Source organism: Variovorax sp. S12S4 (assembly GCF_023195515.1).
In the GTDB taxonomy this organism is placed as follows: Bacteria; Pseudomonadota; Gammaproteobacteria; order Burkholderiales; family Burkholderiaceae_C; genus Variovorax.
In genome coordinates, this window is the sequence record NZ_JALPKR020000002.1 from 2,113,682 (window position 1) to 2,229,024 (window position 115,343).

Genomic DNA, 115,343 nt, shown 5'->3' on the forward strand with positions numbered 1-115,343 from the left:
ACCTGGGCGCGCAGCAGCTCGAGGCGCTCACGGGCATTCGCATGCGGCATGCGCCGTACCGCGAGGTGTCGCAGCTGTATTCGAACGTGGGCACCGGCGAAGTGCCGTGGGCCTTCGCAAGCATTCCGTCGAGCCAGGGCATCTACAAGGCCGGCAAGCTGCGCTACATCGCCGTGGCGGCGCCGAAGCGCATTCCCCAGATGCCCGACGTGCCCACCATGGCCGAGGCGGGCGGGCCCGCATCGCTCGAGGTGAACTCTTTTGTCTCGCTGCTCGCGCCCAAGGGCGTGCCGGCGGCGGTCAAGGCCAAAATCAACGCCGACGTGGCCAAGGTGATTGCCGACCCCGAAATCCGCGCCCGCTTCGACACCTTCGCCTTCGAGCCGCTGGCCTGGTCGCCGGAAGAAATCGAGCGCAACGCCGAGGCCAAGTCCAAGGTGTATGGCGACTTGGTCCGCCGGGGCAACATCAGCCTTGAGTAGCTGTCATCATTACGTTTTTTCACATTTCCCTTTTGTCACCTTCCATGCAAGCAACCAAGAGAGCCCTCCTGATCGCCTGCGGCCTGGCTGCCGCCGCCGCGCTGCCGCTGGCGGCCCATGCACAGACCAACGCCTGGCCGACCAAGCCGATTCGCCTGCTCGTGGGCTTTCCGGGCGGCTCCACGCCGGACATCGCCGCCCGCACCATCGCCGAGCCGCTGGCCAAGGCGCTCGGCCAGCCCGTGGTGGTGGACAACAAGCCCGGTGCCTCGGGCAACATCGCGGCCGACATCGTCGCCAAGGCCAATGACGACCACACACTGGGCATCGTCATCAACGGCAATCTCACGTCGTCGAAGATGCTGTATCCGCGGCTGCCCTATGACCCGGCCAAAGACTTCACCTACCTGTCGCTGATTGCCACTGCGCCGCTGGTGCTGGTGGCGCAGAACAGCCTGCCTTCGGGCACGGCCTTTTTCGATGCGGCCCGCAAGGGCGGCGACAAGTGGAACTACGGCTCGGTGGGCGTCGGCTCGGTCGGCCACCTGGGCATGGAACTGCTCAAGAGCCGCGTGCCCAGCTTCAACGCCGAACACGTGCCCTACCAGGGCAATCCGCAGGTCGTGACCGCCATGCTGGGCGACCAGGTGCAGATGGCCCTCATTCCCCCGGGTGTGGCCATGCCGCAGGTGCGCGCCGGCAAGCTCAAGGCCATCGGCCTCACGGGCGGCCGCAGCACGCTGGTGCCCGAACTGCCGCCGCTGGCCGACGCCGGTGTGCGCGACTTTTCGCTCGAAGTGTGGGTGGCGCTGCTCGGCCCCGCCAACCTTTCCAAGACCGCCCAGGCCCGCCTCAGCCGCGAAGTCGAAACCATCATGAAGCAGCCCGAAGTGCGCCAGAAGCTCTTCGAGCAGGGCTGGCAGGCAGTCGGCACCTCGCCGGACGGCATGCGCCTGCGTGTGAAGGAAGAAGCAGCGATCATGACCAAGATCATTTCAGCCCGCGGCATCAAGATCCAGTGATGACAGCAACCAGCCAGAACACCCTCACCGAACCGGCGCGCGAACTGCCGGTCTTCGGCGAATACGACGTGGTGGTGGTCGGCGGCGGCCCCGCCGGCATTGCCGCCGCCGTGAGCGCGGCGCGGCGCGGCGCCAGCACGCTGCTGGTGGAGCGCTACGGCTTTCTCGGCGGCATGGGCACCGCGGGCGGCGTAACCAACTTCGCGGGCCTTTACGGCAAGCGCAACGGCGAAATGACGCTGCTGGTGCGCGGCGTGGTCGACGACCTGCTCGCGCGCATCGACGCGCTGGGCGGCCTCAACAAGCCGCAGGACGGCATGCAGGGCCGCATCCGGGTGCGCTCCTACGACACCTCGGCCTACAAGATCGCGGCCGACCAGTTGCTGGCAGGTGCCGGCGTGAACCTGCTGTTCCATGCATGGGCAGCCGCGGTGGTGCGCGACGGCAACCGCATCGCGGCGCTGGTGGTCGAAACCAAGTCGGGCCGGCAGGCCATTCGCGCCAACGCCTTCATCGACGCGAGCGGCGACGCCGATGTGGCCGCCTTTGCGGGCGTGCCCTTCGAAGTTGGCGACGGCCACGGCAGCGGCCTGTTCCCGACCACGATGTTCCGCGTCGGCCAGGTCGATGCCGAGCCGGCCCTTGCGGCCGTCGGCGAGTTCAAGGCCATCAACGACCTGATGGCCGCGGTGCAGCAGCAGAAGCCCGGCAAGTACAAGTTTCCGCGCGAAGGCGCCATCCTCCGGCCCAACATCGACCCGCGCGAATGGCGCGCCAACGTCACGCAGATCCGCAATGCCGCAGGCCGCGCGATGAACGGCGTGGATGCGCGCGAACTCACCGAAGGCGAGCTCGAAGGGCGGCGCCAGATTGCCGAGTACTTCAAGTTCATGAAGGCCGAGGTGCCGGGCTTTGCAAAGTCGGCCATCGTCGAGATTGCGCCGCAGGTCGGCATCCGCGAAACGCGCCGCATCGAAGGCCTCTATGCACTCACCGGCGAGGACATCCTCTCTTCGGCCGCGTTCGACGACAGCATCGGCATCAATGCATGGCCGATGGAAATGCATGCCGACGGCCGCATCGAATGGGCCTTTCCGCGCGACGAAAACCGCACCTACAACCAGCTGCCCTGGCGCATGCTCGTGCCGCGCACTGTCGACAACCTGCTGGTGGCCGGCCGCTGCGCCGCCATGACGCACGAGGGCCAGTCGGCTGCGCGCGCGAGCGGCGGCTGCTTTGTGATGGGGCAAGCCGCGGGGACGGCGGCGGCTTCGCTAGGCAGCGGCGCCCGGTTTGCGGACGTCGATGTGCCGGCATTGCAAGAGAAGCTGGCGGCCGACGGCGTCGATCTCGACCGCTGAGCCTGCGGGGCGGGGCCGGACTCGCGCTGACCGGCCCGCGACAGCCCGCGGGCCCGGGCTTTGCTATGGTTGCGGGTTGATTCTTTTTGCTGACGCCTGCAGCCCTTTCTTCCGATGACCACCGACCCCGCCACCGCCGCCCGCCTTGTCGACGAACTCGTCGCGCTCATGCAGCTCGAGCCGCTGGGCGGCGACAAATTCCTGGCCCAGAGCGAAGACATCGGCACACCCGCCGTGTTCGGCGGCCAGGTGCTTGGCCAGTCGCTGGCGGCTGCAAGCCTCACGGTCGGCGCCGACCGGCCCGTGCATTCGATGCATGCCTACTTCCTGCTGCCGGGCGAGCATGCGCCCATCGAATACAGCGTGGACCGCGTGCGCGACGGCCGCAGCTTCACCACGCGGCACGTGGTGGCGCGCCAGCAGGAGCGCATCATTTTCGAGATGTCGGCGTCCTTCCAAACAGTGGACGAAGGCGTTGAACACCAGTTCACCATGCCAACGGTGCAAGGCCCCGAAGGCCTCGTGAGCGAGCTCGACCAGCGCATCGCGCTCGGCGACCGGCTGCCCGAGCGCTGGCGCATCAAGGGCCTGGAGCCGCACGGCATCGAATACCGCCGCGTGGAGGCCGACGACCTGTTGACGCCGGAAGTGCGCCCCTCCGAAAGCGCCATCTGGATGCGCGCCATTGCGCCGCTGCCCGACAACCCGGTGGTGCACCGCGCGCTGCTCGCCTATGCCTCCGACCACGGCCTGCTGCGCGCCGCCATGCTGCCGCACGGCCTGAGCTTCATGAGCGGCCAGGTGCGCCCCGCAAGCCTCGACCACGCCATGTGGTTCCACCGAGATTTCCGCATGGACGACTGGCTGCTGTACGTGCTCGACTCGCCGAGCGCAAGCGGCGCGCGGGGCTTGTGCCGCGGCAGCCTGTATTCGCGCGATGGGCGGCTTGTGGCTTCTACGGCGCAAGAGGGAATGCTGCGGGTCAAGCGCTGAGACGCTGTTGTTCAGGGCGGCGCACCCGCCGACGGGGTACCTTTCTCCGCGAATGTCCCCCGGCCTGCGGCCTCCTCCTTTATTTCGCTGCGCAAGGCACCCCATCGACGTGTGCGTCTTAAGCGACGGTCGTTGATCGGCGTTGCACGAGCAGCGTGCCCCAGTGCACAGGGCATCGGGTGCTCCGCGCAGCGAAATAAAGGAGGAGGGGCGCAGCCCCGGGGACATTCGCGGAGGGGGAGTACCCGGTGGCCTTTGCACGTGCCCTGAACAAGAGCCCAACCCGTGCAAACGCCCCGAATCCTTGGCTAAATACGCCTCTTGTAAAAAATGAACCAAGGACCAGCATGTCTTCCGAAGCACCCAAAAAAGTAGCCATAGTCACCGCCGGCGGCAGCGGCATGGGCGCCGCAGCAGCACGCAAACTTGCGGACGACGGCTTTCGCGTAGCCATCCTCTCGTCATCCGGAAAGGGCGAAGCGCTCGCCGCCGAACTCGGTGGCATTGGCGTGACCGGCTCCAACCAGTCGAACGACGACCTGAAGCGATTGGTCGACAAGGTCACTGAAGAATGGGGGCGCGTCGATGTGCTGGTCAACAGCGCGGGCCACGGCCCCCGCGCACCCATTCTCGAGATTACCGATGAAGACTGGCATCGCGGCATGGATGTCTACCTGCTGAGCGCCGTGCGCCCGAGCCGCCTTGTGGCACCGCTCATGGTCAAGCAAGGCGGCGGCACCATCATCAACATCTCGACCTTCGCCGCCTTCGAGCCCGACCCCGTGTTTCCGACCTCTGGCGTGTTCCGCGCGGGCCTCGCGGCGTTCACCAAACTCTTTGCCGACAAATACGCCGCACAAAATGTTCGCATGAACAACGTGCTGCCGGGCTTCATCGACAGCTTGCCCGAGAAGCCCGAATTCCGCTCGCGCATTCCAATGGGCCGCTATGGCAAGAGCAGCGAGATTGCGGCCGTCATCGGCTTTCTCGCCTCTGAAGGCGCGGGCTACATCACCGGCCAGAACCTGCGCGTAGACGGCGGCATCACCCGCTCGGTGTAAGCGCCTGGGGGCGGGCGCCCGAGGCGCTACCTACAATCGAGAGCATCTGCCCGTGAGGCGTGGCGCGGCCTTTCTTGTCGCCGCGCGCGGGCCGCTCTCCACTCATGTCTTCTCCACACAGCCGCTTGCGAGCCGAATGGTTTCCGAGCATTCCGCGCGAACTGATGGCCGGCGCCGTCGCCACCTTCGCCCTCATTCCCGAAGTCATCGCCTTCTCTTTCGTGGCCGGTGTCGATCCGGCCGTCGGGCTGTTTGCTTCGTTCGTCATCAGCATCGTCATAGCCTTTACCGGAGGCCGGCCATGGTCTCGGCTGCGGCAGGGTCGGTGGCGCTCGTGGCCGCACCGCTCGTGCACGCGCACGGCTTGCCCTACCTGCTGGCCGCTAGTGTGCTGGCCGGCGCCATGCAGATCGTGTTCGGCCTGCTGCGGCTCGGCGTGCTGATGCGCTTCGTCTCCACGTCGGTGCGCACGGGCTTTGTCAACGCGCTGGCGATATTGATCTTCGCGGCGCAGATGCCGCACTTCATCGGCGCCAACACGGCCACTTGGGCCATGGTGGCGCTGGGGCTTGCCATCATCTACCTGCTGCCGCGCATCACCACGGCCGTGCCGTCTCCGCTGGTGTGCATCGTGGTGGTCACGCTCGCGGGCCATTGGCTGGGCCTGCCGCTCAAGACCGTGGCCGATCTCGGCCATCTTCCCGACGCGCTGCCGGCCTTTGCCTGGCTCTCGGTGCCCATGTCGCTCGACACGCTGCGCATCATCGCGCTGCCGGCCTTCGCCATCGCGATGGTGGGGTTGCTCGAATCGATGATGACCGCCAGCGTGGTGGACGACCTCACCGACACGCCGAGCTCCAAGAACCGCGAATGCAGCGGCCTGGGCATTGCCAACGTCGCGGCGAGTTTCTTCGGCGGCATTGCGGGCTGCGGAATGATCGGCCAGACCGTGAGCAACGTGCGCTACGGTGGGCGCGGCCGGTTGTCCACGCTGTTTGCGGGCGTCTTCCTGCTGATTCTCATGGTGCTGCTCAAGCCCTGGGTGTCGCAAGTGCCGGTGGCGGCGCTGGTGGCCATCATGGTCATGGTGTCGGCATCCACCTTCGACTGGGGTTCTCTGCGCACACTGGTGCGCCACCCGCGCATGTCCAGCGCCGTCATGCTCGCGACGGTGGCGGTCACTGTCGCCACCGACAACCTGGCCGCGGGCGTGGCCACCGGCGTGATGCTGAGCGGCGTGTTCTTCACCTTCAAGGTCGCGCGCCTGCTGCACGTGCATGCAGAAGCCGTCGATGAAAGTGGCATTCGTGTCTATCGCGTGAGCGGCCAGGTGTTCTTCGCCTCGGCCGATATGCTGGTCGATGCCTTCGATGTGCGCGAGATCGACGGCGCACCCGTGCACATCGATGTGTCGCAAGCGCACTTCTGGGACGTGACCGCTGTGGCCGCGCTCAACAAGGTGGTCGAGCGGCTGCGCAAGCACGGCAGCGTGGTCAACGTGACCGGGCTCAACCAGGCCAGCCGAGACCTTATCCTGAGGCTCGACGCGGCGCCCGAATGAGCAGCAAAATGCCGCGCGGAAAGGCTCCCATGACCATTCCCGACCCTGCGCTGAAGAACATGCGCCGCACCATCGAGTCCTACGAAGGGGCGGCCCGCGAATACAACGCGATCGTCGCGGGCCACCGGCCGCCCGAAATCGAGGATGCGCTGCACCGGATGATGCAGCTCGTACCCGCCGGAGGCACCGTGCTCGAGATCGGTTCCGGATCGGGACAGGACGCCGACTTCGTCGAGGTGCTGGGCGGGGTCGTCAGGCGCACCGATGCGGTTCAGGCGTTTCTCGATCTGCAGGCGGAGCGCGGCAAGAAGGGCGAGCTGCTCAATGTTGTGACGGACCCTCTGGGCGGGCCCTACCGCGCGATCCTTGCGATGTGCGTGTTGATCCATGTCGATCGTGCGCAGATCGCGCCGGTCCTGCGCAAGGTGTTCAACGCACTCGAGCCCGGCGGCGTCTTCCTCGTGGCCATGCGCATCGGCGAAGGCGAGACGAACGACGACTATCACACCGTGTACTGGGCGAAGGACCGCTTCGCTGAAGCGCTTGCAGCGGCGGACCTGCACACGCAGTGGAGCAGCCAGTGGATCGGCCGCGACAACGTGACGTGGGCCAACTTCCTGGCGCGCCGTCCGCTGTAGCGAACCGGGATCTACACGCCCAGGTAGCGCGTCCAGAGCGAACGGTCGGCGTCGAGCGCGGCCGAGTCGCCCTGCCACACCACGCGGCCGCGCTCCAGGATCACATGGCGGTCGGCCAGCGGCAGCAGGCGCTGCACGTACTTGTCGACCACCAGGATCGCTTCGCCTTCGGCCTTGAGCGTGGCAATGCAGTGCCAGATCTCCTCGCGGATCACCGGTGCCAGGCCTTCCGTGGCTTCGTCGAGGATCAACAGGCGCGGATGCGTGGAGAGGGCGCGGGCAATCGCCAGCATCTGCTGCTCGCCGCCCGAGAGCTGGTTGCCCGCATTGGCCTTGCGCTCCGCGAGACGCGGAAACAGGGCGTACAGCGCATCGACCGTCCAGCGCGGCGCGCTGCCCGGCCGGGGCCGTGCGAAGGCGCGCAGGTGCTCGTCGACGCTGAGGTTCGGAAACACATGCCGCCCCTCGGGCACGATGGCCACGCCGCGCCGGGCGATGGCGTCCGGCTTGTGGCCGCCGATGGCATCGCCGCCGAAGTGCACGCTGCCGCGCATCGGCGCGAGCGTGCCCGTCAGCACCTTCAGCAGCGTGCTCTTGCCCATGCCGTTGCGGCCGAGCAGCGCGAGCACTTCGCCCGCGCCGATCTTCAAGTCGATACCGAACAGCACCTGGCTGGCGCCGTAGCCGGCCTCGACGGATTTCGCGTCGAGCAATGTGGTGGCCGCGTTCATGCGTGTCCCTCTGCTTCCGTACCGAGATACACCGCCTGCACGTCGGGGTGTCCGCGCACTTCGTCGGCCGTGCCGCTCATCAGCACGCGCCCTTGCACCAGCACCGTGAGCCGGTCGGCCAGGCGGAACACCGCGTCCATGTCGTGCTCGATCAGCAGGATGGCCATCGACTCGCGCAGCGATTCGATCAGCTCCACCATGCGCGCCGATTCGTCGGGGCCCATGCCGGCCATCGGCTCGTCGAGCAGCAGCAGCTTGGGCTCGGCCGCAAGCGCCAGCGCCACGTCGAGCGCACGCTGGGCACCATGCGGCAGGGTGCCCGCAATGCGGTGGCGTTCGCTGCCCAGGCCGACGCGTTCGGCCAGCGCCACGGCACGCTCCACCAGGGCGCGCTCGTTCGCGCGCGGTGCCATGAAGCGCAGGCTGCTGCCCGCATGGGCCTGCGCCGCGAGCATCAGGTTGTCGTGCACGGTTTCCTTGGCAAACACGCGCGTTACCTGGAAGCAGCGCGACATGCCGGCCGCCACGCGCTGGTGGTCTTTGAAGCCGGTGATGTCCTTCTCGTCCAGCAGGATGCGCCCGGCGTCGGCCTTGAGCAGCCCGGTGATCAGGTTCACCAGCGTGGTCTTGCCCGCGCCGTTAGGCCCGATGAGCGCATGCACTTCGCCGCGCTCCACGGTCAGGTTCACATGGTCGGTTGCGAGCAAGCCGCCAAAGCGCTTGACCAACCCTTCGATTCTGAAAAGGCTCATGTCTTACTCCCTCGCCCCTCTGGGGAGAGGGCCGGGGTGAGGGGCAAGCGGCGCTTGTACAAAGCTGCGAGTCCTTTGGGCGCCCACAACGCAACAGCAATCAACAGCAATCCGAGCGGCATGTGCCAGTGCTCCGTGTATTGCTTCAAGAACTCTTCCAGCAGCAGCCACACGATGGCGCCCACAGGCCCGCCCCAGCTGCGCCCCAGCCCGCCGATGACGACCATCACGAGCAGCGTGGCCGATTGCGTCCAGTGCATCGTCGCCGGGCTCACGAACCCGTTGCCGCCCGCAAGCAGCGCGCCCGCCAGCCCCGCGATGGCGCCGGCAATCGTGAAGGCCACCAGCTGCAGCCGGAACACCGGGTAGCCCAGTGCCCGCATGCGCGTCTCGTTGTCGCGAATGCCCATGAGCGCATGGCCGAAGCGCGACTGCGTTGCACGCTGCAGCCACCAGAGCGCCAGCGCCACGATGACCAGCACTACCCAATAGAAGTTCGACTCGTTGCCCAGGTCGAGCCCGGGCAGCAGCGTCGGGCGGCTCATGAGCGTGTAGCCGTCGTCGCCGCCATAGCGCCGCAGCGACACCACCACGAAGTACAGCATCTGCGCAAAGGCCAGCGTGGTCATGATGAAGTACACGCCGCGCGTGCGCAGCGCCACCGTGCCGATGAGCGCTGCAACCAGGCCGGCGACCAGCGCGGCCAGCGGCCACATCACCCATGCCGACATCACGCCCGCATCGCTGAGCGCCACCACCGTGTACGCGCCCATGCCGATGAAGCCCGCATGCCCGAGCGCCACCATGCCGCCGAAGCCGAGGATGAAATTGAGGCTCGCGGCCGCGAGCGCCACCACGAGCACGCGCCGCACGAAGCCGATGTAGAAGTCGAGCCCGAGCAGCGGTGCGACCAGCGGAAACGCCGCGAGTACAAGCAGCGGCAGGAGGATGTAGATCTTTTTCATGGACGCGTCCGCGCCTTCGAGAGGTGCCGGGCCATCGGCGAGCGCAGCGAAGCCCGTTCGGGGAACACCGCGGAACCGGCTTTGCCGGGCCGCCGGTGTTGCCCCCGGAGAGGGGGTTGGCGAAGCGACACGAAGTGCGCGCAGCTTGGGGGTGAACTCATGACCGCGCCGAGAAAAGGCCGGAGGGCCGGAAGATGAGGACGACCACCATCAGCGCATACATCGCCACTTCGGCGAACAGCGGCCCCAGGTCGGCAGCCGTGGCCGGCGGCAGCGTGGCGCGCAGCAGCATCGGCACGAAGGCGCGGCCGATGGTGTCGACCACGCCCACCAGCAGCGCGGCCACGAAGGCGCCGCGCACCGAGCCGATGCCGCCGATCACCAGCACCACCAGCGCCGGAATCAGGATGGCTTCGCCCATGCCCACCTGCACCGCGACGATGGGCCCCATCAGCGCGCCGGCCAGTGCAGCCAGCGCCGCGCCGAGCAGGAACACGCCGTTGAAGATGCGACCCACGCGCACGCCCATCAGCTCGGCCATCGGCCGGTCTGAAGCGCCCGCGCGCACCCGCATGCCGATGCGCGTGTGGTTGACCAGCAGGTAGAGCGCAAGCGCCACCAGCAGCCCGCCGGCCAGGATGACGAGCCGGTACGCCGGGTAGGGCAGGCCGTCCACCAACTCGATAGGCCCGGAGAGGGCGGCCGGCGTCGGCGCCATCACCGGCGACGGCCCCCAGGCCATCTTGACGATGTCGTCCGCCACCAGGATCACGCCGAAGGTCGCGAGCACCTGCGCCAGGTGGTCGCGCGTATAGAGGCGCCGCATCAGCAGCACTTCGAGCAGCAGCGCCACCACCACCGTCACGGCCACCGCAATCACGATGGCCGCGGTGAACGAGCCGGTGCGCGTGTGCGCCTCTGCCGCCACATAGGCGCCCGACATGAAGAGCGAGCCGTGCGCCAGGTTCAGCACGTCCATGATGCCGAACACCAGCGTGAGCCCCGCCGCCAGCAGGAACAGCATCAGCCCATAGCCGAGGCCATTGAGCAGCTGCTCGAGAACGAGGATGCCGCTCACTTGAGGGGGCACTTGTCGGCGTACGAGTCGCCGTAGTTCGTGAGAACGGTGTTGATCAGCTTGTTCGTGACCTTGCCCTGTGCATCCTTGCCGATCACGCGCAGATAGAAGTTCTCGATCGGAAAGTGATTGTTCGCATACTTGAAGTTGCCGCGCGTCGAGGCGTAGTTGGCCTTCTTGAGAGCGGCCACCACGGCTTCGCGGTTTTGCGCGTTGCCGCCGGCCTGCTTCACGGCGGCGTCCATCGCAAGAATGGCGTCATAAGCCTGCGCCGCATACACCGACGGATAGCGGCCGTTGTATTCCTTGCGGAATGCGGCCACGAAAGCCTTGTTGGCCGCGTTGTCCAGGTCGTGCGCCCAGTGCGAGGTGTTGAACAGGCCGAGCATCGGCTCGCCCACGGCGCCGATCACGTCCTCGTCGGCCGAGAAGCCGCTGGTCACGAGCGTGATGTCCTTCGAGAGGCCCGCGCCCACGAACTGCTTGATGAAGTTGATGCCCATGGCGCCGGGCAGGAAGAAGTAGATCGAGTCGGGCTTGGCCGCGCGCAGCTGCGCGAGTTCGGCGGCGTAGTCGATCTGGCCGAGCTTGGTGTAGAGCTCGTCGGCGACCTGGCCCTTGAACTGGCGCTTGAAGCCGCCGAGTGCATCCTTGCCGGCGGGATAGTTGGGAGCGATCAGCACGGTCTTCTTGAAGCCGCGGTCCTGTGCGAACTTGCCGGCGGCCTCATGGAACTGGTCGTTCTGGTATGCCGTGCCGAAGAAGTACGCATTGCACTGGGCACCCGCAAACTGGCTCGGGCCGGCGTTGGCCGAAAGGTACGGCACCTTGGCGTTGAACAGCGTCGGGCCGACGGCCAGCGCCACGTTGGACCCGATGGGGCCGCTGAAAATATCGATCTTGTCGCGCTGGATCATGCGGTCGACCAGCTGCTTGGCCTGGTCGGGGCTGCCGGCCATGTCGGCTTGCACAAACTCCACGTCTTGTCCGCCGAGCTTGCCGCCCAGCTGCTTGATGCCGAGCGCAAAGCCGTCGCGCGCCTCGGCGCCCAATGCCGCGAAGGGGCCCGAGATGTCGAGCGCCAGGCCCACCTTGACGGGCGCGGCCATGGCGGATGCCGCACCGCCAAGGGCTGCACCGCAGAGCAGCAGCGAAAGCAGGGTGCGCGGCAGCGCGGGCAACTTCGGGGACGGGTGGCTCATGGGTTCTCCAGGGCAAAGGAAGGGTGAAACGATGTCACCGGCACCGCGCCATGCGGTGCCAGGAACATCGAACCGTTGATAGCTAAATACTTTAACCATAAACAATTCGGTGTCAACGGTGCTAGCACGAATGGTGCCAGTGAATCGTGTCACTTCCTGGTGCGCGGATCGCCTCAGCCGAAGGGGCTGGCCGTGGCAAACCACAGGCCGATGCCGGTGGCGATGATGAACGCGCCGTCGGTCACGCCGGCCACCAGGAAGAACTTGCTCTGCAGCGCGTCGATCATCTCGGGCTGGCGCGCACTGCTTTCGAGAAACTTCTGGCCGACGAGCGCAATGCCCAGACAGGAGCCGAGCGCCGCGATGCCGATCAGCAGGGCCACTGCGAGCGGAAGGATGTTGAAGCCGGTCATGGTGTTTTCTCCTGGTTGGTTGATCGATGGAGGTACTTTCTCAAAGCGGGTGCGTGCGGTCCATGACGCCGGAGGTCATCGGCAGGACGAAAAAAGCCGGCCGCGAGAGGCGGCCGGCTTTTCAGGGGAGCGTCAGCGCGTCAGGGCAGTTGGGTCCAGCTCTGGTTCGTACCGCCGTTGCAGGTCCACGTGATGAGCGCGGTGTCCTGCGCCGTGGAAGCGTTCGGCACGTCCAGGCACGAGCCCGAGGCGCGGTTGCGAATGCTTCCGCCCACCAGGCTCCACTGCGCCGTGTTGCCGGCCGAGCAGGCCACCTGCACCACCGGCGCGTTGGTGGTCGCCGTACCGTTCTGCGCCAGGCACAGGCCGCTGTGCTCGGCCGCGAACTGCACGTAGCCGCCGGTGATGCTGTTCACGGTGAACTTCTCGTTGCCCGCGTTGCCGCAGGGCCATTGCACCGCCGTTGTGCCGCTGGTGGTGAGCGCGCCCTTGATGTTCACGCACATCGTGGGGTTCAGGTCCGAGCGCAGGCGCGTGACCACGGCCGGGGCCGTGTCCAGCGATCGCACGTACTCGCGCAGCGCGACCACATCATTTGCCGGCAAGCTCGACGCGTTGCCGTGGCCGCCGCTCAGCACGTCCTGCAAGGTGGCCGCCTGCCCGTTGTGGAAGAAGGCCGTGGTGTTCCAGGTGCCCGAGAGCGTGGGCGTGTCGAAACCCAGGCCCGCCAGCGGCTGGTTGATGCCCTTGCCGGAGGAGAGCTGGATCGTGCCCACGTCGTGCCTGAGGCCGTCGCGGAAGGTGCCTCCGGTGTGGCAGGTGGCGCACTGCGCCGTGTTGAACACCGTCTGGCCTCGCGCCGCCTCCACGCTCAGGCTGCCGTCCGCCGCACGCGCCGGGCTGCGCATGTACTTGTTCAGCGAACCCAGGTAGGCCGCAAGGTCGTCCAGCTGCGCGTTCTTGCCGGCCTTGGGCGCGCCCAACGGATCGGAGGTGGCCGCGAAGTCGGCATTGCTCAGGAAGCCCGTTCCGCCGAACTCGTTGCGGATGTCGTTCTCGAAGTCCTGCACCTCGTCGAAGTTGGCGGTCCAGTGCATCTTGCCGTGGCCGGCGCCGCGCTTGCCCATGAGGCTGATGGTGCGTCGAAGACCTTCACCGCGCTGCGTGAAGTCCCACACCATGCCGTCGTCGCCGCCATCGGCATGGCAGCTTGCGCACGAGATGTAGTTGTCCTTGCTCATGCGCCGGTCGGAGGCGTTGTAGAACACCTGCTTGCCGCGCAAGGCCGCGGCCGCCATGGGCTCCTGCGCCACCGTCGACACGTTCTGCAGGAAGGTCGCGGCATTGCTCTCCGAACTCAGCACCAGGGCCACGTCGTGCACCGAGACCGAGCGCGCCAGGAAGTTGTTGACGAACAGCCGCTTGCGTGCCGCATCCAGGTACAGGCCGTGCGGCGCGCTGCTGGCGTTGATCTCGCCGCGAACCGCGCGGCTGTAGGGGTCGACGATCGCCACGCGGTTGCCTTCCATCTGCGCCACGAACAGGTAGTCGCCCGATGGAGAGAACAGCGCGGCGCGCGCGGGCGCGCGGTCGTCGAAGTCGATCTGCTCGTCGAACACTTCCGCGGCGGTCTGCAGGTTGACCTGCGAGAGGATGGAGCGCACCGTCTGGTCGTGCAGCAGGTTGTTGCCGTCCCTGAACTTGCCGCGCACGATGTTGTCCTTCTTCGAAGGCAGCACCGCGCGCCGGCCGTCGGGCGAGATCACCACCTGGCTCAGGTAGTTGGCCACGCCGCGCGCGCGGCCCTCGGTGTCCACGGTGGTGGTGTCCACCGGCAGCGCAATGGTGCTCATGGCGCTCATGCTCTGCAGGTTCACCTTGTGCAGCTGGCCGCCGGTCATCTGCGACTTGAAGCGCGTGACATACGCCGCCTGTGCGTCCGAGCTCACCGCAATGCCGCGCAGGCTGCCTTCGAGTGCAACCGCGCCGGTGGTGGCGCCGTTGCTCGGGTCGAAGCTCATCAGCACCGACTTGCTCTCCAGCGTCAGCAGGCCCTTGGTTCCGTCAGGCGTGAAGGCCACGCCGTAGGGGCCGCTGCCGTAGGCCAGCGGCACGGTGGCCGAGAGGCTGCCGTCGGCCGCGCTGAGCGCCACCAGCTTGTCCTCGCCCTGCACCGTGACCCAGATGCGCCCATCGGGGCCCACGGCCAGCGTTTTCGGCTCGTCGCCCACGCGCACTTCCCATCGCTTGGCCAGGGTCTGTGCGTCGATGGCGGCGACCGTGCCGCTGTCGGGGTTGACCGAGTAGACCGAATTCGCGTCGCCCGCGATGTTGGTGGTGTGCGTGGGCGCCCGCGGCGTGGTCGGGACGATCACCGTGAGGTTGTAGGTGTAGAAGGTCTCGCGCCCGCTCGCGTCTCGCACGGTCAGCGTCACTGTGTAGTGGCCCGGCCGCGTGTAGGTATAGGTATAGCGCGGCTGGGTGGAGTAGGCCGTCTGCGTGCCATCGCCGAAGTTCCAGCGGAACTGCGCGCCGCTGCTGCCGAGCGTGGCGGGGTCGAACACCAGTTGCCCATTGACGATCTTCGGCCCGCCGCTGATGCCCGGGTCGCCGATGACGGCTTGCCCGCGCAGCGTGGCCACTTCGCCGTCGGTGAGCACGCGGCTGTACACGCGCACTTCCGCCAGCGTGCCCTTGAACAGATCGGTATTGCCCTGGATCTGGCCCATGACCTGGAACTTGTTCGCCAGCCCCTTGGTGCCGGTGAGGCCGGTGGAACTGGTCTTCACGCCGTCCACGTACATGGTCTGCGCGCCCGAAGCCGCGTCGCGGGTCATCACCACGTGGTGCCAGTTGCCGTCGTTCACGGCCGCCTGCGAACGTGTGCCCGGGTTGTTGGTGGCCTTGTTGGCCACCGAGAGGTTCATGAAGCCGCTGCCGTCGATCCAGCCCCAGAACACGTCGTCCGCGCCGTTGGCCTGGTCGCGCCCGAAGATGCCGGGCGCGGTCCATGGGTTGGCACTGCCGGCCTGCGTGGTCTTCATGTAGAAGCTCAGCGAGGCGGTGCCGCCGAGCACCGTGGCCACGGTGTCGTTCTTCAGCGGCACGCCGGCGGTGCGCGCCGCAAAGTTCATGCCGATGCTCTCGAACGCGTCGCCCGAGGCCGGCGTGCCGTTGTTGCTGCCGATCTGGTCGGAGAGGTTGCCCGCCAGCGTCCAGTAGTGCTGCAGGTTGATGTCGGTCGCGTTGCCGGTGTTGAAAACCGACTTGAAGTCGGCGCCTATGGCGTTGCCCGCATAGTCCTTCACGCCGTTGGCGGGCAGGAACACTTCATAGCTGGTGCCCGGCTGCAGAGGCTGCTCGGGATGGAAGTTGATGATGCCCAACTGCACGCTGTAGGTGCCCGCGAGCGTGTTGCCGCCCACCGCGCGCACGACGAAGGTGTTGGCATTGACGCTCTCGGGGCGGATGCTGTCGGTCATGCCGACGCCGATGCGCGAGGTGAGCGCCTGCTGCTTCGCGCCGTTGGCGGGTGACACCTGTTTCACTTCAGGCTTGGTGATGTCCGGGTCCACCGCATGCACGATGAAGCCGCTGCCCGAGCCGTGGTCGTTGCCCACGAAGACGAGGTTGCCGAACATCGCGACCTGGCCGTTGTCCGAATGCGAGAAGTTCGGGTCGTCCTCGCGCAGGATGCTGCCGCGGCCCACCTCGACGTGGTTCAGCGGGTTGCTCACGTCGACCTTGTGGATGCGGGTTTGCGCGCCCTGGATGACGTAGTTGTCCTGCGTGGCGCAGTACAGCTGCTCGTCGATGACCAGCCGGTTGTCCTCGGCCACGAAGCGCGAGCGGTCGCCCAGGTCGTAGCTGTACATCTTGGCGCCGCCGCCGCGCGTCGAGACGTGCAGGCTTTTGCCGTCGAAGCAGGTGGCGTAGTAGAACGGCGTGGTGCCCACGATGGAATCGAGCACCTTGGGGTTGAGCGGGTCGGAGATGTCGAGGCTCGCGAACCCGCCGTTGCTTTCCATCGCGGTCAGCACCATGTGGTTGCCCATGGTGAAGATCGGGCCGATCCGGAAATTGCCGAGCTCGCCCGTGGGCACCGGGTTGGGCTTGCCCGCGCCGCGGTTCGCAACCACGGCGTTTGCGGGGTCGGTGGCGTCGACGATGAACATGCCGCGGCCCGCGGAGGCCACGTACAGGTAGGGCGCCTGCCACCAGAGCTGCCAGGCGACGTTCTCGTAGTCGCCGGAGTTGACGCCGGGCAGCGCCAGCTTCTTCACCTGCTTGATGTCGTTGATGTCGGTGAAGTCCCAGAACTCGACACCGTTGATGCTGGGCAGCACCACGTACGTCTTGCCGCCGATCTTCGCGGTGCCGAAGGAGTGCGTTTCGCGAAACTCCTTGGTGCGGGCCTCGGGTTCGTAGATCTTCTTGACCAGCTGGATCTGGCGCGGGTTCGACACGTCGTACAGCAAAAAGCCGCCCGGGCCCAGGCCGCTGTCCGGCGCGAACGAGGTGAGAAAGTAGCCGTTGATCATGATGCCCGCGTTCATGCCGTAGTCCTTGCGGCCCGGGTACGTGGCGGGCACCTCGCGCGACTCGTAGGCGCTGCTGTGCGCAGGATCGAGCGGGTGGTTGGGGCTGGTGATCACCGACACCGGCTTGAACAGCTCGGCCGATGTGTAGGTGAGATTGCCGAGGCCCGGCCCCTGCAGCGGGAGCGGATCGGCCATGGCTTCGGCGACGGCCGTCGCCATGTTGTCGAGGGTGGTCATCGGGCTGACCCCGGTGATGGCCGCATGCGTCAGCAATGTGACGAGCGGAGCCAGGAACGCCATCAAGAAATACCGGATCTTCATCGTCGCCTCCAGATTGTTAGAAGTTCGCAGGGCAACCCGTTGCTCGATCCCTCTCCAGTGCGCGCGCAGGACGCACCCCGGCGGGCGACGGGTGCATCGCCTGCCGTGCTGACTTCTTCTTGGTTTCTTGCGCCGGCGCTCGCTCTTTGTCTTACTTGGCGCCGCTCGATTCGTAGAGGGCCCACGCCTCCTTGGCGCTGGCGCCGCGGTGGATCATGGCCATCAGCGCACTCACCACCGCCGAGGGGTTGGCGTGCTGGTACACATTGCGCCCGTACACCATGCCGACGGCGCCCTGGTCGAGCAGTGCGCGCGAGCGCGCAAACACCTGCTGCAGGTCTTCGCGCCCACCGCCGCGCACGAGCACGGGGCAACGCGCCGCCTGCACCACGCGGTGGAAATCGGCGGGGTCGCTGGTCGGGTCGGCCTTGACGATGTCGGCGCCCATCTCGCGCGCAAGGCGCACCAGCGTGACGATCTTCTCGGCGTCGCCGTCGACCTGGTAGCGGCTGCCCGGCGTGGGCGACTGCATCACCAGCGGCTCGATCATCAGCGGCATGCCGTAGCGGTCGCAGTCGGCGCGCACGCGTGCGATGTTCTGCACGCACTGGCGAAACAGGTCGGGCTCGTTCGGCAGCATGAAGAGGTTGACCACCACGCAGGCCGCATCGCGCTGCACAGCCGGCAGCACCGGGTCATGCTCGTTCTGCAACTGGGCCCACATCACGCGGTGCAGCGTGGCGTTGTAGGGGTTGCCCATGTCGATGCGCATCACCAGCGCGGGCTTGTTGCGGCCCGGGCGGTCCTGCAGCAGGTCGGACTGTCCGTAGTTGAGTTGGATCGCGTCGGGCCCGGCGGCCAGGAGCTTGTCCATGACCTGGGGCATGTCCTCCAGGCCGTCGAGGAACGAAGGCTCGTTGCACACGCCGTGGTCCAGGGCTATGTCCAGGCAGCGGCCATTGGTCAGCAGCCGGTTGAGCCGCGCTGTCTTGTCTCTCGACATGGAAAGAACTCCTTGTTGGGATCGGAAAAAGAAGGGGGAAGGTCAGGCGAGTGCGCCGAGGTGTCGCTTGGCCGCGGCATCGATCTGCCGCAGCGCGTCGTCGCCCAGCTCGACCGCGCCGGCACCGGCGTTCTCGATGGCCTGCTGGCGCACGCGCGCACCGCACAGCGCCACGGACACGGTGCCTCGTGCAATGGTCCAGGCGATCATCAATTGGCCGAATGAACAGCCCAGTTGCGCGCGCAGCGGGTCGAGCTCTTCGAAGAAGACCTTGAGCCTGGAGCGGTTGGCTTCGCTGAAGCGAGGATTGCTTGCACGCTGGTCGTCGCCCTTGAACTCGCGCGCCGGATCGATCGGGCCGGCAAGCAGGCCGAGCGCGAGCGACGAGTAGCCCAGAACCGCCACGTTGTGCTCGCTGCACAAGGGCGCGAGCGTGGTTTCGATCTCGCGGTCGATCAGGCTGTAGCGCTCCTGCGCCGCATCGACCGGGCCATGGCGCAGGTACTCGGCGAGCGTCTCGGGGCTCACGTTGCTCACGCCGATGGCGCGGATCTTTCCCTGCTTCTTCAGGTCGAGCAGCGCATCCATGGTTTCGGCCACGGGCGTGGTGCTGTCCTGCCAGTGCGTGATGTAGAGGTCGATGTAGTCGGTCTGCAGGCGCTTCAGGCTCTGTTCGCATTCATGAAAGATCGAATCGCGGCCGAGATAGCGGTACACCGGGTGACCGTCTTCCTCGAAGAAATGCGTGCCCTTCTGCGTGTGCCACACGAGGCCGCACTTGGTCGCGATCACGGCCTCGTGGCGCCGCCCCTTGAGCGCGGTGCCCACGATGCTTTCGGAACGCCCCAGGCCGTAGGCCGGCGCGGTGTCGATCAGGTTCACGCCTGCGTCCAGCGAGGCCTGGATGGCCACCACGGCGGCCGCGTTGTCCCCGCCGCCCCACATCCACCCGCCCATGGCCCAGGTGCCCAGGCCGATGGCCGAGCATTCGATGCCCGATGGACCCAGTGTGGTCTTCTTCATCTCGCTCTTCATCTGGTCTTCTTTCTCGTGTTCAGGAGGTGGTCGATGGTCACGGCCGCGAGCAGGATCAGGCCCTTGATCACGTCCTGCCAGTAAGGCGAAACGTCCAGCAGGATCAGCGAGCTGGTCACCACCGACAGCAGCGCCAGGCCCAGCACCGCGCCCAGCACCGTGCCCGAGCCGCCCTTGAGGCTGGCCCCGCCGATCACCGCGGCGGCAATCACGTTGAGCTCCATGCCCACGCCGAAGGTGGGCGTGGCCGCGCCGAAGCGCGCCGTGTAGATCACGCCCGCAAGGCCCGCCGACGCGGCGCACAGCACCGTGACCCAGAACTTCACGCGGCCCACGCGAATGCCCGAGTACAGCGCCGCCTTCTCGTTGCTGCCGGTGTAGAACACGCGGCGCAGCAGGGTCGAACGGCGCAGCACGAAGTCGCTCACGACGACGATGGCAATGAAGATCAGGATGACCGCGGGAACGCCGAACAGCGTGCCCTGCCCGATGAACTTGAACTCGGCCGGCAGCGAGAACAGCGACTGCGGCGTGCCCTGCGTGAGCGCAAGGCACAGGCCGCGCACGATCACCATGAAGGCCAGCGATGCAATGAAGTGGTTGAGCCCGATGCGCGTGACGCAGCCGCCGATCATTGCGCCGATGAGCCCGCTCGCGCCGATGGCCACCAGGCTCGCAATCCACGGGTCCACGCCCATCAAAAAGAGCTTGCCCGTGACCACCATCGCAAAGCAGACCACCGAGCCCACCGAAAGATCGATGCCCCCGACGATCAGCAGAATGGTCATGCCGACCACCACGATGCCCTCGATGGAGAACGACAGCAGCATCGCGCGCACGTTCTCCCAGGTAAGGAAGTAGGGGGACGCGAAGCTCATTGCCACGCACAGCACCGCAATGATCAGCAGCAGGCCCATCTCGCGCATGCTCGTGAGTTTGTTGGCGGGTTTTGCGGGCCCGCCTCCTGACTGCCTGGGCGCAATGCCCGCATCGAGTTGTGCCGGATAGTTCATGCCATCTCCTGTTCGCAGAGTCCGGAGGCGAGCCGCAGCAGGGCTTCCTCCGTCATTTCGTTGGAATTCAATTCACCGGCCAGCCGCCCGTCGCGGATCACCAGCGCCCGGTCGCACAGGCCGATGATCTCGGGCAGCTCCGAAGAGATCACGATCACGCCCACGCCTTGGTTCGCGAGCTCGCGCAGGATGTGGTGGATCTCGGACTTGGCGCCCACGTCCACCCCGCGCGTGGGCTCGTCCATCAGCAGCACCGAAGGGTTGGTGGCCAGCAGCTTGGCAATGGCCACCTTCTGCTGGTTGCCGCCCGACAGGCTCGACACCTCGATAGCCACGCCGTCCGACTTGAGATTGAGCTTGGCGCCCAGTTCGCGTGCCAGGCGGTGTTCGGCCGAACGCTGCAAGAGGCCCCAGGCGGAGCTCACGCGCCGCAGCGCCATCGAGGAGATGTTCTGCGCAATCGGCAGGTCAAGGTACACGCCCGCGGCCTTGCGGTCTTCGCTGAGGTAGGCAATGCCTTCGCGCAGCGCGTCGTTGTACTTGCGGATGGAAAGCGCCTTGCCGTTCAGGCGCACCGTGCCTTGCGTGGCGGCGCGCAGGCCGCACAGCGTTTCGGCCAGTTCGCTCCGGCCGGCGCCCATCAGTCCCGCAATGCCGAGGATCTCGCCGCGCTTCAGCGCAAACGAAACGCCGTGCACGCGCTCGCCGTCGGCAATGCCGGCCACTTCGAGCACCGGGCCTGAGGGCTCGGCGCCGGCTTGCTTGGGCGGGTAGTAGTTGCCGAGCTCGCGGCCGACCATGCGGCGCACCAGTTCGTCGGCCGTCAGCCCGGCCAGCGGCCCGCAATGCACGTTGCGCCCGTCGCGCAGCACCGTGACGCGGTCGCAGTGCGTGAATATTTCAGCCATGCGGTGGCTGATGTAGATGATGCCGATGCCCTGCGCCTTCAGGTCGTGCAGCACGCGAAAGAGCGCGGCCGATTCGTTGTCGGTGAGCGCGGCCGTGGGCTCGTCGAGGATCAGCACCTTGCAGTCGAGCGTGAGCGCCTTGGCAATCTCCACCAACTGCTGGCTCGAAATGCTGAGTTCGCTCACGGGCGCGGCGGGGTCGATGTCTTGCCCGAGCCGCGCCAGCACTTCGGCGGCGCGCGCGTTCAGGCTGGCGTAGTTCATCCACGCCTGCTTGCCCGCGTTGATCTCGGGCATGAAGATGTTCTCGGCCACCGTGGCGTCGCCGCACAGCGCGATCTCCTGGTGCACCAGGCCGATGCCCAGGCGCATGGCATGCGCCGGGCCGTCGATGAACACCTTCTGGCCGTTGAGGATGATGTCGCCTTCGTCGGGCCGGTGGATGCCGTCGATGATGTTCATCAGCGTCGACTTGCCCGCGCCGTTTTCGCCGCACAGGGCGTGGATCTCGCCCGCGTGCAGCGAGAAGTCCACGCCCGAGAGCGCGCGCGAAGCGCCGAAGCGCTTGCTGATGCCGCGCAGTTCGAGCAACGTGGTCACTCGGCAACCTCCGCGCCATGCGCTGCGGTGCGAGCTTGCTTGGGGCGGCCCGGCGCTGCGCTCATTCGCCGATTCCCTTGGTGCCGCGGCGCGCGAGGTACTTGTCCCAGTAGAAGTCGTCCGCGTTGGCCTTGCTGACCACCGACAGGCCGTTGTCCAGGAACGGCACCGACATGGGATTGGTGCCGTTGCGCTTGGCGTCGTTCATCGGGTCGATGAGCGAGGGGTTCTTGGCCAGGAACAGCATCATCATGCCCATGTAGCCCTGCATGCCCTGGTTGGGGTTGATGGCACCGAACACGTCGCCGGCCTTGATCATGTCGAGGATCTTGGCGTTCACGTCGCAGCACATCACGCGGATGTTCTTCTTCGATTCGATCTTGGCCTGCGCCGCACCCAATGCCGAATTGGCTTCGGGCATGAACAGTGCGCCGAGGTTCGGGTTGGCCTGCGCCAGGCTCAGCACCGCCTGGTAGGCCTTGCTCGGGTCCTGGTTGCTGGCGGCGCGGCCCACCAGCTTCATGCCCGCGTGCTTGGTCTTCATGCGGTTGATGAAGGCCGCGATGCGGCGGTCGTGGTTGTCCTGGCCCGGGTTCTCGAGCACCGCGTATTCGCCCTTGCCGCCCAGCGCCGCGGCAATCGCGTCGGCCGCCTGCGTGCCTTCGCGGTCGTTGTCCGAGGTGACGAACGAGGCGCGCTTGGAGTTGGGCGAGTCGGCCGCGAAGGTCACGACCGGGATGCCCATGGCCACCGCCCGGTTGATCGGCTCGATGAACGGATCGGGATTCATCGGGTGCAGCAGGATGCCCGCGGGCTTGCGCGCGAGTTCCTGCTCGAACGAGGCCAGCTGCTTGTTCACGTCGTACTCGGGCGTGCCGGTGTAGCGCGTGCGCACGCCCAGCGTGCGGCCGAGCTGCTTCATCATTTCGTAGACCGGAAACCAGTATTCGACGCCCGACACCATCACGTTCATCACGTACACGTCGCTGGCGTTGCCGCGCAATCCGGTGGCGGCGGCCGTGGGGGTGGACTGCGCAAATGCGCTGGTGCCGGCCAGGCCGATACCGGCGGCCGCAGCGGACTTCAGGAAATTTCGCCTCATCTTGTGTCTCCTCGCGTTGACTGGCAGAGCTTGCGACCTGCCTTTGGAGAGCAGATCTTGGGACCTCGTTGTCACGACAGTTGTTATGACAGGTAGAATGTAATCGCGGGTTGTTTGCCGCGATAACTAGGGGAAACGCTACTGGCGAGTCGCTTTCAAGTCGCAGAAGCTGTTATGACATGAAGCCAAACATATTGATCGGCGTCGACATGGGCTCGAGCAGCCTGAAGGCGCTGGCCCTCGAAGCTGCGAGCGGCCGCACCGTTGCGTTGTCCCGCATGCCCTTGCCGCACGACCGGCTGGCCGGCGGCGGCTGCGAGGTGGGCGCACCTGCCATCCGCGCCGCGCTGACGCATGTGCTGCGCGATGTTGCCCAACAGCTCGGCCCGCGCATGGCCGAGATTCGCGCCATGGCCTGCACCGGCCACGGCGCCGGCCTCTATGCACTCGATGCCGACGGCCAGCTCGTCGGCGGACGTGCCGTCGCCTCCACCGACCAGCGTGCCGATGCGCGTGCGCGCGCCCTCGCGGCAAGCCGCGGTGCGCAACTGTTCGAGGACGTGGGCTGCAGCCCCTGGCCCGGGCAGCCGACGGTAATCGCCGCCGAGTTGCTGGGCGCCGATGCCGTGCAGCGCGGTGAGCTGCGCCGCTTGCTGTTCGCCAAGGACTACCTCGGCTTTTTGCTCACCGGCGAGATTGCCACTGACGCGAGCGATGCAAGCACTGCCGGGCTGGTGTCGCTCGCCACCGGCAACTGGTCGCAGGCGGCCTTCGATGCATCGGGCATTGCGGAGCTTGGCGCACATGCCTTCGGCCCCATCGTGCCGAGCGGCACTGTCATCGGAAAACTGGGGCCTTCGGAGGCGGCGCTGTGCGGGTTGCCGGCGGGCATTCCGGTGGCGATGGGCGCCATCGACCTGCTCGCCTCCATGACGGCGATTGGCGCGGAAGCGCGCGGCCGTGCGGTATCGGTGTTCGGCACCTGGTGCGTCAATGCCGTCATCGGGCCGGTGCTGGAGCCGAAGCCTTCCGTCGCCGCCATCGTGAATTTCGGCCGCACCGACGAGCGGCTCTACATGGAGAACAGCCCCTCGTCGATGGCCAACATCGCTTGGCTGGCCGGCGTGCTCGCACTGCCCGATTCGCGCGCGGTGGTCGACCTGGCCATGACGGTGCCGCTGGGCGCTGGCGGCCTGCGCTTTCTTCCTTTCGTCAATGGCGGAGGCGGCGTGACCGCCGGCTTCGTGGGCCTCAAGAGCCACCACACACGCGCGGAGATGGCGCGGGCCGTGGTCGATTCCGTTGCGGCCCTGCATGCGCGGCACACGGCGCGCCTTGCCGCGGCCGGCCTCGCGGTTGGCGAAACGACGGTACTCGGCGGCGGCGCGAGCGATGCGCGCCTGGTGCGCCTGCTGGCATCTTTTCTTGGCCGCCCCGTCGAGCGCTGTGCCGACGACGAGACCGGCGCGCGCGGCGCCGCAATCTACGCCGCCATGTCGCAAGGCCTCGACGACGCGGCCCAGGGCAGCCCATTGCTCGCGCCCTGCGAAGTGGTCGAACCCGAGGCACGGGACGCCAGCGCCCACGCGGATTTCAACGCCGGTTTCAACGAACTGATTGACAGCATGTCACCTGTATTCACCCACATCGCGGGCGGCGCCAAATGAGCGCCTGGCAATTGCCCTTCGTGCGCCCGGCCTCGCTGGCGGGGCGGCATTTTTCCACCGTGATCGTGGGCGCCGGCATCAACGGCGTTGGCGTGTTCCGCGACCTTTCGCTGCAGCGCGTCGATTGCCTGATCGTCGACAAGGGCGACTTTGGCGCCGGCGCCAGCAGCGCGCCTTCGCGCATGATCCACGGCGGCCTGCGCTACCTGGAGAGCGGCAGCTTCTCGCTGGTGGCCGAGGCCACGCGCGAGCGCAACCTGCTGCTGCGCAATGCGCCGCACCTGGTGCGGCCGCTCAAGACGGTGGTGCCGCTTGCCAACTTCTTCGGCGGGCTGATGAGCAGCGCGCTCAAGTTCTTCGGCCATACGCCGCCGCAGCGCACGCGCGGCCTGCTGGCGGTGGCACTGGGCCTGCGGCTTTATGACCTGCTGGGGCGGCGCCAGCGCGTGATGCCGGGGCACCGCATCAGCCGCGTGCCTTCGGCAGACCGCGGCTTGTTCCGCGCGGCCATCCGCTGGACCGCCACCTTCTTCGATGCGTGGATCAGCCATCCCGAATGGCTCATCCTTGAGCTCATCGGCGATGCCTGCCGCGACCAGCCGCGTTCCGCGGCCGCGAACTACTGCCGCGTGATGGGCTGTGCGGGCAACATCCTCACGCTGCGCGACGAGATCACCGGCGCACTCGTGCGCGTGACGGCCGATACCGTGGTGAACGCCACCGGTGCATGGCTCGACCGCAGCGCGGCGGTGCTCGGCGGTGCCGGCCCGCGCGTGATGGGCACCAAGGGCTCGCACCTGGTGCTCGACCACCCCGCGCTGCGCGACGCGCTCGATGGCCGCATGGCCTACTTCGAGGCGGTGGATGGGCGCGTGTGCATCGTCTACCCGTTCCTGGACCGCGTGCTGGTGGGCTCCACCGACATCCCGGTGGAAGACCCGGACCAGATCGTCACCGAGCCGGCGGAGGTCGACTACCTGATCGATGTGCTGCGCGAGGTGTTCCCCAACATGGCCTTCGGCCGCGGCGACGTGGTCTACACCTACGTGGGCGTGCGGCCGCTTGCGCGCTCCGATGCGGACAAGCCGGGCCAGATTTCGCGCGACCATTCTGTCGTGGTCGATCCGCCGAATGCGACGCGCGACATTGCCATCGTCGGCCTGGTCGGCGGCAAGTGGACCACCTTTCGCTCGCTGGCCGAAGAAGCCACCAACGAAGTGCTGCAGCTGCTCGGCCGCTCGCGTACCGCATCGACCGAGCTGCTGCCCATTGGCGGCGGTGCGGAACTGCCCGCCGATGCAGCGGCGACCGACCGTTTCATCGAGAAGATGATGGCGGCCTCCGGCATGGGCCGCACGCGCGCGCTGAACCTGCTGGCACGCTACGGCTCCAAGGCGCTGCCGCTGGCGCAGCGCCTTGCGGCGTCGGGTGATGTGCCGCTCGCGCATGCGCCGGATTATTCGGCGGCCGAGCTGTCGTACCTGTGCCTTGAAACCGGCGTGGTGCACCTGGACGATCTCGTGATTCGCCGCACGCTGCTGGCCATTCGCGGCCTGGTCACCGACGCAGCCTTGGCCGAGATTGCGGGCGTTGCGGCCGAGGCGCTGGGCTGGGACGCCGTGCATGCCCATAACGAGCTGTGCGCCTGCACCACGGCGCTGCGCGAGCGGCACAACGTACGCCTTCATGCCGTGCCGGCAGGCGAACAACCTTCTTTCGATGCATCATTGATGGCCAACCCAGTGCTTGGCCAAGCCTAAAAAGTGAACAGTCCCAACGACATGTCGACCGTGCTCGACCGCAACTCCGAATCGCCGCTGTGGGCGCAGTTTCGCGACACCATTCGCCTGCAGATCCTGCAAGGCGTGCTGCCCATCGGCGCCAAGCTGCCCTCGGAGGCGGAACTGGGCGAGCAGTTCGGCATTTCGCGCATCGTGGTGCGCGAGGCACTGGCCGACCTGGTGCGCAACAACCTCATCTACAAGATCAAGGGGCGCGGCGCCTTTGTGTCGGCACGCGAGCGCGACGAAGACTTTGTTTCCACCGTGCTGGGCTTCTCCGACGAGATGGAGCGCAAGGGCCGCTCGGTGCGCACGCAGATCCTCATGCAGGAACTGCGCGCGCCCACTGCGCAAGAGGCCGCGTCGCTGGGCCTGGCCGACGACACGCAGGTGGTGGCGCTCAAGCGCCTGCGCAGCGTGGACGGCGAGCTGCGCCTGCTGGTCGAAACCGTGGTGCCGGCCGACCTGGCCCCCGGGCTGCACCGCGCACGCCTGGAAGACCGTTCGCTGTACGACGTGCTGCGCCGGCAATACGGGCTGCGCCTGGTGCGCGCCGAGCGCTGGATCGATGCGGTGCTGCCCGATGCCGAAACCTGCAAGCTGCTCGACCTGCCGCAGCCCGAGCCGCTGCTGCGCATCGAGTCGATTGCCTACGGCGCCAACGGACGGCCGCTGGAACACTACCGCGCGCTGCACCGCTGCAAGACGAGCCGGCTGCACGTGCAGACGACGACCTGAGCCGTCTTCGTCAGGTCTTGGCGGCGCTGCGCGAAGGCCAGAGCACCGAGGCAATCGCCACCATCATCAGCGCGACGGCCACCCAGTCCTGCCAGTGGACGACCTCGCCGAGCCACACCGCGCCGCTGAACACGCCGAGCACGGGAATGAACATCACGCTCAGCGTCGATGCCACCGGCGGAAGGCCGCGCGCCAGGTAGAACCACGCCGCGTGTGCAAAGCCGAAGATCAGCACCGCGTTGTAGAGAATCGAACCCCAGGTCACGGGGCCGGGCCAGCGCCACTGGTCGCGCTCGAAGAGCAGCGTCAGCACCGTCATCACGACGGCCGTCATCGCCGTCATCCAGAAAGACAGCGTGAGCGTGGGAAGCCCGATGCGCGTGTGCCGCAGCAGCTGCGTGCCTAACGCCCATGTTGCGGCAGCCGCCAGTGCGAGTGCCACGTAGCCGGGCCGTCCTGCAAAGTCGGTGAGCTCGTGCCACAGCAAGAGCCCCACGCCCACGGCGCAGGCACCCACGCCGATCCATGCACGCCGTGTGAGCACGGCAGAGAACAGCACGGCGCCGATCACCGCCGAGAACACCGGCATCGTGTAGCCGAGGATTGCCGCGCGCCCGCCAGAGAGCGCCTTCACCGCAAGAATGATTGAGGCATGCCAGACGAACATGTTGGTGGCGCCCAGCCACACCAGTTCGGGCCATGCGCTTCGCGGCACGCGAAAGGGCACCTTCATCCACACCAGCGCGAGGCCCAGTACCGGCAGGCCGAGCCAGATGGAAATGACGCGGAACGCGAGCGGCAGATAGTCCGCCACGCCGATTTTCATCACGGGCCAGTTCAGGCCCCATGCAAGAGTCAGGAGAACAAGCAGGACGAACTGGCGCGGCGTGAAGGAAGGCATGGGCCGCGATTGTGGCGCGGCTTGCGCATTCGTGCAGGCGGCGCGGCTACAGCAGGCGCTTGAGGTAACGCCCTGTGTGGCTGGCCTCATTGGCCGCGATATCTTCCGGCGTGCCTTCGCCCACCACCGTGCCGCCGCCCGCGCCGCCCTCCGGGCCCATGTCGATCAGCCAGTCGGCCGTCTTGATGACGTCCAGGTTGTGCTCGATCACGACGATGGTGTTGCCCGCGTCGCGCAGCTGGTGCAGCACTTTCAGCAGCAGCTCGATGTCGGCAAAGTGCAGGCCGGTGGTCGGTTCGTCCAGGATGTAGAGCGTGCGGCCCGTGTCGCGCTTGCTGAGCTCCAGCGCCAGCTTCACGCGCTGCGCCTCGCCGCCCGAGAGCGTGGTGGCCGACTGGCCGAGCTTGATGTACGAAAGGCCCACGTCGAGCAGCGTGCGCAGCTTGCGCTCGATGGTCGGCACGGCCTTCAAAAACTCGTGCGCCACCTCGACCGTCATCTCGAGGATCTGCGCGATGTTCTTGCCCTTGTACTGGACCTCGAGCGTCTCGCGGTTGTAGCGCTGGCCGTGGCACACCTCGCAGGGCACGTACACGTCGGGCAGAAAGTGCATTTCGACCTTCACCACGCCGTCGCCCTGGCAGGCCTCGCAGCGCCCGCCCGCCACGTTGAAGCTGAAGCGGCCCGGGCCGTAGCCGCGTTCGCGCGCGGTGTTGGTCTCGGCCATCAGCTCGCGAATCGGCGTGAACAGGCCCGTGTAGGTGGCTGGGTTGCTGCGCGGCGTGCGGCCGATGGGGCTCTGGTCGACATTGATGACCTTGTCGAAATACTCGATGCCCTCTACCGACTCGTGTGCGGCCGGTTCTTCGTGCGCGCGGTACAGCGTGCGCGCCACGGCGGTGTAGAGCGTGTCGTTCACCAGCGTCGACTTGCCCGAGCCCGAAACGCCCGTCACACAGGTGAGCAGGCCGACCGGAAAGGCCACGCTCACGTTCTTCAGGTTGTTGCCGGTGGCGCCGACCACACGGATTTCCTGCAGATCGGTCTGCGAGGCGAGGTGCGCCGCTTCGCGCGCGGCGCGCCGCTCGGCCGCGGGGCTCGGCGGAAAGCGCGAGGCCTTCTTGCCTTCGTTGAAGGCAGGCTTCTTCACGACCGGCAGCCAGGCGGTGCGGTGCTTGGGCACTTCGATCTTCTTCGTGCCCGACAGGTACTGGCCGGTGAGGGAATCGGGGTTGGCCGACACCTCGGCATAGGTGCCCTGCGCCATCACGCGGCCGCCGTGCACGCCGGCGCCGGGGCCCATGTCGATCACGTGGTCGGCGGCATGGATCATGTCTTCGTCGTGCTCGACCACGATCACGCTGTTGCCGATGTCGCGCAGGTGCTTCAGCGTGCCGATGAGGCGGTCATTGTCGCGCTGGTGCAGGCCGATGCTGGGCTCGTCGAGCACGTACATCACGCCCGTAAGGCCGGAGCCGATTTGCGAGGCCAGGCGAATACGCTGCGCCTCGCCGCCCGAGAGCGTCTCGGCGCTGCGGTCCAGGCTCAGGTAGTTCAGGCCCACGTCGTTCAGGAACTTCAGGCGCAGGCCGATCTCGCGCACCACCTTGTCGGCAATGTCGGCCTTGGCGCCGCGCAGCTTCAGGTTCTGGAACCAGGCGAGCGAATCGCGCAGCGTGAGATGGCTCAGTTCGAAGATCGCCATGCGCGGGGGTCGCCGCCATCGGCAGGCCGATTGGCCTCGTCCACCAGGAACACGTTGCGCGCCTCGGGCCTGAGGCGCGAGCCGCCGCAGTCGGGGCACGGCTGCAGGTTGCGAAAGCGCGCAAGGTCTTCGCGCACCATCACCGAATCGGTCTCGCGGTAGCGCCGCGTCATGTTCGGGATGATCCCCTCGAAGGGGTGCTTCTTCGTGAGCTTCTTGCCCGCGAAGTTGCCCGACTCCATGGTGTAGTTGAACTTGATCTCTTCGGCCGCCGAGCCGTGCAGCAGCACCTGCTGCACCGAAGCGGGCAAGGATTCGAAGGGCGCGTCGACGTCGAACTTGTAGTGCTTCGCGACGCTCTCGATCATGCTGAAGTAGTAGCTGTTGCGGCGGTCCCAGCCCTTGATGGCGCCACTGGCCAGCGAGAGCGAAGGGAAGGCCACCACGCGCGCCGGGTCGAACACCTCGCGGTGGCCGAGGCCGTCGCAGCTCGGGCAGGCGCCCACGGGCGAGTTGAACGAGAAAAGGCGCGGCTCCAGTTCCGACAGCGAGTAGTGGCAGATCGGACAGGCGAACTTGGCGTTGAACAGGTGCTCCTTGTCGGGCGCGCCCTCCGTGCCCAGCTCCAGCGCAATGGCGCGGCCTTCGGCCAACCGCAGCGCCGCCTCGAAGCTCTCGGCCAGGCGCTGCTGCATGTCGGGGCGCGCGCGCAGGCGGTCGATGACCACGTCGATGTCGTGCTTCTCGGTCTTCTTGAGCTTGGGCAGGTCGTTGTATTCGTAGGTCTGCCCGTCGACCCTGAAGCGCACGTAGCCCGCGGCCTGCATCTCGGCAAAGAGCTCGAGGAACTCGCCTTTCTTCTCGCGCGCCACGGGCGCCAGGATCATCAGGCGCGGCTCATTGGCAATGGCGAGCGTGGCATCGACCATCTGCGACACCGTTTGTGCCTGCAGCGGCAGGTGGTGCTCGGGGCAGTAGGGCGTGCCAGCGCGCGCATAAAGCAGGCGCAGGTAGTCGTGGATCTCGGTCACCGTGCCCACGGTGGAGCGCGGGTTGTGGCTGGTGGCCTTCTGCTCGATGCTGATGGCGGGCGACAGGCCCTCGATCACGTCGACGTCGGGCTTGTCCATGAGCTGCAGGAACTGCCGCGCATAGGCCGAGAGGCTTTCCACGTAGCGCCGCTGCCCTTCGGCATACAGCGTGTCGAAAGCCAGGCTCGACTTGCCCGAGCCCGACAGGCCGGTGATCACCACCAGCTTGTTGCGCGGAATGTCGAGGTCGACGTTCTTCAGGTTGTGGGTGCGCGCACCACGGATGCTGATGCGCTGTTGCGCAAGCACCGCGCCTAGGTAGGTGTCGCGTTCGAGTCGCGCGTCGCGTGCGCTCTCCTCGTTGGCGGCGATGTCTTCAATGGCTTTGGAATTCAAGGGGGCGATCGTCCGAGGGCAACCGGACATGATAGTCCGAGCGGCATTTCATGGCGAGGGGGCGGGTTGAGGCCGGTTTCATGAGGCGCTCCTCGGCCGGTGCTTCCGGGGCGCCAGGCGGCGGCACCCGGGCGGCCGCCATCGGGCACAATGTCGGGTTCTACTTTTCCTTCTCCTCCATCTACTTATCAGGGGCAGTGCATATGGCATCGGTCAATAAAGTCATCGTCGTCGGCAACCTGGGGCGCGACCCAGAAATGCGTACCTTCCCGAGCGGCGACCAGGTCGCGAACGTCACCGTGGCCACCACCGATCGCTGGAAAGACAAGCAAAGCGGCGAAATGCGCGAAGCCACCGAGTGGCACCGCATCGTTTTCAACGGCCGCCTGGCCGAAATTGCCGGCCAATACCTGCGCAAGGGCTCGCAGGTGTATGTCGAAGGCAGCCTGCGCACGCGCAAGTGGACCGACAAGGACGGCATCGAGAAATACACCACTGAAATCCGCGCCGACCAGATGCAGATGCTGGGCAGCCGCCAGGGCCAGGGCGGCCCGTCGGGCGGTCCGGAGGACGACGGCGGTTATTCGCAGGGCGGCGGCGGTGGCGGCTACTCGCAAGGCGGCGGCGGTGGCGGGTGGCGGCGGCTACGCCCCCCGTGCACCCGCCGCGGCACCGCGCGCTCCTGCGGCGGCGCCGCGCCAGGCTCCGGCCAAGTCTTCGTCGGGCTTCGACGACATGGACGACGATATTCCGTTCTGAAATCGTTTCACCGGAATTCGCCGATCGAAAGCCTGCAGTTCATCGCTGCAGGCTTTTTTTCTGGCGCGCAGCCGGTCAGTAGGTCACCGTCACCCGCATCGCATTGCTGCCGTCGCCGGCCGGAGCGGCAGTTTGCGACGGGGCGGAGCCCGTGGTCGCCGCCATTGCACCGATGACGCCTTGCCAGGCGGAAGCGAGGCTATCGCGGCCGTCGGCATCGTTTCCGGCCACCATGAGCGTCGTTTCGCCGATCTTGTCGAACCGGTACTCGCGGCCCTTGATGACCACCGACTTCATGTTGGTCCACACGCGGTATTCATGTCCGCCCTTGACCGGTGTGACCTCGAGCACCTTGAAGGTCGGCAGAACGACCATCGAGATGGTGAAGCGGGCCGTGGAACTGTTCATGCCGTGCGTCGGCTCCGCGGAACTGAGCCGCAGCGGCAGCGGCAGCAAGAGCAGCAGCATGCCGGCGGCAGCCAACGGTGGCGCTATTCGCGTCGGGCGCAGGGCAGTTGCACCTGCAGCGGACATGTTTCCGGACATTGGAACTCCTCCTCTCGTCGCAACCGGGTGGAGGGCATCGCATTGATGCCCCGTCCTGGTTTATCGGCAGAGTCGCGGGAAAATGAAGGCCGTCCGAGCCATTCTTTACCCATAACCTGCTATTGGCTAGCAGGTTTTTCCGCACCGGCTTGCTTGCCGGCGGAGTTCAGTAGGTGACGCTGACCGTCACCACGTCGCGGTAGCTGTCCGGCCGCACGTTGGCGCTGGTGCCGAGAACGCGGCCATACAAGGTCAGCGCCTGGGCGCCTCCATTGCCGGTGCCCGTAGCGACGTTGCCGCCCGTGCCCGTGACGCTGCCCCAGATGGCGGTGCGCGCGGCGTTGCGATAGAGCCGGTAGGGCACCGCGTCGGCGTTGCCGGGTACGCCGCCTGTCGGCGTCATCGTTCCTGCGCCGGTTGTCGAGCCGTTCGAAGGAGTCAGCGCAACCGTGTACGGGGTGGGCGTGGTGCAGGTGACGTTGATCGTGCTGGTCTGGTCCCTGTCGGCCTGGCCCGGCAGGCCGTTGACGGTGCCGAAGTTCAGCGGATCGGCGGTGACCAGGCAGCTCTTGGCGACGGTTGCGGTGACCGAGAAAGCGAAGTTGTCCGTCATCGAGGTGTTGCACGTCGCCGGCGTGGCGCTTGTGCTCGACGAGAGCGTAATAGAGGTGTGGATACCGCCGAAGTTGTCCTGGTAGGCACCCGGAGGCACCGTGCTCTGCAGGGGAAGCAGTTCCCCGCGCATGGTGGCGCTTCCCGAGGTGCTCGACCGGCGGGGAATGCTCATCGTGACGACCAGGGGATTGGGCACCGCTGCGTTGCCGTTCGAACCCCAGATGGTGCCGCTCGTGGCCTGGTAGAGCTGGAACCGCAAGCTGTTTCCGGCGGCGTTCTTCATGATGCGCGGATTGAAGTTCGTCAGGCCTTCATCGCCATCGCCGATGTTGAAGCAGACCCTGGCGAACTCGGCGTTGTTGCCGGTGTTGTTGCAGGTGTAGGTCAGCGTTGCATTGGCCGAAGGCGGCGCGCTCCCGTCGACAAGTTCGACACTGCCGAAAGCCACGTTCGACATGTTCGCAGTGCAGGTGACCACCGCCTGCGCGTTGTCCGCAGGCAGCCACCACAGAAATGCACAGAGCAGGGGCAGGCCGAGGCCCTTCAACGAGCGGGTCAGAAGGCTCATGGCGTCTTGGTCTCCTTGGCGCAGCGCAGCGGGCCGATCTGCGGAATTCCCGAGGCTTCCTTGCGATAGTCGAAGCTCGCGCGGCAGCGGCCCGAAGGCGTCTGTACGTCGAGCGTGTTCCGGGGCTGGAGCGATTCGAGGTACACCGCGCCGTCGAAACCGACCAGGGCGGGCTCGCCGCCCTGTGCGTTGGCGTGCACGCGGCTGCCCAGCGGCAGGGGCTTGCCCGCCTCGTCCACCAGGAGCAGTGCGGCCGCGCTGACCGGCGTGATGCCGAAGCGCACCAGCGTGCCGGCGCGGTCGCTCGGCGTGGCAATGGTCTTCACGCGTTCGATCCTCACGTCGGCGGGCAATTGCATGGGGTCGATGGAAAGCTGGTTGTTCTGATAGGCACTGAGCGGGGCCACCAGCAGCATGCCGTTGCCGTCGGTGGTGCCGATGTCACGGTTCTCCAGCCTTACCGGCACGCCGGCGATGCCGTCGGTGGAGACCACCGCGAACGCGTCGTCGATGCGGCGGGCCGCGAACGGCTGGCCGCCCATGAACACGACCGAGCCGGTGGCTCCGGCATAGGCAAAGCGGCTGTCGCCGAGCACGCTGATGCCGGCCATGGCGCGGCCATAGCGGCCCAGGTAATCGATCTCGGCCTGTCCGCCGTTCTGGCCACCGCCTTGGCGCAGGCCTGCGCGCCAGCCGATGCCGCCTTCGCCCGGCGTGGAGCTCTGCGCATCGACGGTGTAGATGTTGCGGTCGCGCTCGCGCTGAAGGCCGGCGCTGGCCGTGACATTGCCGTCCAGCGCCCAGGTGAACCCGACGAAGAGACTGCGCTCGCGGCGGTCATCCAGGTTCTGGTTCAGGCTGACGTTCACCGAGGCATTGCGGCCCACGGCCCTGAACCAATAGACGCTTGCCAGGCGCGTTGCCTGCTGCGCGGGATAGCGCAGGTAAAGGTAGCTGAGGCCGAAGCTGCCGAAGCTGCCTGTGGTGTAGCCGATGGAGGCGCGGCCCGAACCGCGCGGCGGCGGGCCGCCGTAGAGGGATGCAACGTCGCGGTACTCGCCGCGCGTGCGGGTGCCTTCGACGGCAAAGTTGAATTGGTTGTCGCGCCAGCTGTAGCCCAGGTTCATCAGGGAACCCTGCTCTCCGCCGTAGCTGCTGTGCGCCACGGCGCCTGCGACCACGCCGCTCTGGCCGAGCAGCCATGCGCCGCCGACGCCGCTCTTGACCAGGCCCCGGGTCGCCTCGCCATGCGCCTCCAGCGTGAAGCTGTTACTCACACCGTAGCGCCAGGTGCCGCTGGCCGCGGGATCGCTGCCGTAGTCGAAGGAGCGCAGGCCGTAGCTCTTGCGCACCATGCCGAGATCGACGGACCAGTCGGAAAGGCCCGCCTGCAGCAGCCGCTGCGTGTCGTAGAGCGAAAAATCGAGCGTCGTGGCGCGGCCGAAGGCGTCGGTGAGCACCACTTGCGCGTTGCCGGCACCGTTGATGCTCGGCACCGTCTTGAGCTGGAAAGGCCCGGCCGGCACCTGGCCCGAGTACTGGCGCAGGCCGTTGATGTACAGCTCCACCTGCGATGGCAGCGTGGCCGACCCCAGGAACGCCGGCAGCGGCGTGGTGGTGCGATACGGTTGCAGCGCAAAGTTGCGCGAAAGCTGGATGCCGCCGATGCGGGTGGAGCGCGACCACGGCAGCGAAGCCGTGGTCGTGTCGCCCACGCGGAGCGTCAGCATGTCATCGGGGAACGACTTGCTCCAGGTGGTGTCGAGCCGCACGGAGTCATGCTGCCAGCCTTCTCCCGGAAGGCGCGCCGCTCGGGACATCAGCGTGTTGCTGAACACGGCGCTGCCGCTGAACGCGCGCAGTTCGGTCAGCGCGTTGAAGCTGGACGTATTGCCCCGGCCCTGGGTGCCGTAAAGGTCGTAGTTGAGCAGCAGGCCGGGCGCCGCATTGGCCTTCGATGCAACGATGCTCGACGTGTCGACCACGGTCGTGGGCAGGCGCAGCACATCGGCCGCGGCAACGATCGCCAGACGCTGGCCCGCAGCGTCGTAGTCGACCTGTACGCCCGGCAGGCTCTTGAGCGGCACGGGGTCGGACACGCCTGGCGGCAGCACGAAGCCCAGCTGCCGCAGCGTGGCGGCGGCGGCCCAGAGTTCGTTCCCGCGCAGGCCGAAATGAACCAGTCCCTGGGGATTGCCGTTGAGGCTCAGTTCCAGGTAGAGGTCGCCGCCGCCGGTTCCGGCGAGGTTTTCTTCCGCGGACGCGGCCACCAGCGAGCTGGACACGGCTGCAACGTTCTGGGCCTGAGCGGCCAAGGACGCCAGACCGGAAAGAAGCAACAGTGGCAGCAGGCGCTTAGCGGACGCGTGGGAGCGGCGGGATGTTTTCCTGCGTCGCGTTGCCATTGATCTTCGTTTCCAGAACGCCCCCGAGGGCGAATGTTTCTGTGGATGTCTTCAGCGGCCAGCGCATGCGCGCGCCGGGCAGGACATAGCCCATCAGTCCGGCATGCACCGGAGTGCGGCGGCCGACGGTATCGACAAAATCCAGATCGGCCAGCTGGGCATGCATGCCGCCTTTGTTGGCGACTTCGAGCACGGCCTGGCCTTCTTCCCTGCGAAGCGACCATGTGAGCTGGGGTGCGGGCGACTGCGCGCGCGCCCGCGGCCGCGATGAAGATGGGCACCGAATAACGCAGCACCAGCTGCAGGCCCTTCTTTTCCTTCATCTCGACCGGCAGCTCATCGATGATGACCCGGTACGAGCCTTCGACCGGACCGGCGGGAACGCCGGTGCGGATGACGCGAATCAGTTGCCGCGCGGACGCGTCGAGCTGCACCATCGGCGGACTTACGAGAAGTTCGCGCGAGGGTGTCAGCTTTTCGGCGCCGTCTTCCTGCGTCCACTGATAGACACGCACCTGGGCGTGCACCACCGTGTCGCCGGTGTTGCTGAGCCAAAGGCCCTCGGCGTTTTGCGAGGCCTGGAGCGTCAGCGTGACCGGCGAAACCTGCAGTCCGCTCGCCGAGGCGAACGCGTGCGCCAAGGCGAGCGCGAGGGCGGCGGTGTAACGGAGCAAGTGGTGCACGGGCACTCGATCAGTAGTTGACCTGGACGGTCACGGTGTCGGCGTAGTCGCCAGGGGTCACATTGGCGTTGGCGACCGTGGCGAACACCGGGATCACCTGCGCGACGCCAGTGCCGGTGCCGGCCACGCCGTTGCCCACTGCGGTGGGGGTAGCGGTGTTGCCCCAGACCGGACCCGTGGCGCTCACCGAGCGGAGCTGGTAAGCAACGCTGTCAGAGCCGCCGGAGGTGGAGGTCATCGCGCCGGCGCCCACGGTATTGGTGTTCGAAGGCATCAGGCCCACGTTGTAGGGCGTCGTCTTGGAACATGTAACGCTGATGTTGCTGGAAGCCACCAGGCCGGTGGCGGACGAGTTGACCGTACCGAAGTCGATGTTGGAGGCGTTACCTGCGGTAACCGAGCAGGCCTTGGCGACGGTGATCAGAACTTGAAACGAGCCGCCGGAGGTTGCAGCCATGGCAGCGCTGGTGGCCGTGATTGCGAGAATGGAAGCGAGGAGAAGAGAAGGTTTTTTCATGAGAGATGCCAACAGTTGTTAAGAAAACGACGGGAGAACGGGTGCGGATGGTGCCAACGATTGTCGCAGCTGGATAGTAGAATAGTTCACACAATTGCACATTTAGTTGCAATGCGACCGAAGTTTTTAACAATCGCTGTTACATCTCATCGTGTGCGGCGAGGTACGTTTCGTCCGAAAAAACGTAAACAACAGTCTTGAACGCGGACAAAATGTTGCCAATCTGATTTGGAGGACACGTCCGTGAACTGCCATGGCCGCGCTGCGCCGGCCACGCGCCGATGAGTTCCACACACCCGCGCCGGTTGCGCGCGCGCCTCCTCGAGCATTTGTCCAGATACCGCTTCGCATCGTTCTGGGCGAACGCGGTGCTCGTCGTTTCCATGGCGCTGCTGGTGGCCATGGCGGCCTACTTCAGCGCGACCGACGCCGAGCATGAATCGGCGGTCCTGCACATGGTGCGGGCCGACTGGCAGGAGGAGGATGCGGCCGCGCCGCGCTTCAGCCCGTTGCCGCTTGCCGTGGATAGCAAGGCCCTTCCGCTCGCCTGGCAACCCGTCGAACTGCCTCGCGCGCTTCCCGCCGCCTTGCTGCGCCAGGCCGACGGCAGCGCATCCACAGGCGCAACCCGCATCACCTGGCTGCGGCTTTCAGCGCGCGAACTGCCCACCACGTCGGCACCGCTTGCGTTGTATGGCGCGCGCATCAAGACGGACGGCCCCATTGCGGTGTATGCCAACGGGCGGCTGGCCTACCGCGCGCAAGTGCAAGGCCTGCTGTGGAACAGCACCCGTACGCCGCTGTGGGTGTTGCTGGGCAAGGCGCCCGACGGCGAGCCGCTGGACGAGATCCTGCTTCGGATCGAGCACACGCGAACCGTGCAGGTGGCGGTTTCGTCGCTGTGGCTCGGCCCCGTCGAGGCGCTGGAAGTGCGCCATCGCATGCGGCAGTGGCTCCAGCAAGACCTGCCGGCCATGCTCAGCGCGGCCTTCATGGCCGTGGGCGTGTTCGCCCTGTTCGTGTGGTTCAGGCGCAGCCATGAAGTCGGCTACCTGCTCTTCTTCAACCTCGCGATCACTTCGTTCCTGCGGAGCCTGCATTTCTACGTGGCGGTCCCGATTGCCAACGACTGGTTCGCCTGGCTGACCGTCAACTCGCTGTTCTGGCTGGTGGCGGTGGTGCACTTCGCCTTGCGCCAGCTGCACGGCCGGCCGCTCAGGTGGCTGACCTTTGCGGTGGTCGCCTGGACGTTGCTGATCGGCGTGCTGACGCTGCCGGGCCCCGCCATATTGAGAAACACCCCGCAAGTCACGCCGCTGATCTACATCGGGGCGGCGTTGATGGGCGTGGCCGTGGCGCTGGTGGGCGGCATCAGCGCCTGGAAGCGTTCCGGCGAAGGGCGGCTGGTGGCTGTCGGCATCGGCGCCTGCGTGCTGCTGGGCGTGTCCGACTGGCTGCTGCAGAACAACTTCGTCAGCCCCGAAGGCTGGTACCTCGGCGCGTACACCAACGCAGTGACGTTCAGCGTGTTCGGAGTGCTGATGTACCGGCGCTACGTCAACGCCATTGCCGAGGTGGAGCGGGTCAACGCCGGCCTGGCCGAGCGCCTGCGCGCGCGCGAAGCCGAGCTGGAACGCAGCCACCAGCGGCTGCGCGAAGTCGAGAAGCTGCAGACCATCAGCGACGAGCGCCAGCGCCTGATGCAGGACATGCACGACGGCCTGGGCTCGTCGCTGATCAGCGCCATTCGCTCGGTGGAGAGCGGCGGCATGAGCGATGACAAGGTGTCGCAGGTACTCAAGAGCTGCCTGGACGACCTGAAGCTGACCATCGACTCGATGGAGCCGCTCGAGGACGACCTGCTGCTGTTGCTGGCCACGCTGCGCTACCGGCTGGGCCCCCGGCTCGAGAGCTCGGGTGTCGCCCTGCAGTGGAACGTGCAGGAGCTCCCTGCGCTGGACTGGCTCGACCCGACCAGCGCGCTGCACATATTGCGCATCGTGCAGGAGAGCATTGCCAACATCCTGCGCCACACTCGCGCCACCGAGATTCGAGTGGCCACCGCGGCGGATGCCTCAGGCGTGCAGGTCACCATCGAAGACAACGGCCACGGGTTCGATGTCGAAAAGGCGATGCGCGAGGCCGGAGGCCGCGGCATGCAGAACCAGCAGCGCCGGGCCCAGGTGGTCGGCGGCACCGTCTCCTGGCGCTCGGGGGCGGAGGGCACGCTTTTCAGCCTGTGGTTGCCTCTCAAGCGCGGAGGGCAGCCGGCCGGCGCAGCTTCCGCGGCCCCGCTCGGCGCCTAGCCCGCAAGGCCCACGAACACGTTCTGCACGTCGTCGTTCGCGTCGATGGCCGCCAGGAAGACTTCGACCTCTTCCAGGTGTTCGGCGCTGAGGCTGGCGGGATCTACCGGGTTCTTGGGCTTGTAGCCCAGCTTGGCCGAGAGCACGGTGAAGCCCTGGGCCGGCAGCGCGCGGCTGACGAGGTCGAGGTCGGTGGGGTCGGTCAGGAACACGGTGGCACCGTTGTCGCCGGCCGGCTCGAAATCTTGCGCACCGGCTTCGATGGCGGCCACTTCGGCGTCGGCGTCGGGCCGCGAAGGCTCGGCCTCGATCATGCCCAGATGGTCGAAATCCCAGGACACCGAGCCCGAGGTGCCCAGTTGGCCCTTGCGGAACAGCACGCGCATTTCCGGCGCGGTGCGGTTCACGTTGTCCGTGAGGCATTCGACCATCACAGGCACCTGGTGCGGCGCAAAGCCTTCATAGATCACATGCTCGAAATTCACCGCCTCGCCTGTGAGCCCGGCGCCTTTCTTGATGGCGCGGTCCAGCGTGTCCTTGGGCATCGAGACCTTGCGGGCCTGCTCCACCACCAGCCGCAGCCGTGCGTTCGAGGCCGGATCGGCGCCGCTGCGCGCGGCGATCATGATTTCCTTGGCCAGTTTTCCGAACAGCCGGCCCTTGGCATTGGCGGCCAGGTCCTTGTGCTTTGCTTTCCACTGTGCGCCCATGCTGATGCTCCTGTGTGTTGTGTGTACGGCCGTTGCCTTGCTCGGCGCTCGGCCGAGGGGCTGGACCGCCGGTTTGGGGCGACTACTTTAGCCGGAGCCCGCAGGCAGAGATTTTCTTCCAGGTAGCTCAGGTCTTGTGCCTCTTGGCGCTGCCATTGTTTCCGTTCTGTGAACGCCGAGGTTCCTTTTGATGAGGGTTTTTACTTAGAGAACGGCGCACAATTCATCTCACAGACCGGCCCCCAAGCCGATCTGGGTGAACAGGGCCCCGAGCGAGGTGGCCGCCCCCCGAAGGGACGGTGACCCACCCAAGACCGGTTCGAAATCATCCAAAGTCAAAACTGAACTGAATTGAAGGAAATCAAAATGAACGCCTCGAAGATCCTCTCCGCCGTTGCTGTTGCCCTCATGGCCGTTGCCGGTGCCGCCCACGCCGAAACCTATGAAGGCGTGCATCAACTGACCTCGGCCGCCAGCCGCGCCGAAGTCGCCAGCCAGGCCGTGGTTGCCGCGCACAGCGCCAACCCCTACGCCACCGGCGCCAACGCAGGCCCGGCTCAAGTGTTCGTCTCGTCGACCAGCCGCGATGCAGTCCGTGCCGACGCCGTTGCAGCCGCCCGCAGCGCTGATCCGTATGCCGAAGGCGCTTCCGCCGGCGTCGCACCCATCGTCGCCAGCACGGTGGACCGCGCCACGGTGCGTGCCGCAGCCCGCGCTGCTGCTCGCGGCGACTCGCTGCCGCTGTAATCCTCGGCGAGCGTCTGCTCCAGAAGCCGGCCATGCGAAAGCATGGGCCGGCTTTTCTTTCTGCCTTGGCGTACTTGGCCGTCTGATAAGCTGCCTGCGCTCCTCTCTTCCTGACCGTTCCTTCCACCTGTCCTTGCGAATGCATTGCGCATGTCGTCCGAAGAAACCCTGCGCCGCTGGCGCCTGATCCTCGGCCGCTATGCGGCGCAACCCCTGTCGCAGACGCAGTTCTCGGCGGGCGACTGGAAGCTCGACCAGGCCCTCGAATACCTCTACGGCCGCGAATACGAAGGCCGCGGCCTCGCCAGATCCAGCGGCGGCCCGGGGTCGCTCGACCCGAGCCAGTTGCGCGCGGTCGACTGGCTCAACCGCTCGCGCAGTCTCTTTCCGCAAGAGGTGTTCGAGCGCATGCAGACGCAGGCAATCGATCGCTACCAGCTGACCGACCTGCTCTCCGATCCGGCGGTGCTGCGCTCGCTCGACGCCACGCCCGGCCTCGCCAAGGCGCTGCTGGGCATGCGCGGACGGCTGTCGGGCCAGATGCGCGACGCGGTGCGCGAGGTGATCCAGAAGACCGTCGACGAGATCACGCGCAAGCTCAGGAACGACTTCGTCAACGCGCTGGTCGGCCGGCGCAACCGCATGCGGCGCTCGCACATCAAGAGCGCGCAGAACTTCGATGCGCGCGCCACCATCGCGGCCAACCTGAAGCACTACGACGTGGAGCGCAAGCAGCTCGTCATCGAACATCCGCGCTTCAACGCGCGCGTGAAGCGCAACCTGCCCTGGGACGTGGTGCTTTGCGTCGACCAGAGCGGCTCGATGATGGATTCGGTGATCTACAGCGCCGTCATTGCCGGCATCATGAGCTCGCTGCCCGCGGTGCGTGTGAAGCTGGTGGTGTTCGACACCAGCGTGGTCGATCTCACGCACCTGGCGCACGATCCGGTCGAGGTGCTGCTCACGGTGCAGCTCGGCGGCGGCACCGACATCGGCCGTGCGGTGGCGTATTGCGAGTCGCTGGTGGGCAACCCGCAGCGCACGGTGTTCGCGCTCATCAGCGACTTCATGGAAGGCGCCGCGCCCGGGCCGCTCCTGGCCGCGGTGCAGCGCATGGCTCAGGCGCGCGTCAAGCTGCTCGGGCTGGCCGCGCTCGACGAATCGGCCAACCCGGTGTACGACCGGCAAATGGCGCAGCGGCTGGCCGACAAGGGCATGCATGTGGCGGCCCTCACGCCCACGCATTTTGCGCAGTGGCTCGCGGAAGTGATGAACTGATGGCCTGGTACGACGGTTACCGCGCCTACGACGACGACACCCTGGCCACGCTCGCCAACCCCGGCCTGCTCCGGCGCGCCGCAAAGGACGTGGAGGCGGGCAAGGTCGCATGGGCGGAGCAGGGCGCGGAGGGCGGCGTGGTGGCGGCCGACGGCCAGCGCGTGCAGCTCGATGCGCGCGGCCCGCAGCAGGCGCGCTGCGACTGCCCCGCACCGGGCATCTGCAAACACATACTCGGCGCGGCGCTGTGGCTGCGCGCGTTGGAGCCGGCGGCGCCGGGCATCGCAGCCGGAGTGCCCTCGGCCGAGCAGGAAGAGAGACAGGCGCCGCCCGTTGCCGACCCGCTCGCGGAAATCCTCGCGCTCGATGCCGCGGCACTCTTCAAGGCCGCGGGCGCGGCGGCCGTGCGGCGCGCCGCAGCGGCTGCCAGCAGCGTCGTCGAATGGCGGGTGCAGGGCGGCACCCTCGTCATGGACTTGCCCGAGCTCGGCGCCTCATGCCGATGGGTGGCGGGTGCGGGCTATGCGGGCATGGTGTCCGAGGTACCTGCCGCGGAGCGCAAGGCGGTGCACCTGATCGCCATTGCGGCGCTGCGCAGCGCGCACGCGCAGCCCCTCGCATGGCCCGAGGGCGCGCGGCCCGCACCGGTCGAAGACACCGCGCGCCTCGGCGAGCGGGAGCGTGCGTTCCTGCTGCAGGTCGAATCGATGTTGGAAGAACTGCTCACGGGCGGCCTCTCGCATGTGAGCGAGCTGACGTCGGCGCGCCTCCTGGCACTCAACATGTCGGCGCGCGGCGAGGGCTTGCCGCGCCTGGCGGCCTTGCTGCGCAACCTTGGCGGCACGGTCGACCTGCTGGTGCGGCGCGACCACCGCGCCGAGGAGCGCGACGCCTTCGCGCTCATGGCGCGTATCCATGCGCTGTGCGCGGCGCTTGCGCGGGCCGAGGGCGAGCTCGCCGTGGCATTGCGCGGCCGGCTCAAGCGCGACTTCGACGAATCGGCCGCCCTCGACCTGCTGCCGCTCGGTGCCCATTGGTGGCAGACGCGTGGCGGCGCGCGCGGGCTCACCGTGGCGTTCTGGGACCTGGCCGGTGCGCGCGTGCTGCAGGCTTCGCTGGCCCGGCCCGACGGAAGCGACACGGCCTTCACGCGCAGCGGCGCATGGTCCGCCAACGCGCTGTGGTCCGGCGCGGGCGCCGCGCAAAACGTGTGCGAAGCCGCCTTGCGCCTCGAGCAACCCCGCCTCGCCGAAGACGGCCGCCTGGCGGTGGGCGGCGCCACGCGAGCGCAGCCCCTGCCCGCGTGGGCGGCCGACGATCCGCGGCTGAAGTCGATCGGCTGCGGCAACTGGTCCGAACTCGGCGAGCGCCTGCGCGGCGCCACCGGCCTTGCGGCCGAGCCTTTCGATGCGGTGCTGCTGCGGCCTTCCGACACGCGCGCGCCGGTGCTCGACGAAGCACAGCAGCGCCTCGACTGGCTGGTGCAGGACGACGCGGGCCAATGGCTGCGGCTTGGCATTCCCATTGGTCCGGAGCACCGGCAGCGCGTCGACAACCTCGACCGCCTCACCGCGCGCCGCGCGCCGGTGCACGGGGTGCTGGTGCGCATCGAGCGCTCCGCCGCGAGCACCGAACTCATGCCCATTGCCGTGCTGAGCAGCAATGCGAAGAAGGCGTTGCAGGCCGTGTCGCTCGACTTTGCCGACGAGGCCGCGCGCACCACGTCGCTGGCCAACCGGATCCTGCGCATGTTCGAGGCGCGGCAGCAGCAACGGCAGGCGGCGCCCGTGGGTTCGCCCACGCTGGCGGCGCGCCTGCTCGCGCCGGTGACCGAGGTGGCCGAGACGCAAGCCGCCACGGGGCGCATGGCGTTGACCGTGGCGCAGCGGCAGCGCCTGCACGATGCACTCGACCGCGCAGGCTCGGTCGGCCTGGAGGTGCTGTCGAGTGCGCTGCGCGCGCACCTTGCCGCGCCCGCCGCGGTGCCGTTGCTGAAGCTGGGCTTTCTGTGCCAGTTGCTTGGTGAACTCGACGGCTTGCCGGAGCAAAGAAAAGCGCAGCCGGCTTAGAACCTTTGGCTTCGGTTGTTTCCGCAGGCCGCGAGTTGGCCAAAGCGTCACGCCCAACTGCCAAAATCAGCCCCCAGGAGAACGAGGAGAACGCATGGGATTTCTGGACAAGATCTTGGGCGCCGTCACGGGCGGCGCCAGCCCCGCAGCCGCCAACGGCCTGACGCGCGAGCAGGCGCAGCTGTTGAAGCAGGCCTTCGAGCCGCTCGAAAAAGCAGGCAAGGAGCTGCCCGACAAGGCCGCCGCATTCCTCGTCGACGGCACGCAGGAAACCGTGCTGCTCGATCTGCAGGCTGCCAGGTCCTTCGAGCCCGGGCAACTGCTCGGAGACCCCGGCCGCCTGCGCTGGGGCTACAGCAACTACCAGAACAAGCCGCTGGAGAAGATCGGCAACCAGAGCCTCGAGCAGCGCGGCCGCTTCTACGCCAGCGTGAATGCCGGTGCGCCCCCGCTCGATGTGCTGGTGCGGCTGGGCAAGCTGCTTGCGGCGGCCGACGGCGGGCAATCGCTCGAGCATCCCGGCGCGCCGGTGCCGGAGTGGCTTCAGTACCTCGTCAACGACGCGGTGTTCGCGAGCTTCAACAAGAGCGGCTCCAGCAACGCCGCCGACCGCGATCTTGCCAAGCACCGGCCCGCGTGGAACGTGCATCTCATTGCCGCCCTGCTCGCGCACGAAGGGCTCGACCCGCACCTCGCGCTGCAGGAGGTCTTCGAGCGCAAGGGCCTGGACAGCTGGTACCACGACCGGCTCGACGGCCTGGTCGACGCCCCTGCCGTGGCCGACTACATGCGCAGCCAGCGCGAGGCCACCGAGGCATTGCCTGCAAAGCTGTCGGCCGCGGGCCGCGTTCTGCTGGCCAGGCGCATCGGCAAGGACAAGGCGCTCTTGAACGACTTTGCACCGCTCTTCGTGCGCCTGGCCATCGACGGCAGCAAGACGGTGCGCGCCGAGGCGACGCCGCACCTGGAGGGCATTGCCGAGGCGCAGCGGCTCGAACTCCTCGGGCAACTGCTGAAAGACGGCGACACCACCCAGCGGACGCAGGCCGCCGAACTGCTTGCGCGCCTGCCGGGCGACGCCGCGCGCGCGCTGCTCGACGCTGCGGCCGGCACCGAGACCAGCAAGGCCGTGCAGCAGGCCATCCGCTCGGCCATGTCGCGGCTCGACGCGGCGGGCGATGCGGGCGAGCTCGAATTGCCCGAGCCGCCGGCATGGCAGCCCTTCGAGGACATTCCGCTCGGTGAAGAGGCGGTGCAACTGCTCATTGCCAACCGACTCGAGCTGCTCGAGAAGAACCGCCTCGCGGCCGAGGCCGAGATCGAGGAGAACAAGGCCTCCAAGCAGACCTACAGGTACAAGTGGCGCCAGGACAACTACGCCGCCCACAAGAAGCTCACCGACGAGGACATGCGCGTGGCCGTGCGCGTGCTCAACGGGCAGGGCAGCAAGCACGACCAGAACCGCGTGAAGAACGGCCAACTGCACCAGGTGGTGGGTTTCGGCAATCGCCTGCAGTCCATGCCTGGGTTCGGCATGCCGCACCTGATCCGCTGGCTGGCCGTCTCCCGCCACTGGAGCAGCTTCTGGTTCGACGACGGCTTTCACAAATGGCTCGGGCGCCAGCCCGTGGGCTCGGTCGACCTGCGCGCGCTGGCCGAGTTGCTCCAGCGCTCCGGCATGCCGATCGACGATGTGGCCCACACCGCGCTCTACCAGTACTGGAACCAACCCACGGCGGTCGAGGTGCTGCCCGCCGACCGCGTGTGGCCCTTCTTCGCGGAGCACCCCGAGTACATCGACGAAGGCCTGGGCCTTGTCGCGCCGCCAAAGCGCGAAGGCCGCCAGACCCAGCTCGACCTGAACGCCACGCTGCGCACGCTGGCCATCTTTCCGACTGTGCAGGCACGCTGGCTGCCGCGCGTGATGGAACTGGCGCTCGGCGAAGGCAAGACGCACCGCGCCGCCGCGCAGAAGGCGCTGTCGATGTTGCCCGACATCGGCCGGCGCGTGGTCGAGTCGCTCGGCTCCACCAAGAGCGAGGTGCGCATCGAGGCCGCCAACTGGCTGGCCGAGCTCAAGTACGCCGATGCCGTGCCCGCCATTACCAAGGCGCTCGAGAAGGAAACCCGCGAGACCGTGCGTGCGGCCTATCTCACGGCGCTCGAGGCGCTGGGCGACGACATCTCCGCGCGCCTTGGGCCTGCGATTCTTCTGGCTGAAGCAAAGAAGGGCCTGAAGGCCAAGCCTCCGGCTGGCCTTGCGTGGTTCTCCCTCGACGCACTGCCCGCCTGCAAATGGCTGGACGGCAGCCCGGTGGAACCCGAGATCGTGCGCTGGTGGGTGGTGCTCGCCTGCAAGCTCAAGGAACCGGGCGGCAACGCGCTGCTCACGCGCTACCTCGGCCTGCTCGACGCAGCCAGTCGCCAGGCCGTCGGCAGTTTGGTGCTGCGCCAGTTCATTGCGCACGACACGCGCCACCCCACGCTCGACGAAGGCATTGCGCATGCCAACGCCAACGCGCCGCAGCGCTACCAGGGCAACCAGCAGCGCTACCAGAACGCGAAGGCCGAGCACAAGCAGTACTACGAAGCCGACTTCCAGAAGACGCAGGATCAGGTCTTCGAAGAGTGCAAGCGCGAGAAGATGAGCGAATACCTCGGCAGCGCGATCGGTGAAAAAGGCATCCTCGCCCTGACGGCCCACACACCGGGGCACGAGGTCGTCACGCTGCTGCAGCAGTACATGCGCGACCACTATCAGCGCCGGTCGCAGATCGAAGCCATGCTCGAAGGCGTGGCGCCGGGCAACGACCCCGTGGTGATCCAGCTGCTGCTGGGCCTATCGCGCCGCTACCGCACGGCCTCGGTCCAGGAGAAGGCGCGCGCGCTGGTGCAGCAGATTGCCGACCGCAACAGCTGGACGCAGGACCAGCTCGCCGACCGCACCATTCCCACCGCGGGCCTGGACGACACCGGCAAGCTCGAACTCGCGTACGGCGACCGCATCTTCACCATGGTGCTCGACGCCGCGATGAAGCCCGAACTGCGCAACCCCGAAGGCAAGGTCGTCAAGGCGCTGCCCGAGCCGCGCCAGAACGATGACCCCGCCCTCATCAAGGACGCGAAGGCCCAGTTCTCGACCAGCAAGAAAGAGCTCAAGCAGGTCATCGACCTGCAGACCGCGCGGCTGTTCGAGGCCATGTGCACGGGCCGCGTCTGGCCGCAGGCCGAGTGGCGCGAATACCTGCACCGGCACCCGATTGCCGGGCGGCTGATACAGCGGCTCGTGTGGCTCGAGCTGGACGCGGAAGGCGCGGTGCGCGGCAGCTTCCGCCCTACCGAGGACGGCAGCCTGATCGACACGCAGGACGACGAGGTCGAGCTCGCGGCCGACAGCCAGCTGCGCCTGGGCCATGCCTCGCTGGTGGACGAGGCCACGGCCGCCGCGTGGAACAAGCACTTCAAGGACTACAAGCTGGTGCCGCTCTTCGCCCAGATGACGCGCAAGCCGCCGGCTGTGGCGTTCATCGACGACAAGAGCCAGCCGGTGAGCGAGATCAACGACCGGCTGGGCTGGATCAGCGACACCTTCACGCTGCGCGGCAGCTTTGCCAAGCTCGGCTACCAGCGCGCGCAGGCCGAGGACGGCGGCTTCTTCTATCAGTACACCAAGGAATTCTCATCGGCCGGCGTGCGCGTGGCCATCGAGTTCTCGGGCAATACCCTGCCGGAGGAAAACGTGCCCGCAGCGCTCAAGACACTGGGCTTCGAGGACATGAAGACCCGCGGCTACAGCGACCGTGCGCTGCCGCTGTCGAGCGTGCCGCCGGTGCTGCTGGCCGAGGCCTATGCCGATTACCTGGCCATTGCCCAGGCCTGCGCCGGGTTCGATGCGGGCTGGGAAAAGAAGATGCCTTGGTAACCGTCGGCAATCCCAACACGCATGGCCCTCACACTCGACCCTGAAGATACGCGCGCACGCATCCACGAGCTCGTGTGGTGCGGCTTTTATCCCGATGCCGACGTCGAGTGGCTGATCACCGACGAGTATCTCGACCCGGACGAGCTCACGGGCGAGGACCGCGCCTGGGTCAAGGCCGAGGCCGCGCGCATCTGCGCCGCCAAGCGTGCCGACGAGGCCCGGTGGCCCGAGCAGACGGAGTACGACCGCCTCGAAGCCGTGTTCGCCCAGTTGCGCAGCGAAAAGATCATTGCCCTGCACCGCGCCGGCAACACGCTGTCCGACGGCCATGACGATGTGCGCGAACAGTGGCGCGCCGCGGGGCGCCTGGAATCGGGCACTCGCGGCTGCTGCTTCTATCACTCGCAGGACCTGGACTCTGCGGTGCGCACCGGCCGCATGCACCTGGCGTTCAGCGGCGGCATGATCCCGGAGATCGAACAGCGCGAGGCCAACACCGTCGCCATCGGCCACCGCATCGTCGAGCTGTTGCGCGCGGCCGGTTTCGAGGCCCGCTGGAACGGCGACGTCAGCCAGCGTATCGAAGCCGACCTGGGCCAGTGGCGCAAGCGAGGCCCCTCGGTGTGAGCGCCGAAGTCTGGCAGCCGCCGCGCCGCATCGACGCTGTCGATTTCTGGCTGCGCTCCAGGCTGCTGGCTACGGCTCATGCATTGCGCGAGGCGCTGCGGCCTTCGGCACGGCGTTGGCCTGGCGGCACTCAGGCCCTGGCCGATGCGCCCGTGCTGGCGCAGTACCGCACCGCGCTCTGGTCCGACGGCCGCGATGACGAATTCCCTCTGGTGGCCGGCAAGGTGCAGAACCTGCGCGTGGCGCGCCGCGCTTTCGACGCTGTCGAGGTGCCGGCCGGCGAGGTGCTGAGCTTCTGGCGCCAGCTGGGCCGGCCGGGCGCAGGGCGCGGCTTCGTGGCGGGCCGGGAGCTGCGTGCGGGTTGCGTGGTGCCTACGCTGGCCGGCGGCCTTTGCCAGCTGTCCAACGCGCTTGCCACCGCCGCGGCGCGTGCGGGCCTTGAGCTCGTGGAGCGGCATGGCCATACGGCGCGGGTCGAGCAGGCGGCCGAAGCCGCGGACGATGCAGTCGACGCAACGGTGTTCTGGAACTACGTCGACCTGAAGGTGCGCGCCAGGCATGACTGGCGGCTCGAGGTGGAGCTGACCGCCACCGAGCTGGTGCTGCGCATTCGTGCGCGTTCGTCCCTGGCGGTGCCGGTGGCGCCGCCCGGCATGCCGAGGGTGGTGCGAAAGGGCGCCAGCCAGGCGCTGCCGATGGCACGCGGCTGCCTGAGTTGCGAGCAGACGGATTGCTTTCGCCATCGGCCATCGCCCCTGGTTGCACAGCAAGGGCGCACGGCTGTGCTGCTCGATGCCGTCACGCCCGAATTTGCGCGCTACCTGGACGCACACCATGCCGGTGCAGACCGCATGCAGCCGGTGCCGATGCGGCTCGCTTTCTGGCGGCCGCTGCCAGCCGCCCTTCGGCCGGACGGCTCCGCGGCGATCCGCCCTTGGTGGACGAGCCTGCGCCGCGCACTGTGGCAGCGGCTCTGGGCGCGCCACGCAGGCCGGCGGCAGGCCAGCCTGATCGATGGCCAGCGCTGGCTGGCGCTTGCCTTTGCCGCGCGCCTGAAACCCGAACACACGCAACTGGTGGTGGACCAGGCCTTGCTCCCGCACCTTCAGCAGACCGGCGCACTCGACGGCCGCCGCATCACGGTGCTGGCCGGCGCCTTGCCAATGGCGGAGATCGAACGGCGGCTCGATGCGGCCGCACGCCAATGGCCCGAAGACGCCACGCTGCGCGACTTCGCGCCGCGCCCGCGCTGGTGCGGGCCGAGGGTGCCGCGTTGGCGCGGGCGGCGGCGTTGGTTACGCCGCATGCGGAAACCGCGGACCACCTGTCCCTTGCTGCACCGCAGGCCTCGGTGGTGCGGCTCGACTGGGTGCAACCGGCCGTGCAATCCAACGCACAACCTGTTGCTACGAGCGATGAACCGCCGCTGATCGTGTTTGCCGCGAGTTCGCTTGCCCGCAAGGGCGCGCGCGAACTGGCTGCCGCGCTTCAGGGTTGGCCCTGCCGCCTGCGCGTGCTGGGCTCGCCCTCGGGAGACACGCAAATGTGGCGCGGCATCGACCGCGTCGACCATATGGACTGGCGCGGCGGCGACTGGCTCCGCGGCGCTTGCGTGGTCGTGCTGCCAGCCCATGTCGAGCATGCGCCGCGCGCGCTCCTCCGCGCCCTGGCGGCCCATGTGCCGGTCGTGGCCTCGACCGCCTGCGGCCTTGCAGGTCTTGCGGGCGTGCGCCAGGTCAGGGCGGGAGACGTGGAAGGCCTGCGCGCTGCGCTGCGTGCCTCGATCGCCACCGCACCAGCGGCTACGATCACCCACGCCGACCTACAGAAGCAACCAGCAGCAACACCATCATGAGCACCGGCACATCACCGTCTTCTTCCCCTGCAACGCAGGCCGTGCGCCTGGCCCCGGAGGCGCGCTATGCGGACGAGCTTGCGCGCCTGCATGCGGCCGACACCGATGCGCGGCCCACCGGATGGAAGCTCTCGCCGCGCGCGGTGCGGCGCTTCATCCTCGGCGACGAGAAGCTGCAGGTGAGCCGCAAGTTCTACGGCGACGATCCGCTGGTGGACCGCGCCATCGTCACGCTCATGGGCCACCAGGGCCTGATGCTGGTGGGCGAGCCGGGCACCGCCAAGTCGCTGCTCTCGGAACTGCTCGCGGCCGCCATCAGCGGCGATTCGGGGCTCACGGTGCAGGGCACGGCCGGCACCACCGAAGACCACATCAAGTACAGCTGGAACTACGCGCTGCTGCTGGCCGAGGGGCCGAGCCAGCGCGCGCTGGTGCCTTCTCCGCTCTACCAGGCCATGCGCGCGGGCAAGCTGGTGCGCTTCGAGGAAATCACGCGCTGCCCGCCCGAGATCCAGGACGTGCTGATTTCGCTGATGAGCGACAAGCAGCTCATGATTCCGGAGCTGGGCGACGATGCCCGGCTCTATGCACAGCGCGGCTTCAACATCATTGCCACGGCCAACCTGCGCGACCGCGGCGTGCACGAGATGTCGTCCGCGCTCAAGCGCCGCTTCAACTTCGAAACGGTAAAGCCCATCCGCGACCATTCGTTCGAGGTCGAGCTGGTGATGGCCCAGTTGAAGCGCGAACTCGACGGCGGCGGCGAATCGCCGGTCGATGTGCCGCGCGACGTGGTGGCGCTGCTGGTCACCACCTTCCAGGAACTGCGCTCGGGCCAGACGCAGGATGGCACCGCCATCAAGGGCCTCGATGCCGTCATGTCCACCGCGGAGGCCGTGAACGTGGCTTATGCGGCGGCCCTGCAGGCGCGCCATTTCAACGGCGGCCAGCTCACTGCGCGCGAGATCGCGGGCCAGCTGCAAGGGGTGGTTCTGAAGGACAGCACCGACGACGTGAAGCGCGTGCGCCACTACTTCGACACGGTGGTGCGCGAACGCGGCAAGCGCGAGGCGCAATGGAAGACCTTTCACGACGCGGCGCGCGCGCTGTGGCAGTAGCTGCGGAAGCCAGCAGCGTTCTGCCTGCGGCGCTGGAAGCCGCGCGCGGCCGGCTGTTCGGCGAGGATGGCGAGGGCGTGTTCTTCGTGCCCGTGAGGCACCACAGCCCGGCCTGCGCATTCGCATTGAGGGCGCTGCTGCGCGAGATCAGGCCGGCGGCTGTGCTGGTCGAAGGACCGGACGACCTGAACGCCCTGCTGCCGCTGCTGCAGCACGCACGGACCAAGGCTCCCGTTGCATGGCTGTGCCAGAGCACCCGGCAGGTGCCGGTCGACGACCCCGACTCGGAAGAGAAGACGCGCACGGAATCGCGTGCGTCGTTCTTTCCGTTTTGCGACTACAGCCCCGAGTGGATTGCCGTGCGCGAAGGCGCGGCGCTCGGCGCACGCCTGGGGCTGATCGATCTTCCCTGGAGCGACAAGGCCTGGCATCGCGACGAAGGCGAGGAAGGCGAAGGGCGAGGGCGATGCACGCGACACAGCGCGCAGCCTGATGGAAGAGCGCCATTTCGCACACAGCCGCTACCTGAACGCCATGGCCGCCCAGCTCGGCTGCGTCGACCACCAGGAGCTGTGGGATCGGCTGTTCGAACTGCGCACGTCGGCCGCTCTCGGCGACTGGCGCGCTTTCTTCTCCGACGTGTTCAGCTGGTGCGCGATGGCGCGGCTCGACTACGAGCCCGAGGTGCTCGAGGCCGAGCTGAGCCTGCCGCGGGAGCGCCACATGGCGGCGCACATCCGCCGCTGGCGCAACGAGGTCGAGGGGCCGATCGTGGTCGTCACCGGCGGCTTCCACACGCTCGAGCTGGTCAACCGGTGGCAGAAGGCCAAGCCCTCGAAGGCGCCCGCCGGCAAGGACGCACCGGACAACGCATGGCTGATCCGCTACAGCTTCGAGCGGCTCGACGCGCTCAACGGCTATGCCTCGGGCATGCCGTCGCCCGGCTATTACCAGCAGGTGTGGGAACGCCTCGAAGCCGGCGAGGCCGATCCCTTCACCGCGGTGGCGCTCGACAGCCTCACCCGCTTTGCGCGCCAGACCCGCGCGCAGGACCATGCCGATGCGGTGTCCACCGCGCTCGTGCAGGCCGCCGCCGCGCAGGCCATGCGGCTTGCGGCGCTGCGCGGCAATGCCGGTCCCGGCCGGCAGGACCTGCTCGATGCGATCCGCTCCTGCTTCATCAAGGGCGCCATCGACGAAGGCACACGTGGCTTTACCGCCGACCTGCGCTCCTTTCTGAGCGGCACGCGCATCGGCGACGTGCCGCCTTCGGCAGGCTCGCCCCCGCTGATCGAGGATGCGCGCAGGCTCGCCCGCCAGGCCGGCGTGCGGCTGGACGACAGCACCGCGCGCGTGGCGCGGCTGGACCTTTATCGCAAGCCTTCGCACCGCGAGCGCAGCCGCTTCTTCCATGCCATGGCGTACCTCGACGCGGGGCTGGGCACCTGGCTCGCGGGGCCGGATTTTCTTGGCAACAGCCGCTTGCACCTGCTGTTCGAAGAGTGGCGTGCCGCCTGGTCGCCGCTGGTGGAGGCCCGGCTCATCGAGCTGGCGGCCGAAGGCGCAAGCGTGGGGGCCGTTTGCATGGCCAAGCTGCGCAAGGAAGAAGCCGCGCTTTCCGACCAGGGCCGCGGACGCAGCGCGAGCGCGGCCGTGGCGCTGTTGATGCGCGCCTGCCTGGTCGGTCTGCAGTCGCGCCTTCCCCAGCTGCTGTCGATGCTGTCCACGCACCTCGACGAAGATGCCTCGCTCGGCTCGGTGGTCGAGTGCGGGCACCGGCTCGTCACGCTCTGGCGTGCGCGGGAGCCGCTGGGCGTGCAACAGCATCCGCAGCTGCGCAGCCTGCTGGAGCGAGTGTGGCCCGCGGCGCTGTTCCTGCTGCCCGATGTGGGCGGTTGCCCCGAAGAGGGTGAGACGGGCGCGGTGAAGCAACTGCTTTCACTGCGCGAGCTTGGGCGCCTGCTGGCCTCGCTGCAAGCCGAACTGGGGGAAGCCGGCGACGGTGCCATCGACCTCGACCTGCTGCGAACGCAGCTCGAACGATTCGCGACCGGCGCATCGGTAGCGCCCGCCGTGGCGGGCGCTGCTTCGGCCCTGCTGTACCTTGACGGGCACTGGGACGAGAACGCGCTCGACACCGTGGTGCGCCGGCGCTTCGGCGCGGGCGCAGAGCCGCGCGAAGCGGTGCGTTTTCTCAACGGGGTAATGGCCGCGGCGCCTGAACTGCTGCTGCGCCTGCCTGCGCTGCTCGAAGGCCTCGACGGCCTGGTGCAGGGCTGGGACGCCGAAGCCTTTGTGGCGCATCTGCCCGATCTGCGGCAGGCCTTCACGCGCCTCAAGCCGCAGGAGACCTCCGACCTGGCCGGCCGCGTTGCCGCGCTGCACGGCATGGGCGAAGCAGAGGGCGATGCGCTCTACCAGATGCACTACGAAACCACCGAACAAGACCTGCACGAAGGCGCACAGCTGCAGCTCGCGCTGGCCGAGTGCATGCGCCGCGACGGGCTTGCCGCGTGGCTGGCCGCCTCGGAGCACAAGAAGAACAACAACATCGAAAGCGCGTCATGACCATCGATCTCCAGACGCTCAAGTGCGGCGAATGCGGCAGCAACGCGCTCAAGCGCACCGGCCTGAACCAGTACGCCTGCCAGCACTGCGGCTCGGTGACGCTGGTGGAGGACAACGTTTCCGACCGGCTCGACCGCGTGCTCGAACAGGTCAAGAACGAGGCCGGGCGCCGGCTCGCGGCCGACGAGGTGCAGCGGCGCAAGGCCATGCTGCGCAATGCCGGCATCGGCGTGGCCGTCGTGGCGGTTGTGCTGCTGGTGAGCGCGGTGATCGGAATGCTGGCCGGCCCGCGGCCATCGACAAACGCTTCCGCGGCACGGCCCGTGGTTGCGCCGCCGGTTGATAGAACCATTCCGACGGACGGCCTGAAGCTCGGCGAGCCGCGCCAGGTGCTGGTGGGCGGCGGCAGCTCGGCCGTGCCCAAGCTGCTGGTGGTGGCGCGCAACGACACGGGCAAGCCGCTCGCACGTGCCGGCATCAAGGCCGTGTACTACGACGGCGACAACCGCGTTGAAGAGCGCACCGAGACGTTGCCGGTTTCCGTGCTCGAGCCGGGCGAGAGCGTGCCGGCGCTCATCGACATGCCGAGCGGCAAGAACGTCACGCGCCAGGAACTGACCGTGCAGAAGCTGGCCGAACCCTACAAGGCTGTGCAAGGCGAGCGCATGACCTTTGCGCGCGTGCGGCTGGTGCAGCAGGCCGAGCGGGTGCGGCTGGTGGGGCGCATCGTCAACGCGCGCAAGGATGCGGCCATGCTCTCCGGCATCGACGTGCTGGCCACGCTGTACGACGACGCGGGGCAGGTGATCGGTTTGGGCCACGGCTATGCGCAAGCCAACGAGCTCAAGCCCGGCGCGCAGACCTCGGTGGACCTGAGCATTGCCCGCTTCGGCCGTGCGGCGGCCATTGCGGCCTGGGACTACCGCATCGGCTACAACACCGTCGATGCCGGCGGCTCGCGCACCGCAGTACTCAACGCCGAGCGGCTGGTGCGCGCCGCGGGAGCGCCGGAAAGCTTCAACCCCGACCTGCGCCTGAGCACCGAAGACCTGCTGGCCGAGGACAGCGAGCGCTTCGATGCGAATCAGCTGGAACTGCTGCCGCTGGTGGCGGGGCGCAGCAACATCCAGCGGCCGCTGTTCCTGACCGAGCTGGTGAACCGAAGCGCCGACGCGGTGGTGGTGGCGCCGGGCGGCGTGATCTCGCGCTTTGGCGGCAGCAAGGCCGACGGCACCACCGCCATTGCGGGGCTGGCCTACCTGTACCCGGGCGAGCGGTTTCCCATATTGCTGGAGCCGAACGCCGTGGAGCGCATCACCCAGACCCGAGTCGAGTGGAAGCCGATGCGCCGCGCCGCGCTGCCGGGCCCGCGCGCACCGCTGGAGGTGCAGGTCACGGGCACCAAGGCCGAGACGGGCAGCGTGCTGCTCAACTTCAGCCAGCGCTTCACTTACAAGAGCGTGGAGGTCACGGGCACGGTGAAGAACCCGGGCAACAACGTGGTCGGCAAGGTGCGCCTGTGGGTGAGTCTGCGCGACCGCAACGGGCAGCTCACCGGCTTCAGGCAGGTGCAGAACCTGCCGGCCATTGCGCCGGGCGAGAGCGTGCCGTTCCAGGTGGACGTGGAGCAGAACGGGCGGGATTTTGCGAGCGTTTCGACGCTATACCAAACCGAATAGCCCCGCCGCGGCGGCGTTGAGCGGTTCGCGCCATGATGGCGCCCATGATTCCGTTCTCGATCCTCGACCTCTCCCCGATCACCGAGGGCAGCGACGCCGCGCAGTCGTTCCGCAACTCGCTCTCGCTTGCGCAGCACGGCGAAAAGCTGGGCTACACGCGCTACTGGCTGGCGGAGCACCACGGCATGCCGGGTATTGCGAGCGCCGCGACCGCGGTGCTGCTGTCGTACATCGGCGCGGGCACCTCGACCATCCGCATCGGCGCCGGCGGCGTGATGCTGCCGAACCATTCGCCGCTGGTGATTGCCGAGCAGTTCGGCACGCTGGAGTCGCTGTACCCGGGGCGCATCGACCTTGGCCTGGGCCGCGCGCCCGGCTCCGACCAGCGCACCGCGCGTGCGCTGCGCCGCAATCTCGAGTCCGACGCCGACCGCTTTCCGCAGGACGTGGTCGAGCTGATGGATTTCATGTCCAAGGAACCGCAGCAGCCCGTGCGCGCGGTGCCCGGCGCGGGGCTCGAGGTGCCGGTGTGGATTCTGGGCTCGAGCACCTTCGGCGCCCAGCTGGCCGCGCACCTGGGCCTGCCCTATGCGTTTGCCTCGCACTTTGCGCCGCAGCAGCTCATGCAGGCGATCCAGATCTACCGCGAGACCTTCAAGCCTTCGGCCCAGTTGCAGAAGCCGTACGTGATGCTGGGCTTCAACGTGTTCGTGGCCGATACCGATGAAGAGGCCGAGTTCCGCGCCACCTCATGGCAGCAGGCCTTCGTGAACCTGCGCAGCGGCCGGCCGGGACGCCTGCCGCCGCCTGTCGAGAACTACCGGCAGAAGGTGGGCCCGGCGGAGAACGCGCTGCTCGATTCGGTGCTGTCGTGCTCGGCCGTGGGTTCGCCCGCCAGGGTGCGCGAAGGCGTACAGGCCTTCATCGAGCGCACCGGCGCCGACGAGCTGATGATCACCTCGCAGGTGTTCGACCACGTGGCGCGGCTGCGCTCGTACGAGCTGCTGGCCGGCTTGCGCAGCCAGGGCTGATTTCCCCCACGCCGCCCGCCCCGGCGCGGGGCTGGGACAATGGCGGGCTTATGGAAAAGCAACGGATCGTGGTGGGACTGAGCGGCGGAGTCGATTCCGCCGTGACGGCGCACCTGCTCAAGAAGCAGGGGCACGAGGTGGTCGGCATCTTCATGAAGAACTGGGAAGACGACGATGACAGCGAATACTGCTCGTCGAACATCGACTTCGTAGACGCCGCCAGCGTGGCCGACGTGCTGGGCATCGAGATCGAGCACGTCAATTTCGCTGCCGACTACAAGGACCGCGTCTTCGCCGAGTTCCTGCGCGAATACAAGGCCGGCCGCACGCCCAACCCCGACGTGCTGTGCAATGCCGAAATCAAGTTCAAGGCCTTTCTCGACCATGCGATGCGCCTGGGCGCCGAGAAGATCGCCACCGGCCACTACGCGCGCGTGCGGCTGAACGAGGCCACGGGCAAGCACGAACTGCTCAAGGGGCTCGATCCGGCCAAGGACCAGAGCTACTTTTTGCATCGGCTCAACCAGGCGCAGCTGTCGAAAACGCTGTTCCCCGTGGGCGAACTGCACAAGACCGAAGTGCGCCGCATTGCGGAAGAGATCGGCCTGCCCAACGCGAAGAAGAAGGATTCGACCGGTATCTGCTTCATCGGCGAGCGGCCGTTCCGCGAGTTCCTGAACCGCTACATCTCCAAGGAGCCGGGGCCGATCAAGGACGACCGCGGACGCAAGCTCGGAGAGCACCAGGGCCTGAGCTTCTACACGCTGGGCCAGCGGCAGGGGCTCGGCATCGGCGGCGTCAAGGACAAGGGGGCGCAGCGCGGATCGGGCGACCACTCGCCGTGGTTCGTGGCGCGCAAGGACGTCGAGAAGAACACGTTGTGGGTGGTGCAGGGCCATGACCATCCCTGGCTGCTGTCTTCCGCGCTCACGGCGGGCGATGCGAGCTGGGTTTCCGGCGAGGCGCCCGCGCCGGGCAGCTATGGCTCGAAGGCGCGCTACCGCCAGGCCGATGCGGCCTGCGACATGGCCAGGGTGGAGGATGCCGGTAGCGAGGCGGCCTTCAGCCTGCGCTTCGGCGAACCGCAGTGGGCCGTCACGCCCGGCCAATCGGCCGTGCTCTACGATGGCGAGCGCTGCCTCGGGGGCGGCGTCATCGTCTGATTCGCCTGCCGCAGTGCGCAGCGCCGTTTGTCAGCGCACCGATTCGTCGACGTGGATCAGATCGAGCGGATACCGCTTGCCGGCCAGATAGTCTTCGACGCACTGCAAGAGCAGCGGGCTGCGGTGGCGCGGCACGCTGGCGCGGATTTCATCCGCGCTCATCCACACGGTGCGGACAATGCCTTCGTCCAGCGGCCGGCCGGCTTCTTCCGCACCGAGCCTCCCGGCAAAGGCAAAGCGCATGTAGGTCACGTCTTCCTTGCTGCCGGTGCGGTGGCTCGAGCGCGCCATGTAGATGCCGATCAGCGCGGTGGGCGTGAAGGCGTGAGCGGTTTCTTCCAGCGTTTCGCGGGCGCAGCCTTCGACGGGCGACTCGCCGGGGTCGAGGTGCCCGGCCGGCGTGTTGAGCCGGAGCCCTTGGGCCGTCTGTTCCTCGACCAGCAGAAAGCGGCCGTTCTGCTCGATCACCGCGGCCACGGTGACATTGGGTTTCCAGCGCGGAGTCGTCATTGCAATGGTTTTTTTAGCGCAGCACGTAGCTGCTGAAGCGCCAGATGCGATCGCGATCCAGGTGAAAGCTCACGAGTTCGCGCACGGTGCCATCCGGCTTGTTGCTGAAACGGGTCTCGTACTCGATGCTGACATATTGGCCGGCCGTGTCGGTGTCCGGGTCGGCCACGGCCTGCCGGTTGACTGCGACCCAGGTTCGCTGCAAAGGCGCACCGAGCGGCGAACGGCTCTTGGAAAGCTTGGCTACAAAGTCGGTGCGGGTCACGCGTTTTCGGGTGGCCTGGGTGGCGCCGGACCAGAGTTCCTCGGCCTTGCCCTGGTCGATCATCTGGATGGCCTGCATGCCGCCCTGCACCATGTCGCTGGCCTCCACGTCCTGCGCAGCCGCGGTACCGACGAGAAGGCTCCAAAGCACTGCAGCGGTCAGCAGCAGCCGGGTTGTGGGGTGCATTGGCTTCATTTCTGGTACGGCGGTGGAATGAAGCGGTTGGAGACAGTATCCCGGCGGAGATTCCCCGCCGGTTAGATCCGACGCTACCCGCACCGCCGATACGGCACGGCAAACCGTTGGCGGCCTACCGGGCGAGACTGCTGGAACGGGTGTTCGGCTCGACGGTTTCCAGCCGATAGCCCATGCCGTAGATGGCCAGCAGCAGGAATCCGCTCGACGGGCGCAAGGCCAGCTTGGTTCGCAGGCGCGAGATATGGGTGTCGAGCGAACGCGAGAGCGCTTCCACGCCAAGTCCCCACACCGCCTCGTGCAGGTATTCGCGCGACAGCAGGCGGCCCAGGTTCTGGAACAGGAACAGGGCCAGTTCGTACTCGCGGTTCTTCAGGTCGACCTGCACGCCCTTGACCTTGAGGATGCGCGAGGGCGGATAGAAGTGATAGTCGCCGAACACCAGTTCGGCTTCGTGCTGGGCGGGGTACGAGCGGCGCAGCAGGGCGTTGACGCGGGCTTCGAGTTCCCTGGCGCGGTCGGGGTTGGCCATGAAGTCGTCGGCGCCGGCATTGAGCCCTTCGACCACGTCGGGGTCGTCGCGTTGGGCATTGACGAAAAGAATAGGCAGGCGGCTCTTGAGCTCGTTGCGCACGGCCTTCACCACGTCGATGCCCCGGATGTCGGGCAGCCCCCAATCGAGGATCAGCAGATCGAAGGTTTGCCGGCGCAGGGCCTGCAGCAGTGTTCGTCCTTCGGTGTAGGGGTGGCATTCGTGCCCGAACCCCGCCATTGCCTGGTTGATCAGTTGAAGCTGATCAGGCTCGTGATCAAGTACTGCAATACGCATTCCATCCCCTTCTGCCGACCATGCCAGCCTCTGAGTGCTGTCGAGAAAGAAGTGTATCTATCTGCGTCTGGGGTAATAAAGGTTGCGTCCAATTAATGCACGTTATTGGACTCTTTCCCAGCAAACTGGAAGCAGTTGAGAACAATTGAAAACATATCGGGGCTTTGAGTGGCTGGCCGCGCCTTTCGCTTTGCCGTGCGGGCCGCAGGCGATTGGGCAGGCGCGAGACCTGCCCAAAAAAACAGCAGTGCCGTCACGCCGACGAGCGGCGCAAACGGGCGGCGAGGTTTCCAGAGCGCGGCGCCGCTAGCATTTATGTAGCTACAAACGCAATGATCACGGTCATCAAGAGCCAATAGATACTGCGATTCAGGCGACAGTGATGGCCGTAATCTTGCTGTAAGCTCTGCCCGCGTTCCGTGTTGCCCTTGCCCTGAGGAGATCTCTATGCTGATAGGCGTGCCTGCCGAAACGACGGCCGGCGAAACCCGTGTGGCCGTTACACCCGAGACGGTGAAGAAACTTGTCACTGCGGGGCACACCATTCGCGTGCAGTCCGGAGCCGGCGTTGCAGCCAGCGTCACCGATGCCGCCTACATTGCGGCCGGCGCTGAAATCACCGACCTGGCGGGCGCCTTCGGGGCCGACATGGTGCTCAAGGTGCGCTCGCCCAACGACGCCGAAGCCGCGCTGATGAAGCCGGGCACCGTCGTCATCGGCATGCTGAACCCCTTCGACGCCGCGGGCCTGCAGCGGCTGGCCACGGCCGGGCTCACCGCCTTTGCGCTCGAGGCCGCGCCGCGCACCACCCGGGCCCAGAGCATGGACGTGCTCAGCTCGCAGGCCAACATTGCGGGCTACAAGGCCGTGATCATGGCGGCCGACAAATACCAGCGCTTCTTCCCCATGCTGATGACCGCCGCCGGCACCGTGAAGGCGGCGCGCGTGGTCATCCTGGGCGTCGGCGTGGCGGGCCTGCAGGCGATTGCCACCGCCAAGCGCCTGGGCGCGGTCATCGAGGCTTCCGACGTGCGCCCGAGCGTGAAGGAGCAGATCGAATCGCTCGGCGGCAAGTTCATCGAGGTGTCCTACGACACCGACGAAGAGAAGGAAGCCGCGGTGGGCGTCGGCGGCTATGCCAAGCCCATGCCCGCGAGCTGGCTCGCGCGCCAGCAGGTCGAGGTGGCCAAGCGCGTGGCGTTGGCCGACATCGTCATCAGCACCGCGCTCATTCCCGGGCGCGCGGCACCCACGCTCATCACCGAGGACATGGTCAAGTCCATGAAGCCGGGCTCGGTGATCGTCGACATCGCCGCCGGCAAGGGGCCGGACGGCGTGGGCGGCAACTGCCCGCTGTCGGAGGCCGACCGCACGGTGGTGAAGCACGGCGTGACCATCGTGGGCGAAACCAATCTTCCCGCGCTGGTGGCGGCCGATGCGTCGGCGCTCTATGCGCGCAACGTGCTGGACTTCCTCAAGCTCATCGTCACCAAGGAGGGCGCGCTCAAGATCGACCTCGAGGACGACATCGTCGCCGCCTGCCGCGTTGCGCACGACGGCCAGGTCACGAAGAAGTAAGCGGCCCCCCAGCGTTCGAACGAGGAGAAGAACCCATGGACATCGTTTCCCACACAGTCATCAACCTGATCATCTTCGTGCTGGCCATCTACGTGGGCTACCACGTGGTGTGGACGGTGACGCCCGCGCTGCACACGCCGCTCATGGCGGTGACCAACGCGATCTCGGCCATCGTGATCGTGGGCGCCATGCTCGCGGCGGCGCTCACCGAAACCGGCCTGGGCAAGACCATGGGCGTGCTGGCGGTGGCGCTTGCCGCGGTGAACGTCTTCGGCGGCTTCCTCGTCACGCGGCGCATGCTCGAGATGTTCAAGAAGAAAGAAAAGAAGGCCGCACCCAAGGCTGAAGAGGGAGTCGCCAAGTGAGCATGAATCTCGTCACGCTGCTGTACCTCGTTGCCAGCATCTGCTTCATCCAGGCCCTGAAGGGCCTCTCCCATCCCACCACCTCCATCCGCGGCAACATCTTCGGCATGACCGGCATGGCCATTGCCGTGCTGACGACCGGTGCGCTCATCTACAAGCTGGCGGGCGGCAATCTCACCGGCCTGGGCTACGTGCTGGTTGCGCTGGTGCTGGGCGGCGGCCTGGGTGCCTACATGGCCAACAAGGTCGAGATGACCAAGATGCCCGAGCTGGTCGCCTTCATGCACAGCATGATCGGCCTGGCCGCGGTGTTCATCGCGGTGGCGGCCGTGGCCGAGCCCTACGCCTTCAACATCACGCCCAAGGGCGAGATGATTCCCGCGGGCAACCGGCTCGAGCTGTTCCTGGGCGCGGCCATCGGCGCCATCACCTTCAGCGGCTCGGTCATCGCCTTCGGCAAGCTGTCGGGCAAGTACAAGTTCCGCCTGTTCCAGGGCGCGCCGGTGCAGTTTGCCGGCCAGCACATGCTGAACCTGGTGCTCGGCGTGGCCACCATCGGCCTGGGCCTGGTGTTCATGTTCACCGAAAGCTGGCCCGCCTTCTTCGCGATGCTGGCGCTGGCCTTCGTGATGGGCGTGCTCATCATCATTCCGATCGGCGGCGCCGACATGCCGGTGGTGGTGTCCATGCTCAACAGCTACTCGGGCTGGGCGGCGGCGGGCATCGGCTTCAGCCTGAACAACGCGATGCTGATCGTGGCCGGTTCGCTGGTGGGCTCTTCGGGCGCGATCCTGAGCTACATCATGTGCAAGGCCATGAACCGCTCGTTCTTCAACGTGATCCTGGGCGGCTTCGGCGGCGACGCGGCTGCGGCCACGGGCGGCGCGAAGGAGCAGCGGCCGGTCAAGAGCGGCAGCGCCGACGACGCGGCTTTTGTGCTGGGCAATGCCGAGACGGTGGTCATCGTGCCGGGCTACGGCCTGGCGGTGGCACGCGCGCAGCATGCGGTGAAGGAGCTGGCGCAAAAGCTCACCGAGAAGGGCATTACCGTGAAGTACGCCATTCACCCGGTGGCGGGCCGCATGCCGGGCCACATGAACGTGCTGCTGGCCGAGGCCGAAGTGCCTTACGACCAGGTGTTCGAGATGGAAGACATCAACGGCGAATTCGGCCAGGCCGACGTGGCCATCATCCTGGGCGCCAACGACGTGGTGAACCCCGCCGCGCACACCAAGGGCAGCCCGATCTACGGCATGCCCATTCTCGAAGCCTACAAGGCCAAGACGGTGATCGTGAACAAGCGCTCCATGGCGGCGGGCTATGCCGGCCTGGACAACGAGCTCTTCTACATGGACAAGACGATGATGGTCTTTGGCGATGCGAAAAAAGTAGTGGAAGATATGGGCAAGGCCATCGAATAGGCCAAAGGTTCCGCGCCCGCGCAGTGCGGGCCAGATCATCGCGGCGCCATCAAGTGCGCCGTTTTCGTTTTTCAAATACTCGATTTTTGGAGGAGACACATCCATGACCGATCGTCCCTGGCTGGGCAGCTACCCGCAAGGCGTGCCTGCCGATATCGATCCTTCCCAGTACCCGTCGCTGGTGGCGCTCATGGAAGAGAGCTTTGCCAAGTACGCCGACCGCACGGCCTACAGCTTCATGGGCAAGGACGTGAGCTACGGGGAGACCGACAAGCTCAGCAGGGCCTTCGCGGCCTACCTGCAAGGCCTGGCGCTGGCCAAGGGCGACCGCGTCGCGGTCATGATGCCCAACTGCCCGCAGTACCCGATTGCGGTGGCGGCCATCCTGCGCGCCGGCCTCATCCTGGTGAACGTGAACCCGCTGTACACGCCGCGCGAACTCGAGCACCAGCTCAAGGATTCGGGTGCCAAGGCGATCGTCATCATGGAAAACTTCGGCACCACGCTGCAGCAGTGCATCGCGGCCACGCCCATCAAGCACATCGTGCTGGCGGCCATGGGCGACCGGCTCGGGTTTCTGAAGGGCGCGCTCGTCAACTACGTGGTGCGCAACGTCAAGAAGCTGGTGCCCCAGTTCAGCTTGCCGGGCGCGGTGCGCTTCAACGATGCGCTCGACCAGGGCGCGAGCCGCACGCTTCAGGTGCCGGTCATCGGCCCCGACGACGTCGCCGTGCTGCAGTACACCGGCGGCACCACGGGCGTGTCGAAGGGCGCGGTGCTGTTGCACCGCAACGTGATCGCGAACGTGCTGCAGTCCGAGGCCTGGAACGAGCCGGCCATGGCGCAGGTGCCGGCCGGCGAGCAGCCCACCGGCGTCTGCGCGCTGCCGCTGTATCACATCTTCGCCTTTACGGTGGGCATGATGCTGAGCATGCGCACGGGCGGCAAGCTCATCCTTATTCCCAACCCGCGCGACCTGGCGGGGGTGCTCAAGGAACTCTCCAAGCACACGATCCACACCTTCCCGGCCGTCAACACGCTGTTCAACGGGCTGGCCAACCATCCTGACTTCAACACCGTCAACTGGAAGAACCTCAAGGTCTCGGTCGGCGGCGGCATGGCGGTGCAAGCCGCGGTGGCGAAGCTCTGGCTCGAGAAAACCGGCTGCCCCATCTGCGAGGGCTACGGCCTTTCGGAAACCTCGCCATCGGCCACCTGCAACCCGACTGACAGCAAGGCCTACACCGGCACCATCGGCCTGCCGCTACCGAGCACCTCGCTCAAGCTGCTCGACGACGAGGGCCGCGAAGTGCCGCCGGGCCAGCCGGGCGAAATCGCGATCAAGGGCCCGCAGGTGATGGCCGGCTATTGGCAGCGGCCCGACGAAACCGCCAAGGTCATGACGGCCGACGGCTACTTCAAGACCGGCGACATCGGCATGGTCGACGAGCGCGGCTACTTCAAGGTGGTCGATCGCAAGAAGGACATGATCCTGGTGTCGGGCTTCAACGTGTACCCGAACGAGGTCGAAGACGTGGTGGCGCAGATTCCGGGCGTGCTCGAATGCGCTGCCGTCGGCATCGTCGACGAGAAGACCGGCGAGGCCGTCAAGCTCGTGATCGTCAAGAAGGACCCTTCGCTGACCGAAGCGCAGGTTCGCGAATACTGCAAAGCAAACCTAACGGGTTACAAGCAGCCGAGGATCGTGGAGTTCCGCACCGACATGCCGAAGACGCCTGTAGGAAAGATCCTGCGGCGCGAGTTGCGCGACGCCAAAAAGTAAGGGTTCGGCCCGGGTAGGGCGGCGGCATCGATCTTGCATATTGCGGGTCGATGCTTCGCTTCCTACTCACGCGCGTGAGCTTGCTGGTGCCGACCTTCATCGGCATGACGCTGCTTGCCTTCTTTCTCATCCGGCTGGTGCCGGGCGACCCCATTGAAACCATGGCCGGCGAGCGCGGGATCGACCCCGCACGCCACGCCCAGCTGCGCACGGCTTACGGCTTCGACGAGCCGGTGATCGTGCAATACGGCATCTACATCGGCCGTGTGCTGCAGGGCGACCTCGGCAAATCGCTCATCACGCAGGAATCGGTGATGAGCGAGTTCCTGGCGCTGTTCCCGGCCACGATGGAACTCGGCGTGTGCGCAATTGCCTTCGCGCTGCTGCTGGGGCTTCCGGCCGGCATTCTTGCGGCGGTGCGGCGCAACTCCATCTTCGACCACGGCGTGATGGCCACGTCGCTCACCGGCTATTCGATGCCGATCTTCTGGTGGGGGCTGCTGCTGATCCTGTTCTTCTCGGTGCAGCTGGGGTGGACGCCCGTTTCAGGCCGCATCTCGGTGCAGTATTTCGTCGAGCCGCAGACCGGCTTTCTTCTGATCGATGCGCTGCGTGCCGGCGAGACCGATGCCTTCTGGTCCGCGCTGCATCACCTGATTCTTCCGGCCATCGTGCTCGGCACCGTGCCGCTCGCGGTCATTGCGCGCATGACGCGGTCGGCCATGCTCGAGGTGCTTGGCGAAGACTACATTCGCACTGCGCGCGCCAAGGGCCTTTCGCGGTTTCGGGTGGTGGGGCTGCACGCGCTGCGCAATGCGCTGATCCCGGTGGTCACTGTCATCGGCCTGCAGGTGGGCGTGCTCTTTACGGGGGCGATTCTCACCGAGACCATCTTCTCCTGGCCCGGCGTCGGCAAGTGGCTCATCGAGGCCATCGGGCGGCGCGACTATCCGGTGCTGCAGGGCGGCATGCTGCTGCTCGGCGGCATCGTGATGCTGATCAACCTGCTGGTCGACGTGACCTATGGCGTCATCAATCCACGCATCCGGCACTGACTGATCCCATGGCAACGACACACGCAGTTTCAAGCAGTGCAGGGGGCTCGGCACCCCCCGGCCCCTGGCGCGAGTTCTGGACGGCCTTCTCGGCCAACCGCGGCGCGGTGATCGGCCTTGCCACCATCGTCCTGCTGTTGTTCGTCGCGCTGTTTGCGCCGTGGATCGCGCCGCATGCGCCCAACGAGACCAACAGCGCCGTCTTCCTGCTGCCGCCGGCATGGCAGCAGGGCGGCTCCGTGAGCTATCTGCTGGGCACCGACGCCATCGGGCGCGACATTCTTTCGCGGCTGATGTACGGCGCACGCCTCTCGCTGTCCATTGGCGTCGCGGTGGTGGCGCTGTCGGTGGTCGTCGGCGTGGTGCTCGGGCTGGTCGCGGGCTTCTTTCGCGGCGTGCTGGAGATCGCGATCATGCGGATGATGGACATCGTGCTCACGATGCCCAGCCTGCTGATGGCCATCGTGATCGTCGCGATTCTCGGGCCGGGGCTGATCAATGCCATGGTCGCGGTGGCCATCGTCGTGCTGCCGCATTACGTGCGTATCACGCGCGCGGCGGTCATTGCCGAGATCTCGCGCGACTATGTGACCGCCGCGCGCGTGAGCGGCGCCGGCACGCTGCGGCTGATGTTCCGCGAAGTGCTGCCCAACTGCGCGGCGCCGCTGATCGTGCAGGCTTCGCTCGGCATCTCCACCGCCATCCTCGACGCGGCGGCGCTGGGCTTCATCGGCCTCGGCGCGCAGCCGCCTTCGCCCGAATGGGGAACGATGCTGGCCGACGCGCGCGAGTTCGTGCTGCGCGCCTGGTGGGTCGTCACCTTTCCGGGCCTGGCGATTCTTGCGGCCGTGCTGGCCTTCAACCTGCTCGGCGACGGCCTGCGCGACGCGCTCGACCCGAAGCTCAAGAGATGAACATGCTCCTGGACATCAAGGACCTGCACGTCGAATTTCCCACCCAGGGCGGCGTGCTGCACGCGGTCGACGGCGTGAGCCTTTCGCTCGAGGAAGGCGAGGTGCTCGGCATCGTCGGCGAATCGGGCTCGGGCAAGAGCGTGACGATGATGGCGCTGATGGGCCTCGTCGGCTTTCCGGGTCGCGTGCGCGCGGACCACATGCGCTTTGCGGGCAAGGAGTTGCTCGGCATTTCCGACAAGGCGCGCCGCACGCTGGTCGGCAAAGAGGTCGCGATGATCTTCCAGGAGCCGACCACCAGTCTCAACCCCTGCTTCACCATCGGCTTCCAGCTCATGGAAACGCTGCGGCTGCACCTGCATCTGGACAAGCGCACCGCAAGGAAGCGCGCAACCGAGTTGCTCGAGCAGGTCGGCATACCCGCCGCCTCGTCGCGCCTGGGCAGCTATCCGCACCAGCTTTCGGGCGGCATGAACCAGCGCGTGATGATTGCGATGGCCATTGCCTGCAACCCCCGCCTCTTGATTGCCGACGAGCCGACCACCGCGCTCGACGTGACCATCCAGGCGCAGATCCTGGACCTGCTGCGCGAGCTGCAGAAAGAGCGCGGCATGGCGCTGGTGCTCATCACGCACAACATGGGCGTGGTCAGCGAAATGGCGCAGCGCATTGCGGTGATGTATGCGGGCCAGGTCATGGAGCAGCAGCGCGTGGATCGCCTCTTCGCAAATCCGCAGCACCCCTACACCGAGGCCCTGCTGGCCGCGCTGCCCGAACGCGCCGTGCCCGAGGGACGGCTGGCCACCATCGCGGGCGTGGTGCCGGGCGTGCACGACCGTCCGGAGGGCTGCCTCTTTGCGCCGCGCTGCAGCTACGTGACAACCAAGGCCTGCAACGTGCGGCCGGCGCTGCGTGCGGCGCCATCGCAGCCAGGCGCGCAGGTGCGCTGCCACTTTCCGCTCGGCGAGCCGGGGCGCATGGCGGCCATCGAGGCGGACCGGCCCAAGGTGGTGGAGGCATTGTCGTGAGCGCGCTGCCGGGCGACGTCGTCGTGGAAGCGCGCAACCTGCAGCGCACCTATGACGTGCGTCGCGGCCTGTTCCGCCCGCCGGCGCAGTTGCGCGCCGTCGGCGATATTTCCTTTCGCATCGAGCGCGGGCGCACGCTCGCCGTGGTCGGCGAATCGGGCTGCGGCAAGTCCACGCTCGCGCGCATGGTCGCGCTGATCGAAAAGCCGACGGCTGGGCAGCTCACGCTGGTCGGTCATGACGCGGTGAGCCCCCAGCCCGACCAGCGGCGCGAACTGCGGCAGGCCGTGCAGCTGGTGTTCCAGAACCCCTATGGGTCGCTCAATCCGCGCAAGAAGATATCGACCGTGCTGGAGGACCCGCTCGCCATCAACACGAGCCTTGGCAAGCCCGAGCGCGCCGCCAAGGCGCGCGACATGCTGGCGCGTGTGGGCCTGCGGCCCGAATACGCGAACCGCTATCCCCACATGTTCTCCGGCGGACAGCGCCAGCGCATTGCCATTGCACGCGCGCTCATGCTGGAGCCGCGCCTCTTGGTGGCCGACGAGCCGGTGTCGGCGCTCGACGTGTCGATCCAGGCGCAGGTGCTGAACCTGCTGGCCGACCTGCAGGCCGAGCTCGGCCTGGCCTATCTCTTTATCTCGCACGACCTCGGCGTGGTGCGGCACATTGCGCACGATGTGCTGGTGATGTACCTCGGCCATGCGGTGGAGCAGGGCCCCAAGGCGCGCATCTTCGCGCGGCCGCTGCACCCTTACACGCAGGCGCTGCTTGCTTCCACGCCGGGCTTGAGCAGCCAGCGCATCGTGCTCAAGGGCGAGCTGCCTTCACCGCTCAACCCGCCCACGGGCTGCGTCTTCAGCACCCGCTGCCCGCATGTGACGCAGCGCTGCCGCGAGGAGCGGCCCTTGCTGCGCGCGCTCGACGAGCGGCTGGTGGCCTGCCACTACGCCGAGAAGTTTCTCGACGGCTCGCCCCCGGTTCGCGCCGATGTGCCGTTGTCTCCGCCGTTCGCCGCGCCCGTGGCGACGAATCTCTAGTTCTCTTCCACCGTGCCTGAAGGAGTTCCCATGAAGACCCAGCCATTCGTTTCGCGCCATTCGCGAAAGCTCGCCGCGCTGCTCGCGCCGACGGCACTCGCCGTGCTCACCCTGGCCGGCGGAGCCGTGTCCGCCAAGACGCTCGTCTATTGTTCGGAGGGCAGCCCCGAGAACTTCTATCCGGGCGTGAACACCACCGGCACCTCGTTCGACGTGACCACGCAGGTCTACAACACCATCGTCGAATTCGAACGCGGCGGCACCAGGGTCGTGCCCGGCCTGGCCGAAAAATGGGACATCTCTGCCGACGGCACGCAGTACACCTTTCACCTGCGCAAGGGCGTGAAGTGGCACAGCACCAGCAAGAGCTTCAAGCCGACGCGCGACTTCAACGCCGACGACTTCATCTTCATGCTCGAGCGGCAGTGGAAGGAGAGCGACCCGTTCTTCAAGGTCACGAGCCAGAACCACTCGTACTTCAACGACATGGGCATGCCCAAGCTGCTGAAGTCGGTTGATCGCATCGACGAGTACACGGTGAAGATCGTGCTCAACAAGGCCGAGGCGCCGTTCCTTGCCAACCTTGCAATGCAGTACGCGGGCATCCAGTCGAAGGAATACGCCATTGCCATGCTGAAGGCGGGCACGCCCGAGAAGGTCGACCAGGACCCGATCGGCACCGGCCCGTTCTACCTGGTGCAGTACCAGAAGGATGCGGTCATCCGCTTCAAGGCCTTTCCGCAGTATTGGGGCGGCAAGGCCAAGATCGACGACCTAGTGTTCGCGATCACGCCCGATGCCTCGGTGCGCTGGGCCAAGCTGCAGAAGGGCGAGTGCCACGTGATGCCCTACCCGAACCCGGCCGACCTGGACGCCATCCGCAAGGACCCGAACGTGCAGTTGCTCGAGCAGCCGGGCCTCAACGTGGGCTACCTGTCGTACAACACCACGAAGAAGCCCTTCGACGATGTGCGCGTGCGCAAGGCCATCAACATGGCCATCAACAAGAAGGCCATCATCGACGGCGTGTACCTGTCGACGGGCGTGGCCGCGAAGAACCCGATTCCGCCGACCATGTGGTCCTACAACGACGCGACCAAGGACGACGGGTATGACCCTGAAGCCGCCAAGAAACTGCTGGCGCAAGCCGGCCTGGCCGATGGCTTCAGCACCGACCTCTGGGCCATGCCGGTGCAGCGCCCCTACAACCCGAATGCGAAGCGCATCGCCGAGCTGATGCAGGCCGACCTTGCCAAGATCGGCGTCAAGGCCGAGATCAAGAGCTTCGAATGGGGCGAGTACCGCAAGCGCCTGCAGGCCGGCGAGCACCAGATGGGCATGCTGGGCTGGACCGGCGACAACGGCGACCCGGACAACTTCCTCTACACGCTGCTGGGTTGCGCCTCGGCGCAATCGGCGAGCGGCAGCAACATCTCCAAGTTCTGCTACCAGCCGTACGAAGACCTCGTGCTGAAGGCCAAGACCGCAACCAAGCAGGCCGACCGCGATGCGCTCTACAAGAAGGCGCAAGTCATCTTCAAGGAGCAGGCACCATGGTTCACCATTGCGCATGCGGTGCAGCTGAAGCCGGTGCGCAAGGAAGTGGTCGACTTCAAGCTCAGCCCGTTTGGCCGCCACACCTTCTACGGCGTGGACATCAAGTAGCCGATGAGCGCACCCGTTGCCATCGTCGCAGCCATGCATGAGGAGCTGAGCGCGCTCCTTGCGCAGATGCCCGACGAGCAGCGCGTGCGCGCGGCGGGGCGCGACTTCTGGATCGGCCATTTGCACGGCCAGCCGGTGGTTGCGGTGCTGTCGCGCATCGGCAAGGTGGCCGCGGCGATCACGGCCACGGTGCTGCTCGAACGCTTCGGCGTGCGGGCCATCGTGTTCACGGGCGTTGCCGGCGGGCTTGCGCCCGGCGTGAACGTGGGCGACGTGGTGGTCGCGTCGGAACTGCTGCAGCACGACCTCGATGCCTCGCCGATCTTTCCGAAGTACGAAGTGCCGCTCATGGGCATGGCGCGCTTCACGGCCGATGCGGCCATTGCCGATGCGCTTTCTGTCGTGGCAACGCAGGTGCTGAGCGATCCGGCTGCATTGATCGGCCAGCAGGCGCTCGACGAGTTCGGCATTGAAGCGCCCAGGGTGCATCGCGGCTTGCTGGTGAGCGGTGACCGCTTCGTATCGACCACGGCCGAAAGCGAAGCATTGCGAAGGGATCTTCCCGATGCACTGGCGGTGGAAATGGAAGGCGCCGCGATGGCGCAGGTGTGCCACGACTACGGCGTGCCGTTCGCGGCCATGCGCACCATCTCCGATCGCGCCGACGACGCGGCGCATGGCGACTTCGCACGCTTCGTTGTCGAAGTGGCGAGCCGCTACAGCCTTGCGCTGGTCGGCGCGTGGTTGGCCGCGCTGCCGCTTTCGGGCGAAACCTCTGCTGCTACTTGAGCCAGCCGCGCCGGCGGAAGTACCACATGGGCACCAGCGCGCTTGCCGCCATCAGCGCCAGCGCATACGGATAGCCCAGCGACCAGTCGAGCTCGGGCATGAACTTGAAGTTCATGCCGTAGATGCTCGCGATCAGCGTGGGCGGCAGCAGCGCCACGCTGGCCACCGAGAAGATCTTGATGGTCTTGTTCTGGTTGATGTTGATGAAGCCGACGGTCGCATCCATCAGGAAGTTGATCTTGTCGAACAGGAAGGCCGTGTGGTTGTCCAGCGACTCGATGTCGCGCAGGATCTGCCGCGCCTCCTCGAACTGCTCGGCATTGAGCATGCGGCTGCGCATCATGAAGCTCACCGCGCGGCGCGTGTCCATCACGTTGCGGCGGATGCGGCCGTTCAAGTCTTCCTGCCGCGCAATGGCGCCCAGCACCTCGCCGGCCAGTTCGTCGCTCACGTTGCCTTCGAGCACCTTCTTGCCGGCAATCTCCAGCTCGTCGTAGATGTTCTCGAGCGTGTCGGCCGAGTATTCGGCGTCGGCGTCGAACAGCTTGAGCAGCACTTCCTTCGCGTCTTCGATCAGCCCCGGCGCGCGGCGCGCACGCATGCGCAGCAGGCGGAACACCGGCACGTCTTCGTCGTGAATCGAGAACAGCACGCCGCGGCTGCGAAGCTCGGTGTTGTGCTGGTTCAGGATGAACGCAACGCGCACCGAGCGCGGGTCTTCGTCGTCGTCGATCAGAAAGTCGGAGCGGATGTGCAGCTCGCCGTTGTCTTCTTCATAGAAGCGCGCCGATTCCTCGATGTCCTCGTCCATCGCGTCTTCGGGGATCGAGAGGCCGTAGTACTGCTTGATCCAGCGCTTTTCCTCGAGCGTGGGCGATTCGAGGTCGACCCAGATCGGCTGGAACTTGGAAAGCTCCTCCAGAGACTCGATCTCTTCCTGAACGAGGCGACCGTTGGCGAGCGTAAATATATTGAGCATGGGCTCACTCCCGTGAAATGACTGAGGCGATGGGGCGAGGGAGGGGCGCTTTCAAATCCCAGGCCCGGCAAGCAGGCGTCAGAGGGGAGTTGAAAGCTGCCGAGACGGAGCGGTTTCCATGATGCGGTCTCCAGTTGCAGCGAGGCGCGATTATGTCATCGGCCATATGACGGCAGCGTCGCCGATCTGGATGGACATACAGTAAAGTCACGGCCATGCAGACCGCTGCGCTCCCCGTTTTTTCCGCCGCCGGTGCCACGCAGGCCGACCGCCTTGCCGCCGCGCTCGGCGCGCTCAACGACGAGCAGCGCGCCGCGGTCGAGCATGGCGTGGGCACCCTGGTCGGCCGCGACGAGCGTCCGCTGCTGGTCATTGCCGGTGCGGGTTCCGGCAAGACCAGCACGCTGGCACACCGTGTGGCGCACCTGATCGCCGGCGGCGTCGATCCGCAGCGCCTGCTGCTCCTGACCTTTTCGCGCCGCGCCGCACAAGAGATGGAGCGCCGCGCGGGCCAGGTGCTGGCGCGCGTGCTCGGGCTCAAGTCCGAAAAGCCGCCGGCGCTGCCGTGGGCCGGCACTTTCCACGGCATCGGCGCGCGCTTGCTGCGCGAATACGCCGCCCACATCGGCTTGAACGACAACTTCACCATTCACGACCGGGGCGACGCCGAAGACCTGATGGGCCTGGTGCGCCACGAGCTCGGCCTGTCGACCAGCGTGAACCGCTTTCCGCGCAAGGGCACGTGTCTTTCGATCTACTCGCGTTGCGTCAACACGCGGGCGCCGCTGGCCCAGGTGCTGTCCGAAGCCTTTCCCTGGTGCGCCGAGTGGGAAGCCGAGCTCAAGCGCCTGTTCGGCGCCTACGTGGAAGCCAAGCAGCAGCAGAACGTGCTCGACTACGACGACCTGTTGCTCTACTGGGCCGGAATGGTGGCGGAGCCTGCGCTGGCCGACCTGATCGGCGCGCGCTTCGACCACGTACTGGTCGATGAATACCAGGACACCAACCTGCTCCAGGCCGCGATCCTTCTTGCGCTCAAACCCGACGGACGCGGCGTGACGGTGGTGGGCGACGATGCGCAGTCGATCTACTCTTTTCGGGGCGCAACGGTCCGTAACATTCTCGACTTTCCCTCACAGTTTTCGCAGGCTGCGCGCGTCGTCACGCTGGAGCGCAACTACCGCTCGACGCAGCCGATCCTCGACGTCTCGAACCGGGTCATCGCGCAAGCCGCCGAACGGCATGCCAAGACGCTCTGGACCGACAAGCCGTCCGCGGGCCGGCCGCAACTGGTGCTGGTGCCCGACGAGGCACAGCAAGCCGTGTGGGTGGCCGACAAGGTGCTGGAGCACCGCGAAGGCGGCCTCGCGCTCAAGTCGCAAGCGGTGCTTTTTCGCACCTCCACGCACAGCGCGCCGCTCGAGCTCGAATTGGCGCGCCGCAACATTCCGTTCGTGAAATACGGCGGTCTCAAGTTCCTCGAGGCCTCGCACGTCAAAGACTTGCTCGCGGTGCTGCGCTTCGCCGAAAACCCCCGCGGGCGCATGGCGGGGTTTCGCGTGACGCAGCTCATTCCGGGCATCGGCCCCGCCACCGGCGCACGGCTGCTCGACGCCATGGACCAAGCGGCCGACCCGGCCGCGGCCGTGCGCGACTTCGTGCCGCCGGCCGCGGCGCGCGCCGAGTGGGCGGTGTTCGCGGAGGCGTATGCCGCGCTGCGTACGCCCTCGCTGCCATGGCCCGCCGATGTGGACCTGGCGGTTCGCTGGTACTTGCCGCACCTGGAGCGGCTGTATGACGACACCTCGGGCGTGCGGCGCGGCGATATCGAGCAGCTTGCGCGGCTTGCGGCGGGCTACGGCTCGCGCGAGCGCTTCCTGACCGAGCTCACGCTCGATCCGCCCGAAGCCACCAGCGACCGCCCGGGGCCGCCGTTGCTCGACGAGGACTACCTGATCCTCTCGACCATCCATTCGGCCAAGGGACAGGAGTGGAATTCGGTGCATGTGCTCAACGTGGTCGACGGTTGCCTGCCGGCCGACGTGGCGCAGAGCGCGCACGAGCTCGAAGAGGAGCGGCGCCTGCTCTATGTGGCGATGACCCGCGCGCGCGACCACCTGCATTTGCTGGTGCCGCAGCGCTTCTACGTCACGCAGCAGGCCGTGCGCGGCGACCGGCATCTCTATGCCAACCGCACGCGTTTCATTTCCGAGCGCGACCTTGCGGGCTTCGAGCAGCAGACCTGGCCGCCCCCGCCGGAGCGGCCGCCCGCCGTGCCGCCGCCAGCCGCGGTGATCGACCTGCGCAACCGCATGCGCGCCGCCTGGAACTGAAGACAAGGTCAGATTTCGCCTGTAACCGGGCGAGGAGCCAGCGCGACCCCCGGGCAACTCAGGTATTGCAATACCGTGACAGCTTGGGCATAGTGAATCGACCTTCTCCTCTTTCTCTTCTTCTCTTTCTCTCCCCCGCACCCATTTCATCTGTATGTCGCCGGCCACGCTTCATTCCGGAGTGCTGGTCATTTCCCCAACCGTCAATTCCAGGAGGTCTTTCATGAATTTGACGATCAGCGGTCATCACCTCGACGTCACACCTGCCTTGCGCACTTACGTCACGAGCAAGCTGGACCGGATCACTCGGCATTTCGACCAGGTGGTCGATGTCAAGGTGATCCTTACGGTGGAAAAGCAGAAGGAAAAGGAACGCCGGCAAAAGGCGGAATGCAACATTCACGTCAAGGGCAATGACATGTTCGCGGAATCGAGCCACGCTGATCTCTACGCCGCGGTCGATGAGCTGGTCGACAAGCTCGACCGGCAAGTGGTGCGCCACAAGGACCGCCTGCAAGACCACCATCACGCGGCGCCCAAGCGCGTGATGTAAGGCAGGGCTCCGGCTGCGGCCGGCCTGCGCCAAGCCGCCTTCGGGCGGCTTTTGCTTTTTATTACGTCTTTTCGGCCCTTGATCCACGGGCCTCTGGGCAACATGTAGATAAAAAGTAAGTAACCGGACTGGGGGTTTTTACCAAGCAGGTGCATAATCGCCCCCGCCCCGCACCCACCATGAATCGCCTCGCGTCCATCCTGCCGCCCGCTCAAGTCCTCGTGAGCGTTGACGCTACGAGCAAGAAGCGTGCTTTCGAAGAAGCAGGCTTGTTGTTCGAGAGCCTTCACGGCCTGGGCCGTGCCCTGATCACCGACAGCCTGTTTGCGCGCGAGCGCCTGGGCTCCACCGGGCTCGGCCACGGGGTCGCCATTCCGCATGGCCGGATCAAGGGCCTCAAGGCACCCATGGCCGCCGTTTTCCAGCTGGCAAATCCGATCGGGTTCGACGCGCCGGACGAGCAGCCCGTCGGCCTGCTCATCTTTTTGCTGGTGCCCGAGGCGGCCACCCAGAAGCACCTTGAAATCCTCTCCGAAATTGCCGAGCTGCTGAGCGACGCCGGCCTGCGCGAGCAGATCAAGTCGAGCACCGACGCCGCCGCGCTGCACGGGCTCATTGCCGGCTGGCAGTCCACGCAAGTCGCGTAGAGGTGCTCTCCGCACCCTTCAGAGGCCGCAGCAGCGGCCCCGCAGTGCCGGTTCCGGGTTATTCTGGCCTGCTCCAACACTAGGCGCTGAGCGCCATCTCCCGCACGCATGAAGCCGACCGTCATCAGCGCCGATGCCATGTTCGAGGAATTCCGCGGCTCGCTCCGCTGGGAGTGGCTCGCAGGGCTCGGCGCCTCCGAACGCCAATTCGACCCCGAAGTCATCAGCCGCGCGCAGTCGGCGGCCGACCTGGTCGGTTATCTCAACTACATCCACCCGTACCGCGTGCAGATCCTGGGGGCCCGCGAGGTGGCCTACCTGACGCGCGGCAGCCAGGAAGACTGCGCCCGGCGCATTGCCCGCATCGTCACGCTGGAGCCGCCGATGCTGGTATTGGCCGACGGCCAGGCCGCGCCGGACGAGTTGCTATCGATTTGCGAGCGCGCGCAGTTGCCGCTGTTTGCCACCCGCGAGTCGTCGGCTTTCGTGATCGACCTGCTGCGGGCGTACCTGTCCAAGCATTTCGCCGAGCGCACCTCGATGCACGGCGTGTTCATGGACATCCTGGGCATGGGTGTGATGATCACCGGCGAATCGGGACTCGGCAAAAGCGAGCTCGGGCTGGAGCTGATTTCGCGCGGCAACGGCCTGGTCGCCGACGACGCGGTCGATCTTTACCGCATCAACCAGAACACCATCGAGGGGCGCTGCCCCGACCTGCTGCTGAACCTGCTGGAAGTGCGCGGCATCGGCCTGCTGGACATCCGCGCGATCTTCGGCGAGACGGCCGTGCGCCGGAAGATGCGGCTCAAGCTCATCGTGCACCTGGTGCGGCGCGACAGCTTCGAGCGCGACTACGAGCGCATGCCTTCCGCGCCGCTCACGCAGGACGTGCTGGGCATTCCGGTGCGCAAGGTCATCATCCAAGTGGTGGCCGGGCGGAACATCGCCGTGCTGGTGGAGGCTGCGGTGCGCAATTCGATCCTGCAGCTGCGCGGCATCGACACCTATGCCGACTTCGTGGCGCGCCACCACAAGGCCATGGAAAGCGGCCGCGACGGGGACTGACCGAGCGATGCGGCCGCCGCCGGGCCGCCCCAAGGCGGTCCGCGCCTCCCCCTCGGGGGGTGGAGTTACACGCAGCGAAGCGAAGTGAAAAGCCGGGGGCTAACGCTTGCTGGCGCAATCGGCGCAGAGGCCGTACAGCGACATGGCGTGGTCCTGCAGGATCCAGCCCTTGTCCTTGGCAATCATCTGCTGGCGGCGCTCGATCTCGGCGTCGTAGAACTCCTCCACCTTGCCGCATGACGTGCAGATCAGGTGGTCGTGGTGCGTGCCCTCGTTGAGCTCGTACACCGCCTTGCCGCTTTCGAAGTGGCTGCGCTCGAGGATGCCGGCCTGTTCGAACTGCGTCAGCACGCGGTAGACGGTGGCCAGGCCGATGTCGGAGTGCTCGTTCAAAAGCACGCGAAACACGTCTTCGGCCGTCATGTGGCGCTGGCTGCCGGTCTGGAAGATCTCCAGGATCTTCAGGCGTGGCAATGTGGCCTTGAGGCCGGTATTCTTGAGTTCGTCGATATTGGCCATGATGGTTCCTGCCCCGGTCTGCGGCAAGGCCCCCGAGGGGCCAGCCGCTACAATGGCCGATCATATCGCTACCCTCTTTTCTCCCATGCCTGCCATTCTCCAACGCCGTCCCTGGCTGCTGGCCGCGGCCGTCGCAGCGACGTTCTGCCTCAGCGCCTGCAGCGGTTTCAGCGATCGCACGCGGGGTGCGCTTGCGGCCATCACGCCCTACAAGGTCGAAGTGGTCCAGGGCAATTTCGTGTCCAAGGAACAGGTCGAGGCGCTCAAGCCCGGCATGTCGCGCCAGCAAGTGCGTGAAATCCTCGGTACTTCCCTCCTGACCGACGTCTTCCACAAGGACCGCTGGGACTACGTCTTCACCATCAAGCGCCAGGGCGTCGACCCGCAGGAACGCCGTCTCACGGTCTTCTTCAAGGGCGAGCTGCTCGACCGCTTCGAGGGCGACCCCATGCCGAGCGAAGAAGAATTCGTCGCCACGCTCGACACCCGCAAGAAGAGCGGCAAGGTTCCGCCGCTCGAAGCCACGGAAGAAGAGCTGAAGAAATTCGCTCCCAAGGAAGACAGCAGCAAGAAGGCCGAGGCCACCGCTGCTGCCCCCAACCTGCCGCCGCTGCCGGCGGCGTATCCCCCGCTCGAAGCGGCGCGCTGAGCACGCGCCAACCAGCGAGGGCGGGCGCACCCGCCGAGTCAGGCGGGCGCGTGCCGGTCTCCATGCCCCATTTCAAAGGCTGAACCTGCGTGACTGAATCCATTTCTTCTTCCATCTCCGAGTCTTCCACGCCCGCCCTCCGGCGCGTTGCGATTGCAGGAGCCTCGGGCCGCATGGGCCGCATGCTGGTCGAGGCGGTGCGCGAGGCGCAGGATTGCCGCCTTGCCGGCGCGCTCGACATGGCGGGCAGCGACGCCATCGGCGCCGATGCGGCCGCTTTCCTCGGCTTCACGAGCGGCGTGCCGATCGTCTCCGACCTGCGCACCGGTCTGCAGGATGCCCAGGTGCTCATCGACTTCACGCGCCCTGAAGGCACCCTTGCGCACCTGGCCATCTGCCGTGAACTCGGCGTGCAGGCCGTGATCGGCACCACCGGCTTCAGCGATGCGCAAAAGGCCGAAATCGCCGAGATCTCGAAGGACATCGCGATCATGGTCTCGCCCAACATGAGCGTGGGTGTCAACGTCACCTTCAAGCTGCTCGAAATGGCGGCCAAGGCCATGTCGACCGGCTACGACATCGAGATCATCGAGGCGCACCACCGCCACAAGGTCGATGCGCCGTCGGGCACCGCGCTCAAGATGGGCGAAGTCATCGCCGAGGCGCTGGGCCGCGACCTGAAGGAATGCGCCGTCTACGCACGCGAAGGCATCACCGGCGAGCGCGACCCCTCCACCATCGGCTTCTCCGCCATCCGCGGCGGCGACATCGTGGGTGACCACACCGTGCTGTTCGCCGGCACCGGCGAGCGCATCGAAATCACCCACAAGTCCGCCAGCCGCGTGACCTACGCACAGGGCGCGCTGCGCGCCGTGCGCTTTCTGGCCGGCCAGAAGTCGGGCCTCTTCGACATGTTCGACGTACTGGGTCTCCGCTGAAAAACCGATGAGCGTGCTCGAACTGCTGACCCAGGGCGACGGCGTCAGCCGCTCGGTGGCCGCGCTGCTGCTCGCGATGTCGATCTCGAGCTGGGTCGTGATTCTCTGGAAAGCCTGGTTGCTGCGCGGCGGCACGCGCGACGTGCTGCGCAGCATTGCGGCGTTCTGGCAATCGGCCACGCTGGCCGATGCGGAACAGCGGCTCAAGGCCTTCGACCGCGCCACGCTGGTGCTGCCGGCGGTGAGCGCCATCAAGAATGCCGCCGCCGAAGTGAACAGCGCAACCCTCGGTGCCACCGGCGACCGCAATCAGCGCCTCACGCGGGCCCTGCGCGAAGCACTGCACGGTGCGCTGCGCCGCCTCCAGTCCGGCCAGATCCTGCTGGCCACGGTGGGCGCCACCGCCCCGTTCGTCGGCCTGCTCGGCACGGTGTGGGGCATCTACGGCGCGCTCTCGGGCATTGCGGGCCAATCGGGCGGCTTCACCATCGACAAGGTCGCGGGCCCCGTGGGCGAGGCGCTGGTAATGACGGCTTTCGGCCTCGCCGTGGCCATTCCGGCCGTGCTGGCCTACAACGTGTTCGGCAGGGTCATCGGCCGCGTCGAGGCCGAGCTCGAGGGCTTTGCGCACGACCTGCTCGGCAGCTTCGGAAGCGCGCCGGCACCTGCCGCGCCGCCGCCCGCAAGGCCGATGCCGGTTTCGGCCTGATCGAACGGGGCTCGGCACACCATGGCCTTCGGTCGCACCTCGCTCGGCAGCAGTGCCGCTGGCGGCGGGCGCGCGACAGGCGCCGGCGGACAACGGCCGCTGTCCGACATCAACGTCACGCCGCTGGTCGACGTGATGCTGGTGCTGCTGGTGATCTTCATCATCACCGCGCCGCTGATGGCAAGCTCGATCAAGCTCGACCTGCCGCAGACCAATGCCGGCCAGCCCAACGACACGCCCAAGTTCGTGAGCGTGTCGGTCGATTCATCGGGCAAGGTCTTCTTCAACGACCAGGCAGTCACCGATGAAGAGCTGGCCACCCGGCTGCAGAAGGCCGCCGCCGACAGCAAGGACACCGAGGTGCAGTTGCGCGCCGACCAGACCGTGCCCTACGGCAAGGTCGTGGCGCTCATGGGCATTGCGAACAAGGCGGGCCTGAGCCGCATCGGGTTTGTGACCGAGGCCGAGGCGGCGCCCGAAAAGCCGCGCTGATCTGTCTTCCTCCTTCCCCCTTTGGGGGAAGGTTGGGATGGGGGCGGACCCCGCATCCCGATGACGCGAAGACATTGAGCGCCGTCGTGCCCCCACCCCGGCCCTCCCCAGAGGGGGAGGGAGAAAGACGAAGACTTAGCCCAGCACCACCGGCTTGGTGCGCCAGATCTCATGCGCGTACTCCGCGATCGTGCGGTCCGATGAAAACGCCCCCATGCCCGCCACGTTCAGGATGGCCATGCGCGTCCATGCGTCCGAGTCGCGGTACAGCGCATCGACTTCGGCCTGCTTTGCGACGTAGCTCGCGTAGTCGGCCAGCAGCAGATAGTGGTCACCCCAGTTCACCAGCGCATCGAAGATGCCCTGGTAGCGCGCCGTCTCTCCGTGCGAGAACGCGCCGTCGCGAATGGCATCGAGCACGCGCTTGAGCTCGGGGTTGGCTTCGTAGATGTCGCGCGGCTGGTAGCCGTGCGCGCGGATGTCGGCCACTTCGGGCGTGGTGTTGCCGAAGATGAAGATGTTCTCCGCGCCCACGTTGTCGCGCATCTCCACGTTGGCGCCGTCCAGCGTGCCGATGGTGAGCGCCCCGTTGAGCGCGAACTTCATGTTGCCCGTGCCCGAGGCCTCGGTGCCCGCCGTGGAAATTTGCTCCGACAAATCGGCCGCGGGCATGATCACCTCGGCCAGGCTCACGCTGTAGTTGGGCAGGAACACCACCTTCAACAGTTTGCCCACCCGGGCGTCGTTGTTGATGGTGCTCGCCACGTCGTTGATCAGCCGGATCACGAGCTTGGCCATCTGGTAGGCCGATGCCGCCTTGCCCGCGAACACCACCACGCGCGGCACGATGTCAACGGTTCCGCCCGCGGCCTGCGCATCGAGGATGCGGTGGTAGCGCGTGATCACGTGCAGCACGTTGAGCAGCTGCCGCTTGTATTCGTGGATGCGCTTCACCTGCACGTCGAACATCGCGTCGGTGTCGAGCACCAGGCCCATGTGCTGTTCCACCCAGTTGGCAAGGCGTAGCTTGTTCTCGCGCTTGGCATGCCGAAAGGCGCGCGCGAAGGGTGGCTGCACCGCCATCGGCCGCAGCGCCTCGAGCTGCGAAAGGTCGCGCCGCCAGCCCTTGCCCAGGCGCTGGTCGAGCAGGCTCGCGAGCGGCGGGTTGGCCTGCGCGAGCCAGCGCCGCGGCGTCACGCCGTTGGTCTTGTTGTTGAAGCGCTCCGGAAAGATCTTCGCGAAGTCCGCAAAGATCGACTGCTTCATGAGCTCCGAGTGCAGGCCCGACACGCCGTTGATCGAATGGCTTGCGAGCACGGCCACGTACGCCATGCGCACGCGGCGCTCGCCAGCCTCGTCGACCAGCGAGAGCCGGCGCAGCAGTTCCACATCGTTGCCGGCCTTCTGCGTCACGGCCGCGAGAAACTTCGCATTCATGTCGTAGATGATCTGCAGGTGCCGCGGCAGGATGCGGCCCAGCATCTCGACCGGCCAGGTCTCGAGCGCCTCGTGCATGAGCGTGTGGTTGGTGTAGCTGAACACCTTCTGCGTGTGGGCCCAGGCCACGTCCCACGCCAGGCCGTGCTCGTCGAGCAGCAGGCGCATGAGCTCGGGCACCGCCAGCACCGGATGCGTGTCGTTCAGGTGAATGCTCACCTTGTCGGCCAGCTGGTCGAAGGTCTTGTGGTTGCGCAGGTACCGCCGCAGCAGGTCTTGCACGCTCGCGCTGCAGAAAAAATATTCCTGGTGCAGCCGCAGCTCGCGGCCGGATGGCGTGGAGTCGTCGGGGTAGAGCACGCGCGAAACGTTCTCGGAGTGGTTCTTGCTCTCCACCGCCGCCATGTAGTTGCCGCGGTTGAAGGCCGAGAGGTCGATCTCCTCGGTGGCGCGCGCCGACCACAGCCGCAGCGTGTTGGTGGCCTGCGTGCCGTAGCCCGGAATGATGGTGTCGTAGGCGACGGCCAGCACGTCGTGCGTGTCGACCCAGTCGGCCGCGCCGTAGGGAGCATTGGTGCCTTCGCGCCTTTGCACGTGGCCTCCGAAGCGCACGCGGTAGTTCACCTCGGGCCGCTGAAACTCCCACGGGTTGCCGCGCGTGAGCCAGTAGTCGGGCGTTTCCACCTGCTGGCCGTCGACGATGCGCTGGCGGAACATGCCGTATTCATAGCGGATGCCGTAGCCCATGCCCGGCACGCCGAGCGTGGCCATCGAGTCGAGAAAGCAGGCCGCGAGCCGGCCGAGGCCGCCGTTGCCCAGCGCCGCGTCGGGCTCGCGCTCGGACAACGCCGCCATGTCGACGCCGAAGTCGGCGAGCGCATCGTGCACCGTGTCGTACAGGTCGACCGCCAGCAGCGCATTGGTGAAGGTGCGCCCGATCAGGAACTCCATCGAGAGGTAGTAAACGCGCTTCAGGTCTTGCGCATAGTTGGCGCGCGTGGTCGCCATCCAGCGTTCGACCAATTGGTCGCGCACCGCCATCGAGGTGGCAATCAGCCAGTCGTCCTGGCTAGCCGCCACAGGGTCCTTGCCGACGGCGTAGATGAGCTTGTTGGCAACTGCGCGCTTGAAGGCGGCCACGTCGCGGTCGGGATGGTCATAGGCGAAGTCTTTGATGGTCATGGGCTTCGGTAAATGGTTGTGGGTTGTGCGCCGTGGCGCAATCAGGCGACCGCCGGCTCGAGCGCCTGCCGGTACACCTCGATGTATTGGGCGGCTGCGCTGGCCCAGTCTGCCGGGCGCCGCATGGCGTTGCCGCGCACCCGCCGCCAGTCCGGCGCGCGCTGGTAAAGAGCGAAGGCGCGCCGCAGCGCGCGGTTGTAGTCGGCGGAGTCGAAGCGGTCGAATACGAAGCCGGTGGCGTCTCCGCTGGCCAGGTCTTCGAGCGTGCAATCGACCACTGTATCGGCCAGGCCGCCGACGCGGCGCACCAGCGGCAGGCTACCGTATTTCAGGCCGTACATCTGCGTGAGGCCGCAGGGCTCGAAAAGCGAAGGCACCAGCGTCACGTCGCCGCCGCCGAAGAGCTGGTGCGCCAGCGATTCGTTGTAGCCGATGGTGACGCTGACCGACTGCGGCGCCGCTGCCGCGCGCTGGCGAAAGGCTTCTTCGAGCCAGGCTTCGCCGCTGCCCAGCAGCGCAAGCTGGCCGCCTTCGGCCAGCAGGGCGTCGAGTCCGCCGAGCACCAGGTGCAGGCCTTTCTGTTCGGTGAGCCGGCTCACGAGGATGAAGAGCGGCACATCGGCGCGCACGGCCAGCCCCAGCTGATGCTGCAGCACCGCCTTGCAGCGCGCCTTGCCCGCCATGTGGCGGCCTTCGGGCGTGTGATAGCCCTGCACCAGCGCCGTGTCGATGGCCGGGTTCCAGACCTTGTCGTCCACCGCGTTGAGGATGCCGGTGAGCACATTGCCGCGCAGGCGCAGCAGGCCGTCGAGCCCGAAGCCCTGCTCGGGCGTCTGGATCTCGCGCGCGTAGGTCGGGCTCACGGTGGTCAGGCGGTCCGCAAAGTAGAGGCCGCCTTTCATGAACGACACCTGGCCGTGGTATTCGAGCCCGTTCATGTGGAATGCCGGCCCCGGCAGGCCCAGGTCGGCAAAGTTCCATGGCGCCGAAATGCCCTGGTAGGCCAGGTTGTGCACCGTGAACACGCTGCCCACGCGGGGCGCACCGGCTTGCCGCGCAAAGTGCAGGTAGGCCGGTGCCAGGCCCGCATGCCAGTCGTGCGCATGCACGACCTCGGGCTGCCACGTGGGGTCGAGCCCCTGTGCCAGCTGCGCCGCCGCCCAGCCCAGCAATGCGAATCGGCGATGGTTGTCGCCGTAGGGCTGGCGCGTGGCGTCTTCGTAGGGGTTGCCGGGCCGGTCGTACAGCGCCGGCGCATCGATCACGTAGGCGGGAATCGGCGGGTTGCCGTCGATGGCAATGCGCCCCGCGAGCAGGGCGAAGCGTTCGCCCCACGGCGCGGCAAGCTCCCCCACCAGAGCCAGGTCGCGCACGCCGGCCACAATGGCCGGAAAGCCGGGCAGCAGCACCCGCGCGTCCTGCCCCGCGGCCATGAGGGCGATCGGCAACGCGCCCGCCACGTCGGCAAGGCCGCCGGTCTTGAGCAGGGGAAAGAGTTCGGCGCTGACCTGGAGTATTCGCATCGTGGAGCGGTGCGGCCTCAGGCAGCCAGTCGCTTGAGCATTTCGCGCGTGACCAGCACCACGCCAGTTTCGGTGCGCTCGAAGCGGGCGGCATCGGCGGCGGCATCCTCGCCGATCACCATGTCGTCGGGAATCACGCAGCCGCGGTCGATCACAACCTTGCTGAGCCGGGCGCCGCGGCCCACCTCGACATCGGGCAGCAGCACCGCCTCGTTGATTTCGCAGAACGAATGGATGCGCACGCCCGAGAACAGCACCGAGCTGCTCACCTTGGAGCCCGAGACGATGCAGCCGCCCGAGACGATGGTGTTGACGGTCATGCCGTGCTTGCCGTCCCGGTCGAGCACGAACTTGGTCGGCGGCAACTGCCGCTGGTAGGTCCAGATGGGCCAGTCTGTGTCATAGATGTCGAGCTCGGGGGTGATCGAGGCCAGATCGAGGTTGGCTGCCCAGAATGCATCAATCGTGCCCACGTCGCGCCAGTAGGCCTTGGCGTCGGGCCCGCGCGAGGCGCGGGTGACGCACGACATGCCGAACGGATGCGCCAGCGCACGGCCCTGCGCCACGGCGCGCGGGATGATGTCCTTGCCGAAATCGTGGCTCGAATCGGGGTTGGCGGCGTCTTCCTCGAGCAGCTGGTAGAGGTATTCGGAGTCGAACACGTAGATGCCCATGCTGGCCAGCGCTACATCGGGATGGCCCGGCATGGCGGGTGGATCGGCCGGCTTTTCGAGAAAGGCGGTGATCTGCCGGCCGTCGTCGATGGCCATCACGCCGAAGGCCGTGGCTTCCATGCGCGGCACCTCGATGCAGCCGACCGTGCAGCCCAGGCCGCGCTCGGCATGGTCCTTGACCATGATCGAGTAGTCCATCTTGTAGATGTGGTCGCCGGCCAGCACCACCACGTAGTCGTGCTTGGTCGAGCGGGTCTGGATGATGTCCAGGTTCTGGAACACCGCATCGGCCGTGCCTCGGTACCAGTGCTCGTCTCCCGTGCGCTGCTGCGCGGGCAGCACGTCGACCATTTCGTTGAGCTCGGCGCGCAGAAAGCTCCAGCCGCGCTGCAGGTGGCGCATGAGCGAGTGCGACTTGTACTGCGTGACCACCGCCATGCGCCGGATGCCGGAGTTGAGGCAATTCGACAGCGCGAAGTCGATGATGCGGAACTTGCCGCCGAAGTAGACCGCCGGCTTGGCCCGCCGGTCGGTCAGCTGCTTCAGGCGCGAGCCGCGCCCGCCGGCCAATACCAGCGCGATGGTGCGGCGAACCAGTTGATGCGCCTGCAGGGGCGCTTGCGGCGTGCTGTTGTTGTCCATTTGGGTCTCCGTTCGTTGTCGGGTCGTCTCGTCGTCGTCAGGGTTTCCGCAATCAGCCTAGCACCGTGCCGCACGGCTGGCTCCTACGTTCTTGCAATCCACAAGCTCGAATGAGGCACTTGCACCGTGCCCGCACGGGTCCGGTCTGGGTTGCTACCGGCGTCCGCCTCGGGGTCGGTCGCGAGCCGGCAGCGCCACGCACCGGGAGGCAGTGCGAATGAAACGGCTTGCGCCCCCGCATTCACCAGTACCAGCCAGGCCGTTCCATCCGTCGCCTCGGCTTCGAAAAGGATTGCAAGCGCCGTGCCGTGGTTCCAATCGGCTTCCTGCATGGGCGATCCGTCGGGCCGCAGCCAGCGGATGCCCGGTGTTCCCGGTGCCTGCCGCGCCGGCCACCACCGCGTGCTGCGCAGCGCGGGCGCTTCGCGGCGCAGGGCGATGAGCCGCGCAACGAAGGCGCTCAGTCGAGCGGCGTCGCTTGCGGGTTCGTGCGTGCCGATCCACGCGAGCCATGTGGTTTCGTTGTCCTGGCAATAGGCGTTGTTGTTGCCTTGCTGGGTGTGACCGAGCTCGTCGCCGGCCAGCAGCATGGGCGTGCCTTGCGAGAGCAGCAGCGTGGCGAGCAGCGCCCGCTGCAGCCGGCCGCGTTCGGCCAGCACCGCGGGGTCGTCGCTCGGTCCTTCGACCCCGAAGTTGTTGCCCAGGTTGTGGGCATGGCCGTCGCGGTTGTTTTCGCCGTTCGCGAGGTTGTGCCGCTCTTCGTAGCTCAGCAGGTCGCGCAGCGTGAAGCCGTCGTGCGCCGTGATGAAGTTGACGCTGGCGGTCGGTGCGCGGCCGTGGTGGGCGAACTGCGCGCTCGAGGCGGTGAAGCGATGCGCAAAATCGCCGAGGCCCGCTGCGCCCCCGCGCCCTTGCCGCAGCCAGAAGCCGCGCTGCGTGTCGCGATAGCGGTCGTTCCACTCGAGCCAGCCCGGCGGAAATTCGCCCAAGCGGTAGCCGCCCGCGCCGATGTCCCAGGGCTCCGCGATCAGCAGCGTGCGCGAGAGCACCGGGTCTTGCGCAACGGCCGCGAAGAAGGGCGCGCGCGGGTCGAAGTTGCCATCGGCACCGCGCCCCAGCACCGGTGCCAGGTCGAAGCGGAAGCCGTCCACCCCGAGTTCGCGAACCCAATGGCGCAGGCTGTCCATCACCAGCTGCAGCACGCGCGGCTCGGCCAGGTTGAGGCAGTTGCCGCAGCCGGTCCAGTTCGCATACAGCGCGCGGTCGTCCGAACGCAGGTGGTAGTACAGCGCGTTGTCGATGCCGCGCAGCGAGAGCGTGGGGCCGAACTCGTCGGTCTCGGCGCTGTGGTTGTAGACCACGTCGATCACCAGCTCCATGCCGCGCGCATGCACCGCGTCGGCCATGGCGCGGAACTCGCTGGCCGGCGTGGTGCCGGGGCGGCCGCTCCAGTAGCGCACCTCGGGCGCAAACCAGCCGATGGTGTTGTAGCCCCAGTAGTTGCTCAGGCCCATGGCGAGCAGCCGCTGCTCGTCGGCGCGGTGCTGCACGGGCATCAGGCTCAGCGTGGTCACGCCGAGGGACTGCAGGTGGTCGAGCACCGCGGGTTCGGCCAAACCGGCGTAGGTGCCGCGCAATGCGGCGGGCACGGCGGGGTGCAGCCGGGTCTGTCCCCGCACATGCAGTTCGTAGAGCACACGCTCGCCGGCCGGAATGCGGGCATGGCCCGGGGCTGCCGCCGTGCCGCCGGCCGCCGCCACGCGGGCCTTGAGCGCCACGGCCGCGTTGTCGCGCGTGCTCCGCTGGTCCGGGCTCGCGGGATCCTGTCCCAGGAACAGGTCGCTGCCGTCGTATGCGCCGACGATCTCGCGCGCATACGGGTCGAGCAGCACCTTGGCGGCGTTGAACCGCTGCCCCTCGTGCGGCGCCCAGGGGCCGTGCACGCGAAAGCCGTAGACCAGCCCGGCGCGGCCGCTCGGCAGCAGGCCGTGCCAGACGCCGTCGGTGAAGGCTGGCAGCCGGATGCGCTGCTGTTCGTTGCGGCCCGTCGCGTCGAACAGGCAAAGCTCGACAGTCTCGGCGTTCGGAGCCACGAGCGCAAAGTTCACGCCGTTCGGCGAAAGCGTTGCACCAAGGGGAAAAGGGGAGCCCGTATTCAGCATCGTTTCAAGCCAATACCCACATCACCGTGGCCAAGGGCGGCACGCTGATTTCGATTGCATGGTCCTTGCCGTGCCAGCGGGTCGATGAACTCTCGACCAGGCCATTGCCCACGCCGCTGCCGCCGTACACCGCGGCATCGGTGTTGATGGCCTCGCGGTATGCGCCCGCCGCGGGCACCCCCAGCCGATAGCCGTGACGCGGCAGCGGCGTGAAGTTGCACACCGCCACCACGAACGAGCCGTCCCGCGCCCGGCGCACGAAGGCGAACACCGACTGGTCGGCATCGTCGTGCACGATCCACTCGAAGCCGGGTCTTTCGGTGTCGAGCTCGTACAGGGCAGGGAAGTGCCGGTACACGTTGTTGAGATCGCGCACCAGACGGCGCACCCCCTGGTGCATCGGGTGCTCCAGCAGGTGCCAGTCCAGGCTGCGGTCGGCGTTCCATTCGGCCACCTGCGCGAATTCGCTCCCCATGAAGAGCAGCTTCTTTCCCGGATAAGCCCACAGGTAGCCGTAGAGATTGCGCAGCCCCGCGAACTTCTGCCATTCGTCGCCGGGCATGCGCCCGAACATCGAGCCCTTGCCGTGCACCGCCTCGTCGTGCGACAGCGGCAGCACGAAGTTCTCGCTGTGCGCATACATCAACCCGAAGGTGATCTGCTGGTGATGGTGCTTGCGGTGGACGGGGTCGGTGCCCGCATAGGCGAGCGTGTCGTTCATCCAGCCCATGTTCCATTTGTAGTGAAAGCCCAGGCCGCCGTCCTCGGGCGGCCGCGTCACGCCCGGAAAACTCGTCGACTCCTCGGCCAGCGTGATGGCGCCCGGCCGCTCCACGCCCACCACGTGGTTCATGCGCCTAAGGAAGCCGATGGCCTCGAGGTTCTCGCGTCCGCCATAGGCGTTGGGCACCCACTCGCCAGCCTTGCGGCTGTAGTCGCGGTAGAGCATGGAGGCCACCGCGTCGACGCGCAGGCCATCCACGCCATAGCGTTCGAGCCAGTACAGCGCATTGCCGACCAGGTAGTTGCGCACCTCCGTGCGCGCGTAGTTGAAGATGAGCGTCTTCCAGTCGTTGTGAAAGCCTTCGCGCGGGTCGGCATATTCATAGAGCGCGGTGCCGTCGAAGCGGCCGAGGCCGTGTGCATCGGTTGGAAAGTGCGCGGGCACCCAATCGAGGATCACGCCCAGCCCCGCCGCATGCGCTGCTTCGACAAAGTGCCGAAAGTCGCCCGGCGTGCCGAAGCGCGAGGTGGGTGCATACAGGCCGATGGGCTGGTAGCCCCACGAGCCGTCGAACGGATGCTCACTCACCGGCAGCAGCTCGATGTGCGTGAAGCCCATGTCGCGCGCATACGGCACCAGCGTGTCGGCCAACTCGCGGTAGTCCAGCCATTCGTGCCCGTTCTTGCGGCGCCATGAGCCCAGGTGCACTTCGTAGATGCTGATCGGCACATGGCGGCTGTTGGCCGCCGCCCGATCGGGCGGCATGGCCACCGGCGCGGGCAGTGGCGCCACCACGCAGGCGGTTTCAGGCCGCAGGCGGGAAGAAAAAGCAAACGGGTCGGCCTTGCGCAGCACCTCGCCTTCGGACGAAAGAATCTCGAACTCGTAGCTGTCGCCGGTGGCCACGTGCGGCGCAAAGATTTCCCACACGCCGCACTCGCGGCGCAACCGCATCATGTGGCGCCGGCCGTCCCAGTTGTTGAAGTCGCCCACCACCGACACGCGCCGCGCATTCGGTGCCCACACCGCAAAGGCCACGCCCTTGACGCCATCGACCTCGCGCAGGTGCGCGCCCAGCCGCTCCCACGGCCGCAGGTGCGTGCCCTCGGCCAGCAGCCACACGTCCGTTTCGCCGAGCACGAACGGAAAGCGGTAAGGGTCTTCGAGCCGCGAGGTGTGCGTGCCCCAGTCGACCTGGAACGAATAGCCCAACAGTGCCTCCGCTGCCGGCACCAGGCCCGAAAAGATGTCGGTGCCGTCTTGCCGGGCGAGCATGGCCAGCGGCCAGCCCGTGCGCGTGTGCATCACCGCCACGCTGTGCGCGCCGGGCAAGAGTGCGCGCACCTGCAGGCCGTCGCGTGTCTCGTGCGGCCCGAGCACCGCGAACGGGTCGCCGTGTTCGGCGCGCATCAGCGCGCGCGCTTCGCGTTCGGGCAGCAGCATCGGTGGCATGTTCTTCACATTTGCTCTTCGCTGGCGGGGCGGCCGAAAAAGACACCATAGGGTGGCAGCGTCAGCATGCTGCTGTCGCCGCGTGCCTGCACGCGGGCCCCGGCCTGCGGCGAATGCGGATGCCCCGGCAACGGCACGAGCGCCTCGCGCAGCGCGACCGAAACGGATTCGTCTCCCAGGTTGAAGAGCGCCTGCAGCGACTGATTGCCCTCGCGCCGCTCGAACCACAGCACCGGCTCGGGCGCATCGAAAAAGGCGATGCTGCCCGTGCGCAGCAGCGGCTGCGTGCGGCGCCAGTGCAGCAGCGCGCGGCTGAATGCGAGCATCGAATCGGGATCGGTCGATTGGCGATCGACCGCCAGCGGCAGGTGGCGGCCATGGACCGGCAGCCAGGGCCCGCCGGTGGTGAACCCGGCATGAAGCTCGTCGGCCTTCCAGGGCATGGGCGTGCGGCAGCCGTCGCGGCCCTTGAACTCGGGCCAGAACGCGCGGCCGTAGGGGTCTTGCAGCAATTCGAACGGCACCTCGGCCTCGGGCAGGCCGAGTTCCTCGCCCTGGTAGATGCTGGCGCTGCCGCGCAGGGTGAGCAGCAGCGTGAGCCAGAGCCGGTCGCGCCGGGTGTCTTCGGGTTTGCCGTTGCTCCAGCGCGTGGCCACGCGGGGCACATCGTGGTTGGACACGGCCCAGCAGCCCCAACCACCCGTGGGTGCGAGTGCCTGGTCGAGCGTTTCGACCTGGTGGCGCAGGTGCTGCACGCTGTGGTCGGCCGTCAGCAGGCTGAAGCTGTAGGCCAGGTGCAGGCGCCGGCCGAGTTCGGTGTACTGCGCCATCACGGGCGGCGCGTTCTCGTCGCCCACCTCGCCGAGCGCGACGGCGCCGTAGCCATCGAGCAGCTTGCGCAGGTTCTCGAGAAAGAGCAGGTTCTCCATCTGGCTCTTGTCGTAGAGGTGCTGCTGCATCGCATAGGGGTTGTCGGCGCGCACGGTGCTCACATCGTCCAGCGCGGCCGTGCTGGCCGGCGGGTTGTCGCGCAGCTGCGCGTCATGAAACTGGTGGTTGCAGGCATCGAAGCGGAAGCCGTCCACGCCGCGCTCGCACCAGAAGCGCACCTCGCCGAGCAAGGCCTCCTGCACATCGGCGCAATGAAAGTTGAGATCCGGCTGCTCCTTCAGAAAGCTGTGCAGGTAGTACTGCCGGCGGCGCGAGTCCCACTGCCAGGCCGAGCCGCCGAACACCGAGAGCCAGTTGGTCGGCGGCGTGCCGTCGGGCCGTGGGTCGGCCCACACGTACCAGTCGGCCTTGGGGTTGTCGCGGCTCGAGCGGCTTTCGGCAAACCAGGCGTGCTGGTCGGACGTATGCGAAAGCACCTGGTCGATGATGATCTTCAGACCCAGCGAATGCGCGCGGGCCAGCATCTCGTCGAAATCGGACAGGGTGCCGAAGATCGGGTCGACGTCACGGTAGTCGGACACGTCGTAGCCGAAGTCCTTCATCGGCGAGCGGAAGAAGGGCGACACCCAGATCGCATCGACCCCCAAGCCGGCCACGTGCTCGAGCCTGGAGGTGATGCCAGGCAGGTCGCCAATGCCATCGCCGTTGCTGTCCATGAAGCTGCGCGGATAGATCTGGTAGATCACCGCGCCGCGCCACCATTCGCTGTTGCTGCTTTGATTGCTGCGCATGCTGCCCCTGTGGTCTGAAAATCATTGTGGCATGCGAGATCCGGGCCCGGTCCATGCATGGGTCTCTCCGGTCGCACCTGAAAAGCTTTCTACACTGGGCAGGGGTTTCATGTGAACCCCGCTCCCGTTCCCGCTCGCAAGATGACAACCGACTCCGTTTCCCTCGTACTTTCTTCTTCGCCGGAAGGCCTGGCCGCGCTCGAGCGGCGGCTTGCCAAGGACCTTGAATGCCTGGGCTGGCCCGCACGCTCATGGATGCCCGTTCGCGAACACGCGGGCGAGCCGGTGCTCGACGTGGCCATCATCGGCGGCGGGCAGGCCGGGCTGGCGGCCGCCGCGGCCCTTGCGCAACAGGGCATCCGGGCCGTGGTGTTCGACCGATCGCCCGCAGGCAACGAAGGCCCGTGGGCCACCACGGCGCGCATGGAAACCCTGCGTTCGCCCAAGGAGCTGACCGGCCCTGCGCTCGGCTTGCCCGCGCTGACCTTCCGTGCGTGGTTCGAGGCGCAGTTCGGCGCCGAAGCCTGGGCGGCGCTGGACAAGATCCCGCGCCTCCAGTGGATGGACTACCTGGTCTGGTACCGCCGGGTGATGAACGTCGACGTGCGCAACGAAACCGCGGTCACCGCGATCAAGCCGCTGCCCGATTCGCCGCTGGTACGGCTGGAACTGCGCACGCCCGCCGGAGCGCAGCGCGTGCTGGCGCGCCGCGTGGTGCTTGCCACCGGCCGCGACGGGCTCGGCGGCCCGGCCGTTCCCGCTTTCGTCAACGCACTGCCGCGCTCGCAATGGGCGCATTCTTCCGACGCCATGGACTACGGCAAGCTGGCCGGCCTGAGCGTGGGCGTGATCGGCGCGGGCTCTTCGGCCATGGACAGCGCGGCCACCGCGCTGGAATGCGGCGCCCACAGCGTGGAGCTGCTGATCCGCCGGCCCGACCTGCCGCGCGTCAACAAGGGCAAGGGCGCCGGCGTGCCGGGCCTGACGCAGGGGCACTACGACCTGCCCGATGAGCTCAAGTGGCGCATTCGCCACTACATCAACGTGGCGAACGTGCCGCCGCCGCACGGCAGCACGCTGCGCGTGTCGCGGTTTCCGAACGCGTTCTTCAACTTCGGTTGCCCGGTTCTTTCGATCGAGCCGCAGGGCACGGCCATGCGGGTGGCAACGCCGAAGGGCGATTTCGTGTTCGACTTTCTCATTGTCTCCACCGGCTTCAAGGTCGACTGGGGCAATCGGCCGGAGTTCGACGCCATCGCGCCGCATGTGCGCACATGGGGTGACCGCTTCTTGCCCGCGCCCGGCAACGAGGACCAGGAACTGGCCGATTCGCCCGATCTCGGCCCGGTGTTCGAATTTCAGGAACGCGCGAAGGGCGAATGCCCGGGGCTCGACCGCATCCATTGCTTTTGCTACCCGGCGGCCTTGTCGCATGGCACGGTCTCGGGCGACATACCCGCGATCAGCGACGGCGCCAGGCGGCTTGCGAGCGGCATGGCCAGCCTGTTCTATCGAGAGGATTTCGAGCACCACTTTGCCAACATCGAGGCCTACAGCGAGCCCGAGCTGTTCGGCGACGAGTGGGTGCCCGCGCCGCCACCCGCTGAACGCGGCTGAACCTGCAGACCCATTCAACGGATTGAATTGAACTGAAACGCATGACAACAACCTCCTACGACGCATCCACACCGCTCGACGTGGTCGACGCCTCGGTGCCGCTGGCACCAACCCAGCCCACCCGCATGCTGCGGCTGCAGCGCGACAAGGTCGTGGCGGCCACGCAGGGCAGCTACGACGCCATGTTCTCGCCCACGGTCGAAGGCCTTTCGGTGGCCGAGCGCCTGCTGGTGGCGCTGCACGCCTGCAGCGTGTCGAAAGCCGCGACGCTTGCCGCGCACTATCGCGAGCGCTTGCTGGCCGAGGGCGCGGACCGCGAGCTGGTTGCCGCCGTAGGGAGCGGCGCAGCGGTGGCGGATGCGCGCCTGCGCACGGTGCTGGCGTTCACCGCCAGCCTGATCGAGCGCCCCATCGAAGGCGACAAGGCCTCGGTCGAGGCGCTGGCCCAGGCGGGCCTTTCGACCCCTGCGATCGTCGCGCTGGGCCAGCTGATCGCCTTCTTGTCCTACCAGATACGCATGGTCGCGGGCCTGCAGGCCTTGGCGGCTGCGGAGGTGTCGCAATGACCACGCCGATTCGCATCAAGGGCTTTACCAACGAGGTGCTGAGCTGGAAGCCCTGGCTCGACCCGGTCGACGTTGCCGTTGCCACGCCGGCCCAACTGGCCGCGCTCGACGAGATGAGCCCGCAGGCGCGCACCTCGCCGTACTTTCTGGTGCTGGCGCATCAGCCCGAAATGCTGCTGCAGCGCTCCATTGCCTTCAACGCGATCATGTTTGCGCCGGGCGGCATGCCGCGGGCCGAGCGCGAGCTGGGTGCCACGGTGGAATCGCGTGTCAACGGCTGCGTGTATTGCGCCTCGGTGCATGCGCAGCGCTTCGAGCAGCTGGCCAAGCGCAACGACGTGATTTCGCAGGTGTTCGAGGAGCCTGCTGGGGCGGGCACCACGGCGCGCGAAAAGGCCATCGTCGAATTTTCGATACGCCTGGGCGCCGAGCCCGACAAGGTATCGGCCGAGGATGTGCGAGCGCTGAAAGAGGTGGGACTGACCGAACTCGAGATCCTCGACCTGGTCCACTCGGTGGCGCTTTTTGCCTGGGCCAACCGGCTGATGCTCAACCTGGGCGAGCCGGTCTTTCCCGAGGCAACGGCAACTTCATAGGCGGGCGAGCAGCCCGGCCACGGTTTCGCCGGCCAGCTTAGGCGGCGCCAGCAGGTCATTCTGCTGCCGATATTCGGTGCCGCTCACCAGCGAGGCGGCGTCCACGATGGTGCGTGTCGCCGGCGTGGGCACGCCGGCAATCTGCCCCAGCGCCTCGATAAAGGCCAGGCCGTAGGGCATGTCCTCGGTCACGAAGCGGGTGTCGGTGCGCACGGGGCCCGGCGGGCCGCCGCGCTTGGCATGAAGTTCGGCCGCAATGTCTTCGAGCCGTGCCGATTCCGTGCCGAACGATCGCGCAAAGTGTTCCTCGATGGGGCCGAGCTCGATACCGAAGGCGCTGGCCACCGCTCGCCGTTCCAGGTCCAGCGCCTCGATTGCGCGGGCCACGCCGGGGGTCATGCAGTGGTACTGCGGCCAGTTTTCCGCGCGCTCGATGCGGCTCCAGTTGAAGACGGCCAGCGGGCCGTGGGACTGTGGGTTGACGTTCGCAAGCGCACTGGCGAGCGTGTTTTTCTGCGGGAAGAAGCCGTCGCCGAACAGGGCGGTGCACAGCGCAACGGCGTCCTCGAGGTTGGCGCCCGGCAGGGCGGACACGCCGACCGCCTTGCGCCGGGTCATCACTTTGACCTGCGTGCCCGACTCGCGGCGCGCGGTCAGCACCGTGGTGCCGAAGCTCGCAACGGTGATCCGCAGACCTGCGCGAAGGGCGCTTTCGTACAGATAGAGCGAAGACAGCGAGGCCATCGAGCTGACGATCACCGTCTGCCCGTCGCGCAGGAAGGGCAGCAGCGCATCCATCACGCGCTTGTGCCCATTCACCGGCAGTGCGATCAGCAGCAGGTCCGATGCAAGGCAAAGCTGGGCCGCATCGTCCGCCACTTCGGCCGTGACGCTGCACGGCTGCACGCCGCTGGCTTCGAGCGGTTGCGTGCGCAAGGCCTCGGCGCCGTGGCCGCTCGGCGACCAGAGCATGGCGTCGTGCCCCACCTGCCGCAGCCACGCCGCGCTGGCGAGCGCAATCGCGCCGGCGCCGGCAATGCCGACCCGGTAGCGCTTTCCCGCAAGCTCAGTCAATCTTGATTCCGCCCTGCTTGATCACCTTCGCCCAGCGCTGGCTGTCTTCCGAAATGACCTTGCCCAGTGCCGCGCCGCCGCCGCAGGTGTTCACCGCGCCCAGTTGCGCGAAACGCTGTTTCGTTTCGGGCAGGTTGCATACCTCGACCAGCGCTGCGGAAAGCTTTTCGAGGCTGGCCGCGGGCATGCGCGCGGGGGCCATCACGCCGACCCAGACCGGCACCTCCATGCCGGCAAGGCCTGCTGCCTCGGCCACCGTCGGAGGCGTGCCGAGGCTGGGCAGCGCCGCGCGCGAGAAGGTGCCGAGCACGCGGGCCTTGCCGCTCGCGACCATCGGCTCGATGGAAGCGGCGCTGGTCACGATCAGCGCCACCTGGCCGCCCAGCAGGTCGGTGAGTGCCGGCGCCGCGCCGCGGTACGGCACATGCAGCAGGTTCACGCCGCCCGCCTGTGCGAGCAGGGCGCCCGTGAGGTGCGACACCGTGCCGTTGCCGGTCGATGCGTAGGTGAGCTGGCCGGGTTTGGCCTTGGCGTCGCGCAGCACGTCGGCCACGGTCTTGTAGGGGCTTTCGGTGCGCACGGCCAAGGTCATCGGCGTATCTCCGACCAGCGCCACGGGCGCGAGGTCGTGCACCGGGTCGTAGGGCAGCTTCGCCTGCAGATGGGGCGCGACGGTGATGGCGCCGCCGGTCGCCAGCAGCACCGTGGCGCCATCGGTCGCCTTCGCCACCGCGTCGGCCGCCAGGATGCCGCCCGCGCCCGCCTTGTTGTCGACGATGACGCTGCCGCCCAGCTTTTCGGTTAGCTTGGCGCCCAGGTAGCGGGCAATCACATCCTGCGCGCCGCCGGGGGCGAAGGGCACGACGATGCGCAGCGGCTTGTCGCTCGCCTGCTGCGCCCACAGCGGCGTGGCAGTGGCAAGGCAGGCCGCAAGCCCCAGTGCCAGGTGTTTCCAAAGCAGTTTCATGGCTTTTTCCGATCCGCGTCAGGTGGCAGGAAGTCCCGCATTTTTCGTGAAACACCGCGGAACCGGCTTTGCCGGGCCGCTGGTGTTGCCCCCGGTAGGGGTTGGCGAAGCGACACGAAGTGCGCGAAGACTGGGGGCGAGTCTAGTCCGGCGCGATAATCCGCCTTCCCCGGCCGCTCCGAGCCGGGCTCCTGCCGTACCGTCATGAACCCCAGCTACAAACCCAGCGACGTCGAGTCCGCTGCCCAGGCGCAATGGAGCGCCGCCGATGCCTACCGCGTCACCGAGGACGCGAGCCGCAAAAAGTATTACGCCTGCTCGATGCTGCCGTACCCCAGCGGCAAGCTGCACATGGGCCATGTGCGCAACTACACCATCAACGACATGCTCACGCGCTACCTGCGCATGAGCGGCTACAACGTGCTAATGCCCATGGGCTGGGACGCCTTCGGCCTGCCGGCCGAAAACGCGGCGCTGAAGAACGGCGTGCCGCCGGCCAAGTGGACGTACGAGAACATCGACTACATGCGCGGCCAGCTCCAGGCCATGGGCCTGGCCATCGACTGGAGCCGCGAGATCGCCACCTGCGACCCGAGCTACTACAAGTGGAACCAGTGGTTGTTCTTGAAGATGCTCGAAAAGGGCATTGCCTACCGCAAGACCCAGGTCGTCAACTGGGACCCGGTCGACCAGACCGTGCTGGCCAACGAGCAGGTGATCGACGGCAAGGGCTGGCGCACCGGCGCCACGGTCGAGCGCCGCGAGATCCCGGGCTACTACCTGAAGATCAGCGACTACGCCGAAGAGCTGCTCGAGCACACCCAGCACAAGCTGCCGGGCTGGCCCGAACGGGTCAAGCTGATGCAGGAGAACTGGATCGGCAAGAGCGAGGGCGTGCGCTTCGCCTTCACGCACGACATCAAGGACGCGAGCGGCCAGTTGATCCAGGACGGCCGCATGTACGTGTTCACCACGCGCGCCGACACCATCATGGGCGTGACCTTCTGCGCCGTGGCGCCGGAGCATCCGCTGGCCGCACACGCCGCCACGCTCGACCCCAAGGTCGCGGCCTTCATCGAGGAATGCAAGGCCGGCGGCACCACCGAGGCCGAGCTCGCCACGCAGGAAAAGAAGGGCGTGCCCACGGGCCTGACCGTGACGCACCCGATCACCGACGAGCAGGTGCCGGTGTGGGTGGGCAACTACGTGCTCATCAACTACGGCGACGGCGCCGTGATGGGCGTGCCCGCGCACGACGAGCGCGACTTCGCCTTTGCCAACAAGTACGGCATCGAGATCATCCAGGTGGTGCTGGTCGACGACGAGCCGCACTTCGACTATCACAAGTGGCAGGACTGGTACGGCGACAAGCAACGCGGCGTCACCATCAACTCCGACAACTTCAGCGGCATGACCCACAAGGAGGCCGTGGCCGCCGTGGCGCACGCGCTCGCCCAGAAGGGCCTGGGCGAGATGCAGACCACCTGGCGCCTGCGCGACTGGGGCGTGAGCCGCCAGCGCTACTGGGGCACGCCGATCCCGATCATCCATTGCGAAGAGCACGGCGCGGTGCCGGTCCCCGAGAAGGACCTGCCCGTGGTGCTGCCGACCGACTGCGTGCCCGACGGCTCGGGCAACCCGCTGGCCAAGCACGAAGGCTTTCACGCCGGCGTGGTCTGCCCCGTGTGCGGCAAGGCCGCGCGGCGCGAGACCGACACGATGGACACCTTCGTCGACAGCTCGTGGTACTTCATGCGCTACTGCGACCCGAAGAACGACCAAGCGATGGTGGCCGAGGGGGCCGACTACTGGATGCCGATGGACCAGTACATCGGTGGCATCGAGCACGCGATTCTTCATCTGCTGTATGCGCGCTTCTGGACCAAGGTGATGCGCGACCTGGGCCTGGTGAAGGTCGACGAGCCCTTCAGCAAGCTGCTCACGCAGGGCATGGTGCTGAACCACATCTACTACCACCGCGACGAGAAGGGTGGCAAGAACTACCACCCGCCTTTGGAGGTGACGCCCGTGCTCGACGCACAGGGCCGCATCGTCGGCGGCACCACCGCCGACGGCACCAAGGTTGAGTACGGCGGTGTCGGCAAGATGGGCAAGAGCGAGCGCAACGGCGTCGACCCGCAGGACCTGATCGAGAAGTACGGCGCCGACACCGCGCGCCTGTACACCATGTTCACCGCGCCGCCGGAAGCCACGCTCGAGTGGAACGACGCGGCCGTCGAAGGCAGCTACCGGTTCCTGCGCCGGGTGTGGAACTTCGGCGTGGCGCAGGCCGACGTGCAACCGGCAGCCGTTGGTGGCCAGTCTTTCGGCAAGAACGCCCAGGCGCTGCGCCGCGAGGTGCACACGGTGCTGCGCCAGGTCGACTACGACTACCAGCGCATGCAATACAACACGGTGGTGTCGGGCGCGATGAAGCTGCTCAATGCGCTCGAAGGCTTCAAGCCCGATGGCAGCCCCGCCGATGCGGCCGCGCTGCGCGAAGGCTTCGGCATCCTGCTGCGTTGCCTGTACCCCGCCACGCCGCACATCGCGTTCCAGCTCTGGCAGCAGCTCGGCTACGACAAGGAACTGGGCAATCTGCTCGACGCACCCTGGCCCGTGGTGGACGTGAGTGCGCTCGAGCAGGACGAGATCGAGCTCATGCTCCAGGTCAACGGCAAGCTGCGCGGCGCGCTGCGCGTGCCGGCCGGCGCTTCCAAGGCCGAGATCGAGCAGCTCGCGCTTTCCTGCGACGACTTCGTCAAGTTCGCGGAAGGCGCACCGGCCAAGCGCGTCATCGTGGTGCCCGGCCGCCTGGTCAACGTGGTCATTTGAGTAACGACACAAGCATGAACAATCGAATTGCCTCGCTGCCGCGCCGCAGCTTTCTACTGGGCCTGTCCGCCGTGGGCGCAAGCCTTGCGCTGGCCGGCTGCGGGTTCGAACTGCGCAAGGCGCCCGTGTTCGCGTTCAAGACGCTGGCCGTGTCGGGCAATTCGGAGCTCATCAACCGGCTGCGCCGCGAAATGCGCGCCGCCGGCACCGTGACGCTGGTGCCGCCCACCGAGGCGCAGACCGCCGACGCAATCCTCGAGATTCTTGGCGAGAACCGCGACCGCATCGTGATCTCGACCAACTCGGCCGGCGCGCTTCGCGAGCTGCAACTGCAGCTGCGCGTGCGCTTCTCGCTGCGCACGCCCGGCGGCAAGACGCTGCTGCCGCCCACCGAGGTGTCGCAGACGCGCGACCTGAGCTTCAACGAAACCAATGCGCTCGCCAAAGACGGCGAAGCCGAGCTGCTGTACCGCGACATGCAGGCCGACATCGCGCAGCAGCTGATGCGCCGCCTGGCTGCGGTCAAGGAACTCTAGGCGCAAGCCTGCGCCTGCCGCGATCCGATGCAACTTGCCAGCGCCCAGCTCGGGCCCCACCTGCAAAAGGGGCTGAAGTCCCTCTACACGATCCACGGCGACGAGCCGTTGCTCGCGCAAGAGGCCGCGGATGCGATTCGCGCCGCGGCGCGCACGCAGGGCTACACCGAGCGCAGCTCGTACACCGTGGCCGGCGCGCACTTCGACTGGAGCGCGGTGCTTGCGGCGGGCGGTTCGCTCTCGCTGTTCGCGGACAAGCAGATCGTCGAGATCCGCATTCCCTCGGGCAAGCCAGGCAAGGATGGCAGCACGGCGCTGCAGCAGTTGGCCGAAGCGGCGCAGGGCAACGACAGCACGCTCACGCTGGTGATGCTGCCGCGGCTCGACAAGGCCACGCGCACGGGTGCCTGGTTTTCGGCGCTCGAGAACAACGGTGTCAGCATCCAGGTCGACCCCATCGAGCGCGCCGCGCTGCCGCAGTGGATCGCGCAGCGCCTGGGTGTGCAGGGCCAGCGCGTGATGCCGGGCGACGAAGGCCAGCGCACGCTGCAGTTCTTCGCCGACCGCGTCGAAGGCAACCTGCTCGCGGCACATCAGGAAATCCAGAAGCTCGCCTTGCTGCATCCGGCGGGCGAACTGAGCTGGGAGCAAGTCGAGGCCGCGGTCAACAACGTGGCGCGCTACGACGTGTTCAAGCTGTCGGAAGCCGTGCTGGCCGGCAATCCGCAGCGTGTGGCACGCATGCTCGACGGACTGCAGGCCGAAGGCGAGGCCGAGGTGCTGGTGCACTACACGATTGCCGAGGACATCCGCGCGCTCAAGCGCGTGAAGGACGCCATGGCCTCGGGCCGGCCGCTGCCCATGGCGCTGCGCGAGAACCGCATCTGGGGTCCGCGCGAGCGCGCCTTCGAGCGCGTGCTGCCAAGGCTCGACGACCGCATGCTGGCCCGGCTGCTGCGCGCCGCGCATGTGGTGGACGGTATCTGCAAGGGGCTCAAGCAGCCCGATTGGCCCGCGAGCGGCTGGCAGGCGCTGCAGCGTCTGGCACTGATGCTGTGCCGCGCCTGCAGCAGCGGTCCGGTTCCCTCTCGCTGAGGGAGAAAGGACAACACCCAAGGGGTGCAAAGCCCGGGGTTGATCCAAATGCAGGAAAATGCCGACATGAACGCGTTCAACGTCAGCGAGCACATGCAGGCCCTCGGCCTGCAAGCCAAATCCGCCGCATTCCTCATGGCCCGTGCGGATGCAGCTACCAAAAACAGAGCATTGAAGGCCCTGGCCAAGCGCCTGCGCGAAGCCGGCCCCGGCCTTTCCGAGGCCAACCAGAAGGACCTGGAGCGCGCCACGGCCGCGGGCCTGTCGGCGCCGATGGTCGACCGCCTCAAGCTCACGCCCAAGGTCATCGAGACCGTGGCACAGGGCTGCGAGCAGCTCGCGGGCATGGCGGACGTGATCGGCGAGATCATCGGCATGAAGCAGCAGCCCAGCGGCATCCGCGTGGGCCAGATGCGCGTGCCGATCGGCGTGTTCGGCATGATCTACGAGAGCCGCCCCAACGTGACCATCGAGGCCGCGAGCCTCGCCATCAAGAGCGGCAACGCGGCCATCCTGCGCGGCGGCTCGGAGGCCATCGAGTCGAACAAGGCGCTGGCGCTGCTGGTGTCCGAGGCGCTGGCCGAGGCCGGGCTGCCGGTCGACGCGGTGCAATTGGTGCAGACCACCGACCGCGAGGCCGTGGGCCAGCTCATCGCCATGCCCGAGTTCGTGGACGTGATCATTCCGCGCGGCGGCAAGGGCCTGATCGAGCGCATCAGCCGCGACGCCAAGGTGCCGGTCATCAAGCACCTGGACGGCAACTGCCACGTCTACGTGGACGACACGGCAGAGTTTGAAATGGCGCTGCGCATCGTCGACAACGCCAAGACCCAGAAATACAGCCCCTGCAACGCGGCCGAGGGCCTCTTGGTATCGGCGGCGGTGGCCGAAGATTTCCTGCCCCGCATCGGTGCCATCTTTGCGGCCAAGGGCGTGGAAATGCGCTGCGACCCGGTTGCGGCCCGGATCCTGCGCGCGGACGATGCCGTCAACTCAAGCGGAAAAATCGTCGATGCGGTCGAGTCCGACTGGTCCGAGGAATACCTTGCCGCGGTGATCAGCATCAAGGTGGTCGAGGGCGTGGACGAGGCCATTGCGCACATCAACCGCTACTCGAGCCACCACACCGACGCCATCGTCACGCGCGACCATGTGCATGCACAGCGCTTTTTGCGAGAGGTCGATTCGGCGAGCGTCATGGTCAATGCGAGTACACGCTTCGCAGACGGTTTCGAGTTTGGCCTGGGGGCCGAAATCGGCATCAGCACCGACAAGTTCCATGCACGCGGGCCGGTCGGCATCGAAGGGCTGACCTCGCTCAAGTATGTGGTGCTTGGGCAGGGCGAAGTCCGGAGTTGATGCACCGAAGGCGGGCGGATTGAACCAAGACTGCCGTACGTAGTCTTGTCATTGGGGCGGCCACCCCCAAATCCTACAATTCCGCTCTACCTTCAAGTACAAAACCAACAAGGCCGCCGCATGGTTCCGCATCTCGTCACCGCCCTGACCGGCCCGATCAACGAACTGGAGCAGCGGGTACTCGACTCGACGCCCGCCATCGAGCGCTGGTTCCGGCTCGAATGGATGGAGCACACGCCGCCGTTCTACAGCGCCGTCGACATCCGCAATGCCGGCTTCAAGCTCGCACCGGTCGACACCAATCTGTTTCCGGGCGGCTGGAACAATCTCACCAAGGAGATGCTGCCGCTGGCAGTGCAGGCCGCACAGGCCGCCATCGAGAAGATCTGTCCGGAGGCGCGCAACCTGCTCGTCATTCCCGAGAACCACTCGAAGAACACCTTCTATCTCGCCAACATTGCGCAGTTGGTCCGCATCTTCCACATGGCGGGGCTCAACGTGCGGGTGGGGTCGATCGATCCGGCCATCAAGTCGCCCAAGAAGATCGAGTTGCCCAACGGCGAAACGGTATGCCTGGAGCCTGTGGTGCGCAGCAAGCGGCGCCTGGGGCTCAAGAATTTCGACCCCTGCACCATCCTGCTCAACAACGAGCTTTCGGCCGGCACGCCAGGCATCCTGGAAGACCTGCATGAGCAGTACCTGCTGCCGCCGCTGCACGCCGGCTGGTCGGTGCGGCGCAAGAGCAACCACCTGCACAGCTACGAAGAGCTCTCCAAGCGCTTCGGCAAGCTGCTGGGCATCGACCCATGGCTCATCAACCCGATCTATGCGCGCGCCGAGGGCGTCGACTTTGCCGAAGGCCGCGGCATCGACGTGCTGACCAGCCATGTGGACGCGGTGCTGACCAAGGTGCGCCGCAAATACAAGGAATACGGCATCAACGAGAAGCCCTTCGTGATCGTCAAGGGCCATACCGGCAGCGACGGCCCGGGCGTGATCACGGTGCATGACGCCAAAGAGGTCGAAGGGCTGGTCGGAAAGCCGCGCGCCGCATCGAGCACCAAGGCCGCCGCGGCCAGGGAACTGCGCGGGCCCGGCGAGGTGATCGTGCAGGAAGGCGTGCTGACCAACGAGCGGGTGCACAACGGCGTGGCCGAGCCGGTGGTCTACATGATGGACCGCTACGTGGTGGGCGGTTTCTACCGCGTGCATGCCGAGCGCGCCCCGGACGAAAACCTCAAGTCCCCGGGCGCGAGCTTTGTGCCGCTGGCTTTTTCGGAAAGCGCGCATCTGCCGCAGCCCGGCGCCAAGCCCGGCGCGAGCGCGCCGAACCGCTTCTACATGTATGGCGTGGTGGGCCGCCTGGCCATGGTGGCGGCCAGTTACGAGATGGAAGCCACCGATCCGGACGCCGAAATCTACGAATGATTTCGCGGGGCGGCTTGCGGCGCGTGCGGTCGGCGGCAAAATAGCGGCCCCACAGCAAAGGAAAGAAAAGGGCGGAGGGTGCGCGCAGCGGCTGGAAATTCCATCGCGGCAGCACTCCGGTGCGCGTAACGCCTGGTTACGCGCTTGCAATTCGCTCTTTTTCCCATCGACTTCGTGTCACCTCCCAAATCCTCTTCCGCCGCCGCCTTGATCATCGGCACCATCGGTGTCGTCTATGGCGACATCGGCACCAGCGTGCTGTATGCAGTCAAGGAAGTGTTCGGCCACGGCCACCTTCCTTTCACCGTCGAGAACGTCTACGGCATCCTGTCGATGTTCTTCTGGACGCTCACCGTCATCGTGTCGATCAAGTACGTGGTGCTGGTGCTGCGGGCCGACAACGAAGGCGAGGGCGGCCTGGTCGCCATGCTGGCGCTGGCCTCGCGCGCGGTGGCCGACAAGCCCAGGCTGCGCAACGTGCTGCTGCTGGTGGGCATCTTCGGCACCTCGCTCTTCTATGGCGACGGCGTCATCACGCCCGCCATCTCGGTGCTTTCCGCGGTGGAGGGCCTCGAAGTGGTGTCGCCCCACTTCAAGCACTATGTGCTGCCGATCACGCTGGTGGTGCTGTTCTGCCTCTTCGTGGTGCAAAAGCGCGGCACCGCGGGCATCGGCAAGTTCTTCGGCCCGATCACGCTGGCGTGGTTCCTGGCCATTGCGGTGCTCGGCGTGTCGCAGATCATTCACCACCCCGAAATCCTCAAGGCGCTGAACCCCTGGTTCGCGCTGAAGTTCATGTGGGACAACCCGGGCACCAGCTTCATTCTGCTGGGCGCCACCGTGCTGTGCGTCACGGGCGCCGAGGCGCTCTATGCCGACCTGGGCCACTTCGGCAAGCGGCCGATCCGCGTCGCGTGGTTCACGGTCGTGATGCCGGCGCTCACGCTCAACTACTTCGGCCAGGGCGCGTTGCTGCTCGAGAACCCCGAAGCGGTGAAGAACCCTTTCTTCATGATGGCGCCTGAATGGGCGCTCGTTCCGCTCGTGCTGCTGGCCACGGCCGCTACCGTCATCGCGTCGCAGGCGCTCATTACCGGCGCCTTCAGCGTCACGCGCCAGGTCATCCAGCTGGGCTACCTGCCGCGCCTGAACATCGAGCACACGAGCGTACGCACGGCCGGGCAGATCTACATTCCGCTGGTCAACTGGGGCCTGTTCGTGGCCATCGTGCTGGCGGTTGTCATGTTCCGCTCGTCGAGCAGCCTGGCCGCCGCCTATGGCATTGCCGTGACCACCGACATGCTCATCACCACGGTGCTGACCTTCTTCGTGATCCGTTATGCATGGAAGCTGCCTCTGGCGCTGTGCATCGCGTCCACGGCGGTCTTCTTCGTGGTCGACTTCCTGTTCTTCGCGTCCAACCTGCTCAAGCTGTTCGAAGGCGGCTGGTTCCCGCTGGTGATCGGCGGCTTCGTGTTCACCTTGATGATCACCTGGAAGGAAGGCCGCCGCCTGATGGGCGAGGTGCAGCGCGCCGACGCGATCGAGCTCAAGGCCTTTCTCGACTCCGTGTTCGAAAGCCCACCCGCGCGCGTGGAAGGCACGGCGGTGTTCCTGACCGCCGAGCCGGGCGTGGTGCCCAACGCGCTGCTGCACAACCTGAAGCACAACAAGGTGCTGCACGAGCAGAACATGTTCGTCACCGTGCGCAACCACGAGGTGCCCTGGATCCCGATGGACAAGCGCATCGAGATCGAGGCGCTCGGCCACCATTGCTGGCAGATCATCGTGCACTACGGCTTCAAGAACGACGTCGACCTGCCGCGCGCGCTGGACCACGCGCGCCTGCGCGGCTGCCAGCTCGAGCCCATGGCCACGAGCTACTTCCTCTCGCGCGACGTCGTCATTCCCACGCTCGGCAGCGGCATGGCGCCGTGGCGCGAAAAGCTGTTTGCGCAGATGCACCACAACGCGAGCGGCGCGGCCGCATTCCTGGGTCTGCCGAACAACGCGGTGGTGGAGCTGGGCTCGAAGATCGAGATTTGAGGCGGCGCAGGCCGCCTGCGTGCGGCTGCCTCGTCGCGGCTCAGCCCAGGCCCAGCATCTGCCCCAGGCTGCGCTGCGAGGCCGGGCGGTCGAGCGCGATGTTGCGCTCGAGCACCAGCAGGTGCTCTTCCATGAGCCGCACCGCGGTGTCGGCGTCGCCCCGCGCAATCGCGTCGACCACCTCCGCATGCTCGCCGTGCTCGCAGGCGGCATTGCCGGGCGGCTCGTAGAGCGCCACGATCAGCGAGCAGCGCGACATCAGCTCCGTCAGGTAGCGTTCCAGGATCGGGTTGCGTGCGAGCCGCGCAACGCGCAGGTGGAACGAGCTCGCGAGCCGCGCCCATTCGGGCTGCGTGTAGCGGTGCATGGCCGCATGCTCTTCCTTCAGGTGCCGGCGCAGTTCGGCAATCTCGGCGCGGGTGGCGTTGCGCACCGCCATGCGCACCAGCGCGGCTTCTAGCGCACGGCGGGCTTCGAAGATCTGCCGCGTCTCCTCGGGCGAGGGCATGGCCACGATGGCGCCGCGGTTCGGCCGCAGCTCCACGATGTGGTCGTGCGCAAGCCGTTGCAGCACCTTGCGCACCATTGCGCGGCTCACGCCGAACAGCTCGCACAGCGACGCCTCGGGCAGCTTGGTGCCGGGCGCCAGGCGCTGGTGGGTCACGCCTTCGAACACCGAGCGGTAGATGCGCTCCTCGATGTCGCCGTCGTCAGGCGGGGCGTCCGCGGCGGGCTGCCTTGCAGCGGTGGTTTTCAGCGAAGAAGGAGAGCGGGCCATGGGCAGGATGAGCAGGACGACGTGCCGATTATCGAGTCCGCTTCAGTCGAACTCCCCAGGCCGCCCGACGGCGAGCTGCGCAACGTGCGCCGCAATCGCCCCCGGCGTGGTGAACCAGATCTCGCCGCGATCGCGCGCGCGTGCAAGGTGCGCAAGCGCCGTGCGCAGGTGCCGCAGCCGGTAGGGCTGGCCCACGATGTACGGATGCAGCGCGAGGCCCATCACCAGCGGCTGCGCGCGCGCCTGCTCGCGCATCTCGTCGAAGTTGTCGACCACCATCGCGCTGAAGTCCTTCGCGTCCATCAGCCGGCCGACGATCATCGGAATGTCGTTGAGCTCCTGCGGATACGGCACCGACCAGATGGCGCCGCCGCCGCGCGTGCGCATGCGCACGGGCTGGTCGTCGTGGCACCAGTTGAGGGTGTAGCCGTAGCCGGTCTCCGCCAGCAGGTCGGGCGTGAGCGCGCTTTCGGAGATCCACGGCGAAAGCCATCCCGCGGGCGCCTGCCCGCTCTCGCGCAGCATGCGCTCGCGGCAGCGCACGAGCAATGCGCGTTCATGGGCTTCGTCCAGCGCGCCCTGGCGCTCGGCATTGCTGTGGCCGTGGCCGATGAGTTCGTCGCCGCGCGCCACCAGGGCCCCCACCAGTTCCGGGCAATGGTCGTACAGCGCGGTGTTCACCAGGGCGCCCGTGGGCAGCCCGAGCGCATCGAAGAGCTCGAGGCAGCGCCAGGCGCCCACGCGGTTGCCGTACTCGCGCCAGCCGTGGTTCAGCACGTCGGGCTGCGGAGAGGCCGGGCCGATGCAGGCGCCGAGCCCGTCGCCGAACGCGAAGTGCTCGATGTTGAAACCCAGGTACACCGCAAGCCGTGCGCCGTTGGGCCACGCATAGTCGGGCCGGCGCGTGATCGGCCGATAGTCGAAGCGCCCGTGCGAGGGCAGCAGCTCGGGCCAGCGCGTCGTCATGCGCCTTGCCTCACAGCACTGCCAGCCCGGCGCGCACCAGCAACCACTCGGCGCTGTCGTTCCACACGTCCATCTGCACGATGAGGCCGTGGCTCACCACGTACCGGTCGACGTAGCGATTGCCCTCGAAGGCCGTGCCGTCCGGCCATGCGCCGTAGAGCGTACCCAGGCTGTAGACCACGGTCTCTTCAGGCGTGCCGCCGGCCACCACCTCGGTGCGCTCGATCTTCTTCTTGACCCATGCGTAGCGCCTGGCGTTGAAGGCCGAGGTGTCGCCGGGTGCCCGCATCGGGCGGTTGCCGGTGAAGCGGATGCGGATGCCGGGCGCGGTGTAGCGCGAGGCCGACTCGGGGTCGGGAATCATCACCAGCCGAAGGAATTCGTCGACCACGGCGGCAGGGTCGGTGAGCGCGGGCGCAGCGGATGTGTCCATGGGGTTCTCCATTGATGGGCCATGGCGGTGCATGGCGAAAGGCTTGAGATGGCTGCAGCAATTCTCGTGCCGAATTGTCGACTTGCAAAAGCGTGAATTGTCGACAATATGAGCGATGGATTGTTGACTTGGCATGGCGCTTGCATCCGGGACGAGCCAACCGCTTCGGCGGATGCCGATGCACCTTGTTGGGTGCCGCCCGTTGTTGTCCCCCTTCGATCCAGGAGCTCGCCATGACCCGCACCATCCGCCTTCCCCGCCTGAGCCGCCGCTCGCTTTGCCTGGCCGCCGCCGCGGCCGCAACCTGTCTCACGGCGGGCACGGCCTTCGCTGCCGAACCGATCAAGATCGGCCTCGTCACCGCGCTTTCGGGCCAGTCGGCGCTGGCCGGCGAAGCCATCACGCGCGGCCTCACCGTCGCCATCGACGAGATCAACGCCAAGGGCGGTCTGCTTGGCGGGCGCAAGCTCGAACTGGTGCGCCGCGACGATGAAGCCAATCCCGCCAAGGGCGTGGTCTCCGCGCGCGAGCTGATCTTCAAGGAGAAAGTGGCGGTGCTCTTCGGCGGGCTCGACACGCCCGTGTCCATGGCCATCGTGCCGATTGCCAACCAGGAGAAGACGCCGTTCATGGGCCCCTGGGCCGCGGGCACGCCCATCACCAGGAACGGCGCCAACCCCAACTTCGCGTTCCGCGTTTCGGCGGTCGACGAAATCGTCAACGTGGGCATGCTCGACTACGCACAGAAGACCTTCAAGTCGAGCAAGTTCGGCATGATCCTGGTGAACAACCCATGGGGCGAATCGAACGAGAAGGGCCTGCACGCTGCGCTGGCGGCCAAGGGCCTGAAGGCCGTGGGCGTGGAGAAGTTCGACGGCAACGACGTCGACGTGGTGCCGCAGCTCACGCGCCTGAAGGCCGCGGGCGCCGACACGCTCTTCATGGTGGGCAACGTCGGTCCCTCGGCGCAGGTGGTCAAGTCGCTCGACCGCATGGGCTGGCAGGTACCGATCGTCTCGCACTGGGGTCCGGCGGGCGGCCGCTTCACGGAGCTGGCCGGCCCGAACGGCAAGAACGTGCACTTCGTGCAGACCTACAGCTTCTTCGGCAAGCAGTCGCCGGTCGGCGAGAAGGTGATCGCGGCGCTCAAGGCAAAGTACCCGGCCATCAAGGGCCCGGACGACATCACGCCGGCGGTGGGCGTGGCCAATGCCTACGACGGCATGCAACTCGCCGCGCTGGCCATCGCGGCCGCCGGCTCGACCGACGGCGACGCGGTGCGCCAGGGCTTCTACAAGATCGGCAAGTACGAAGGCCTGATCAAGACCTACGACAAGCCCTTTTCGACTGGCGTGCACGACGCGGTGACCTCGAGCGACTACGTATGGGCGCAGTTCATCGACAACCGCATCCTGCCGGTGGGCATGGCCGCGGCGAAATGATGCTGCTGTCCGCCTGGATCAGCGGGCTGGGGCTCGGCAGCATGTACGGGCTGATTGCGCTCGGCTTCCACGTGACCTATGCCGTCTCGGGCACCGTCAACTTCGCGCAGGGCAGCGCAATGATGCTGGGCGCGGTCTTCACCTTCTGGTTTGCGCAGACGCTGGGCTGGCCGATGCCGCTCGCGGTGCTGCTGGCGCTCGCACTCTGCGGCGCCTATGGCCTCCTGGTCGAGCTCGCGGCCGTGCGGCCTTTCGCTAGCCGCGGTTCCGAAGCCTGGCTGATGGCGACGGTTGCGCTCGGCATGGTGGTCGACAACCTGGTGATGTTCACCTTCGGCAAGGAGCCGCGCAGCTTGCCTTCGCCGCTCGCGGTCACGCCGCTGCAGGTGGGCGAGGTGGGGCTTGGCGTGTATCCGCTGCAGTTGCTCATTCCGCTCGCGGGCCTGGCGCTTGCGGCGGTGCTGCACCTGGTGGCGCGCCGCACGCGCTGGGGCATCGGCATGCTGGCCGTGGTGCAGAACCCCGCGGCCGCGCGGCTCATGGGCATTCCGATCCGCCGCGCGGTGGCCGCGGCCTTTGCGCTGTCGGCGGTGCTCGCGGGCGTGGCGGGCGTGCTGATCGCGCCGCTCTTCAATGTGCAGGCCGACATGGGCACGCTGTTCGGGCTCAAGGCCTTTGCGGTCGCGATCCTCGGCGGCATCACCAGTGCATGGGGCGTGATGGGCGCGGGCCTGCTGTTCGGCCTGGCGGAGGCGCTGATCACCGCCACGCTCGGCTCGGGCTACACGCAGATCCTGACCTTCGGCCTCGTGATCGCGGTGCTCGCGCTCCGGCCGCAGGGGCTCTTCGGCCGCGCGGCGGTGAAAAAGGTATGAGCGGCATCGGCATGCGCTGGCTCGCGCTGGCAGGGCTCGCGGCGGCCATGGCGGCGGGCGTGGCGCTCGCGGCCACGGTCAACGGCTACTACGTTTTCGTGCTCGCCAATGTTGCGCTCTTCGCCATCGTGGGCATCGGGCTCAACGTGCTGCTCGGGCTCACGGGGCAGATGTCCTTCGGCCATGTGGGCTTCTATGCCATCGGCGCCTACGCGGTCGCCATCCTCACGGGCAAGGCTGGCTGGAGCTTCTGGGCCGCCTGGCCCGCGGGCGCGCTGATCGCCGGTGCCATGGGCGCATTGCTCGCGCTGCCGGCGCTGCGCGCTAGGGGCCCTTACCTTGCGATGATCACCATCGCCTTCGGCTTCATCGTCGAGCATGCCATCGTCGAGGCGCGCGACCTCACGGGCGGGCAGAACGGCATCATGGGCATTGCGGGGCCCGTGCTCGGCGGTTTTAAGCAAGGCGAGCGCGCGGCCGCAATGCTCGCGGTGCTCACGGCGGGCGTGGCGGTCGCGGCCTTTGCGATGCTCTCGCGCGGCGGCTGGGGCGCTGCGATGCGTGCGGTGCGCGACAGCGAAACCGCGGCCGAATCGATCGGCCTCGATCCGCTGCGCATCAAGACCGTGGCCTTTGCCGTCTCGGCGCTCTGCGCGGGCGCGGCCGGCGGGCTGTTCGCGCCGCTCTCGGGTTTCGTGACGCCGCACACCTTCGGCTTTGGCCAATCGATTTTGTTTGTGCTCGTGGTGATGATCGGCGGGGCTGGGTCTGTCGCGGGCCCGCTGGTAGGCGCGCTGGTCGTGGGCTTGCTGCCGGAGCTGCTCGCGAGCTTCGAGGAATACCGGCTGCTCATATTCGGCCTGCTCTTGCTGGTGGTGCTCTGGGTTGCACCCGAGGGGGCCGCCGGGCTCTGGCGCCGCATTGCAGCGCGCATCGGCAAGCAGCCCGCCGAAGCGCCGCTTGCGACCAGTGGAGATACGGGGCTCGCGCCGCGCGCAAGGGGCGCGCCGATCCGCACCGAGGGCCTCACGATGCAGTTCGGCGGCGTGCGCGCGGTGGGCGACCTGGCCTTTGCCACGCAGCCTGGCGGCATCACCAGCCTGATCGGTCCCAACGGTGCCGGCAAGACCACCGTGCTGAACATGCTGAGCGGGTTCTACCGGCCCACCGGCGGTGGTTTTCGCCTGGGCGAGTCGGCCCTGCAAGGGCAGCGTGCCTACCGCATTGCGCGCGCCGGCGTGGCGCGCACCTACCAGACCTCGCAGCTCTTCGGCAGCCTCAGCGTGGAAGACAACGTGGCGCTCGCGCTCGGCCGTGGCACGCTCGGGCCGCTGCTCGGCGCGCGGCGTTTCCGCTCGGCGGCGGCGCGTGCCGAGGCGCGGCAGCTGCTCGCGTTCTGCGGCTATGCGGGGTCGGCGCGGGCGCGGGCCGCCGATCTCGCGCACGTCGACCGGCGCTTGGTCGAGATCGCACGGGCGCTGGCCACCGCGCCGCAAGCGCTCTTGCTCGACGAGCCCGCGGCCGGCCTCTCGCGCGAAGACAAGGCGCTGCTTGCGGCGCTGCTGCAGCGCATCGCGGCCGCGGGCATCGGCGTGCTGTTGGTCGAGCACGACATGGAGCTTGTGATGGGCATCTCGGACCACATCGTGGTGCTCGACGCCGGTCGCAGGCTGGCCGTGGGCGGCGTGGCCGCGATCCAGGCCGACCCCGAGGTGCGCAAGGCCTACCTCGGCGAAGCCCTGGCGGCGGACGATGCGCCGGCGGAGGGCCCGGCGCCGCGCCCGCCGCTGCCGGCCGATGCGCCCGAGCTGCTCGGCGTCGGCGGCCTTGTCGCCGGCTACGGCGCGGAGCCGGTGCTGCACGGCATCGACCTGCGCGTGCGGCGCGGCGAACTGGTGGCGCTGCTCGGCGCCAACGGCGCGGGCAAATCGACATTGATGCGTTCGCTCGCGGGCTTGCACCGGCCGGTGCAGGGCGGCATCCATATCGACGGCATCGAGCTCGCGGGCCTGGCGGCCGAACGCGTGGTGGCGCATGGCCTGGTGCTGGTGCCCGAAGGCCGGCAGGTGTTTCCCGAGCTCAGCGTGCGGGACAACATCCGCCTGGGCGCGTTTCTCGACGGGCGCGACATCGAGGCGCGCACCGAGGCCATGCTCGGGCGCTTTCCGCGCCTGCGCGAGCGGTTGCACCAGCGCGCCGGCCTGCTTTCGGGCGGCGAGCAGCAGATGCTGGCAATTGCGCGCGGCCTGATGTCGAAGCCGCGCGTGCTGCTGCTCGACGAGCCCTCGCTGGGCCTGGCACCGAAGATCATCGCCGAGCTGTTCAAGGCGCTCTACGGGCTGCGGGCCGAGGGGCTGACGGTGGTGCTGGTCGACCAGATGGCGGCCCTTGCGCTCGCGCTGTGCGACCGTGCCTACGTGATCGAGGGCGGGCGCATCGCGGCCGAAGGCAGTGCGGCCGAGATCGCGGCCGACGGGGCGCTCGCGCGGGCCTACCTCGGTTCGGCCTGACAGGCGGCGGCGCGCGATTGCGGCGGTCGGTCGGCCAGCCGGCCAGCCGGCACAATCGCCGGATGTCGTTTTTCAAGGATCTCAGCCTTTCGGCCTTCACCGCGGGCTTCGTCGCCGTGCTCGTGGGTTTCACGAGTTCGGTGGCCATCGTGTTCCAGGCCGCCCAGGCCTTCGGGGCCACGCCCGAGATCGCGGCCTCGTGGATGTGGGCGCTGGGCATCGGCATGGGCCTGCCATCCATCGTGCTGTCGCTGTGGTGGCGCAAGCCGGTGATGATTGCCTGGAGCACGCCGGGGGCGGCCGTGCTTGCCGTGGCGGCGGGGAGCTACGGCATGGGCGAGGCGGTCGGCGCCTTCATTGCGTGCGCCGCGCTCATCGTGCTGGCAGGCGCCACGGGCTGGTTCGAGCGGGTCATGAACAAGATTCCGATGGCGATTGCCTCGGCCCTGCTCGCCGGTGTGCTCGCGCGCTTCGGCCTCGATGCGTTCATTGCCGCCAAGACGGCGCTGCCGCTGGTGCTGCTGATGCTCGGCACCTACCTGGTCGCCAAGCGCTTGCTGCCGCGCTATGCGGTGCCGCTCACGCTGCTGGTTGCCATTGGCTTCGTGGCGGCGCGCGGCGAGCTGAGCTGGTCGACGGTGCACTTTTCGCTCACTTGGCCCGTGTTCACCATGCCGGTGTTCAGCTGGCAGGCCATCGTCAGCCTGGCTCTGCCGCTATTCATCGTCACCATGGCCTCGCAGAACCTGCCGGGCGTCGCGACGATACGCGCAGCAGGCTACGGCGACCTGCCGGTGAGCAAGCTCATCACCATCACCGGGCTGGCAACACTGGTGCTGGCGCCCTTCGGCGCGTTTGCCTTGAACCTGGGCGCCATCAGCGCCGCCATCTGCATGGGCCGCGAGGCGCATGAAGACCCGGCGCGGCGCTACACGGCGGCCGCAAGCTGCGGCGCCATCTACGTGGTGATTGCATTCTTCGGAGCGGCGGTCATCGGGTTGCTCACGGCGTTTCCCAAAGAGCTGGTCGCCGCCATTGCCGGACTGGCACTGCTGGGCACCATCGGCAGCGGGCTGGCGGGCGCGGTGCGCGACGAGCCGCACCGCGAGGCCGCGATCATCACGTTTCTGGTGACGCTCTCGGGCGTGGCCATCCTGGGCATCGGCTCGGCCTTCTGGGGCGTGGTGGCCGGTGCGCTGGCACTGGCGGTGCAGCAGGCCGGGCGCACGAAGGCAAAGGCCTCCGCCGGCAAGGACATCGCCGCTTCCGGCAACATCGCGCCAGACAGCAGCAACATGGCGGCCACACCCGGCGCCGGAAAGACTCACTGATGAAAAACATCCTCTTCGTCGCCGACCCGCTCGACCTTTTCAAGATCTACAAGGACACCACCTTCTCGATGATGCGCGAGGCCCAGCGCCGCGGCTATCGCATCGCGGCCTGCCTGCCGCAGGACATCCAGTGGAAGTCGGGCGGGCAGGTCACCGCCACGGTGCAGCAGATCACGCTCACCGGAGACGCAAGGGACTGGTACCGCGTCGATATCAGCGAGGCCAAGGCGCTGAAGGACTTCGACGCCGTGCTGATGCGCAAGGATCCGCCCTTCGACGCCGAATACATCTATGCCACGCACCTGCTCGAGCAGGCCGAACGCGAAGGCGCGCGCGTGGTCAACAAGCCGAGCGCGTTGCGCGACCACCCCGAGAAGCTCGCGATCATGGAGTTTCCGCAGTTCGTCACGCCCACGCTGGTCACGCGCAGCGCGCAGGCCGTGCGCGACTTTCATGCCGAGCATGGCGACATCATCCTCAAGCCGCTCGACGGCATGGGCGGCATGGGCATCTTCCGCGTGAAGCAGGACGCGTTGAACCTCGGCTCCATCGTCGAGACGCTCAACAAGAACGGCGCCGAGACCATCATGGTGCAGCGCTTCGTGCCAGAGGTGGCTCAGGGCGACAAGCGCATCCTGATCATTGCGGGCGAGCCCGCGCCCTTCGTGCTGGCGCGCATTCCGCAAGGCACCGAGGTGCGCGGCAACCTGGCAGCCGGCGGCAAGGGCGTGGCGCAGCCGCTCACGGCGCGCAACCGCGAGATCGCCGAGGCCATTGGCCGGGTGCTCGCGCCGCGCGGGCTGCTCCTGATCGGGCTCGACGTGATCGGCGACTCGGTCACCGAGATCAACGTGACGAGCCCGACCTGCTTCCAGGAGATCACCGAGCAGACCGGCTTCGACGTGCCGAAGATGTTCATC

Annotated in this window: 89 protein-coding genes and 5 pseudogenes (2 of these 94 running past the window's edge); 57 read left to right on the forward strand and 37 right to left on the reverse strand. The window is 67.2% G+C overall.

Annotation, left to right across the window (positions count from 1 at the left end):
• From M0765_RS10545 to M0765_RS10575, 7 genes and pseudogenes are all read left to right on the forward strand, one after another.
• Positions 1-482, forward strand: the 3' portion of a protein-coding gene (locus M0765_RS10545) for a Bug family tripartite tricarboxylate transporter substrate binding protein (protein WP_258503573.1). 508 nt of this gene lie to the left of the window's left edge; only the last 482 of its 990 coding nucleotides appear in the window; the start codon falls outside the window, past its left edge; its stop codon occupies positions 480-482.
• Positions 483-526: 44 nt separating this feature from the next.
• The gene (locus tag M0765_RS10550; RefSeq protein WP_258503574.1) at positions 527-1,504 is read left to right on the forward strand and encodes a Bug family tripartite tricarboxylate transporter substrate binding protein; all 978 of its coding nucleotides are present in this window, start codon (positions 527-529) and stop codon (positions 1,502-1,504) included.
• A complete protein-coding gene (locus tag M0765_RS10555; RefSeq protein WP_258503575.1) occupies positions 1,504-2,865 on the forward strand; it encodes an FAD-dependent oxidoreductase in 1,362 nt (453 codons plus the stop codon). The genes M0765_RS10550 and M0765_RS10555 overlap by 1 nt, the downstream gene beginning before the upstream one ends.
• Positions 2,866-2,979: 114 nt before the next feature.
• Positions 2,980-3,858: an acyl-CoA thioesterase gene (locus M0765_RS10560; protein WP_258503576.1), complete on the forward strand. Its 879-nt coding sequence runs from the start codon at positions 2,980-2,982 to the stop codon at positions 3,856-3,858.
• A gap of 347 nt (positions 3,859-4,205) precedes the next feature.
• Positions 4,206-4,919, forward strand: a complete 714-nt coding sequence (locus tag M0765_RS10565) for an SDR family oxidoreductase (RefSeq protein WP_258503578.1) — start codon at positions 4,206-4,208, stop codon at positions 4,917-4,919.
• A gap of 104 nt (positions 4,920-5,023) precedes the next feature.
• A pseudogene (locus M0765_RS10570) lies at positions 5,024-6,480 on the forward strand (SulP family inorganic anion transporter).
• 29 nt (positions 6,481-6,509) lie between these two features.
• The gene (locus tag M0765_RS10575) at positions 6,510-7,118 is read left to right on the forward strand and encodes a class I SAM-dependent methyltransferase (RefSeq protein WP_258503579.1); all 609 of its coding nucleotides are present in this window, start codon (positions 6,510-6,512) and stop codon (positions 7,116-7,118) included.
• 11 nt (positions 7,119-7,129) lie between these two features.
• Here M0765_RS10575 and M0765_RS10580 read toward each other — a convergent pair whose 3' ends face one another.
• The 12 genes from M0765_RS10580 to M0765_RS10635 all read right to left on the reverse strand — a co-directional run bounded on the left by M0765_RS10580 (position 7,130) and on the right by M0765_RS10635 (position 22,782).
• The gene (locus tag M0765_RS10580) at positions 7,130-7,849 is read right to left on the reverse strand and encodes an ABC transporter ATP-binding protein (protein WP_258503580.1); all 720 of its coding nucleotides are present in this window, start codon (positions 7,847-7,849) and stop codon (positions 7,130-7,132) included.
• Complete coding sequence (locus M0765_RS10585) at positions 7,846-8,601, reverse strand: ABC transporter ATP-binding protein (RefSeq protein WP_258503581.1); 756 nt, start codon at positions 8,599-8,601, stop codon at positions 7,846-7,848. The genes M0765_RS10580 and M0765_RS10585 overlap by 4 nt, the downstream gene beginning before the upstream one ends.
• Entirely contained in the window at positions 8,598-9,566 is a 969-nt protein-coding gene (locus tag M0765_RS10590) for a branched-chain amino acid ABC transporter permease (RefSeq protein ID WP_258503582.1), read from the reverse strand. Before M0765_RS10590 ends, M0765_RS10585 begins: the two co-directional genes overlap by 4 nt.
• Before the next feature lie 157 nt (positions 9,567-9,723).
• Positions 9,724-10,644, reverse strand: coding sequence for a branched-chain amino acid ABC transporter permease (locus M0765_RS10595; protein WP_258503584.1), 921 nt, complete (start codon positions 10,642-10,644; stop codon positions 9,724-9,726).
• The gene (locus tag M0765_RS10600; RefSeq protein WP_258503586.1) at positions 10,641-11,846 is read right to left on the reverse strand and encodes an ABC transporter substrate-binding protein; all 1,206 of its coding nucleotides are present in this window, start codon (positions 11,844-11,846) and stop codon (positions 10,641-10,643) included. The genes M0765_RS10595 and M0765_RS10600 overlap by 4 nt, the downstream gene beginning before the upstream one ends.
• 173 nt (positions 11,847-12,019) lie before the next feature.
• Positions 12,020-12,259, reverse strand: a complete 240-nt coding sequence (gene atpE / locus M0765_RS10605) for a F0F1 ATP synthase subunit C (RefSeq protein WP_258503587.1) — start codon at positions 12,257-12,259, stop codon at positions 12,020-12,022.
• 140 nt (positions 12,260-12,399) lie between these two features.
• Complete coding sequence (locus M0765_RS10610; RefSeq protein ID WP_258503588.1) at positions 12,400-17,121, reverse strand: LamG-like jellyroll fold domain-containing protein; 4,722 nt, start codon at positions 17,119-17,121, stop codon at positions 12,400-12,402.
• Positions 17,122-17,272: 151 nt separating this feature from the next.
• Entirely contained in the window at positions 17,273-18,124 is an 852-nt protein-coding gene (locus M0765_RS10615; RefSeq protein ID WP_258503590.1) for a class I fructose-bisphosphate aldolase, read from the reverse strand.
• A 42-nt stretch (positions 18,125-18,166) separates the two neighbouring features.
• Complete coding sequence (locus M0765_RS10620) at positions 18,167-19,147, reverse strand: aldo/keto reductase (RefSeq protein WP_258503591.1); 981 nt, start codon at positions 19,145-19,147, stop codon at positions 18,167-18,169.
• An 8-nt stretch (positions 19,148-19,155) separates the two neighbouring features.
• Positions 19,156-20,172: an ABC transporter permease gene (locus tag M0765_RS10625; protein ID WP_258503592.1), complete on the reverse strand. Its 1,017-nt coding sequence runs from the start codon at positions 20,170-20,172 to the stop codon at positions 19,156-19,158.
• Positions 20,169-21,680, reverse strand: a complete 1,512-nt coding sequence (locus M0765_RS10630; protein ID WP_258503594.1) for a sugar ABC transporter ATP-binding protein — start codon at positions 21,678-21,680, stop codon at positions 20,169-20,171. Before M0765_RS10630 ends, M0765_RS10625 begins: the two co-directional genes overlap by 4 nt.
• A 61-nt stretch (positions 21,681-21,741) precedes the next feature.
• The gene (locus tag M0765_RS10635; RefSeq protein WP_126747754.1) at positions 21,742-22,782 is read right to left on the reverse strand and encodes a substrate-binding domain-containing protein; all 1,041 of its coding nucleotides are present in this window, start codon (positions 22,780-22,782) and stop codon (positions 21,742-21,744) included.
• A 179-nt stretch (positions 22,783-22,961) separates the two neighbouring features.
• Here M0765_RS10635 and M0765_RS10640 point away from each other — a divergent pair, with 179 nt between their 5' ends.
• Genes M0765_RS10640 through M0765_RS10650 form a run of 3 tightly spaced genes read left to right on the forward strand, consistent with a single transcriptional unit; the run spans position 22,962 to position 26,968 of the window.
• Positions 22,962-24,449, forward strand: coding sequence for an FGGY family carbohydrate kinase (locus M0765_RS10640; protein WP_258503595.1), 1,488 nt, complete (start codon positions 22,962-22,964; stop codon positions 24,447-24,449).
• Positions 24,446-26,209 carry a glycerol-3-phosphate dehydrogenase/oxidase gene (locus M0765_RS10645; protein ID WP_258503596.1) on the forward strand — a complete coding sequence of 588 codons (1,764 nt, stop codon included), beginning with the start codon at positions 24,446-24,448 and terminating at the stop codon, positions 26,207-26,209. The genes M0765_RS10640 and M0765_RS10645 overlap by 4 nt, the downstream gene beginning before the upstream one ends.
• A 21-nt stretch (positions 26,210-26,230) precedes the next feature.
• Positions 26,231-26,968: a GntR family transcriptional regulator gene (locus tag M0765_RS10650; RefSeq protein WP_274708928.1), complete on the forward strand. Its 738-nt coding sequence runs from the start codon at positions 26,231-26,233 to the stop codon at positions 26,966-26,968.
• A gap of 10 nt (positions 26,969-26,978) precedes the next feature.
• Here the strand turns inward: M0765_RS10650 and M0765_RS10655 are convergent, their stop codons facing one another.
• A complete protein-coding gene (locus M0765_RS10655) occupies positions 26,979-27,869 on the reverse strand; it encodes a DMT family transporter (protein WP_258503599.1) in 891 nt (296 codons plus the stop codon).
• A gap of 46 nt (positions 27,870-27,915) precedes the next feature.
• Positions 27,916-31,031, reverse strand: a pseudogene (uvrA, locus tag M0765_RS10660) (excinuclease ABC subunit UvrA).
• Between the two features lie 173 nt (positions 31,032-31,204).
• Here uvrA and ssb point away from each other — a divergent pair.
• A pseudogene (gene ssb / locus M0765_RS10665) lies at positions 31,205-31,760 on the forward strand (single-stranded DNA-binding protein).
• 75 nt (positions 31,761-31,835) lie between these two features.
• Here ssb and M0765_RS10670 read toward each other — a convergent pair.
• The 6 genes and pseudogenes from M0765_RS10670 to M0765_RS10695 form a co-directional block, all read right to left on the reverse strand.
• Entirely contained in the window at positions 31,836-32,306 is a 471-nt protein-coding gene (locus M0765_RS10670; RefSeq protein WP_258503601.1) for a hypothetical protein, read from the reverse strand.
• 166 nt (positions 32,307-32,472) lie between these two features.
• Entirely contained in the window at positions 32,473-33,489 is a 1,017-nt protein-coding gene (locus M0765_RS10675) for a Csu type fimbrial protein (RefSeq protein ID WP_258503603.1), read from the reverse strand.
• A complete protein-coding gene (locus M0765_RS10680; protein WP_258503604.1) occupies positions 33,486-35,774 on the reverse strand; it encodes a fimbria/pilus outer membrane usher protein in 2,289 nt (762 codons plus the stop codon). The genes M0765_RS10675 and M0765_RS10680 overlap by 4 nt, the downstream gene beginning before the upstream one ends.
• A gap of 70 nt (positions 35,775-35,844) precedes the next feature.
• Complete coding sequence (locus tag M0765_RS29195) at positions 35,845-36,087, reverse strand: hypothetical protein (RefSeq protein ID WP_258508497.1); 243 nt, start codon at positions 36,085-36,087, stop codon at positions 35,845-35,847.
• Between the two features lie 133 nt (positions 36,088-36,220).
• Positions 36,221-36,583 (reverse strand): annotated as a pseudogene (locus M0765_RS29200) (fimbrial biogenesis chaperone); the annotation flags it as partial.
• Positions 36,584-36,587: 4 nt separating this feature from the next.
• A complete protein-coding gene (locus M0765_RS10695; protein WP_258503605.1) occupies positions 36,588-37,034 on the reverse strand; it encodes a Csu type fimbrial protein in 447 nt (148 codons plus the stop codon).
• 443 nt (positions 37,035-37,477) lie between these two features.
• On the opposite strand from M0765_RS10695, the gene M0765_RS10700 reads away from it, so the two are divergent.
• Positions 37,478-39,400 carry a sensor histidine kinase gene (locus M0765_RS10700; RefSeq protein WP_258508203.1) on the forward strand — a complete coding sequence of 641 codons (1,923 nt, stop codon included), beginning with the start codon at positions 37,478-37,480 and terminating at the stop codon, positions 39,398-39,400.
• Here M0765_RS10700 and M0765_RS10705 read toward each other — a convergent pair.
• Complete coding sequence (locus M0765_RS10705) at positions 39,397-40,110, reverse strand: YebC/PmpR family DNA-binding transcriptional regulator (RefSeq protein WP_258503606.1); 714 nt, start codon at positions 40,108-40,110, stop codon at positions 39,397-39,399. The genes M0765_RS10700 and M0765_RS10705 overlap by 4 nt on opposite strands.
• Before the next feature lie 366 nt (positions 40,111-40,476).
• Here M0765_RS10705 and M0765_RS10710 point away from each other — a divergent pair, with 366 nt between their 5' ends.
• The 13 genes and pseudogenes from M0765_RS10710 to mnmA all read left to right on the forward strand — a co-directional run bounded on the left by M0765_RS10710 (position 40,477) and on the right by mnmA (position 58,167).
• A complete protein-coding gene (locus tag M0765_RS10710) occupies positions 40,477-40,857 on the forward strand; it encodes a helicase SNF2 (RefSeq protein ID WP_126748835.1) in 381 nt (126 codons plus the stop codon).
• 150 nt (positions 40,858-41,007) lie between these two features.
• The gene (locus tag M0765_RS10715) at positions 41,008-42,135 is read left to right on the forward strand and encodes a VWA domain-containing protein (RefSeq protein ID WP_258503608.1); all 1,128 of its coding nucleotides are present in this window, start codon (positions 41,008-41,010) and stop codon (positions 42,133-42,135) included.
• Positions 42,135-44,204 carry an SWIM zinc finger family protein gene (locus M0765_RS10720; RefSeq protein WP_258503610.1) on the forward strand — a complete coding sequence of 690 codons (2,070 nt, stop codon included), beginning with the start codon at positions 42,135-42,137 and terminating at the stop codon, positions 44,202-44,204. The genes M0765_RS10715 and M0765_RS10720 overlap by 1 nt, the downstream gene beginning before the upstream one ends.
• Before the next feature lie 94 nt (positions 44,205-44,298).
• On the forward strand, positions 44,299-48,126 hold the full coding sequence (locus M0765_RS10725; protein WP_258503612.1) for a DUF4132 domain-containing protein: 3,828 nt from the start codon (positions 44,299-44,301) through the stop codon (positions 48,124-48,126).
• Between the two features lie 21 nt (positions 48,127-48,147).
• Positions 48,148-48,753 carry a DUF6891 domain-containing protein gene (locus M0765_RS10730; RefSeq protein WP_258503613.1) on the forward strand — a complete coding sequence of 202 codons (606 nt, stop codon included), beginning with the start codon at positions 48,148-48,150 and terminating at the stop codon, positions 48,751-48,753.
• Positions 48,750-50,183, forward strand: a complete 1,434-nt coding sequence (locus M0765_RS10735; protein WP_258503615.1) for a VanW family protein — start codon at positions 48,750-48,752, stop codon at positions 50,181-50,183. The genes M0765_RS10730 and M0765_RS10735 overlap by 4 nt, the downstream gene beginning before the upstream one ends.
• Positions 50,184-50,185: 2 nt before the next feature.
• On the forward strand, positions 50,186-50,608 hold the full coding sequence (locus tag M0765_RS10740; RefSeq protein ID WP_258503616.1) for a glycosyltransferase: 423 nt from the start codon (positions 50,186-50,188) through the stop codon (positions 50,606-50,608).
• Positions 50,605-51,726 (forward strand): ATP-binding protein, encoded by a 1,122-nt coding sequence (locus M0765_RS10745; protein WP_258503617.1) that lies wholly within the window; start codon positions 50,605-50,607, stop codon positions 51,724-51,726. Before M0765_RS10740 ends, M0765_RS10745 begins: the two co-directional genes overlap by 4 nt.
• A pseudogene (locus M0765_RS10750) lies at positions 51,684-52,106 on the forward strand (DUF5682 family protein); the annotation flags it as partial. The gene M0765_RS10745 and the pseudogene M0765_RS10750, both read left to right, overlap by 43 nt.
• A gap of 112 nt (positions 52,107-52,218) precedes the next feature.
• Positions 52,219-54,294 carry a DUF5682 family protein gene (locus tag M0765_RS10755; RefSeq protein WP_258503618.1) on the forward strand — a complete coding sequence of 692 codons (2,076 nt, stop codon included), beginning with the start codon at positions 52,219-52,221 and terminating at the stop codon, positions 54,292-54,294.
• The gene (locus tag M0765_RS10760; protein WP_258503619.1) at positions 54,291-55,973 is read left to right on the forward strand and encodes an FxLYD domain-containing protein; all 1,683 of its coding nucleotides are present in this window, start codon (positions 54,291-54,293) and stop codon (positions 55,971-55,973) included. The genes M0765_RS10755 and M0765_RS10760 overlap by 4 nt, the downstream gene beginning before the upstream one ends.
• A 44-nt stretch (positions 55,974-56,017) precedes the next feature.
• On the forward strand, positions 56,018-57,004 hold the full coding sequence (locus M0765_RS10765) for an LLM class flavin-dependent oxidoreductase (protein WP_126748833.1): 987 nt from the start codon (positions 56,018-56,020) through the stop codon (positions 57,002-57,004).
• A 50-nt stretch (positions 57,005-57,054) separates the two neighbouring features.
• Positions 57,055-58,167 carry a tRNA 2-thiouridine(34) synthase MnmA gene (gene mnmA, locus M0765_RS10770; protein WP_258503620.1) on the forward strand — a complete coding sequence of 371 codons (1,113 nt, stop codon included), beginning with the start codon at positions 57,055-57,057 and terminating at the stop codon, positions 58,165-58,167.
• Positions 58,168-58,197: 30 nt separating this feature from the next.
• Here the strand turns inward: mnmA and M0765_RS10775 are convergent, their stop codons facing one another.
• The 3 genes from M0765_RS10775 to M0765_RS10785 form a co-directional block, all read right to left on the reverse strand.
• Positions 58,198-58,677: an NUDIX hydrolase gene (locus tag M0765_RS10775; RefSeq protein ID WP_258503621.1), complete on the reverse strand. Its 480-nt coding sequence runs from the start codon at positions 58,675-58,677 to the stop codon at positions 58,198-58,200.
• A gap of 13 nt (positions 58,678-58,690) precedes the next feature.
• Complete coding sequence (locus tag M0765_RS10780; RefSeq protein WP_258503622.1) at positions 58,691-59,128, reverse strand: DUF4019 domain-containing protein; 438 nt, start codon at positions 59,126-59,128, stop codon at positions 58,691-58,693.
• A gap of 124 nt (positions 59,129-59,252) precedes the next feature.
• Positions 59,253-59,966 carry a response regulator transcription factor gene (locus tag M0765_RS10785; protein ID WP_258503624.1) on the reverse strand — a complete coding sequence of 238 codons (714 nt, stop codon included), beginning with the start codon at positions 59,964-59,966 and terminating at the stop codon, positions 59,253-59,255.
• Between the two features lie 447 nt (positions 59,967-60,413).
• Between M0765_RS10785 and M0765_RS10790 the strand changes: the two genes are divergently transcribed.
• The 10 genes from M0765_RS10790 (at position 60,414) to M0765_RS10835 (ending at position 71,604) form a co-directional block, all read left to right on the forward strand.
• Positions 60,414-61,544, forward strand: coding sequence for a Re/Si-specific NAD(P)(+) transhydrogenase subunit alpha (locus M0765_RS10790; RefSeq protein WP_258503626.1), 1,131 nt, complete (start codon positions 60,414-60,416; stop codon positions 61,542-61,544).
• Between the two features lie 35 nt (positions 61,545-61,579).
• A complete protein-coding gene (locus M0765_RS10795; protein WP_126748827.1) occupies positions 61,580-61,909 on the forward strand; it encodes an NAD(P) transhydrogenase subunit alpha in 330 nt (109 codons plus the stop codon).
• Positions 61,906-63,330 (forward strand): NAD(P)(+) transhydrogenase (Re/Si-specific) subunit beta, encoded by a 1,425-nt coding sequence (locus M0765_RS10800; protein WP_258503628.1) that lies wholly within the window; start codon positions 61,906-61,908, stop codon positions 63,328-63,330. The genes M0765_RS10795 and M0765_RS10800 overlap by 4 nt, the downstream gene beginning before the upstream one ends.
• Positions 63,331-63,433: 103 nt before the next feature.
• Positions 63,434-65,113 carry a long-chain-fatty-acid--CoA ligase gene (locus tag M0765_RS10805; protein ID WP_258503630.1) on the forward strand — a complete coding sequence of 560 codons (1,680 nt, stop codon included), beginning with the start codon at positions 63,434-63,436 and terminating at the stop codon, positions 65,111-65,113.
• Between the two features lie 50 nt (positions 65,114-65,163).
• Positions 65,164-66,168 carry an ABC transporter permease subunit gene (locus tag M0765_RS10810; protein ID WP_126748824.1) on the forward strand — a complete coding sequence of 335 codons (1,005 nt, stop codon included), beginning with the start codon at positions 65,164-65,166 and terminating at the stop codon, positions 66,166-66,168.
• A gap of 8 nt (positions 66,169-66,176) precedes the next feature.
• Positions 66,177-67,082, forward strand: coding sequence for an ABC transporter permease subunit (locus M0765_RS10815; RefSeq protein WP_258503631.1), 906 nt, complete (start codon positions 66,177-66,179; stop codon positions 67,080-67,082).
• On the forward strand, positions 67,079-68,110 hold the full coding sequence (locus M0765_RS10820) for an ABC transporter ATP-binding protein (RefSeq protein WP_258503633.1): 1,032 nt from the start codon (positions 67,079-67,081) through the stop codon (positions 68,108-68,110). Before M0765_RS10815 ends, M0765_RS10820 begins: the two co-directional genes overlap by 4 nt.
• A complete protein-coding gene (locus M0765_RS10825) occupies positions 68,107-69,150 on the forward strand; it encodes a peptide ABC transporter ATP-binding protein (RefSeq protein WP_337296504.1) in 1,044 nt (347 codons plus the stop codon). The genes M0765_RS10820 and M0765_RS10825 overlap by 4 nt, the downstream gene beginning before the upstream one ends.
• A gap of 30 nt (positions 69,151-69,180) precedes the next feature.
• Positions 69,181-70,815: an ABC transporter substrate-binding protein gene (locus M0765_RS10830; RefSeq protein WP_258503635.1), complete on the forward strand. Its 1,635-nt coding sequence runs from the start codon at positions 69,181-69,183 to the stop codon at positions 70,813-70,815.
• Positions 70,816-70,818: 3 nt separating this feature from the next.
• On the forward strand, positions 70,819-71,604 hold the full coding sequence (locus M0765_RS10835) for a 5'-methylthioadenosine/adenosylhomocysteine nucleosidase (RefSeq protein WP_258503636.1): 786 nt from the start codon (positions 70,819-70,821) through the stop codon (positions 71,602-71,604).
• On the opposite strand, the gene corA is transcribed toward M0765_RS10835, so the two are convergent.
• On the reverse strand, positions 71,597-72,583 hold the full coding sequence (gene corA / locus M0765_RS10840; protein ID WP_258503637.1) for a magnesium/cobalt transporter CorA: 987 nt from the start codon (positions 72,581-72,583) through the stop codon (positions 71,597-71,599). The two genes, M0765_RS10835 and corA, sit on opposite strands and share 8 nt — an antisense overlap.
• Positions 72,584-72,798: 215 nt before the next feature.
• Between corA and M0765_RS10845 the strand changes: the two genes are divergently transcribed.
• The 4 genes from M0765_RS10845 to hprK all read left to right on the forward strand — a co-directional run bounded on the left by M0765_RS10845 (position 72,799) and on the right by hprK (position 77,184).
• A complete protein-coding gene (locus tag M0765_RS10845) occupies positions 72,799-74,916 on the forward strand; it encodes an ATP-dependent helicase (RefSeq protein ID WP_258503638.1) in 2,118 nt (705 codons plus the stop codon).
• A 223-nt stretch (positions 74,917-75,139) separates the two neighbouring features.
• Entirely contained in the window at positions 75,140-75,469 is a 330-nt protein-coding gene (gene hpf / locus M0765_RS10850) for a ribosome hibernation-promoting factor, HPF/YfiA family (protein ID WP_126748817.1), read from the forward strand.
• A gap of 179 nt (positions 75,470-75,648) precedes the next feature.
• On the forward strand, positions 75,649-76,116 hold the full coding sequence (locus tag M0765_RS10855) for a PTS sugar transporter subunit IIA (protein ID WP_126748816.1): 468 nt from the start codon (positions 75,649-75,651) through the stop codon (positions 76,114-76,116).
• 108 nt (positions 76,117-76,224) lie between these two features.
• Positions 76,225-77,184, forward strand: coding sequence for an HPr(Ser) kinase/phosphatase (gene hprK, locus M0765_RS10860; protein WP_258503639.1), 960 nt, complete (start codon positions 76,225-76,227; stop codon positions 77,182-77,184).
• A 99-nt stretch (positions 77,185-77,283) separates the two neighbouring features.
• On the opposite strand, the gene fur is transcribed toward hprK, so the two are convergent.
• A complete protein-coding gene (gene fur / locus M0765_RS10865; RefSeq protein ID WP_258503640.1) occupies positions 77,284-77,703 on the reverse strand; it encodes a ferric iron uptake transcriptional regulator in 420 nt (139 codons plus the stop codon).
• An 85-nt stretch (positions 77,704-77,788) separates the two neighbouring features.
• On the opposite strand from fur, the gene M0765_RS10870 reads away from it, so the two are divergent.
• The 4 genes from M0765_RS10870 (at position 77,789) to M0765_RS10885 (ending at position 80,491) form a co-directional block, all read left to right on the forward strand.
• Complete coding sequence (locus M0765_RS10870; protein WP_258503641.1) at positions 77,789-78,352, forward strand: outer membrane protein assembly factor BamE; 564 nt, start codon at positions 77,789-77,791, stop codon at positions 78,350-78,352.
• An 89-nt stretch (positions 78,353-78,441) separates the two neighbouring features.
• Entirely contained in the window at positions 78,442-79,290 is an 849-nt protein-coding gene (gene dapB / locus M0765_RS10875) for a 4-hydroxy-tetrahydrodipicolinate reductase (RefSeq protein ID WP_258503643.1), read from the forward strand.
• 7 nt (positions 79,291-79,297) lie between these two features.
• Entirely contained in the window at positions 79,298-79,999 is a 702-nt protein-coding gene (locus tag M0765_RS10880; RefSeq protein WP_258503644.1) for a MotA/TolQ/ExbB proton channel family protein, read from the forward strand.
• Positions 80,000-80,020: 21 nt separating this feature from the next.
• Positions 80,021-80,491, forward strand: a complete 471-nt coding sequence (locus tag M0765_RS10885; protein WP_258503645.1) for an ExbD/TolR family protein — start codon at positions 80,021-80,023, stop codon at positions 80,489-80,491.
• 135 nt (positions 80,492-80,626) lie between these two features.
• Here M0765_RS10885 and M0765_RS10890 read toward each other — a convergent pair whose 3' ends face one another.
• From M0765_RS10890 to M0765_RS10915, 6 genes are all read right to left on the reverse strand, one after another.
• Complete coding sequence (locus tag M0765_RS10890) at positions 80,627-83,110, reverse strand: glycogen/starch/alpha-glucan phosphorylase (RefSeq protein ID WP_258503646.1); 2,484 nt, start codon at positions 83,108-83,110, stop codon at positions 80,627-80,629.
• Between the two features lie 41 nt (positions 83,111-83,151).
• Complete coding sequence (gene glgA / locus M0765_RS10895) at positions 83,152-84,633, reverse strand: glycogen synthase GlgA (protein WP_258503648.1); 1,482 nt, start codon at positions 84,631-84,633, stop codon at positions 83,152-83,154.
• 17 nt (positions 84,634-84,650) lie between these two features.
• Positions 84,651-85,949, reverse strand: coding sequence for a glucose-1-phosphate adenylyltransferase (gene glgC / locus M0765_RS10900; RefSeq protein ID WP_258503650.1), 1,299 nt, complete (start codon positions 85,947-85,949; stop codon positions 84,651-84,653).
• 83 nt (positions 85,950-86,032) lie between these two features.
• Positions 86,033-88,111 carry a glycogen debranching protein GlgX gene (glgX, locus tag M0765_RS10905; RefSeq protein WP_258503651.1) on the reverse strand — a complete coding sequence of 693 codons (2,079 nt, stop codon included), beginning with the start codon at positions 88,109-88,111 and terminating at the stop codon, positions 86,033-86,035.
• Between the two features lie 4 nt (positions 88,112-88,115).
• Entirely contained in the window at positions 88,116-90,287 is a 2,172-nt protein-coding gene (gene glgB / locus M0765_RS10910) for a 1,4-alpha-glucan branching protein GlgB (protein WP_258508207.1), read from the reverse strand.
• Between the two features lie 5 nt (positions 90,288-90,292).
• Positions 90,293-91,969: an alpha-glucosidase gene (locus tag M0765_RS10915; RefSeq protein ID WP_258503653.1), complete on the reverse strand. Its 1,677-nt coding sequence runs from the start codon at positions 91,967-91,969 to the stop codon at positions 90,293-90,295.
• A gap of 141 nt (positions 91,970-92,110) precedes the next feature.
• Here M0765_RS10915 and M0765_RS10920 point away from each other — a divergent pair, with 141 nt between their 5' ends.
• Genes M0765_RS10920 through M0765_RS10930 form a run of 3 tightly spaced genes read left to right on the forward strand, consistent with a single transcriptional unit; the run spans position 92,111 to position 94,748 of the window.
• On the forward strand, positions 92,111-93,586 hold the full coding sequence (locus M0765_RS10920) for a flavin-containing monooxygenase (RefSeq protein ID WP_258503654.1): 1,476 nt from the start codon (positions 92,111-92,113) through the stop codon (positions 93,584-93,586).
• Between the two features lie 41 nt (positions 93,587-93,627).
• Positions 93,628-94,152, forward strand: a complete 525-nt coding sequence (locus M0765_RS10925; RefSeq protein ID WP_258503655.1) for a CMD domain-containing protein — start codon at positions 93,628-93,630, stop codon at positions 94,150-94,152.
• Positions 94,149-94,748: a peroxidase-related enzyme gene (locus M0765_RS10930; protein ID WP_258503656.1), complete on the forward strand. Its 600-nt coding sequence runs from the start codon at positions 94,149-94,151 to the stop codon at positions 94,746-94,748. The genes M0765_RS10925 and M0765_RS10930 overlap by 4 nt, the downstream gene beginning before the upstream one ends.
• Here the strand turns inward: M0765_RS10930 and M0765_RS10935 are convergent.
• Together M0765_RS10935 and M0765_RS10940 are read right to left on the reverse strand one after the other, a co-directional pair.
• Positions 94,743-95,822, reverse strand: coding sequence for an NAD/NADP octopine/nopaline dehydrogenase family protein (locus tag M0765_RS10935; RefSeq protein ID WP_258503658.1), 1,080 nt, complete (start codon positions 95,820-95,822; stop codon positions 94,743-94,745). The two genes, M0765_RS10930 and M0765_RS10935, sit on opposite strands and share 6 nt — an antisense overlap.
• A complete protein-coding gene (locus M0765_RS10940) occupies positions 95,815-96,789 on the reverse strand; it encodes a Bug family tripartite tricarboxylate transporter substrate binding protein (protein ID WP_258503660.1) in 975 nt (324 codons plus the stop codon). The genes M0765_RS10935 and M0765_RS10940 overlap by 8 nt, the downstream gene beginning before the upstream one ends.
• A gap of 204 nt (positions 96,790-96,993) precedes the next feature.
• Between M0765_RS10940 and leuS the strand changes: the two genes are divergently transcribed.
• The 6 genes from leuS to M0765_RS10970 all read left to right on the forward strand — a co-directional run bounded on the left by leuS (position 96,994) and on the right by M0765_RS10970 (position 106,088).
• Positions 96,994-99,624: a leucine--tRNA ligase gene (gene leuS, locus M0765_RS10945; RefSeq protein WP_258503661.1), complete on the forward strand. Its 2,631-nt coding sequence runs from the start codon at positions 96,994-96,996 to the stop codon at positions 99,622-99,624.
• 14 nt (positions 99,625-99,638) lie between these two features.
• Positions 99,639-100,160, forward strand: coding sequence for an LPS-assembly lipoprotein LptE (locus M0765_RS10950; protein WP_258503662.1), 522 nt, complete (start codon positions 99,639-99,641; stop codon positions 100,158-100,160).
• Between the two features lie 27 nt (positions 100,161-100,187).
• On the forward strand, positions 100,188-101,255 hold the full coding sequence (holA, locus tag M0765_RS10955; protein WP_258503663.1) for a DNA polymerase III subunit delta: 1,068 nt from the start codon (positions 100,188-100,190) through the stop codon (positions 101,253-101,255).
• A gap of 66 nt (positions 101,256-101,321) precedes the next feature.
• A complete protein-coding gene (locus M0765_RS10960) occupies positions 101,322-102,614 on the forward strand; it encodes a glutamate-5-semialdehyde dehydrogenase (protein WP_258503664.1) in 1,293 nt (430 codons plus the stop codon).
• A 120-nt stretch (positions 102,615-102,734) separates the two neighbouring features.
• Positions 102,735-104,042 (forward strand): glutamate--cysteine ligase, encoded by a 1,308-nt coding sequence (gene gshA / locus M0765_RS10965; RefSeq protein ID WP_258503666.1) that lies wholly within the window; start codon positions 102,735-102,737, stop codon positions 104,040-104,042.
• A gap of 174 nt (positions 104,043-104,216) precedes the next feature.
• Positions 104,217-106,088, forward strand: a complete 1,872-nt coding sequence (locus tag M0765_RS10970; RefSeq protein WP_258503668.1) for a potassium transporter Kup — start codon at positions 104,217-104,219, stop codon at positions 106,086-106,088.
• 40 nt (positions 106,089-106,128) lie between these two features.
• On the opposite strand, the gene M0765_RS10975 is transcribed toward M0765_RS10970, so the two are convergent.
• From M0765_RS10975 to M0765_RS10985, 3 genes are read right to left on the reverse strand one after another with little or no spacing between them, the layout of a single operon-like run.
• Positions 106,129-106,866 carry a GntR family transcriptional regulator gene (locus M0765_RS10975; RefSeq protein WP_258503669.1) on the reverse strand — a complete coding sequence of 246 codons (738 nt, stop codon included), beginning with the start codon at positions 106,864-106,866 and terminating at the stop codon, positions 106,129-106,131.
• 42 nt (positions 106,867-106,908) lie between these two features.
• Positions 106,909-107,832, reverse strand: coding sequence for a polysaccharide deacetylase family protein (locus M0765_RS10980; protein WP_258503670.1), 924 nt, complete (start codon positions 107,830-107,832; stop codon positions 106,909-106,911).
• Positions 107,833-107,842: 10 nt separating this feature from the next.
• A complete protein-coding gene (locus M0765_RS10985; protein WP_258503671.1) occupies positions 107,843-108,265 on the reverse strand; it encodes a nuclear transport factor 2 family protein in 423 nt (140 codons plus the stop codon).
• 233 nt (positions 108,266-108,498) lie between these two features.
• On the opposite strand from M0765_RS10985, the gene M0765_RS10990 reads away from it, so the two are divergent.
• From M0765_RS10990 to gshB, 5 genes are all read left to right on the forward strand, one after another.
• Entirely contained in the window at positions 108,499-109,707 is a 1,209-nt protein-coding gene (locus M0765_RS10990; RefSeq protein WP_258503672.1) for an ABC transporter substrate-binding protein, read from the forward strand.
• Positions 109,704-110,582, forward strand: a complete 879-nt coding sequence (locus tag M0765_RS10995; protein ID WP_258503673.1) for a branched-chain amino acid ABC transporter permease — start codon at positions 109,704-109,706, stop codon at positions 110,580-110,582. The genes M0765_RS10990 and M0765_RS10995 overlap by 4 nt, the downstream gene beginning before the upstream one ends.
• Positions 110,579-113,092 carry a branched-chain amino acid ABC transporter ATP-binding protein/permease gene (locus tag M0765_RS11000; RefSeq protein ID WP_446751546.1) on the forward strand — a complete coding sequence of 838 codons (2,514 nt, stop codon included), beginning with the start codon at positions 110,579-110,581 and terminating at the stop codon, positions 113,090-113,092. The genes M0765_RS10995 and M0765_RS11000 overlap by 4 nt, the downstream gene beginning before the upstream one ends.
• Positions 113,093-113,154: 62 nt before the next feature.
• Positions 113,155-114,423, forward strand: coding sequence for a benzoate/H(+) symporter BenE family transporter (locus M0765_RS11005; RefSeq protein ID WP_258503674.1), 1,269 nt, complete (start codon positions 113,155-113,157; stop codon positions 114,421-114,423).
• Positions 114,423-115,343: the 5' portion of a glutathione synthase gene (gshB, locus tag M0765_RS11010; RefSeq protein WP_258503676.1), read on the forward strand. Its footprint extends 39 nt past the window's final position; 921 of the gene's 960 nt are visible here — the first part of the coding sequence; it begins with the start codon at positions 114,423-114,425; its stop codon lies beyond the right edge, outside the window. Before M0765_RS11005 ends, gshB begins: the two co-directional genes overlap by 1 nt.

Bases quoted from the DNA above. Each gene is read 5' to 3' on its own strand.
- M0765_RS10550 (WP_258503574.1), top strand. From the start codon at position 527: ATGCAAGCAACCAAGAGAGCCCTCCTGATCGCCTGCGGCCTGGCTGCC.
- M0765_RS10555 (WP_258503575.1), top strand. From the start codon at position 1,504: ATGACAGCAACCAGCCAGAACACCCTCACCGAACCGGCGCGCGAACTG.
- M0765_RS10560 (WP_258503576.1), top strand. From the start codon at position 2,980: ATGACCACCGACCCCGCCACCGCCGCCCGCCTTGTCGACGAACTCGTC.
- M0765_RS10565 (WP_258503578.1), top strand. From the start codon at position 4,206: ATGTCTTCCGAAGCACCCAAAAAAGTAGCCATAGTCACCGCCGGCGGC.
- M0765_RS10575 (WP_258503579.1), top strand. From the start codon at position 6,510: ATGACCATTCCCGACCCTGCGCTGAAGAACATGCGCCGCACCATCGAG.
- M0765_RS10580 (WP_258503580.1), bottom strand. From the start codon at position 7,849: ATGAACGCGGCCACCACATTGCTCGACGCGAAATCCGTCGAGGCCGGC.
- M0765_RS10585 (WP_258503581.1), bottom strand. From the start codon at position 8,601: ATGAGCCTTTTCAGAATCGAAGGGTTGGTCAAGCGCTTTGGCGGCTTG.
- M0765_RS10590 (WP_258503582.1), bottom strand. From the start codon at position 9,566: ATGAAAAAGATCTACATCCTCCTGCCGCTGCTTGTACTCGCGGCGTTT.
- M0765_RS10600 (WP_258503586.1), bottom strand. From the start codon at position 11,846: ATGAGCCACCCGTCCCCGAAGTTGCCCGCGCTGCCGCGCACCCTGCTT.
- atpE (WP_258503587.1), bottom strand. From the start codon at position 12,259: ATGACCGGCTTCAACATCCTTCCGCTCGCAGTGGCCCTGCTGATCGGC.
- M0765_RS10610 (WP_258503588.1), bottom strand. From the start codon at position 17,121: ATGAAGATCCGGTATTTCTTGATGGCGTTCCTGGCTCCGCTCGTCACA.
- M0765_RS10615 (WP_258503590.1), bottom strand. From the start codon at position 18,124: ATGTCGAGAGACAAGACAGCGCGGCTCAACCGGCTGCTGACCAATGGC.
- M0765_RS10620 (WP_258503591.1), bottom strand. From the start codon at position 19,147: ATGAAGAAGACCACACTGGGTCCATCGGGCATCGAATGCTCGGCCATC.
- M0765_RS10625 (WP_258503592.1), bottom strand. From the start codon at position 20,172: ATGAACTATCCGGCACAACTCGATGCGGGCATTGCGCCCAGGCAGTCA.
- M0765_RS10635 (WP_126747754.1), bottom strand. From the start codon at position 22,782: ATGAGGCGAAATTTCCTGAAGTCCGCTGCGGCCGCCGGTATCGGCCTG.
- M0765_RS10640 (WP_258503595.1), top strand. From the start codon at position 22,962: ATGAAGCCAAACATATTGATCGGCGTCGACATGGGCTCGAGCAGCCTG.
- M0765_RS10645 (WP_258503596.1), top strand. From the start codon at position 24,446: ATGAGCGCCTGGCAATTGCCCTTCGTGCGCCCGGCCTCGCTGGCGGGG.
- M0765_RS10650 (WP_274708928.1), top strand. From the start codon at position 26,231: ATGTCGACCGTGCTCGACCGCAACTCCGAATCGCCGCTGTGGGCGCAG.
- M0765_RS10655 (WP_258503599.1), bottom strand. From the start codon at position 27,869: ATGCCTTCCTTCACGCCGCGCCAGTTCGTCCTGCTTGTTCTCCTGACT.
- M0765_RS10670 (WP_258503601.1), bottom strand. From the start codon at position 32,306: ATGTCCGGAAACATGTCCGCTGCAGGTGCAACTGCCCTGCGCCCGACG.
- M0765_RS10675 (WP_258503603.1), bottom strand. From the start codon at position 33,489: ATGAGCCTTCTGACCCGCTCGTTGAAGGGCCTCGGCCTGCCCCTGCTC.
- M0765_RS10695 (WP_258503605.1), bottom strand. From the start codon at position 37,034: ATGGCTGCAACCTCCGGCGGCTCGTTTCAAGTTCTGATCACCGTCGCC.
- M0765_RS10700 (WP_258508203.1), top strand. From the start codon at position 37,478: ATGGCGCTGCTGGTGGCCATGGCGGCCTACTTCAGCGCGACCGACGCC.
- M0765_RS10705 (WP_258503606.1), bottom strand. From the start codon at position 40,110: ATGGGCGCACAGTGGAAAGCAAAGCACAAGGACCTGGCCGCCAATGCC.
- M0765_RS10710 (WP_126748835.1), top strand. From the start codon at position 40,477: ATGAACGCCTCGAAGATCCTCTCCGCCGTTGCTGTTGCCCTCATGGCC.
- M0765_RS10715 (WP_258503608.1), top strand. From the start codon at position 41,008: ATGTCGTCCGAAGAAACCCTGCGCCGCTGGCGCCTGATCCTCGGCCGC.
- M0765_RS10720 (WP_258503610.1), top strand. From the start codon at position 42,135: ATGGCCTGGTACGACGGTTACCGCGCCTACGACGACGACACCCTGGCC.
- M0765_RS10725 (WP_258503612.1), top strand. From the start codon at position 44,299: ATGGGATTTCTGGACAAGATCTTGGGCGCCGTCACGGGCGGCGCCAGC.
- M0765_RS10730 (WP_258503613.1), top strand. From the start codon at position 48,148: ATGGCCCTCACACTCGACCCTGAAGATACGCGCGCACGCATCCACGAG.
- M0765_RS10745 (WP_258503617.1), top strand. From the start codon at position 50,605: ATGAGCACCGGCACATCACCGTCTTCTTCCCCTGCAACGCAGGCCGTG.
- M0765_RS10755 (WP_258503618.1), top strand. From the start codon at position 52,219: ATGGAAGAGCGCCATTTCGCACACAGCCGCTACCTGAACGCCATGGCC.
- M0765_RS10760 (WP_258503619.1), top strand. From the start codon at position 54,291: ATGACCATCGATCTCCAGACGCTCAAGTGCGGCGAATGCGGCAGCAAC.
- M0765_RS10765 (WP_126748833.1), top strand. From the start codon at position 56,018: ATGATTCCGTTCTCGATCCTCGACCTCTCCCCGATCACCGAGGGCAGC.
- mnmA (WP_258503620.1), top strand. From the start codon at position 57,055: ATGGAAAAGCAACGGATCGTGGTGGGACTGAGCGGCGGAGTCGATTCC.
- M0765_RS10775 (WP_258503621.1), bottom strand. From the start codon at position 58,677: ATGACGACTCCGCGCTGGAAACCCAATGTCACCGTGGCCGCGGTGATC.
- M0765_RS10780 (WP_258503622.1), bottom strand. From the start codon at position 59,128: ATGCACCCCACAACCCGGCTGCTGCTGACCGCTGCAGTGCTTTGGAGC.
- M0765_RS10785 (WP_258503624.1), bottom strand. From the start codon at position 59,966: ATGCGTATTGCAGTACTTGATCACGAGCCTGATCAGCTTCAACTGATC.
- M0765_RS10790 (WP_258503626.1), top strand. From the start codon at position 60,414: ATGCTGATAGGCGTGCCTGCCGAAACGACGGCCGGCGAAACCCGTGTG.
- M0765_RS10795 (WP_126748827.1), top strand. From the start codon at position 61,580: ATGGACATCGTTTCCCACACAGTCATCAACCTGATCATCTTCGTGCTG.
- M0765_RS10805 (WP_258503630.1), top strand. From the start codon at position 63,434: ATGACCGATCGTCCCTGGCTGGGCAGCTACCCGCAAGGCGTGCCTGCC.
- M0765_RS10810 (WP_126748824.1), top strand. From the start codon at position 65,164: ATGCTTCGCTTCCTACTCACGCGCGTGAGCTTGCTGGTGCCGACCTTC.
- M0765_RS10815 (WP_258503631.1), top strand. From the start codon at position 66,177: ATGGCAACGACACACGCAGTTTCAAGCAGTGCAGGGGGCTCGGCACCC.
- M0765_RS10820 (WP_258503633.1), top strand. From the start codon at position 67,079: ATGAACATGCTCCTGGACATCAAGGACCTGCACGTCGAATTTCCCACC.
- M0765_RS10830 (WP_258503635.1), top strand. From the start codon at position 69,181: ATGAAGACCCAGCCATTCGTTTCGCGCCATTCGCGAAAGCTCGCCGCG.
- M0765_RS10835 (WP_258503636.1), top strand. From the start codon at position 70,819: ATGAGCGCACCCGTTGCCATCGTCGCAGCCATGCATGAGGAGCTGAGC.
- corA (WP_258503637.1), bottom strand. From the start codon at position 72,583: ATGCTCAATATATTTACGCTCGCCAACGGTCGCCTCGTTCAGGAAGAG.
- M0765_RS10845 (WP_258503638.1), top strand. From the start codon at position 72,799: ATGCAGACCGCTGCGCTCCCCGTTTTTTCCGCCGCCGGTGCCACGCAG.
- hpf (WP_126748817.1), top strand. From the start codon at position 75,140: ATGAATTTGACGATCAGCGGTCATCACCTCGACGTCACACCTGCCTTG.
- M0765_RS10855 (WP_126748816.1), top strand. From the start codon at position 75,649: ATGAATCGCCTCGCGTCCATCCTGCCGCCCGCTCAAGTCCTCGTGAGC.
- hprK (WP_258503639.1), top strand. From the start codon at position 76,225: ATGAAGCCGACCGTCATCAGCGCCGATGCCATGTTCGAGGAATTCCGC.
- fur (WP_258503640.1), bottom strand. From the start codon at position 77,703: ATGGCCAATATCGACGAACTCAAGAATACCGGCCTCAAGGCCACATTG.
- M0765_RS10870 (WP_258503641.1), top strand. From the start codon at position 77,789: ATGCCTGCCATTCTCCAACGCCGTCCCTGGCTGCTGGCCGCGGCCGTC.
- M0765_RS10880 (WP_258503644.1), top strand. From the start codon at position 79,298: ATGAGCGTGCTCGAACTGCTGACCCAGGGCGACGGCGTCAGCCGCTCG.
- M0765_RS10885 (WP_258503645.1), top strand. From the start codon at position 80,021: ATGGCCTTCGGTCGCACCTCGCTCGGCAGCAGTGCCGCTGGCGGCGGG.
- M0765_RS10890 (WP_258503646.1), bottom strand. From the start codon at position 83,110: ATGACCATCAAAGACTTCGCCTATGACCATCCCGACCGCGACGTGGCC.
- glgA (WP_258503648.1), bottom strand. From the start codon at position 84,633: ATGCGAATACTCCAGGTCAGCGCCGAACTCTTTCCCCTGCTCAAGACC.
- glgC (WP_258503650.1), bottom strand. From the start codon at position 85,949: ATGGACAACAACAGCACGCCGCAAGCGCCCCTGCAGGCGCATCAACTG.
- glgX (WP_258503651.1), bottom strand. From the start codon at position 88,111: ATGCTGAATACGGGCTCCCCTTTTCCCCTTGGTGCAACGCTTTCGCCG.
- glgB (WP_258508207.1), bottom strand. From the start codon at position 90,287: ATGCCACCGATGCTGCTGCCCGAACGCGAAGCGCGCGCGCTGATGCGC.
- M0765_RS10915 (WP_258503653.1), bottom strand. From the start codon at position 91,969: ATGCGCAGCAATCAAAGCAGCAACAGCGAATGGTGGCGCGGCGCGGTG.
- M0765_RS10920 (WP_258503654.1), top strand. From the start codon at position 92,111: ATGACAACCGACTCCGTTTCCCTCGTACTTTCTTCTTCGCCGGAAGGC.
- M0765_RS10925 (WP_258503655.1), top strand. From the start codon at position 93,628: ATGACAACAACCTCCTACGACGCATCCACACCGCTCGACGTGGTCGAC.
- M0765_RS10930 (WP_258503656.1), top strand. From the start codon at position 94,149: ATGACCACGCCGATTCGCATCAAGGGCTTTACCAACGAGGTGCTGAGC.
- M0765_RS10940 (WP_258503660.1), bottom strand. From the start codon at position 96,789: ATGAAACTGCTTTGGAAACACCTGGCACTGGGGCTTGCGGCCTGCCTT.
- leuS (WP_258503661.1), top strand. From the start codon at position 96,994: ATGAACCCCAGCTACAAACCCAGCGACGTCGAGTCCGCTGCCCAGGCG.
- M0765_RS10950 (WP_258503662.1), top strand. From the start codon at position 99,639: ATGAACAATCGAATTGCCTCGCTGCCGCGCCGCAGCTTTCTACTGGGC.
- holA (WP_258503663.1), top strand. From the start codon at position 100,188: ATGCAACTTGCCAGCGCCCAGCTCGGGCCCCACCTGCAAAAGGGGCTG.
- M0765_RS10960 (WP_258503664.1), top strand. From the start codon at position 101,322: ATGAACGCGTTCAACGTCAGCGAGCACATGCAGGCCCTCGGCCTGCAA.
- gshA (WP_258503666.1), top strand. From the start codon at position 102,735: ATGGTTCCGCATCTCGTCACCGCCCTGACCGGCCCGATCAACGAACTG.
- M0765_RS10975 (WP_258503669.1), bottom strand. From the start codon at position 106,866: ATGGCCCGCTCTCCTTCTTCGCTGAAAACCACCGCTGCAAGGCAGCCC.
- M0765_RS10980 (WP_258503670.1), bottom strand. From the start codon at position 107,832: ATGACGACGCGCTGGCCCGAGCTGCTGCCCTCGCACGGGCGCTTCGAC.
- M0765_RS10985 (WP_258503671.1), bottom strand. From the start codon at position 108,265: ATGGACACATCCGCTGCGCCCGCGCTCACCGACCCTGCCGCCGTGGTC.
- M0765_RS10990 (WP_258503672.1), top strand. From the start codon at position 108,499: ATGACCCGCACCATCCGCCTTCCCCGCCTGAGCCGCCGCTCGCTTTGC.
- M0765_RS10995 (WP_258503673.1), top strand. From the start codon at position 109,704: ATGATGCTGCTGTCCGCCTGGATCAGCGGGCTGGGGCTCGGCAGCATG.
- M0765_RS11000 (WP_446751546.1), top strand. From the start codon at position 110,579: ATGAGCGGCATCGGCATGCGCTGGCTCGCGCTGGCAGGGCTCGCGGCG.
- M0765_RS11005 (WP_258503674.1), top strand. From the start codon at position 113,155: ATGTCGTTTTTCAAGGATCTCAGCCTTTCGGCCTTCACCGCGGGCTTC.